Annotated in this window: 73 protein-coding genes (2 of these 73 only partly in view); 44 read left to right on the top strand and 29 right to left on the bottom strand. The window is 59.9% G+C overall.

Annotated elements, in window-relative coordinates; translation table 11 throughout:
• The 4 genes from IPM54_16805 to IPM54_16790 form a co-directional block, all read left to right on the top strand.
• Positions 1–537, top strand: the end of a protein-coding gene (locus tag IPM54_16805; protein MBK9261452.1) for a hypothetical protein. Its footprint begins 789 nt before the window's first position; 537 of the gene's 1,326 nt are visible here — the last part of the coding sequence; the start codon falls outside the window, past its left edge; the stop codon is at positions 535–537.
• 91 nt (positions 538–628) lie between these two features.
• On the top strand, positions 629–871 hold the full coding sequence (locus IPM54_16800; GenBank protein ID MBK9261451.1) for a hypothetical protein: 243 nt from the start codon (positions 629–631) through the stop codon (positions 869–871).
• The gene (locus tag IPM54_16795) at positions 868–1,179 is read left to right on the top strand and encodes a transposase (protein ID MBK9261450.1); all 312 of its coding nucleotides are present in this window, start codon (positions 868–870) and stop codon (positions 1,177–1,179) included. The genes IPM54_16800 and IPM54_16795 overlap by 4 nt, the downstream gene beginning before the upstream one ends.
• A gap of 33 nt (positions 1,180–1,212) precedes the next feature.
• A complete protein-coding gene (locus tag IPM54_16790; GenBank protein MBK9261449.1) occupies positions 1,213–5,103 on the top strand; it encodes a protein kinase in 3,891 nt (1,296 codons plus the stop codon).
• A 114-nt stretch (positions 5,104–5,217) separates the two neighbouring features.
• Here the strand turns inward: IPM54_16790 and IPM54_16785 are convergent, their stop codons facing one another.
• Positions 5,218–6,219, bottom strand: a complete 1,002-nt coding sequence (locus IPM54_16785) for a hypothetical protein (protein MBK9261448.1) — start codon at positions 6,217–6,219, stop codon at positions 5,218–5,220.
• Between the two features lie 496 nt (positions 6,220–6,715).
• Between IPM54_16785 and IPM54_16780 the strand changes: the two genes are divergently transcribed.
• The 4 genes from IPM54_16780 to IPM54_16765 are packed head-to-tail and all read left to right on the top strand — an operon-like array spanning position 6,716 to position 8,736.
• Entirely contained in the window at positions 6,716–6,868 is a 153-nt protein-coding gene (locus IPM54_16780) for a hypothetical protein (protein MBK9261447.1), read from the top strand.
• Positions 6,869–6,880: 12 nt separating this feature from the next.
• The gene (locus tag IPM54_16775; GenBank protein ID MBK9261446.1) at positions 6,881–7,741 is read left to right on the top strand and encodes a hypothetical protein; all 861 of its coding nucleotides are present in this window, start codon (positions 6,881–6,883) and stop codon (positions 7,739–7,741) included.
• Positions 7,738–8,526 carry a hypothetical protein gene (locus tag IPM54_16770; protein MBK9261445.1) on the top strand — a complete coding sequence of 263 codons (789 nt, stop codon included), beginning with the start codon at positions 7,738–7,740 and terminating at the stop codon, positions 8,524–8,526. The genes IPM54_16775 and IPM54_16770 overlap by 4 nt, the downstream gene beginning before the upstream one ends.
• Before the next feature lie 57 nt (positions 8,527–8,583).
• Positions 8,584–8,736: a hypothetical protein gene (locus IPM54_16765; GenBank protein ID MBK9261444.1), complete on the top strand. Its 153-nt coding sequence runs from the start codon at positions 8,584–8,586 to the stop codon at positions 8,734–8,736.
• A gap of 95 nt (positions 8,737–8,831) precedes the next feature.
• Here IPM54_16765 and IPM54_16760 read toward each other — a convergent pair whose 3' ends face one another.
• Positions 8,832–11,624 carry a hypothetical protein gene (locus IPM54_16760; protein ID MBK9261443.1) on the bottom strand — a complete coding sequence of 931 codons (2,793 nt, stop codon included), beginning with the start codon at positions 11,622–11,624 and terminating at the stop codon, positions 8,832–8,834.
• Positions 11,625–11,963: 339 nt separating this feature from the next.
• Here IPM54_16760 and IPM54_16755 point away from each other — a divergent pair, with 339 nt between their 5' ends.
• Positions 11,964–13,346, top strand: a complete 1,383-nt coding sequence (locus IPM54_16755; GenBank protein MBK9261442.1) for a hypothetical protein — start codon at positions 11,964–11,966, stop codon at positions 13,344–13,346.
• Positions 13,347–13,595: 249 nt separating this feature from the next.
• On the opposite strand, the gene IPM54_16750 is transcribed toward IPM54_16755, so the two are convergent.
• Positions 13,596–13,778 carry a hypothetical protein gene (locus IPM54_16750; GenBank protein MBK9261441.1) on the bottom strand — a complete coding sequence of 61 codons (183 nt, stop codon included), beginning with the start codon at positions 13,776–13,778 and terminating at the stop codon, positions 13,596–13,598.
• A gap of 104 nt (positions 13,779–13,882) precedes the next feature.
• Between IPM54_16750 and IPM54_16745 the strand changes: the two genes are divergently transcribed.
• The 4 genes from IPM54_16745 to IPM54_16730 all read left to right on the top strand — a co-directional run bounded on the left by IPM54_16745 (position 13,883) and on the right by IPM54_16730 (position 18,404).
• Positions 13,883–14,347 carry a cyclic nucleotide-binding domain-containing protein gene (locus IPM54_16745; GenBank protein ID MBK9261440.1) on the top strand — a complete coding sequence of 155 codons (465 nt, stop codon included), beginning with the start codon at positions 13,883–13,885 and terminating at the stop codon, positions 14,345–14,347.
• Positions 14,348–14,350: 3 nt separating this feature from the next.
• Positions 14,351–15,820, top strand: a complete 1,470-nt coding sequence (locus IPM54_16740; GenBank protein ID MBK9261439.1) for a protein kinase — start codon at positions 14,351–14,353, stop codon at positions 15,818–15,820.
• Between the two features lie 77 nt (positions 15,821–15,897).
• Positions 15,898–17,577 (top strand): DUF3556 domain-containing protein, encoded by a 1,680-nt coding sequence (locus IPM54_16735; GenBank protein ID MBK9261438.1) that lies wholly within the window; start codon positions 15,898–15,900, stop codon positions 17,575–17,577.
• 296 nt (positions 17,578–17,873) lie between these two features.
• Entirely contained in the window at positions 17,874–18,404 is a 531-nt protein-coding gene (locus IPM54_16730; protein ID MBK9261437.1) for a hypothetical protein, read from the top strand.
• Between the two features lie 9 nt (positions 18,405–18,413).
• Here IPM54_16730 and prmC read toward each other — a convergent pair whose 3' ends face one another.
• On the bottom strand, positions 18,414–19,304 hold the full coding sequence (gene prmC / locus IPM54_16725) for a peptide chain release factor N(5)-glutamine methyltransferase (GenBank protein ID MBK9261436.1): 891 nt from the start codon (positions 19,302–19,304) through the stop codon (positions 18,414–18,416).
• On the bottom strand, positions 19,301–20,713 hold the full coding sequence (locus IPM54_16720) for a phosphomannomutase/phosphoglucomutase (GenBank protein ID MBK9261435.1): 1,413 nt from the start codon (positions 20,711–20,713) through the stop codon (positions 19,301–19,303). Before IPM54_16720 ends, prmC begins: the two co-directional genes overlap by 4 nt.
• Before the next feature lie 166 nt (positions 20,714–20,879).
• Here IPM54_16720 and IPM54_16715 point away from each other — a divergent pair, with 166 nt between their 5' ends.
• Both IPM54_16715 and IPM54_16710 read left to right on the top strand, forming a co-directional pair.
• On the top strand, positions 20,880–21,161 hold the full coding sequence (locus IPM54_16715; protein ID MBK9261434.1) for a hypothetical protein: 282 nt from the start codon (positions 20,880–20,882) through the stop codon (positions 21,159–21,161).
• A 14-nt stretch (positions 21,162–21,175) separates the two neighbouring features.
• A complete protein-coding gene (locus IPM54_16710; protein MBK9261433.1) occupies positions 21,176–21,700 on the top strand; it encodes a phage holin family protein in 525 nt (174 codons plus the stop codon).
• A gap of 34 nt (positions 21,701–21,734) precedes the next feature.
• Here the strand turns inward: IPM54_16710 and IPM54_16705 are convergent, their stop codons facing one another.
• Together IPM54_16705 and IPM54_16700 are read right to left on the bottom strand one after the other, a co-directional pair.
• Complete coding sequence (locus IPM54_16705) at positions 21,735–22,538, bottom strand: bacteriocin family protein (GenBank protein MBK9261432.1); 804 nt, start codon at positions 22,536–22,538, stop codon at positions 21,735–21,737.
• Between the two features lie 11 nt (positions 22,539–22,549).
• Positions 22,550–22,942, bottom strand: a complete 393-nt coding sequence (locus IPM54_16700; GenBank protein ID MBK9261431.1) for a ferritin — start codon at positions 22,940–22,942, stop codon at positions 22,550–22,552.
• Positions 22,943–23,075: 133 nt separating this feature from the next.
• Between IPM54_16700 and IPM54_16695 the strand changes: the two genes are divergently transcribed.
• Both IPM54_16695 and IPM54_16690 read left to right on the top strand, forming a co-directional pair.
• The gene (locus IPM54_16695) at positions 23,076–23,894 is read left to right on the top strand and encodes a hypothetical protein (protein ID MBK9261430.1); all 819 of its coding nucleotides are present in this window, start codon (positions 23,076–23,078) and stop codon (positions 23,892–23,894) included.
• 27 nt (positions 23,895–23,921) lie between these two features.
• Positions 23,922–26,381 (top strand): class I SAM-dependent DNA methyltransferase, encoded by a 2,460-nt coding sequence (locus IPM54_16690; protein MBK9261429.1) that lies wholly within the window; start codon positions 23,922–23,924, stop codon positions 26,379–26,381.
• 5 nt (positions 26,382–26,386) lie between these two features.
• Here the strand turns inward: IPM54_16690 and IPM54_16685 are convergent, their stop codons facing one another.
• Entirely contained in the window at positions 26,387–30,358 is a 3,972-nt protein-coding gene (locus IPM54_16685; GenBank protein MBK9261428.1) for a M36 family metallopeptidase, read from the bottom strand.
• Between the two features lie 279 nt (positions 30,359–30,637).
• Between IPM54_16685 and IPM54_16680 the strand changes: the two genes are divergently transcribed.
• From IPM54_16680 to IPM54_16665, 4 genes are all read left to right on the top strand, one after another.
• Entirely contained in the window at positions 30,638–31,297 is a 660-nt protein-coding gene (locus IPM54_16680; GenBank protein MBK9261427.1) for an HAD family hydrolase, read from the top strand.
• Positions 31,298–31,334: 37 nt separating this feature from the next.
• Positions 31,335–32,954: a DUF2088 domain-containing protein gene (locus tag IPM54_16675; GenBank protein ID MBK9261426.1), complete on the top strand. Its 1,620-nt coding sequence runs from the start codon at positions 31,335–31,337 to the stop codon at positions 32,952–32,954.
• A gap of 18 nt (positions 32,955–32,972) precedes the next feature.
• On the top strand, positions 32,973–34,226 hold the full coding sequence (locus IPM54_16670) for a hypothetical protein (GenBank protein MBK9261425.1): 1,254 nt from the start codon (positions 32,973–32,975) through the stop codon (positions 34,224–34,226).
• Between the two features lie 142 nt (positions 34,227–34,368).
• Positions 34,369–34,587, top strand: coding sequence for a UPF0175 family protein (locus tag IPM54_16665; protein ID MBK9261424.1), 219 nt, complete (start codon positions 34,369–34,371; stop codon positions 34,585–34,587).
• Between the two features lie 23 nt (positions 34,588–34,610).
• On the opposite strand, the gene IPM54_16660 is transcribed toward IPM54_16665, so the two are convergent.
• The 3 genes from IPM54_16660 to IPM54_16650 form a co-directional block, all read right to left on the bottom strand.
• Entirely contained in the window at positions 34,611–35,147 is a 537-nt protein-coding gene (locus IPM54_16660) for a hypothetical protein (GenBank protein MBK9261423.1), read from the bottom strand.
• An 8-nt stretch (positions 35,148–35,155) separates the two neighbouring features.
• Positions 35,156–35,497 (bottom strand): hypothetical protein, encoded by a 342-nt coding sequence (locus IPM54_16655; GenBank protein ID MBK9261422.1) that lies wholly within the window; start codon positions 35,495–35,497, stop codon positions 35,156–35,158.
• Between the two features lie 111 nt (positions 35,498–35,608).
• Positions 35,609–36,910 (bottom strand): adenylosuccinate lyase, encoded by a 1,302-nt coding sequence (locus IPM54_16650; GenBank protein ID MBK9261421.1) that lies wholly within the window; start codon positions 36,908–36,910, stop codon positions 35,609–35,611.
• A 129-nt stretch (positions 36,911–37,039) separates the two neighbouring features.
• On the opposite strand from IPM54_16650, the gene IPM54_16645 reads away from it, so the two are divergent.
• From IPM54_16645 to IPM54_16635, 3 genes are all read left to right on the top strand, one after another.
• Positions 37,040–38,581 carry a protein kinase gene (locus IPM54_16645; protein ID MBK9261420.1) on the top strand — a complete coding sequence of 514 codons (1,542 nt, stop codon included), beginning with the start codon at positions 37,040–37,042 and terminating at the stop codon, positions 38,579–38,581.
• A 79-nt stretch (positions 38,582–38,660) separates the two neighbouring features.
• Entirely contained in the window at positions 38,661–39,512 is an 852-nt protein-coding gene (locus IPM54_16640; GenBank protein MBK9261419.1) for a hypothetical protein, read from the top strand.
• A 148-nt stretch (positions 39,513–39,660) separates the two neighbouring features.
• Complete coding sequence (locus IPM54_16635; GenBank protein ID MBK9261418.1) at positions 39,661–40,251, top strand: universal stress protein; 591 nt, start codon at positions 39,661–39,663, stop codon at positions 40,249–40,251.
• Here the strand turns inward: IPM54_16635 and ggt are convergent.
• Genes ggt through IPM54_16620 form a run of 3 tightly spaced genes read right to left on the bottom strand, consistent with a single transcriptional unit; the run spans position 40,248 to position 42,639 of the window.
• Entirely contained in the window at positions 40,248–42,104 is a 1,857-nt protein-coding gene (gene ggt / locus IPM54_16630) for a gamma-glutamyltransferase (protein ID MBK9261417.1), read from the bottom strand. The genes IPM54_16635 and ggt overlap by 4 nt on opposite strands.
• Before the next feature lie 14 nt (positions 42,105–42,118).
• Positions 42,119–42,421 carry a type II toxin-antitoxin system RelE/ParE family toxin gene (locus IPM54_16625; GenBank protein ID MBK9261416.1) on the bottom strand — a complete coding sequence of 101 codons (303 nt, stop codon included), beginning with the start codon at positions 42,419–42,421 and terminating at the stop codon, positions 42,119–42,121.
• Positions 42,418–42,639 carry an addiction module protein gene (locus IPM54_16620; GenBank protein MBK9261415.1) on the bottom strand — a complete coding sequence of 74 codons (222 nt, stop codon included), beginning with the start codon at positions 42,637–42,639 and terminating at the stop codon, positions 42,418–42,420. The genes IPM54_16625 and IPM54_16620 overlap by 4 nt, the downstream gene beginning before the upstream one ends.
• Before the next feature lie 91 nt (positions 42,640–42,730).
• On the opposite strand from IPM54_16620, the gene IPM54_16615 reads away from it, so the two are divergent.
• From IPM54_16615 to IPM54_16605, 3 genes are all read left to right on the top strand, one after another.
• On the top strand, positions 42,731–44,638 hold the full coding sequence (locus IPM54_16615; GenBank protein MBK9261414.1) for a macro domain-containing protein: 1,908 nt from the start codon (positions 42,731–42,733) through the stop codon (positions 44,636–44,638).
• Positions 44,639–44,722: 84 nt separating this feature from the next.
• On the top strand, positions 44,723–44,977 hold the full coding sequence (locus IPM54_16610) for a ribbon-helix-helix protein, CopG family (GenBank protein MBK9261413.1): 255 nt from the start codon (positions 44,723–44,725) through the stop codon (positions 44,975–44,977).
• Positions 44,977–45,330: a type II toxin-antitoxin system PemK/MazF family toxin gene (locus IPM54_16605; GenBank protein MBK9261412.1), complete on the top strand. Its 354-nt coding sequence runs from the start codon at positions 44,977–44,979 to the stop codon at positions 45,328–45,330. Before IPM54_16610 ends, IPM54_16605 begins: the two co-directional genes overlap by 1 nt.
• Positions 45,331–45,355: 25 nt before the next feature.
• Here IPM54_16605 and IPM54_16600 read toward each other — a convergent pair whose 3' ends face one another.
• Entirely contained in the window at positions 45,356–46,351 is a 996-nt protein-coding gene (locus IPM54_16600; protein MBK9261411.1) for a hypothetical protein, read from the bottom strand.
• 59 nt (positions 46,352–46,410) lie between these two features.
• Positions 46,411–47,097, bottom strand: a complete 687-nt coding sequence (locus IPM54_16595; protein ID MBK9261410.1) for a hypothetical protein — start codon at positions 47,095–47,097, stop codon at positions 46,411–46,413.
• A 275-nt stretch (positions 47,098–47,372) separates the two neighbouring features.
• Here IPM54_16595 and IPM54_16590 point away from each other — a divergent pair, with 275 nt between their 5' ends.
• Positions 47,373–47,597, top strand: a complete 225-nt coding sequence (locus tag IPM54_16590; GenBank protein ID MBK9261409.1) for a hypothetical protein — start codon at positions 47,373–47,375, stop codon at positions 47,595–47,597.
• An 87-nt stretch (positions 47,598–47,684) separates the two neighbouring features.
• Here IPM54_16590 and IPM54_16585 read toward each other — a convergent pair whose 3' ends face one another.
• The gene (locus IPM54_16585) at positions 47,685–48,983 is read right to left on the bottom strand and encodes a citrate synthase (GenBank protein MBK9261408.1); all 1,299 of its coding nucleotides are present in this window, start codon (positions 48,981–48,983) and stop codon (positions 47,685–47,687) included.
• A gap of 254 nt (positions 48,984–49,237) precedes the next feature.
• Between IPM54_16585 and IPM54_16580 the strand changes: the two genes are divergently transcribed.
• Positions 49,238–49,876: a hypothetical protein gene (locus IPM54_16580; protein MBK9261407.1), complete on the top strand. Its 639-nt coding sequence runs from the start codon at positions 49,238–49,240 to the stop codon at positions 49,874–49,876.
• Positions 49,877–49,951: 75 nt separating this feature from the next.
• On the opposite strand, the gene IPM54_16575 is transcribed toward IPM54_16580, so the two are convergent.
• The 3 genes from IPM54_16575 to IPM54_16565 form a co-directional block, all read right to left on the bottom strand.
• Positions 49,952–50,284 (bottom strand): HU family DNA-binding protein, encoded by a 333-nt coding sequence (locus tag IPM54_16575; GenBank protein MBK9261406.1) that lies wholly within the window; start codon positions 50,282–50,284, stop codon positions 49,952–49,954.
• Positions 50,285–50,686: 402 nt separating this feature from the next.
• Positions 50,687–51,685, bottom strand: coding sequence for an NAD(+)/NADH kinase (locus IPM54_16570; GenBank protein MBK9261405.1), 999 nt, complete (start codon positions 51,683–51,685; stop codon positions 50,687–50,689).
• The gene (locus tag IPM54_16565) at positions 51,682–52,359 is read right to left on the bottom strand and encodes an NUDIX hydrolase (protein MBK9261404.1); all 678 of its coding nucleotides are present in this window, start codon (positions 52,357–52,359) and stop codon (positions 51,682–51,684) included. The genes IPM54_16570 and IPM54_16565 overlap by 4 nt, the downstream gene beginning before the upstream one ends.
• A gap of 105 nt (positions 52,360–52,464) precedes the next feature.
• Between IPM54_16565 and IPM54_16560 the strand changes: the two genes are divergently transcribed.
• The gene (locus IPM54_16560; protein MBK9261403.1) at positions 52,465–54,648 is read left to right on the top strand and encodes a cyclic nucleotide-binding domain-containing protein; all 2,184 of its coding nucleotides are present in this window, start codon (positions 52,465–52,467) and stop codon (positions 54,646–54,648) included.
• 179 nt (positions 54,649–54,827) lie between these two features.
• On the opposite strand, the gene IPM54_16555 is transcribed toward IPM54_16560, so the two are convergent.
• Positions 54,828–55,142, bottom strand: a complete 315-nt coding sequence (locus tag IPM54_16555) for a hypothetical protein (GenBank protein MBK9261402.1) — start codon at positions 55,140–55,142, stop codon at positions 54,828–54,830.
• Between the two features lie 111 nt (positions 55,143–55,253).
• A complete protein-coding gene (locus tag IPM54_16550; protein ID MBK9261401.1) occupies positions 55,254–57,404 on the bottom strand; it encodes a diguanylate cyclase in 2,151 nt (716 codons plus the stop codon).
• Positions 57,405–57,478: 74 nt separating this feature from the next.
• On the opposite strand from IPM54_16550, the gene IPM54_16545 reads away from it, so the two are divergent.
• Entirely contained in the window at positions 57,479–58,615 is a 1,137-nt protein-coding gene (locus IPM54_16545; protein ID MBK9261400.1) for a HAMP domain-containing histidine kinase, read from the top strand.
• On the opposite strand, the gene IPM54_16540 is transcribed toward IPM54_16545, so the two are convergent.
• Positions 58,584–59,378, bottom strand: a complete 795-nt coding sequence (locus tag IPM54_16540) for a polysaccharide deacetylase family protein (GenBank protein ID MBK9261399.1) — start codon at positions 59,376–59,378, stop codon at positions 58,584–58,586. The two genes, IPM54_16545 and IPM54_16540, sit on opposite strands and share 32 nt — an antisense overlap.
• A gap of 3 nt (positions 59,379–59,381) precedes the next feature.
• Entirely contained in the window at positions 59,382–59,933 is a 552-nt protein-coding gene (locus tag IPM54_16535) for a hypothetical protein (GenBank protein ID MBK9261398.1), read from the bottom strand.
• A 51-nt stretch (positions 59,934–59,984) separates the two neighbouring features.
• On the opposite strand from IPM54_16535, the gene IPM54_16530 reads away from it, so the two are divergent.
• From IPM54_16530 to IPM54_16480, 11 genes are all read left to right on the top strand, one after another.
• Positions 59,985–61,451, top strand: coding sequence for an MBOAT family protein (locus tag IPM54_16530; GenBank protein ID MBK9261397.1), 1,467 nt, complete (start codon positions 59,985–59,987; stop codon positions 61,449–61,451).
• Between the two features lie 3 nt (positions 61,452–61,454).
• Positions 61,455–61,748 carry a hypothetical protein gene (locus IPM54_16525; GenBank protein MBK9261396.1) on the top strand — a complete coding sequence of 98 codons (294 nt, stop codon included), beginning with the start codon at positions 61,455–61,457 and terminating at the stop codon, positions 61,746–61,748.
• Positions 61,749–61,751: 3 nt separating this feature from the next.
• The gene (locus IPM54_16520; protein MBK9261395.1) at positions 61,752–62,123 is read left to right on the top strand and encodes a hypothetical protein; all 372 of its coding nucleotides are present in this window, start codon (positions 61,752–61,754) and stop codon (positions 62,121–62,123) included.
• Complete coding sequence (locus tag IPM54_16515) at positions 62,120–62,737, top strand: hypothetical protein (GenBank protein ID MBK9261394.1); 618 nt, start codon at positions 62,120–62,122, stop codon at positions 62,735–62,737. Before IPM54_16520 ends, IPM54_16515 begins: the two co-directional genes overlap by 4 nt.
• A gap of 90 nt (positions 62,738–62,827) precedes the next feature.
• The gene (locus IPM54_16510) at positions 62,828–63,925 is read left to right on the top strand and encodes a tryptophan 2,3-dioxygenase (protein MBK9261393.1); all 1,098 of its coding nucleotides are present in this window, start codon (positions 62,828–62,830) and stop codon (positions 63,923–63,925) included.
• Positions 63,926–63,995: 70 nt separating this feature from the next.
• Positions 63,996–65,951 carry a DUF393 domain-containing protein gene (locus IPM54_16505; protein ID MBK9261392.1) on the top strand — a complete coding sequence of 652 codons (1,956 nt, stop codon included), beginning with the start codon at positions 63,996–63,998 and terminating at the stop codon, positions 65,949–65,951.
• Between the two features lie 153 nt (positions 65,952–66,104).
• A complete protein-coding gene (locus tag IPM54_16500) occupies positions 66,105–67,997 on the top strand; it encodes an HTTM domain-containing protein (protein MBK9261391.1) in 1,893 nt (630 codons plus the stop codon).
• 348 nt (positions 67,998–68,345) lie between these two features.
• Positions 68,346–76,499, top strand: a complete 8,154-nt coding sequence (locus IPM54_16495; protein MBK9261390.1) for an SDR family NAD(P)-dependent oxidoreductase — start codon at positions 68,346–68,348, stop codon at positions 76,497–76,499.
• Positions 76,496–82,138: a type I polyketide synthase gene (locus IPM54_16490; protein ID MBK9261389.1), complete on the top strand. Its 5,643-nt coding sequence runs from the start codon at positions 76,496–76,498 to the stop codon at positions 82,136–82,138. Before IPM54_16495 ends, IPM54_16490 begins: the two co-directional genes overlap by 4 nt.
• Positions 82,135–91,356 (top strand): SDR family NAD(P)-dependent oxidoreductase, encoded by a 9,222-nt coding sequence (locus tag IPM54_16485; GenBank protein ID MBK9261388.1) that lies wholly within the window; start codon positions 82,135–82,137, stop codon positions 91,354–91,356. Before IPM54_16490 ends, IPM54_16485 begins: the two co-directional genes overlap by 4 nt.
• 1 nt (position 91,357) lies before the next feature.
• Positions 91,358–102,556 (top strand): SDR family NAD(P)-dependent oxidoreductase, encoded by an 11,199-nt coding sequence (locus IPM54_16480; protein ID MBK9261387.1) that lies wholly within the window; start codon positions 91,358–91,360, stop codon positions 102,554–102,556.
• Between the two features lie 17 nt (positions 102,557–102,573).
• Here the strand turns inward: IPM54_16480 and IPM54_16475 are convergent, their stop codons facing one another.
• From IPM54_16475 to IPM54_16465, 3 genes are all read right to left on the bottom strand, one after another.
• Positions 102,574–108,513 (bottom strand): KR domain-containing protein, encoded by a 5,940-nt coding sequence (locus IPM54_16475; GenBank protein MBK9261386.1) that lies wholly within the window; start codon positions 108,511–108,513, stop codon positions 102,574–102,576.
• Between the two features lie 200 nt (positions 108,514–108,713).
• The gene (locus IPM54_16470) at positions 108,714–109,136 is read right to left on the bottom strand and encodes a hypothetical protein (protein MBK9261385.1); all 423 of its coding nucleotides are present in this window, start codon (positions 109,134–109,136) and stop codon (positions 108,714–108,716) included.
• 116 nt (positions 109,137–109,252) lie between these two features.
• Positions 109,253–109,615: a hypothetical protein gene (locus IPM54_16465; protein ID MBK9261384.1), complete on the bottom strand. Its 363-nt coding sequence runs from the start codon at positions 109,613–109,615 to the stop codon at positions 109,253–109,255.
• A gap of 191 nt (positions 109,616–109,806) precedes the next feature.
• On the opposite strand from IPM54_16465, the gene IPM54_16460 reads away from it, so the two are divergent.
• Complete coding sequence (locus IPM54_16460; protein ID MBK9261383.1) at positions 109,807–110,949, top strand: S8 family serine peptidase; 1,143 nt, start codon at positions 109,807–109,809, stop codon at positions 110,947–110,949.
• Positions 110,950–111,158: 209 nt separating this feature from the next.
• Here the strand turns inward: IPM54_16460 and IPM54_16455 are convergent, their stop codons facing one another.
• Both IPM54_16455 and IPM54_16450 read right to left on the bottom strand, forming a co-directional pair.
• Entirely contained in the window at positions 111,159–112,685 is a 1,527-nt protein-coding gene (locus tag IPM54_16455) for a hypothetical protein (GenBank protein ID MBK9261382.1), read from the bottom strand.
• Between the two features lie 113 nt (positions 112,686–112,798).
• Positions 112,799–114,055, bottom strand: coding sequence for an aminotransferase class I/II-fold pyridoxal phosphate-dependent enzyme (locus tag IPM54_16450; protein MBK9261381.1), 1,257 nt, complete (start codon positions 114,053–114,055; stop codon positions 112,799–112,801).
• Positions 114,056–114,198: 143 nt separating this feature from the next.
• Between IPM54_16450 and IPM54_16445 the strand changes: the two genes are divergently transcribed.
• Positions 114,199–115,343, top strand: the 5' portion of a protein-coding gene (locus tag IPM54_16445; protein MBK9261380.1) for a peptidase S8. The gene runs 664 nt beyond the window's last position; the window shows 1,145 of its 1,809 coding nt (coding positions 1–1,145); the start codon lies at positions 114,199–114,201; its stop codon lies off the right edge, out of view.

The following is a 115,343-nucleotide window of genomic DNA, read 5'->3' as shown; positions in this document are numbered from 1 at the left end:
GGGGGCAAGATGGCCGGCGCGCTTTTCGATCCCGCAAAGGAAGCGTGGACCTCCGTGAGCCATGGTGGAGGGCCGGACCTTTACCGAATGAATCTCCCCAATGACAATCTCGTCGTGGGACGCTTTTTCGTGCATCATCGGTATTGGTACCAGGATCCGCTGGCGCCGTCGGACGGAGCCGCCAAGGAGCAAGATACGCTCTATATTTTCGATGGCGCCAAGGCGACGTGGGCGAGGGTCAAAACATTAAAAGAAGCGCAGGTTTTCCCCATTGGTTCGTGGGTGCTGGTCATTGGAGGCGGCAAGGCTTGGCTGCACGATCCCGAGAAAGGAGGTCGGTGTGAGCTGTCGGCGTCACGTTTTGGTTATGGTGCGGGCAGCCCCATTCAGGTATTGGCGGATGGCCGGAGGATTGTGTTTTTCGGTAATGCAATCGATTCGAACCCCAGGTGCCCACCCGGGGCGCCGTGCGTGGTGCAGCATCCGGAGCTCGTGCGGCAGTCGTTTGGAAGCATTGTCGCGACGATCGCGCCATGACGCGGAGCCCCGGCCAAGACCCCCGGGAGCGACGTCCAGCTCGCGGATCGCCTCGCCGACGGTCACGTTCGACAGTCCGGGCGCGAACCCCATGCCGTCGACGAACGTGGCGCCAGTCTTGATCGCCGTCGCGCCCGGCGACATGGATTTCGGATACCGGTTCGGTTGGCGCAGGCTGCTGCTCTGGGAACGCGCCCGGTTTGGCGAGGTCTGTGAGGAATTCGTCGAGCTGGAACCAATAGCCAAGGCGACTATCGTACTTCCTGAAATCGTTGGGATCGTAATGGATCTGGCGCTCTCCGCGACCATGGCGCTTGTTTGGGCCGCCGGATGAGCGACACGACGGTATGGCTGACCGAGCGCTTCGATTCGGCAGTGCGTTTCAACGTGCATTTCCACTCGCTCGCGCTCGATGGTGTGTACGTGCAATCCGCGGATGGCGCAGGTTTGCGATTTCCGCGGTTGCCCAAGCCGACGGAGGAGGAGGTTTACGAAGTTGCCGAGCGGACGGTGAAACGGGTGGTGGCGATATTGGAGAAAAAGGGCAGGGCGCTCTGCGGTCATTGTCGATGGTTTCAACATTTCTCACCCAACCGCCGCGCCTTGGAATTTTTGCGCGAGTGGCTTGGGGATTACGCTTGAACCCCCGTACGCCTCTGGTGTACGTTGGCCGGCATGCACACGGGGGACGTTCTTCGCGATCGATTCGAGATCGTGGAGGCAGCAGGATCTGGCGGCATGGGCGTCGTGTATCGGGCGATCGATCGGGCGACGGGATCCGCGGTCGCCATAAAGCTTCTGCACGACGCGGCGAGCCCTCAGCATGTCGCGCGGTTCGCACATGAAGCGGAGATCCTCGGGGAGATCGATCACCCGAACGTCGTGCGGTACGTGACGCACGGGGTGACGGCGAGCGAAGAGCCGTATCTCGTGATGGAGTGGCTCGACGGCGTGAGCCTCGCGGAGCACCTGAAACGCGGCCCGCTCTCGATCGGCGAGAGCATCGAGCTCGTGCGGCGCGTCGCGAGCGCGCTGGCCGCGGCGCATGGGCGTGGGGTGGTGCATCGCGATATCAAGCCGAGCAATGTCTTCTTGCCGGACGAGCGGATCGAAAACGCCAAGTTGCTCGATTTCGGCATCGCTCGTCTGGAGCGGGCGACGACACCGCTCACCGCCACGGGGATGCTGCTCGGCACGCCTGGCTACATGGCGCCGGAGCAAGCGCGCGGTGATGGCGCAGCGATCGACCCGCGAACCGACATGTTTTCCCTCGGCTGCGTGCTCTTCGAGTGCCTGACGGGCAAACCCGCGTTTCAGGGGGTTCACGCGATCGCGCTGCTCGCGAAGCTCCTCATGGAAGAATTGCCGCGGGTCCGCGAGTTGCGCCCGGACGTACCGACGTTCCTCGATGAGCTCTGCGCCTCGATGTTATCGAAGGATCCCGCGAAGAGGCCGCCGGACGGGGCCGCGGTGGTGCTCGTCCTCGACAAACGGGAAAGCGCGACCCCTTCGTTTCGGCCGCGCGCGCTGGCGCTCACGGATGCAGAGAATCGGTTGGTGTCTGTTATCGCCATCGCGACCAGGGCGGCGGAGACGAACCCAGCGAACCCGGATTCGACGGTGCTGAGCGCGCTGTCGCGTGATCAGCTCGCGAAGATCCGGCAGGCGGTGGTGCCCTTCGGGGCGAAGCTGGAGGAGCTGGCGAACGGGACGCTGGTAGCGCTGCTCGTGGGGGCGGGGCCCGCGACGGATCAGGCGGCGGCGGCGGCGCGTTGCGCGTTGCGTATCCGCTCGCTGATGCCGCATTCTCCGATCGTGCTGCTCACGGGCCGGGGCGTGAGCACCGAGCGATTGCCGGTCGGCGAGGTCCTCGACAGCGCGGCTTCGATGCTCGAGGCGCTGAACGCGGATTGGGTTGGGCGCGGCGCAGACCCGTGGGTCCGCATCGACGAGACCACGCGGGCTCTGCTCGATGTTCGGTTCGACGTCATCGAGGAGCAGGGCAAGCTCGGCTTGCAGGGCGAGCGCGAGATCGGGGGCGAGGCGCGCACGCTGCTCGGCAAGCCGAGCCCATTCGTCGGCAGGGATCGAGAGCTGCGGAATCTGCTGGAGATCCTCGAGGAGAGCTTCGAAGAAGGGCGGGCGAGCGTCACGCTCGTTACGGGGCCCGCGGGGATGGGGAAATCGCGGCTGCGGTACGAGCTGACGCGCAAGCTGCGGGCGTCGCGGCCGGAGGTCGTCGTATCCATTGGTCGCGGCGATTCGATTGGCGCCGGTTCTGCCTTCGGGATGCTTGCCTCGGCGTTTCGCAGCTCGCTTGGCATCTCGCGAGGCGAGTCCCTTTCTTCGCAGCAGGGGAAGCTCTGGGCGGTGGTCGAGCGGTTCGTCGACGCGCCCGAGCGGCAGCGCGTGGCCACGTTTCTGGGGGAGCTCATCGGGGCGCCTTTCTCCGACGAGGAAAATCCGCAATTGAGGGCGGCGCGGCAGGACGCTCCGACCATGGCGTCCCGCATCGAGCGGGCGTACGTCGATTTCGCACGCGCGGCGGCGGGGGCGGTGCCCGTTTTGCTCGTGCTGGAGGATCTGCACTGGGGGGACGTCCCCTCCGTGAAGCTCATCGACGCGGCGCTGCGCCATCTCCACGACAAACCATTTACCGTCGTGGCTTTCGCGAGGCCCGAGGTCGAGGAGTTGTTTCCAGGGCTCTGGCGGGAGCGGGATGTGCAGGAGATCCGGCTGGCGCCGCTCTCGAGACGTTCGGCGGAGAACCTGTCGCGGAGCGTGATCGGGGATTCGTTCGGGGCGGGCGTCGTGTCGAACATCGTGGATCGCGCGGGGGGAAACGCGTTTTACCTGGAGGAGCTCATCCGGGCCGTGGCCGAGGGGCGGGGACAAACCCTGCCGGAGACGGTGCTCGGAATGGTGGAGGCGCGGCTCTCCACGCTTTCGCCCGAGGCGCGGCGGATCCTGCGCGCGGCGAGCGTCTTCGGGGAGGTGTTCTGGGAGCGGGGGGTGCTCGCGCTGCTGGGCGAGGAGCAGGCGGGCCCTGCGCGGGAGACGCTGGAGGAGCTCTGCGCGCGGGAGCTCGTCGTGTTGCAGATGGAGAGCCGTTTTGCCGGGGAAAAACAATATACGTTCCGGCATGCGCTCGTGCGGGAGGGGGCGTATGCGATGCTGACGGAGCAGGATCTCGCGCTCGGGCATCAGGTCGCGGGGGAGTGGCTCGTCGAGGCGGGCGAAGAGGACGGGATGGTCCTGGCCGCGCATTTCGAGCGGGGCGGCTTGGGCAAACGCGCGGCCGAGTTTTATGCGCGGGCGGCGGAGCAGGCGCACAGAGGAGCCGATCTCGACGCGGCCATCGCGCGCGCGGAAAAGGGGCTCGCTTGCGGGCCGGAGGGGGAGGTGGCGGCAGCGCTGAACACCGTGCTTGGAATGGCGCACCTCTTGAATTCGAGGTTTCCGAAGAGCTTAAAGCATTTCCTCGCGGCGGTCGAGGCGCTCGGCGAGGACAGCCCGAGCGTATCGGCGCCCATGGGTTTCGCCGTGTGCTCGGCGCTCTACGCGGGGCAATTGGATGTTTTCACGACGTTGCTCCCGAGGCTGATGCAAACCGAGCCTTCGCCGAGCGGCGTCGCCACGGCGGTGCAGGCGCTCTGGGCCGTGGGGATCACGCTGGTGATGTTCGGCAAACATGAGGACGGGCTGCCATTCTATCAAAGGATGGAGCGGATCGTCGCAGCGCACCCTGGGGATCTGCTCGCGGCTGGGCACGGCAATGCGTTCAGGACCAACTGGATCAGTGACATCGAGCATGACCTCTGGCGCTCGCACCTCTGCGCTCGCGCGTCGATTTCGAGCTACGAGGTGGCCGGGGCCCGTCAATACATCCCTCTCATCGACGCTCATTACATGATGCAGACCGCGTTGCTCGGGCGGCTGGAAGAGGCAGCGATCGGCTTCGACCGTATCCTCGCCGCGCCGGACTCGGGAAACCTCGCCACGGCGCATGCTTCGTTGTGGAAATGCCACACGCTCGTCTGGACAAACAAGCTCGCCCAGGCGAAGGCCCTCGCCGAGAAGCTCCTCCAAATGGCGACCGGCGATCAATTGATGACCTGGGCAGCGCTCCTCGTGAACATCGAATGCCTCATCCTCATGAATCGCCTGGACGAAGCCGAGCAGGCCCTCGTCGATGTCGGGGATCCTGCCTCGATGATCCCCTGCATGCGCGCCAGCCACCTCTCTCTGCGGGCCAAGCTGCGACGCCGACAGGGGCGCCTCGAAGATGCCGCGGATCTCGCAGCTTTGGCCGTCGTCCAGGGCAAACTCGGTCCGAGGTTCCATTACGGTGACAACCCCTTCCTCCTTCGCCACGCCGTGATTCTTCATGAGCTCGGCCATGAGAAAGCGGCGCGCAGCGTGCTCGCCGAGGCTCGGGACGATTTGCTCGCGCGCGCAGAAAAAATACCCGATCCAGATATCAAACGGACCTTTTTGGAGAATGTCCCGCACAACCGCCGTACGCTGGAGCTCGCTCGAGAATGGCTCGCGACGAGCTTTCCCTGACGCATGAGCCACACCTGGCTCAAAGCTTCCCGATATTCGTTGTACCGGTTGTTGCGCCGGCATCCAATCGACGCGCGCGAATTGCGTAAGTATTCTTCGTAGCCTTCAACCTGCTCAGATTGCCGAATCCGAAGCAAACAATTCTTCGATGGAAGCCGCGGAGAATAGCTGAGCCGTCCAAAACTCGAGCTGCTCCGCGGTCGCTGTATCGACGCGATTTCCGACGCTAACTGGAACATCGCCGAAGCGTTGGTGCAAGAGCCGTCGCAACATGTTGCGGCCTACGTCGAGTCCCTTCTTGTGCCCCTCATCGAGCCCCTTCTTGTGCCCCTCGTCGAGTCCCTTCTTGTGCCCCTCGTCGAGTCCCTTCTTGTGCCCCTCGTCGAGTCCCTTCTTGTGCCCCTGCCCGTACCCCTGCTGCTCGGCCTCGTGTTGCAGCTTCACGATTTCGGGGTTTTTCTTCGCAATGAGTGCCTTGGCGACTTCGTTTTCGGCTTCCGCAAGCGTGCTGTCGACGAGTGCCTTGACTGCAATCGGGCGGACGAACACGGGATCGTCGAACATCGCATTCATGTCGAGCCGAACGAATTCCCCGCTCGCCTTCGACCATTCGCGTATTTCCCCCGTCTTGACGAAAATGGCGAAGATGCGCCGAACCCCGCGTCGAGCCAAATTCTTTGCTTTGCCCGTCACGTCGCTCATCGATTGTTCGTTCACGATCTCGAACGATAGTTCTTCCAAATACCGTGAGCCGGTTTCAGGATCGATGCCTCTTTTGCGGATGCACACATCCGTGGCGAAGTCGGACTCCACAGAACTGCGCGTGAGCAATTCGGTTGCCACGACATAGGCACGCAGCACATGCGCCGCCAGCAAAAAGCCGGTGAGCGCTTGGGCATCTGCGTGAGGAGGAAGCGAACCCACGTCGATGACCTCACGCCCGTCGATGAGCTCGACCCGAGACACTTCCGGCACGACGATGTGCTCGTCGACCGGCGGAAATGACGCTGGCGTGGGCTTGGACCGGCGTTCCATGCGCGCTGGCGTATGCGCTTCCGCAACACTGTGCGCGCTCGGAGCGAGAACCATCGGTGCAGCAGGAATTCTCGGGTCCATCGGAATCGAGCGTAGCAGAAAGACAGAGGTGGGTGCAACCGGGAAAGCTCGGCAAGAATGCGCTGGTGCTTCGCAAACGGCGCATCCGTGAGGCAACCCGGTTCGTCATGGTCGAGGTTGCCCGGTTTACCCAGGAACTCGAGGTTCGTCAAGGACACGTTGGCAGTTCGTCTGGGATTTCCAAGGAGGGCTTTGAAATGCGTATGGTGGGCCTAGCCGAGCATCCATGAGCGGCCACGATTCGTGCAATGCGTTTGGTCGAAATAGCCGGGGAGTTGAATACGTCATTGCTTTCGTAAATGCCAACCCCAAAGCGGCATAAAACAGGTCCGCATATAAAAATTGCATTGCGTATATGCTCAATGAGCTCAACAGTGCAATCATCCAGGTGAATTCGAGGATGCGGAGCCGTCCTATCGCCGTCGACGCTCGCCCCTCGACCCCTTGACTTCGCGTAACCGATGTGACAGAAACGAAGGCTCCCGGAGGGCCTACGATGAACGACGGCGACGACGCGCGTGATCTTCCCCGAACCGCCGACGACCTGGTCCTCGACGACCTGCCGACCCCGGTCGAGATCGCAAGCGCGGCGCAAGAGGCGCCTGGAGCAACCGCGACACTGATCTTCTTCGGCTCCGCTGAAGGCTAGCCGGGAGCTCGCGTGGCGAAGCGCTACTGTCGCTTCGAGGAGCGAGCGGTCGCTCCGGCCTCACTCGATGCCTTTCGCAGGATCGTCTCGAGCGTCGCCGAGGGCGTGGTGACCGTCGACAAGCTCGCGGACGACGTCGATCGCCTGCTGCGCGATCGACCCCTCGATGCGCTGCTCCGCGCCGAGGTCGAGGCGCTCGCGGCGGATCCGTCGCGCGAGGTGCGACGCGTCGAAGGGGGCCAGGTGATCCTCTTCGAGGACGAGCGGGTTCGAGCTCACCTGCGGAGACGCGAACCCACGGCCCGCACCATACCGCGCTTCAGCGACACAGCTACGCACCTGCTGCTACCCGTGCGCCCCGTCCGATGGTCGATCACCACCTACCGCACGACAACGCCGCTCGCGATGGATCGCTTCCGCCAAGGCGTCCCCCTCGACGCTCCACCCACGCGGCGAGAGTCGCCCACCTGGCACGGGTGCGCAGTGAGCGACCGTGAGCTTAGCGCCACCGTGGTCGAGCTCGATGGGCCGGCTTGGTTCCTAGAAGTATGGCAACGACCTGGTTTGCTTTACGCTTGGCGATTCGACGATGCTGGTCGATCGGTCGCTTTGGTGCACGCGCAGCACCGGGTCTCTCGCCTCGCTCTCGTGCTCGACCTCCTTCGGAACACACGTCGCCCCGAGGCGGAAGCAGGGTTCCGAGCCCTCCTCGGCGTGCCCTATTTCGACCTGCGCTGGAAAGCCCTCCAGGGATTGGCTGCGCTCGGGGTCCCTGATCTGGAGGAGTTGCTCGCCGCAACGGCCGAGGACACGCATCCCGAGGTAAACGCCGCGGCGCGGGCCGCCCTCGAGAAACGCAGGGCGGGGCGATGAGCCGACACGAAGCTGCCAGGGCTGCGGCGCCGATTTCGCTCGCCGAGTTCATCCGCTCGATCGAGCAGATCGACCTCGCGTCGCCGGAGGATCTCTGGCAGGCGCGGAGGCTTTTGCGCGCCCTCGCAGCGGACTCGGGCTGGCTCGTCACCCGCCTCGCCGAGGAGCTCGCTACCAACATCGATCGCTTCCAGCAGAACAACCTCTACGACGCGCACACCCTGCTCCTCGTGAGCGATCCTCGTTACCTTCTGCGCGCCAACATCTGGGTGCCACTCGACGGCTCTACCCCAGCCGCTGACCCGCGCGACTTCAGCTATGGGATCGCCCACAATCACAACTTCCACCTGCTCTCCGTCGGGATGATCGGGCCAGGCTACGAGACCGACCTGTTCCGACTTGCGGAGGCGGATCGGCTGCTCCGACCCGGCGACCCGGTCATGCTCACGCCGTCCGGCAGCGTGCGGCTCGGTCCCGGCGTCATCCTGCTCTACGAGGCGTACTGCGACGTGCACGTTCAGCGGCCCTCTGCGGCGCTCTCCGTTTCCCTCAACCTGATGACGCGGCCGAAGGTCGCCGACCTGCCGCAGGTGGTCCTCGACCCGGCCCGCGGCGTCGTCACCGATGTGCTCGAGGGCAGGGTCGACGGGCGCCTTTACCTCGCGGAGGCCGCTCGCGACCTCCTTGGCGCCGAGGGCCGTGCCGCCCTTTCCCGGGTGGCAGCGAATGATCCATCGCCTCGCGTCCGAGCGGCTGCCAAACGGGCGATGGACCGCGACGCATAGGACCAGCGAGCCATTTTCGCAATGGTGCCGCCACGATTTCTTGATCTCTTCTGGCCCTTGTTCGAACGTGAACCCCAAAAATGCCAGTCGGATATCGCTCAGCTCATCGAAGCCCTCGATGACCTCTACAAACACCTCGACGTCACGCCCGACCAGACATTCCTCGCCCGCAATGCCCGCTTCGCTGGATTGACTGCGGGTTCGTCCTAGCTCGTCGGCGCGGCAACGATGGGACCTCGTGCAGGGGTTGGGCGTGTGGCGCGAGAGGACCAGCGAGATCCTCTCGCCCGGAGGGAGCGTATTGATTAGCGTGATTGCCTTCTGCGGCGCGCGAGGGCAATGAGGCCGAGCCCTACGAAGACCGCACCGCGCGCCGGCGAGCCGGTGGTCCTGCAGCCGCAGCCGCTGTCATTGGTGATGCCGCCGCCCATTCCACCCGCGCCACCGCTTCCGCCAGCGCCGCCGCTTCCGCCCGCGTCGCCACCCATTCCGCCTGCGCCACCGCCGCCCATTCCACCCGCGCCGCCGCTTCCACCCGCGCCGCCGCCGCCCATTCCACCCGCGCCGCCCATGCCTCCTGCTCCGCCATCCGCTACGCAGCTCCCCGCGACGCACGAGCCTCCCGTGCACGGCTCCCCGTCTGCCTTTGCCGGATTCGAGCACATCCCCGTGGCCGAATCGCATACCCCCGCGTCGTGACATTCATCCATTGCCATGCACGTCACTGGACTCGCGCCCGTGCAAATGCCCGCCTGACACGCGTCCACCTGCGTGCACGCATTGCCGTCATTGCAGCTCGATCCGTCTGCCTTTACCGGATTCGAGCACATCCCCGTGGCCGAATCGCATACCCCCGCCTCGTGGCATTCATCCATTGCCGTGCACGTCACCGGGCTCGCGCCCGTGCAAATGCCCGCCTGGCACGCGTCCACCTGCGTGCACGCATTGCCGTCATTGCAGCTCGATCCGTCTGCCTTTGCCGGATTCGAGCACATCCCCGTGGCCGAATCGCATACCCCCGCGTCGTGGCATTCATCCATTGCCGTGCACGTCACCGGGCTCGCGCCCATGCAAATGCCCGCCTGACACGTGTCCACCTGCGTGCACGCGTCGCCGTCATTGCAGCTCGATCCATTAGCCTTTTCCGGATTCGAGCACATCCCCGTCGCTGGATCGCACGCGCCCGCCTCGTGGCATTCATCCATTGCCGTGCACGTCACCGGACTCGCGCCCGTGCAAATGCCCGCCTGACACGTGTCCACCTGCGTGCACGCATCGCCGTCGTCGCACGCAGGGCCCGTCAGGAGCGCACATGTCCCGTTCGTCGAAGCGCCCGCGGCCACCGAGCACGCGTCGCATGCGCCCGCGTCGCACGCCGCATTGCAGCAGACGCCGTCCACGCAGAAGCCAGTCGCGCACTCCGTGGCCGTCGTGCAGACCGAGCCCGCCGCATTGAGCGCGTAGACCTCCGAGCCCGCAAGCAAGCCGCGGCCATAGCCGCCGCTGACGAGGACATTCCCGTTTTGCAGGACCGTCGCCGGGAAACGGCTGCGCGTGTGCACCATCGAGGACGTGGGAATCCATGTGTCCGTCGCCGGATCGAAGAGATCGGCAGTCGACGTCGGCGACGGCGCATCGCCGCCCATCGCGAGCACCATGCCATTGCCAAGCAGCGCAGCGCCAAAGAAACTGCGCCCGTTGCTCATCGAGCCGACCATCGTCCACGTGTTCGTCGCCGGATCGTAAACCTCGGCGCTCGAGAGGGCCGCCTGGTTGTACCCGCCCGCCACGAGCACCTTTCCGTTTGGCAAGAGCACCGCCTCGTGCGTGTTGCGACCGACAAGCATCGGCGCGACGAGCGTCCACGCGTTCGTCGCCGGATCGTAGATCTCCGCGGCGGTCGTAGCACCGCTCGAGTAGCCACCCGCGACGAACACTCGCCCGTCGGAGAGCACCACCGACGCCGCTTGGCCGTGATCGGCGTGCGTCGACGGACCGACCGTCCACGTGTTCGTCGCCGTATCGTATATGTCCACGGCTTTCGCGTTGAAACCACCGCCCACGACGAGGACCTTTCCGTTCGCGAGCAGGTGCGCCGTGTGCGCCGCGTGCCCGGCGGCCGTGGCTCCGGACGCGGTCCACGTGTTCGTCGTGGGATTGTAGATCTCGGTCCACACCATCGGTGCGCCGCCCGATCCGCCTACCACGAGGACCCGGCCGTTCGGCAGCCGCGTCGCCGTGTGGGTCGCGCGGACGTTGATCATCGAGGCCGCCGAGGACCACGTGTTCGTCGCGGGATTGTACAGCTCGCAGCTCGAGAGGTAGTTGCCGTCGTGCCCGCCCGCGACGAGCACCCTGCCGTTCGTCAAGAGCGTCGCGGTATGCAAGTTGCGCGGCGTCACCATCGCCCCGGTCGCGGTCCAGATCGGATCGATGAGCACCCGCTCGTGCTCGGCATCCACCCACAGCTCGATGCGGCTGCCCTCGACGCGCAACCGAGGCGCGACGGGCCGTCCTCCCTCGGCGTACGCGACCGGCGCCGTCACGCGCATCCGCACGACGCCCTCCCCGTCGACCAGCTCCACCGCATCGCCTTGCTCCAGCGCCGTCGCTCCTTCGATTTCCCATGTGACGACGGCCCGATCGGCCCGCGTCGCCTCCGCCTCGAGCAGCAGCCATTCCTCCAGGCCCGCGGGGACGACCGTGAAGAACGACGTCCCCCCAGCACGGCGATACGCGACCGCGCGATCCACCTGCTCGCCCGCGCCCTCCAGGCCAATCTCGTGCACCCGCACCTCGAAACCCGCGGCCCCGACGAGGCGGATTGCGTCCTCACCGAGCCGCGGGAGCCGTGCGTCGATCGAGCGGAACGTCCCCGGCCCCGCGATTGGCGCGAGGATGAACCCATCCTCGGCGCGCGCGAGCGGCTCGCCTTCGTCGAGCACCGGCGCCGAGAGCTCGGGGAACGACGTGCGCAGCGCGCTCGCGGCCGAGGGTGGCTCTTGCGGCTCCGCGATGCACCCAACGGCGCCCGAATGCGCGAAGAAGACCAGGACGACGGGCGAAATGATCAGCGCCCGCACGAGAGAAGCCTGCATGTTCACCAATATCCTCCGATGCGCGCGACATCGCGCCGACGGAGCGCACCCTACGCGCTTTTCGGAGGCAGGAGAAGCGAGAGTCTACCCGGTCGCGCCCAGCAACGCCCCCGACCCTTCGATGCCGCCCCCTCCGATTGCATCAACTGAACCAAATTGGATCAAACGATCAATCATCTTTGGGCTCGATTGAGCCAACACCAAGATGCTCTTCGAGTGATGGGTCGCAATGACCGGCCGAAAAGCGGTCTCACCTGACGTGGCATCCTCGTTGCAATAAAGTGATGGTTAGGTGCAAGCCCGATCATTCGCATAACTTCAAAATCCAAGGAGTTCGTCATGAAGTCATTTATGCCCAGCATCGTGAGCAGCTCGAGCGCTCTTGCCATCGCAGGAGGCGTCATGCTCGCGCCGTCGACATCGTTTGCCGCGGAGACCCAAGGTTATCACGGTGTCAACCTGGGCCTCACGTTGTCCTTTTCCGTAGGTGCGCGGCCTGCATTCGGTGTTGGCGCTGATTTGCGGTACTCTTATTTCGTGGAAGACACGACATCGACTGCAATTGGCTATTACGGAGCGGGGCCATTTCTTCAGGCGAGCTGGTTACGCGGTGGCGCCGGCCGATTCGCCTTTGGGGCGCACGGCGGACCTGTCTTTTCTAGAATCGTCAATGCGGACGCCGAATTGGGGCTCACGTATCGTACCGGCTATCGCTGGCCCGATGCGGCCAAGCGTGATGTATTCCAGGAGCCCGATTCGAGCGGCAAATACGATTCGGGTGGGCTTGGTTTGCACATTGGTTTTTCTCCACAATTCAATGCTCTGCTTTTCGAGCATGGCCCGGTCGTTCGCGGAAGCATTGGATTCAAAAGAGAAGTGAAAAATGAATTGACGCTGGGCTGGGAATTTCGTGCTCCTGGACCCTGCTTTGTGTACCGTTGTCCGATTAATACCGGAGGTCGTCCGTTGCGTTCCGAGATGGATGCAGAACCGATTCTCGGGTCGCTGCGCATACGGCGCGCAGATCCCAATGCGTCCCGTCATCGTGTCACTTCGATGGACGTCCATACGCGCCGCCGCCTTGCTTCCCATTGGGCTCGAGATACGCGGGCAGAATGTGCGTCCATTCCGGCGTTTTTCGCCATCGCGCGCGATCTCGCGCGGGCAGGGGCTCCCGAATCGCTCATTCGACACGCATTGCGCAGTGCCGCGGAGGAGGCTCATCACACCGAGCTATGTGCGACCATCACCAATCAATACTTGCCCTTTGACGTCATCGCGCTCGAACCCGAAGTTCCTACCGCCAAGGATGTCGATCGCATGGCACTCCTCGAGCGCCTCGCCCTCGAATCTTTCTGGGACGGGTGCGTCGGCGAAGGCACCGCCGCGGCGCAAGCGCTGCGGGTTTCGCAAATGGCGACGAACGATCGTATCCGACAAACCTTGGCCATCATCGCGCGTGACGAAGCGGCGCACGCGGAGTTATCCGAACGAATCGTCGCATTCTGCATTTCCGCTGGAGGCAAATCGATTCGTGATGCGCTCGCTCGATCCGTCGAAGAACGTATGTCGGACGAAGAGTCGGCCATCGACGCCATGGGTGTCGACGGAACAATCGAATTCGATGAGACGCTCGCATATCGCAGTGGCGTTCCGAATGCAATGGTCAGGCAAAACGCGCGAGAGCAAGCGCTCGCATGGAGCATTCGCCTGGTCGCGTAAATACTCTTTCACGGTGCAGATGCTTTGAGTCCAAACCATTCACGACGAAAGGCGCTTGCGATGCTCCTTCGCGCACGAGCCGTTCGAAGGCGGCAGCGCGCTCGCCCTCGGCCTTCCAGTTACGCGGCGAGGGCGCCGGACGAAGGCGCGTCGACGACGTGTCGACCACTCTGGTACGGATCAGCCAGGACAATCGGACGGTCAGGACGAACCTTACGAGTTCGTACGAATGGGTCCGCGTGCATCGAATCACGCGATGGATGCCGATGAAGCGTCGGTGTCTGCATCGATGCGAGCGATCACATCGTCGAGCAACGCGCCAAGACGAACGTGCGTAGCATCATCGAGCGTGAGCGTTGCGCCCTGCACGGCGAGCGCATCGACGAGATGCACTTGGTGACCAGCAGCGCGAAGGACCGCTGCAGGTTGCACTGGTCCCACGTTTACGACGTACGGATGTGTCGATGAAGTCGCGAGGACGACCGCGATGCGGGATGGGCGCGGAGGAACGACCCTGCTAGCATCGCTCGTTTGCAATGCGTCTCGACCCGCAACTACTGAAATCGCTTCCGTTTCTAGAAACCTTGTCCGATGCGGATCGCGAAGCGTTGGCGCTGTGTTTCAAAGGCCGCGGATACGCGCCTGGAGACATCGTCTTCGACGAAGGGGATCCTGGTTCGAGCATGTTGCTCATCGCCGAAGGGACCTTGAGCGCCACGTCCAAAGCAAGCGGAGCGCTCTTGGCTCGTCGTTTCGGTCCAGGTCAAGTGATTGGCGAAGCTTCGTTGTTCGACCCGTCGCCTCGCACGGTGACGCTGCGCGCCACGGCTCCGTCGCTCGTCTTCGAGCTCAACGAAGACGCGCTCGGTGTGCTTCGGCAGAACGTGCCGGCTGCTGCCCGAGCGCTCGCCACCGTTTCTTTGCGCAGTCTCTTGCGCCGCGTGCGGCTCATCGAGAAGCAGGTCGACACGGAAATCGAAAAAATGAGCATGCTGTGGTGAGCCATGGAAACGCATGATTCACAGGGGATGAGGACGCTCCTTGCGGGCGAAAAGTTCGGCCGTTACTTGATCGTCCGGCGAATTGGGACCGGTGGCATGGCGGCGGTGTACGAGGCGCTGCACATGGACTTGCAAAAGCGCGTCGCCCTGAAAGTCCTTCATCCATGGTTTTCATTGCGTAGCGACGTCGTGCAGCGTTTCGTCATCGAAGCGCGTGCTGCGTCGCGACTTGCGCATCCTCACGTCGTTTCGGTGCACGACATCGGGGTCGAGCAAGCTATGCCATTTTTGGCGATGGATCTGCTCGAAGGGCAGGATCTTTTTACGCTTTCGCATACGCAATCCGAGCTGCCGCTCGACCGCATTGCCGACATTTTCCTCCCCATTCTGTCGGCCCTTGCGGCGGCGCACGATGCGGGCATTTTGCACCGGGACATCAAGCCCGAAAATATATTCATTGCGCGCAAACCTCCGCGCGAACACCCTGTGCTGCTCGATTTCGGCATTTCGAAACTCGACACGAGCGGCATGATGCAAGCCGTCACCTCATCCACGGAAATCGTCGGTACGCCTGCATTCATCGCCCCCGAAGTCGCCACGGGTGGAATGACGCGTTTCGACGCGCGCAGCGATCAATATGCCATTGGTATCACGCTGTATCTCGTCGCAACGAGACGCTTGCCGTACGATGGCACGAACGTGCCTGCGCTGCTCGGATCGATTGCAATAGGAGGTGCCAAGCCCCCATCTGCATATCGTCCCTCGCTTCCCCCGGCCTTCGACGCGCTCGTCCTCAGAGCCATGGCGTTGGCCCCCGAAGACCGTTTTTCGTCCATTCGAGCATTGGGGCGCGCCCTTTTGCCTTTCGCCAGCGACGTAGGACGATCGCTTTGGAGTGCGGATTTCCCGCAATATGGTGCCAATCGAAGCACGATGCAATTCGTGCCATTTCACGCTGAGGATCTGCGCGTCGTTCATGCATTGGAGAATGTTTCCGACACCGATATCGAGCGCGCGGTGGCGCTCGGTAAGTTATCGACGGTTTCTCCGGGCACGTCGATATTCGTGCAAGGTACGCGTGCAGAATCGTGTTTCTTGCTCATTTCAGGTGAAGTCGAAGTGACGAAAACCCAAGGCGTCGATACCTACGACATGGGCCGACTCGGGCCCGGAGCGATCATGGGATTGGCCGCACTTTGGGAGGATTCGCCTCGGCCCGTTTCCGTCATTGCCGTGGCAGAATGCACCGTGCTCGAAATAAATCAGGATGCCTTCAAGACCATGCACAAGACGTGTCCTGCCGCCGCGGATGCGTTGCTCCACGAAGCCATCACCCTGGCAGCCGAGCGAGTTTCTCGTGCAAACCGCAAAAGTATGACGCCGCCCCCCGCCGCCCTCGATCACGACAAGCAACGCGAAGCGCTCGTGCGACTCTCTGCAGCGATTCGTGAGTGGAGCATTCCGATGTCGTAAATCGACTCGCCATCGATTTCGATCACCCAACGACAGAACACTTGCGTTAGCGGTGCATTTTCGGCATCGTGCGAAGCATGGGCTTGCTCGATCCGATTCCGCCTCCCTACGACCCACTCGAATGGATCAAGCGCCCCTTTGCCGAACGAGCGCGCATGGCGTGCGAATCGTGGGCCTTGCAAGGATACGGGACGCCGCTCGCCATCTACCTCGTCTATGCATTGAAGGTCGTGCTGTACATTGGCGGGTGGGCCTTTTTTTGCGGCTTCACGCCGGGCCTCGGCGAACTTCAAACCATCGATTCCTGGTGGCTCGATCCCGTCGCGTTTCAAAAAGCGATTCTTTGGAGCATGCTCTTCGAGGTGCTCGGGCTCGGATGTGGCAGTGGACCCCTCACGGGCCGGTATTATCCACCCATTGGCGGGTTTTTGTATTTTTTGCGTCCGGGGACGACGAAGCTGCCTGTCTTCGAACAAGTGCCAATCATTAGTGGAACGCGCCGCAGCTTGCTCGATGTCGCGTTTTACGCCGCCGCCATCATTTGCCTCGTCCGCGCGCTCGTCTCCAAAACACCGGGCCTCGAAGAATTCCTGCCCATCGTCGCGTTATTTCCCATTCTCGGCGTGCTGGACAAGACAATTTTCATCGCTGCGCGCGGGGAACATTATTGGACCACGCTATTGTGTTTTGCATTTGCAAACCAATGGATTGCGGGCGCCAAGGCCGTGCAGCTCGCGCTTTGGTTTTGGGCCGGCGTCTCCAAGCTGAGCGCGCACTTTCCAACGGTCGTCGCCGTCATGACGAGCAATGGGCCGTTTACGCGAGCCGCGTGGATACGCCGTCGCATGTATCGACATTTCCCGGACGATCTCCGCCCATCAAGGCTCGCCGTCTGGATGGCTCATGGCGGAACCTTACTCGAATTGGCCGTTCCGCTCGTTCTGATATGGAGTCCCGGAGGCACGTCGCTCGTCGTCGGCATGGTCCTCATGCTCATGCTCCACGGCTACATTACGAGCAACGTGCCCATGGGCGTGCCCATCGAATGGAATTTCATGGTCGTTTATGGCGGGTTCGCGCTTTTCTGGGCACATCCAGACGTCACCATTATGGACGTTGGCCCCTGGCCGCTCGGCGTATTTCTCCTCTTCGCGCTCGTTGGCATTCCGCTTTTGGGAAACCTCGTTCCTTCGGCCGTCTCGTTCTTGTTCGCGATGCGGTATTACGCTGGGAATTGGGCGTATGGAATTTGGCTATTTCGCGACGGAAGCCATCGCAAGCTGGAAAAAGTCACGAAAAGCTCGCAGTGGGTATACGATCAACTGGATCGATTTTATGACCGCCGGACGTCCGTGGGTCTCGTAGGAAAAGTATTCGCCTTTCGCTTGATGCATCTGCATGGCCGCGCGTTGTCGGTCCTCTTGCCCAAAGCCGTGGATCGATTCGAGGATTACGAATACGTGGACGGGGAAATCATTGCAGGAATGGTGCTCGGGTACAACTTCGGCGACGGTCACCTGCACAATGAACAACTCTTGCGTGCAGTGCAAGAGCAATGCCAATTCGACGCCGGCGAATTACGGTGCGTGTTTGTCGAAGCGCAACCGCTTGGCCGACAGACCCTCGAATGGCGCATTCACGATGCCAAGACCGGCCTCTTGGAAAAAGGTTCGCTCGACGCAAGACAGCTCGAGCTGCGGCAACCTTGGGAAAGCAAAGCTGGCGATGCGGCTGCAAATTCGATAGCAAGCACGTAAATCGCGGCTGGACGTTCCTCGATTCGTGAAGTAAAGAAAGATTCGGAATGGTAACCGTTGGCTTCCCAAACAACATCTTCGTACGGGTCTGTGCCTTTCTTGCAGCCAGTGCTTCATTCTCATTCGCGTCGAGCGCCCTTGCAGATGGGTCACGCGGCAGCCGCGCGACGACAGAGGCGCAAGCCGAAGAAAAAAAAGAGGAAGCCGGCGTCCGCGTCCTCGGCACGAGCGGACTCGAAAACGAGGATGATCCCGTTCTCCGTCCGGTCACAGCCGAACGGAGAACCGTGCTTGCCATGGGCATCTCCATCGGCGCATCACTCGGTAGCGCCTCGGGTTTTCCCAACGATCCCACGAAAATCGGTCTCATCAGCAATTACACCGATTCGGGTATTGGGGCCGGCTATGGCGCTCGCGCTTGGGCGGGGTTTGCATTGCGCGACTTTCTCGTGTTCGGCGCTTCGATAGGTACGATCGGCTTCGATGCGGGCGAAAACGTCGTATTCATCGGAACGGTCGGCTTTCACACGGAAGTCTTTCCGCTCTATGCGCTCGGCGGTACATTCCGCGAGCTGGGTTTGGCATTTGAAACCGGCATCGGCACCGGCATTGCGACCCCCTCGAACGATACGAGCACGCTGCTCGTCGATGGAGGTCTCACATCATCCATTGGTGTCAGCGCGTTTTACGAAGGGATGCGTATCGGGCCCAAATTGAGCATGGGTCCTTATTTGGCGTACGATTACACATGGAGTGCGTCCATGCGCGGCGGCGCTTTCGTCCTCGGATGGAGAACGGCGCTTTATCCGCTCAACAAGAAAAAGTGAACGCCGATTTCATTGCGCGAAAACGCCGGATACCACGCGCTCGCGCCCGCCCAGGTCTTTCTTGATCTGAACGTCCGAAAAACCACGCTGTTCGAATAGCTCGCAAACGCTCGCGGCTTGCCCAGTCATCACTTCGATCGCGAGCACGCCGCCGCAAAGCAGATGCTCCGGCGCTTCGGATACGATACGCCGCACAATCGACAAGCCATCATCGCCTCCGGCAAGCGCCAAATGCGGTTCGAATCCACGAATGTCGATATCGAGCGCTTCGATTTCCGAATCGGGGATGTACGGCGGATTCGCCGTAATCAGGTCGAATCGAGGGCGCGCCGGGGCAAGCGCCGCAAAAAGGTCCGATTGCCCAATCGCGCAATTGACCGCTCCGAGACGCACCACGTTCTCTCGTGCAACCTCGACCGCACCAGGAGAAAGGTCCAATCCGAGCACGCAGATCGTCGGGCGTTCTTTTGCAAGTGAAATGGCAACACAACCCGAGCCCGTGCAAAGGTCGAGCACTCGCGCGCACAGATCCAGGTGCTTCGTGCGGACGAGCGCCACTTCGACGAGTGTTTCGGTATCGGGACGCGGAATGAGCACGCGACGATCGACTCGAAATGGGTGCCCATAGAATTCGCGCACGCCCAGCAAATACGCGACCGGCTCTCCCGCACGCCGTCGCTGGAAAAGCTCACGATATCGAGCAAGCTCGACTTTTTCGAGCGGCCGCTCGGCGTCCATGATGAGCTTGATGCGATCTTGCTTCAGTACGTGGCACAGGAGCAGCTCTGCATCGAGCCGTGGCGAAGAAAACCCGCGCTTTTTGAGGTCATCCACGGCCCACGCGAGCACCCGACGAATCGTCCATGGCGCGTTTTGCGCTTCATTCCGCTCCGTCGTCACGATCCCCCGCCCTGCTTGGAGACCTGCGTGATCGCATCAGCCACGACGCTTTCGACCTCGGCGCGTATCGCATCGAGTCGCTCCGGCGTCGCCGCCTCGAAACGCAGCACGAGCACCGGTTGCGTATTGGATGCGCGGCAAAGCCCCCACGCGCCTTCGCCGAAATCGACGCGCCCGCCGTCGATATCGAGCACCCGTCGGCTTCCCCGGTAATGAGCGACGACCTTCGCCACCACGTCGAATTTGAGGTTGTCTGGACAATCCACGCGGATCTCCGGCGTGGCAAAGGTCTTTGGAACGTCGGAGAGAAGCTCGCGAAGCGTTCGACCTTCGGACGCAATGATTTCGACGAGGCGCACCGTGGCATAAATGGCATCGTCGAACCCCAGCCATCTGTCCGCGAAAAACATGTGCCCGCTCATTTCCCCCGCGAGCTTTGCATGTTCTTCCTTCATTTTGGCCTTGATGAGCGAATGCCCCGTTTTCCAAACCAGCGGCCGACCTCCGTGCTTCGCGATATCCGCATACAGCGTTTCGGAACACTTCACTTCGCCGAGCACGGTGGCCCCCGGATGTTCCCGCAAAACCGCTCGCGCATAAAGAAGAAGTAGCTTGTCTCCCCAAACTATTACTCCCGTTTCGTCGATCGCGCCAATACGATCCCCATCGCCGTCCCAGGCCACACCGAGCGTCGCGCCCGTCGCGAGCACGCGGTCGCGCAAGGCCACGAGGTTTTTCGGGACAGTCGGATCGGGATGATGATTCGGGAAACTGCCGTCGATGTCGCAATACAGTGCTTCAGGTTTCAAACCCAGTGCATTCAGTGTCGCAATGCCCAAAGGCCCGGCGGCACCATTGCCCCCATCGACGATGAACTTCACGTTCGTATGCGCAAGACGGCTCGATCGACGCACGGTTTCGATGTACTCCGCCTCCACATTTTTTTCGATCAATTCACCCCGCGCTGGGGCTTTTTCGTTCATCGCAACGTCGCTTTCGATCACGTCTGCGAGGTGCTGGATGTCTGTCCCGTAAAACGAGGCTTTGCCGCGCATGAGCTTGAAGCCATTGTCCGGTGCAGGGTTGTGGCTCGCCGTGATCATGACGGCGCCATCGGTCTCGAGATGAAACGCGGCGAAGTAGAGCATCGGCGTGGGACCGATACCGACGGAAACCACGGAAACACCGCCTGACAAAAGTCCTTCGGTCAGCGCAGCGAAAAGTCGGCCGCTCGAGAACCGACCGTCACGAGCGACGGCCACGCGCAAAGGTGCTGCGGGTTCTTTTGCACTCAAACGAAGCACGTGGGCGAACGCTCTGCCGAGCGCGTGAGCAAGCTCGTCCGAGAGATCTCGATCTGCGACGCCGCGAATGTCGTACTCGCGAAAGATGTGGCGCGGAATCTTCATGGTTTCTGCTCGTCCTGGCAGAGCGATTTGGCACGGCGAGCGACGAAACGAAAGGGGCAAACGTGCATTCGTGATCGCTCGGTGCGCGCTCGGACGCTGAGGCACATGGGTACGCGTGTTGCACGTGCGTCCGGTGATGAATCGTCTCAGCACGCAGAGGTTCGGAGTGGACACGCGAGAATCTCGAAGGTTCGGAGGCACGCAAGCTTCGATGGTCGAGCTTCCGGAAGTGGATCAACGCCAGCGGACGCTCGAGCACCGCCTCGAGCTGGCAAAGGCACGGCTCGTCGCCGACATCGGCAAACTTTCCAACCTGCTCGGCTCGAGTGCCGGTGCCGTACGCAAGGGGTTTGTCCGGGCGGCTGTCACGCTCGGCGGACTCTTGGTGCTCGGCATCGTCACGGCCGTGATGCGAAGGCGTCGGCGCCTCCGCGTGCGCTTTCTGTGAGAGAGGAGCCAGCGATGAATCAACAACGAATGACATCGACAAACGGTGGAGCACGTGCTCCACAAGCACTTCCCCCAGAAAGTCGAGCGCGACGGAGCGATGGCTTATCGACCGGAGATGCGCTCGTTGCCGTAGCGCGCGACACGCTGGATGTAGCGCAAGAGCTCGTCCGTGACGGTGTTGCGCTCGCGAAGTACGAAGCAGAGCAAAAAGTTCGCGAAGTGACGCCCCGCATTGCGTGGGGAGCCATCGCGTTCGTTTGTGCAGCAACGGCTGGCGTGTGCGCCATCATCGCCATCATGATCGGGCTCGGCGCGATCGTGCCCTCGATTGCGTGGAGACTCGTGATCCTGGCAGGCGCGCTCTTCCTTGTCGCGTTCTTCGGATCCATTCGCGCCCTTCGACCAGGCCCGCGTCCGAGCGCGATGCCGGCATCCACAAGGGAGCCTCCCATCGAAGAAGGCCCGCCGAAAACCGTGATCGAGTCGCGACGTACGGACAGGCTCTCGAATACGATGCTGCCCCCGCCGAATGCGTGACCGCCGTCGGCTCGGGGGGGCCGGCAGCGTTCATTCATCCCCTTTTCAGCGCAATTGCCGCTCGCGGTTCGAGCACTCGAAACGCAAATGATTCGGTCAAGAACAGCTCGACGCGGTGTTTTTCGTGGTACGCGTACCCAATCGACATGTCCTGTCCGACCGTGAGCTCGTAATCGCCACCGCGCACCGATAACAACACGGCGCCTTCCAATGCGGCGGCCCAGACGACGGGGCCATCGATGATTTGCCGTTCGATTCGTTTTAGAATCGGATATCCATCATCCGCCCCTGCAGCGAGCTCGTCGTATTCACGCGGTCCTGCAGCAAGACGATACGGCCCCGTGACACCCGCCGAACGAAGCACTTCTTTTGCTTGCACGATGGCGGCCGGCCATGCCGATACATTTGCTACTCGCACCGCGTCGTGCGGGGTCTTCTCCACGATTCCCGGAATATTGCCTTCGGGATATCCATGAAAAACCGCAGCGTCCTCGACTCGAGCAATTCGTTCGGCAGCTTCGACCACGGGAGTCAAGTCCAAATCGTCCGCGCCCCGAGCTGCTGCGTCGAGGTCATCCAAATCGAGAACGATGGGCGTGCGTAATTCGATCAACGGCACCGAAACTCGTTGTCCTACGGAAACACCCGGAACCGGACCTGCCGAAAAACACCGCAATCGTCCGGTATTGACGGCCGCGTACTGCCAACCGTGCGGGCCGCAAAAATCCACCAGTTTTCGGGCCGCAAGTCGCTGTTCGAGCACCCGACGCGCCTCGGCATCGATGAGGTCGAATGCTTCCGGCAATATGGGCGCAAGCTCGCGCTTTTCGAGACTCATGACCACGACAATCACCTCCCCTTCAAGCTGCCGATGCCAAGTCCCCAAGTGATTGGGTTTGTCGGCGGAGCTGGTGCCTTCGCCGAAGGTTCGTCATGGCCACGCTCTGCGCGCTCCTCGACCTCCGTGATCGGTATCTCGGTCAGCAAGTACGTGCGGATCGTTTCGTCGAACTTCGGATCGTTCCGACGAATCCACTCGAGGTTCATCATCGCGTGCTCGATCTCTTCGTCGCGGTTGTGCAAGAGCACGGCACGAAGCTCCACATCGCTCGTCACTTCCGCACGTTGCGCGTACCAATCGATCGCCTCGAGCTCCTCGATCAACGACACGAGCGCTCGGTGCATGTCTCGAGCCGACCCGGACAGGTGCTCGTAGGGTTCGTGGTAGGTCTCGCTGCCCATACTCATCGGATGCTCGAGCGGCCCGTTTGTCGCGCGCTGTTTACGCCTCGGCACAACCGACCGAACGCACGAGAGCGCACGCGAGCGACGGCTCCTGCACGGCCACGAAGAAATTCATGCTAGGAGGGCGTTGGTGTCCCTCGCCGTCGGTCTCTCCGTTCTCGCGATTGCCGTCCTATTCGGCGGGCTCGCTGCTGCTTGGCGTGACCACGGCAGACGCGTCGTGCCTGGAATCGGGACGTTTGCCACCGTAGCGGCCGCTGGCGTCGCGCTGCTTCACCTCTTGCCCGAAGCCATTTTTGAAGGCGGCCTGCTCGCGCTCGTGCCTCTGGTCATCACGCTGTTTGTCCCGGTCATGATCGAACGCCGCGCGCGAAACAGCAAAGCATCCGCGACCGGTCCACTGCTCGCCGGCTACGTTGCGGTGCTCGTTCATCAGGCAGGCGAAGGAACGGCGATCGCTTCGCTTGCTCGCACGAGCGAGCTGCATCCGATGGTCATCGTGGCGATCGCTGCGCACACGGTGCCTCTTGCGATGATCGTTGCGATCCGAGCGATCACGACGAGCGCGGATGCGCGACGAGGTGCCGTGCGCGCAGCCCTTGCGCTCGCAGGATGCGCGCTGGCGACCGTGATCGGCGCGCTCTCGATCGAAGTCATCGATCTGGCCGTGCTCGAGATGATCGAACCGTGGCTCGTGGCTGCGGTTGCTGGTCTGCTCTTGCATGCGCTTCTTCATGGACCGAAGCGCGCGGAAGACGACGACTTGCGAGGTCGGATCACGGACGTCGTTGCGGGCCTCGTGGGTTTGTCCGTGGTGGTTTTGAGTCTCGAACCGGACGGCTGGGTGCGTTTGGTTCCGTGGCCGCTGCGCATCCTGGGGTTCGTCGTGCTGGCTGCAGCGGTCGTAGCGCGATGGTTCGTTCGGACGAACCATGCACCGGCGCAGTAGCTCCTGCGAGGTCACGCGGGGTTTGTCATGAAGGACGTTTGGCCTTGGGTGCGCTCGTCCGATCACGACATCAGTGCTCGCGCAGCTTCCAAGCTCGGTGCTGTTTTTCACGCATTGATCGAGCGCGGGGAAACGCGGGCGAGGGCGCAGCGATTTGCGCTTCAATGCGCGGTCATTCTTTTTCTGGAGGATTGTGGCGTCCTGACGAATGCGCCTTTTCACGAGCTCGTGGAAAGTCATGCTCGCGCGAGGCGGTCAGCCGATATCATTCGCGAATTTTTCCATCGATTGAATGAAATTCAGTTTCCCATTGGGCTTTTGGCTACCATCGAAAACGTGGATCTTGCCGAGCGAGAATTGTCTCTGCTTGCCGAAGCTGCGACAACGAAGTGGTCGCGCATTCATCCGGGCATTTTCGGCACACTGTTTCAAGCGACGATGAATGCGACCGAGCGGCATGAGCGAGGCGCCCATTATACGCCTGAAGCCGCCATTTACGAGCATGTCGTACGGCCGACCCTGGTTGCACCTTGGGTCACGCGCATTCGCGAAGCATCGACACGGAATGAATTGCTCGCCGCACATGATGCATTGACAAACATTCGGATTTTGGATCCCGCGTGCGGCAGTGGAAATTTTCTTCATGTTGCATACTGTGCATTGAAACGCTTGGAAATCGAGCTATTGACGAAGCTGCGCGCGCGATTTCCTGCCGCAAAGCCACAGGGTTCGGCAAAATCGATTCGCACCCAGCAACTCTTCGGAATTGATACGGATCCTTTCGCCGTCGAGCTTGCCAAGGTCACTCTGATGCTCGGCAAAAAGCGCACGCTCGATGAAATTAGCGAGGTGTTTGGTCTCGAGAATCTCGACGACAACATTCGGTGCGACGATGCCTTATTTTGCGTTTGGCCGAAAGCGGATTACATCATTGGAAATCCGCCGTTTCAATCAAAAAACAAAATGCAACGCGAATTCGGCCCCGATTACGTGCGTCGATTGCGCAAACGATACGCCGACGTCCCGGGTCGAGCCGATTATTGTGTGTACTGGTTTCGCCGCGCGCATGACGAGCTTGCCAAAGGCGCTTCGGCAGGGCTCGTTGGTACCAATACAATAAGGCAAAATTACTCGCGCGAAGGCGGACTCGATTACATCGTCAAACATGGCGGTACCATTACGGAAGCCGTTTCGACGATGGTTTGGCCCGGCGAAGCGATCGTGCACGTTTCGGTCGTCAACTGGGTCAAGGGAATTGCTCATGGACCCAAGAAATTGTCCTGGCAAGAGGGCGACGGCATCGACAGTCCGTGGAAAGAAAGTCAGCTCGACAATATTCCTTCGTCGCTGTCGACAAACGTGGATGTGACCCAGGCAAAGTCGCTTCGTGCCAATGCTGAGGCGGGCGTGTGTTATCAGGGACAAACGCACGGGCACGAAGGATTTTTGTTGTCCGAAGCGGAAGCACGGCACATGCTCTCGATTTCCACGACAAACCGCGACGTGCTCTTCCCGTACCTCATCGGCGATGATTTGCTATCCAACATGCACGGGCAGCCCTCTCGATGGGTGATCGACTTTTCGCCGCGGCAAAAGCTCGAAGCGCAGCAATATACATTGCCGTTTCAGCGCATCGAAAACCTCGTCTTGACTGATCGGGAAGCAGCGGCGAGCGCCGAAGACACTCGCAATGAGCGTCTCGATGAAAAAGGTAACAAGCATCATGCTTATTTTCTGAAACGCTGGTGGCTATTGAGTTATCCACGCACCGAATTGATGACGAAACTCCAAACCCTCTCCCGTTACATCGCCTGTTCCCGCGTCACCAAGCGGCCGATCTTCGAATTCGTTTCATCGAACATTCACCCCAGCGACGCACTTTCGGTTTTCGCCTTCGAGGACGATTACTCCTTCGGAATACTCCAATCAGCCATGCATTGGGCGTGGTTCACGGCGCGATGTTCGACACTCACTGCGCGGTTTCGCTATACGTCCAACACCGTTTTCGATAGTTTTCCGTGGCCGCAAGCGCCCACCGAAAAACAATGTGCCGACGTAGCCGAAGCGGGTGTTGCTCTCCGCACCCTGCGTCGCAAAATTGCTGGCGAGCACCTTATGAGCCTGCGCGAAATCTACGTATTCATGGAGGAAGGTCGTGGGTCGATTTTTTCCGGCGCTTGCGGGGGGTCCCACTGTTCGAGCCCGCGCAGCGGGCGAGTTTGGGGGGAACCGCAAGTGCCGGAAAGAATCGACCCACGACCGGGTTTACACCTGTTGAAGGATGCGCACGCAGCGCTCGATGAAGCCGTGCGTGCGGCGTATGGAATGGCAGCGCAACAAGACCCCCTCCCCTATTTACTCGAATTGAATCAGGATTGCGCGAACAAAGAAGCCGACGGACAAACCATCGTAGGTCCGGGTTTGCCTCCAGGCATATCGAAGAATGGATTCGTCACGCAGGATGCGGTCGAACCCCCAATGCTCTAACGGAATCAGCGTCGACGCCTATATCGCCTCGCCAGCAGGCCGAGCCCCACGAATGCTCCAGCAACGAATGCCGGCGACGATGTTTTTCCTGGCACAGCAACCGCACATGCTCCTCCACCCGTCACGATGGGACCAGCTTCGACGACCACATCCACCGTATCGGTCGTCGTGTCGATTCCATCGAAAACGGCCACTTGCAGCGTCAATGTCGTTTTCGGGTCGAGTCCCGTGACGACAAACGAAGCCGTCTTGGCGTTTGGATCGTCGAATTGAACCGCTGGTCCCTTCACTTGCGTCCAAGCGAACGTGAGCGGATCCCCATCGGGATCGGAGCTCTTGGACGCGTCAACCGAGAAGCGACCAGTCGAATTTATTTTCACATTGCTGCCCGCATCCGCAATGGGCGGCGCATTGCACACTTGCTGGCTCGGTGCGGGAGCCGGGAATGGCGTGCCGACGATGCCTTGGAACGAAACGTCGTCGATATCCCAGCCGTAATCACCCACATAAGCGTCCGACCCAATGCGGAAGCGGATCTTGATCTTCTTTCCAGCAAACGCTTTGCCCAAGGACAGCGTCACGGAATCCATATCGGGCCACGCCGCATTCGTGCTCACGAAGCCATTGCGCGCAGCGAGCGCATTTTCGGGCTGATCATAAATGGTGCCCGAATAGCCAGGGTCGGCGAAATCGGCCATATCCGTCCAATTCATGCCGTTGTTTTCGCTTATTTCCATGACGGCGCCGTCCCAAAATACATCCGGGCCGCCCTGCATTTCGGGACTCGCCTCGAAGCTGTGCCGATGCTTGAACGAAATGATCAAGTCCTCGGTCGCGCTCACCTCGACTTCTGGTGATTCGAGTCGCGTATCCGTGCTGAACCCGACGTCCGTGCCATGCCAAACGTAATTCAATTCTTCGTCGGCAACCCTCGACCAAACGTAGTTGTTGTACGTTCCACGCCGCCGCCAAACATCGATTTCGCTTTCGAACGATTCCGTCGTCGAAATGAACTCGGCATTGTCGTAGTTGACGCGGAACTTCGCGTTCTTGGTGACCTCCGGCTCGCACATCTCGGGACTCGTCGCTTTGACGTCGAATCCAATCGCCGCCGGCACGTTCGGGCCACCCACACGCACGTCGAATGTGACCACGTGCGAGCTCAAGGGGGGGATGTTTTCGAGGCTCGAGGTAGGATCCGTGAGGAATTCGACGCCAGGAAATGCCGACGACACGGATAGCAGCGCTTTGCCGAGCGGCACGATGCCGGTATTTGCCAATTCGATGGTGAGCTTTCCGGTTTCTTTTGCATCGAGCGCACCATCGGCGTCGCATGCATCGACGCTGTCGTCGAGCGTAATGGAAACGATAGAAAGCGCTGGAGTCACCTCGAAGCTTTCGACCACGCCGCTATTGTCCTCGGAATTGCGTTCGGGCGACTTTGCGCACGAGCCAGCTCCGCGTTTGGCAAAGCCTTGCGCCAAGAGCGCGGCGTCTTTTTCATCTGCCGCGAGCGCCGCGGCCAAAATCGCATCGCGCTGTTCCGTGAATGTGGGATCCGCGGGCGCGAGCTTCATGCCGGCGACGACATAATCCTGCATTCGCCGCCGAGCATCTTCGAAGGAATAACGCGGGTTTGCGCCTTTGCTTTCCTTCAATAGCAGCACATACCCTTCGAATAGCATACTCGCCCAGACTTCCCCGGAGTTGTGCACTTCGGCGTTGTTCAGGCCCCATGCGTTCGTGGGAATGTCCGTCGGCAGCGCTTCACCGTTGGTGATGAATTTGAACGTGAGAGGATTTTTCTCCATATTTACCGAATACGGATATCGGCGGTCGCCGAAGTATCCGGGATTCGGGAATGCTACCGGCGCATAAACCGTGCTCGCAAAAACGCCATCGAGATTGTCGTTTTCTCGGACGAACAATTGTAGTGCAAGAAAGTCGCCCCATCCTTCCCCTTCGCCACCGCATTGGTTCGTACTGCAAAACACGAGGCGATTGTGTATGTAATGTCCCCATTCGTGTGCGACGACGGTATTGTCGATCGTTCCATCGGGACGCACGCTGGTCGTGCGCGTGAGCGTAGCGGTAAAGGATCCCGATAATGCGTCCTTGATGGCTTTGCCTGCCTCGAACGTCACTGAAAGCACCGGAATGGTGACCGGCGGCATGATCCCGGTGCCCGGCATGTCGGGAGCCTTGGCGCCGGCCGTATGATTGGCAATGATGACGCCAATGGCGCCAGCCTTTTGCGCTTCGGCCACTTTTGATTCGAACGAGCACATGCCGCGATCGATGAGCGCTATTTTGCCCATCACATCATTGACGATGGGTCCGCAGATATCATTGATGGGCGCGTCGGCGTCCTCGGCGAGCGCCACGGCGCCACCCACTTCGAAGTCCGCTGGGCCAAAGCTGGCAAAACCCGGCGTGTACGTTTCGCCGAGCGACATGACATCGACTTTGCCGCTTGCGACGCCGCTCCAGACATACATCTGCATTCTGGGCGATTCGCCGTCCGCAGGCGTGGCCATGTTGGCATTGTCGCTGTTTCCAATCAAAGCACCGTCTTGGGCTTGAGCAATCAATGGGTCATTGTCGATGCCGCCGCGACCGTAATTGTCGGCTTGCGCATTGCCCGAAGCTTCATCGAATCCAGAATCGTACCAGGAATTATGCAACCAATTGACCGTGTAAAACAGTTGCGTCACCGCGGCCATGGTTTGGTCGGCGCTGAAGAGCGGGTCTTTGGATGTGTCGTAAATGCGATCGAATGTATTTGTTCCGTTTGTCGTTGCGCGCAAGTCGCCTGCGGAAAAACCATTCGGATTGTCGTCGTCCGAATAGGCGTCGACGTTGTTTCCTTTGGTCTCCGTCGCACCCACGGGCAGCCAAGGATCGGGCATTCCCGACGGATTCGTATTGAAACCTTCCATCGATACGAGCACCGGGGGAATGAAAGACGGATAGCTTCCATCGGGAATTCCCGTGGGATGCGGCGTGAAGTCTTCGATGGGCGCATCGAGCGGACGCTTGTTGCCCGTCGTTTCGGCCCAAACGCGATAATTGAAGGCCACGTGCGCCGTCAGATTCGACCGATAAAGCACTCGACCGTCGTCCGCTGCAATGACATACGCGTACGTATCGGTCGCGCGTGAATTCACCTTCCCCGAGAATAGCTCGACGTAATAAGCCGGCACGAGGCTTTCGGGCATGGGGAAAAACACTTTTTTGATGCGCGCTGGCCGAGAAAAACGATATTGCGCGGTCTTGGCGGGCAAAGAAGGCGCCAATTCGAATCGAGTGTATCCGCCGGGAGCTTGACCCACCTCGACGATGCTCGATGAGGCGACGGGCATTTCGTACAAATCGCCGAGCGCATTGGCAATGGCGACACTCTTCGCAACCTGCCAGCGACCAGACCCGACTTTGGTCGTCGCCGTCGCAGCTCGATGTAGCCCACCACCGACGGCCACGAGCTCGAGGTCGCGCTGCAAGAGCAGGTTCATTCGATCACGGAAAACCTCCACGCCGTCGACTTCTTGGCCGAGTGAAACCACGACGCCGCCGCGGCCGACGTCGTGCACTTTTTTCACGACCGCAGACGCTACGGCAGCCGTCGGCAAGTCATAGATCGGTGCGAGTTTGTCCAAGTGTAACCGCGCCGCCTGCCTCGGATCCGTGGTTCCAACGGGAACTCCACCTCGCGATCGCGCTGCCCACGCGAACGAAGGTGCGTCACGACGAACATCGGTGGACGCGACGACGACGGGCAGCGCCGTCGGTGTTTGCAACGTTCGAGTGGGTTTGGAATTTGAAACGATACGCTTGGGTGCGCGGATGTCGAGCGGTCCAACGCGTGTCGAAGACGCGTCGTAGCCAGCATCGTAAGGTGGACGATCGGCACCGAGCGCAGACGAGTTGGCCACCAGAAGTGCAAGAAGTGTCGGGGTCAGGATTCGAGCAAAGCGCATCGGCGTAGCCTCCACCAAGGTCTTTGGACGCTACACCAAAAGAGGATCGCAAGACCACGGCTTCGTGTTTGGTGGTGCAAGCATGTTCCCGTTTGTCAAACGCGCTCAATCGCGTCGACCTGCGCCACCCACGAAGTCTCGACGCTTGTCAACGCTTTCCTTCGCAACCCGAATCCGCTCATCGACCGTACCAATGCAGCGCATTCATGCAGCGCGAATGTCATTTCGCGTCAGCTTGTGCTTGACGAACAGCCTCGCAAAGGGGATTCCGGGACGGAAATGGCGGCGAGCTACTTCGACGTGGACGGCACGCTGATCCGCACCAACCTCGTCCACCCCACGCTTTATTACGTCCTGCACCAGAACACGCCTCTGCACAGCATGGCGAAACTCGGTACGGCACTCCTCAAAGCACCGTGGATGGCATGGGCCGAGACGCGTGATCGGCGCATCTTCAACGAGCTTCTCTTCACGTCGTACGGCGGCATGAGTGAAGACCGACTCGTGGGTTTGGCGGACGAAACCTTCGATCGCGTCATCAAACCGAACATCTACCCTGGTGCTCGAGACCTCGTGCAAACGAGCCTCGACAAGGGTCATGACGTCGTGATCGTTTCCGGAGCGCTCGACTTCTTGATGCAACTGCTTGCAAAGCATCTCGGCGCGACCGACGTGATTGCGAACAAGCTCGAGATCAAGGATCGCCACGCCACGGGCAAACTCTTGCGTCCCGTCGTTGCGGGACCGGAAAAAGCGCGGCTCATTCGCGAGCACGCGCGCAGTCGCGGCCACGACCTCGACGAGTGCTTTGCTTATTCCGACAGTTACTCCGACGTCCCGATGCTCAGCATCGTCGGTCATCCCGCGGCGGTGAACCCCGACCGCAAGCTGCAGCTTCTCGCAAGCGCATATCACTGGCCCATCATCAACGTCGCTTGAAGCCCGCTTTCACCCGGACGCCGAATACGAGAATCACATGAGCCATCCCAGTGTCGTCACGATCGACAGTCGCAGCGCACCCCGCGTCCTCTTTTCGGGCGATAAGCTCGTCGAGGTCGACTTGCCGACGGGCACGCGCGTCATCTATCCCAAGCCGCCCCTCAAGCCGCTGAAAGACGTCGACGCGGCCATTCGTTACGCGATCAATCATCCGTACAATTCCGAGCCGCTTTACGCAAAGCTCAGACCGGGCATGAAGGTCACGATTGCAGTGGACGACATTTCGCTGCCGCTGCCGCCCATGAGACGCCCGGACATTCGCGAACGCGTGCTCACGATCGTGCTCGATTTGCTCGCCGATTACGGTGTCGACGACATTGAAATCATCATTGCCACGAGCGTGCATCGCCGCATGAAGGATTTCGAGGTGCGGCACATGGTCGGGGACAAGATCTTCAAGGCCTTCTGGCCGAAGAAGCTTTACAACCACGACGCCGAAAACCTCGCCAACATGAAGTACCTCGGTACGACCGACTTTGGCGAAGAGGTGGAGCTCAATCGGCGAGCGGTCGAAAGCGACCTCATCATTTACGTGAACCTGAATCTCGTGCCCATGGACGGCGGACACAAATCCGTCGCCGTCGGGCTTTGCGGTTATCGGAGCTTGCGCGCGCACCACAATCCGCGCGTGATGCGAAACTGCCATTCGTACATGGACCCGAGCTCGTCCGAGCTGAATACGAGCGTCGTGCGCATGGGCAGGCTCACCAACAAAAAGCTCAATGTGTTCACCATCGAGACGACGGTCAACAACCGCATGTTCGACACGCCGCTCGAGTTTTTGGCGAAAAACGAAGACGACCTCACGCGTACCGAGAAAAACGCATTGCGAGCTTTGCGGTTTTCGCTCGACACATTGCCGCAACCGGCCCGCCAAGCCATTTTTCAGCGTGTTCCGTCGCCGTTCGGCGTCACGGGCGTATTCGCTGGAGAAACGGAAGCCGTCCACGAGCACACGCTGAAGCGCAGCTACGAGCAATACCTGGTTCCCGTCGTTGGCCAAGCGGATATTTTGATTACGGGCATTCCGTACATCAGCCCGTACAACGTCAATTCGTTCCTCAATCCGCTGCTCGTGCAGGTCATGGCGAACGGTTACTTGTTCAATCTCTACAAGGGCGTCCCGATGGTCAAGAAAGGCGGCACGATGATCATTTTGCATCCGTGCACCGACCTATTCGACAACGACCATCATGCGCCGTACATCGAATTCGTGCATCGCCTCTTGCCGCACACGCGCGACGCGATGGAGCTGCACAAGGAATGGGAGCCCAAGTTTGCGAAAAACCCGGCATACATCGAGATGTACCGCTATGGGAATTCGTATCACCCGACGCACCCGTTCTTCATGTGGTACTGGGGCGAAGCGGGGCGCCAGCACCTCGGTCGAATGATCGTGGTGGGCGCGGACAACGAATACATTCCGCAGCTCCTCGGCTGGGAAACGGCGCGGACGATGGACGAAGCGCTGCGTATGGCCAAGCAGACGGCGCCTCCGGACCCGAACATCATGGCGCTGCATTGCCCGCCCATTTTCATGACGGAAATGTCGGCGGAAAGGCATCGTTCTCCCATTGCCGCACTTCCGTCGGAGTGATGCCCAGGAGGGTTCGACGTGCCAAACCCGCATCCTGCTGCACGTCGAATCGCTCCGGCGCGTGATTTGACGATTCCCGAATCCGGGTCGGTCACCGCACGGGGCATCCTATCGGGTGCCATTACGCGTCTCATCTCGGAATTGCCTACCGTTGGGCGAGGTTTTGCGATTTCGCCCGAAATGCGCACGGACCTCGCAAACTTCCACGCTTTGTGTCGCGCGCTGGCGACCAAGCATCCGGGCGCATTGCCGAGCCTTTTGCGGCGCACACCGATTGCGACGCTCGTGCGCGCATTGCGACACCAGCCATCCGAAGCGTTGGCGAGTGAGCTCGTGGGGCTCGTGTATTTCGAGCTGGCGCGCGTCGGGGCGCTCGAAACACCCCTACGGCAACATCGCCCTCCGCAGCGCCTCGTGTCCCTGGGCGGACGCGTGGTCGTTTCGATGACCGAAGCGCCGCAATCGATTGCATGCGCAAATGGCAAGCTGACCGTGAAGCTGTCGTCGGATGCGGTCGAGCTGCGGCTCGGCGAGCTTGCGGACAAACCTGCTGGATTCGCGGCACATCATGGCAGCGTGCGCGTGGCAAAACCTTACCACGACATTGAAGGCGACATCGTTTTGGCGCTTTCGGACAACAATCCGCTGGCCATGTTCGAGGCGCACCCGGACAAACAGGGTAATGCCATCGAACTTGGAGGGAAAACCGTCGACGAGTGGACGACGGTTTTACGAGACGCACTGAAACTCGTGGAGACGTTTTTGCCGGATTTGCGTCGGGAAATGGATTTGTTCGTGCAGCAGATCGTTCCCGTGGGATACGACGAGGAAAAACATCTTTCGGCGTCGTACCAAGAGGCGATTGGGACGATTTACATGAGCCTGCACCCACACCTCATGACGATGACGGAAGCATTGATTCACGAATTTTCGCACAACAAAATCAATGCGCTTTTCGAGCTGGATGACGTCCTCGAAAATGCATTTTCGCCGCTGTACACGTCGCCCGTGCGTCCGGATCCGCGACCTCTCCATGGCGTGCTGCTCGCGGTGCACGCGTTTTTGCCAGTGGCGCGCCTTTACGAGCGCATGATCGAATCGGGGCATCCTCTTTCGCAGAACCCGGCATTTTTGGCGCGATTTGCGCGCATACGACAAATCAATGCGGAAGGCGCGGACGTGGTGCTGGGAAATGGGCGTCCGACGGAAATGGGAAAACCGCTATTGGAGGAGATCCGGCGGTGGGATGGGTATTATGGGAGGTATGGGTGATAATGCCAGTGCTGACATGCGTCCACGACGGTCACGTTTTGCCTGATCGACGGCTTCCAGCGTAGACAATTCGTGCTAAGCTACTGCGATCACAGCGAGGGAGGATTCGATGCATTTGCTGCCCATTCCGCATTTTGAGGATATGCAGCTCGCTTCCGGGCATTCAGTAGCCGAGCTCGAGCGGGAGCTGCGCCTGGTGCTGGCGGTAAAATTATTTGAGCTCAAACGCGTGTCCATTGGGCAAGCGGCAGACATTGCAGGTTTGGGGAAGCTGGCATTCATGGACGAGCTGGGCCGCATGGGTGTAGCCGTCATCAGCTTTGACCCAGACCAGCTCGACAAAGAGTTCGCGGATGTCTGAGCGGCCAATTTGTTTTGGTGCAATTATCGGCCCTGGACCTTCTTCTGAATCAGCAAGCACGTCAAGAACAGCCTAGCCACGGGATCTTTACGAACACGATCCCACGCTTGAAATGCATTCTTTGCCCGATTCACTTCAACAATTGCTTCTGTGCGAGTGAAGCGTTGGTGAACTGCGTAGTCAGCCAAATGGCGTCCTTCTTGAAGTAAGCAAAATGCTTCCGCAACATGTTTGAGGTCCCGCGGCACCGAAACAGGACCGTAATTGTTTGCAACATTAGCGTTCAACGTGCCGCTTTTAAATGCCGTGCACACGGATTTCATTTCAGCATGTTCAAATGCACGCGACAAAAGATTGCGGAGCTTCTTGCGCTCGGAGCCACCAGCCAAACAGGATGCAGACGCGTAAACCAATAGGTGAAACAGCGCATAATACGCCGTGGATACGGCCCGCCGCAAACTTGCTCTTGGCGGGTTCGGATTCTTGTCCTTCGTAACCAAATGTTCTGCTTGCACAAGAAGTTGCTCATGCAGCGGCATGCGCTTGACCATTCTCGCCATTGATCGCCTCAAGCAGCCGAAACTTGGTTCGGCTTCACGATTGCATCTCGCCGCTTCATTTCACGCCTCTGTTCAGACTGCGAGCGGAAGCTAATGGAGACCCAGTACCCGACGTATTTCTTCAGCGCCTGACGAATCACTTCTTCGATGCGAGCAAGCTTCACAAAAGGCGGCACGGGGTCGGCATCTCGATCGTCGAGGATGGCGTAAACTTTGAGGTACTCTTCGCCATAGCCATCAACATTTATGATGTAATAAAGGTCCGTTACGCGCGGTGAATCGGGGAGCTTGGCCAGACGTTCCAGTGCGACCCTCAATCCCCTTTCCGTCTTGGGTAGCTTGGTTGACATGAGGTAAGCATACACCGGCAACGGCAACGTGTCACCAACGAACGGGCGAGCAGCAACAGCCCTCCCGGATTTGTCTGGTTCGCCGCGGTTTCGGAAACCCGTAGTCCAACTTTATTCTGCTGAAGTCGCCCTCTCCACAATCCCATCCACATGCGACAGCGCATGATCCAAATCGAAACATTGATCGATCCGCTCTTTGCTCAGCCGCTTCTGAATATCCGGATCGCTCGCCAACAAGTCCCGAAACGTCCCCGCTCCCGATAACGCCTGCATTGCATTACGCTGCACCAAAACGTACGCTTCTTGCCTTGCCAAACCGGTTTCCACGAGCGCCAACAAGATACCTTCGCTGAAGAATAGCCCGCCCGATCGCTCCAGGTTTTTCCGCAATGCCTCTTCGCGCACCACGAGCCCATTCACGAGCGACGTCGTCCGTTCGAGCATGAAACCCAGCGTCGTCGTTGCGTCCGGCGCAATCATACGCTCGACCGACGAATGCGAAATGTCCCGCTCGTGCCAAAGCGCCACGTCTTCGAGCGCCGGAATCACCGCCGCTCGCACCATGCGCGCAAGCCCGCACAAGTTTTCGCTCAATATGGGATTGCGCTTGTGTGGCATGGCGCTCGAACCCTTTTGCCCCGCAGTAAAACTCTCTTCGGCTTCGGCGACTTCCGTGCGCTGCCAATGACGAACGTTCGTCGCAAACCTTTCAATGCCCGCTGCAATGACCGCAAGTGCCGAGAAAAACGCGGCGTGTCTGTCTCGAGAAACAATTTGAGTTGAAACGGTCTCTGGACGAAGGCCCAGCGATGCGAGCGCTCGTTCTTCGATTTCCGGCGACAAGTGCGCGTACGTTCCGACCGCGCCTGCAATTTTTCCGACCGCGATTTCTTCGCGTGCAGCACGCAGGCGCACGCGACCCCGCTTCATCTCCGCAAGATGCCCCGCGAGCGCAAGACCGAACGTGATCGGTTCGGCATGCATGCCGTGACTTCGCCCGATCATCGGCGTGCGTCGATGTTCGCTCGCTCGTTTGACGAAAGCTTCGACGAGTTTGTCGAGACGCTCGAGCAAGAGATCGGCACTTCTGACGAGCAGCACGGCAAGGCTCGTGTCGAGCACGTCGCTCGAGGTCATGCCGAGGTGCAGCCATCGCGCGTCGGGCCCCGCGAGCTCCTCGACGTGCGTGAGAAACGCGATGACATCGTGCTTGACCGTCCGTTCGATCTCTTCGATGCGCTCCGGATCGAGCTTTAGGTTCTTGTCACGGATCGAGCGAGCAGTGCCGGTGGGTACTTTGCCTGCCGCCTCCAACGACTCACACGCAGCGAGCTCCACGTCGAGCCACACTGCGTAACGTGTTTGGGGCGCCCAGAGCGTTGCGAAAGCCTGCGGAGTGTATCGCGGGATCATGCGCGGCGAAGGCTGGGTGATGAGATGGCCATCGTCAAGATGGCAAAAGCCTTCTTTCGACGTGCGCAGGAAACTCAACCTCTCGGTGGATCGTGCTATTCTCGACGGGTCCTTTTTCAAAGGTCGTCCATGAGCACCGACATGATCACGCCGGGGATGGTCATCGCCGGTCGGTATCGCATCGTCAAACAGCTTGGAGAAGGCGGCGTGGGGGCCGTTTTTCTCGTGCAACACGTCCACACGGACGAACGCTTGGCGCTCAAAGTGTTGCACACGCAAGTGGCGATGGATCCGACGACGATCGAGCGATTTCGCACCGAAGCTCGTGCGCCGGCGCGGATCGACAGCGATCACATCGTACGCGTGACGGACGCCGACGTTGCTCCCGAGCTTGGTGGAGCGCCGTTTCTCGTGATGGAATTTCTGCGCGGCCGCGACCTCGGAGCGGAAACCGAAGCTCGGCACAAGTTGCACCCCAAAGAAGTGGTGCTCTACCTGCGACAAACCGCGCGAGCGCTCGACAAAGCGCACGGCATCGGGATCGTGCACCGCGATCTCAAGCCTGAAAACATCTTCCTCACGGTGCGCGAAGACGGCACGCCGTGCATCAAGCTGCTCGACTTCGGCATCGCGAAGATCACGGGTAGCGCAGCAACGAGTGGCGTGAGCCAGTCGAAGACGAAGACGGGTGCGGTGTTCGGCACGCCGCTCTACATGGCACCCGAGCAAGCACGAGCGCATGCACATTTGATTGGACCTCATACGGATGTGTGGGCACTCGGGCTCATCGCCGCGCGACTGTTGCTCGGTGGCGACTACTGGCAAGCGGAGACGTTGTCGGACCTCATCGTGCAGATCGTCGTCGACCCGATTCCTGCGCCCAGTGAGCGAGGCAGCACGTTCGGTCCTGCGTTCGATGCGTGGTTCTTGCGCTGTTGCCAGCGTGATCATACGCAGCGGTTTCGTTCGGCGGGCGAGGCGATCACCGAGCTTGCTGCAGCGCTTGGCATCGCGGAAGGTCCGCAACTCGCCGTCGACGTGACCGAGATTCTTCAGAAGGCGCAGGCCGCTGAAGGGAAAGCGCCGCAAACGCTCGTGGGAGCGCCGATTCCAGCGGTCGCTGCGCAAAGTGGTGCACCGCTGCTCACGACACCGGCCGCGCCTATTTCGATTACGCCGGCGGGTGGAGCCATGCTCGCGCACGCGACGGCTGCAATGGGCTCGACGATGCTCGCGTCGGAAACATCGACGGTTCCACTAGGACAAACCAATCCGCCCAAGGGTACGTCCGGAAGCAAGCTTGCTGCATTGGCTGCGGCGGCTATCGTCATCGTTGGTCTAGTGGGCATTGCGGCGTTTTTCGGTATGCGGAGCAATGGAACGGGCCAAGCGACCGCTGCTCCCGAACCACCGCCATTGCCGTTGCCGTCGGCAATGCAGAAACCTCAGGAAACTCCAACCGTCGCCACCGCCCTGCCGGAAGTGTCGGCACCGGTTGCCAGCGAAACGCCCGCGCCCACGACGAGCGCCGTGGCGACCGCTGTGCCCACCGCCACGGCGACTGCCATTCCCGCGATTCGGACTACGAGCACGACAAGCAAATCGATCCCCACGGGATCCCAAACGACGAAGAAGCCTAGCGATGACGACCTCATGTCTGGCCGCAAGTAAATCCACGCGACGATTTTGGGCGCCAATGCTCTCAGTTGCCATTGCCGGCGCGGTGATGTCCACCACCACGAGACCCGCAATGGCTGACGACGCTACCGCTGAGGCATTGTTTCAAGCGGGTAAGACGTTGATGGATCAAAAAAAGTATGCCGAAGCTTGTCCCAAATTCGCGGCGAGTTACAAGCTCGATCCAGCCACGGGCACCAAGCTGAATCTGGCCGATTGTTATGAAAAAGAAGGCAAGCTCGCGCGTGCGTGGGCGGAATGGGGTGAAGCTCGCGATCAAGCAAAACGCGAAAACGACAAACCCCGCATGGACCTCGCGATACGTCGCCAAAAAGAGCTCGATCCCCGCGTACCCAAGTTGACGGTCAAAGTAACGGGACCCGTCCAGGGACTCGCGGTATACCGGGACGACCTGATGCTCGAATCGGCCATGTTCGGCGTCCCCCTCCCCGTCGATCCTGGAGCTCACGTCGTTACTCTGCGCCGCGGAACATCGGTGCTTCGCGAAAAAAAGGTCGACGTAAAAGAAAAAGCGTCCGACGAGGTGACGATCGATGCAACCGGTATTCCCGCCGCCCCGCCGGATGCAGGGAATGGTTCGTCCGGAAACACCATTATCATGCAAAATGGTTCCGACACGAAACCCGTCATGGTTCGCAAGAGCAAGGGGTTGATGGCAGGTGGAATCGTCCTGTCCTCCGTCGGCGGAATCACGACCCTTTGCAGCCTCCCCGTGGGGGCCTTCGGCGGCTTCGGACCTGGCGCTGCGGTCTTCTTGCTTGGCGCTGGCATGACGACGGGCGGCATCATCATGGCCGTCAAGGGCGCGAAGAAAGTACCAAAACAAACCTCGCAAGTATTCGATGTTCCGCCACCGTCCGTATTCATCGGTCCCGGTTCGGTCATGGTGCAAGGCCAATTCTGATATTGGCATCGATCGAGTCTGCTTGCTCGTTCGCCCCTAACGGCTGAATTCGGACGAGCGCTCGGCATTTTCCCGAATCCAACAATCGGCAACCGAATCGTTTTTTAGACCTTGCGGCCGCGCGACGCGATCGAAACATTGGAAGATAATGGTCGCACCCGCTCCGTTCATGGTAGAGCCCGACCCGGCTGCCACGACTCACTCAAGCGTCTCGCGCGAACCCGAAATCAAAAAACGTTCCACGCCCTATATCGTCCTCGTTGCGCTCGATCTTTCGGAGCCAGGCGGGCGTGCGTGGCGTTTTGCTTTTGACTTGGCCGATTTGCGCGGTGGGGAAACTGAAATTCACGCCGTGGTGATCGGCGCTCGGGGTCTTTCGCCGGGAATCAAAGACGTGGCAACGCCGCGCGTTTCGACTATGCGAGCCGAAGACCGGCCGACGTCCCCACCCCCGCTCAAGATCCTCGAACATCGTTCCGCGGGCGGCGAGGCACGCCTCATGGCAATGCATTATCGCGACGGGCGGCCCGACAAAGCCATTGTGCAGCTCGCATCGGAAATCGATGCCGACCTCATCGTGGTGGCAGGTCACCCGCCCACCCGCCTCGAGCGCTGGTTTGGAGGGCCCTTGGCGGACCGTATTGCACGAAATGCGCCATGCCCCGTGGTCATCGTGCGGCAAAAGCGGGATGAAACCGACCCAGGCGTGGACGAATACGTCCCGCGCTCATTGCGCTAATTACCGGCTCTTGCCATTTCCGATTTTTGGATGCCTTCCGCAGCGCCCCCTTCTCGCGGATCGGCATACCCATACGCAATGCCCGTCGCTGCATCGACCAGGATATCGTTGGCATCTCCCTGTGTCAACCCGCTCGGTTCGATGGTGTGTCCACGTTTGACCAATTCAGCGAGAACGCTTTTCGGGAGCGAGCGCTGCTTTTCGATACGAAGTTTGTCCGGCATGAATTGGTGATGCACGCGCCCCGCGCCAATGGCCTCGTCGATGGTCATGCCCCAATCGACCAGGTTTCGCATGACCTGTGCGACCGTATTCGGAATGGTATCGCCGCCAGGTGAACCGAGCACCAGGACGAGGCGACCATTCTGGGTGACGACCGTGGGTGTCATGGACGTGGCCATACGCTTACCCGGCGCGACGACATTGACACCGTCCTTGGAAAAACCACCGAGTGCATTGCCGAGCAAAATGCCCGTTTTGGGAATGACCACCTTCGATCCAAAACCGGCAGACAATGTATAGGTGCAAGAAACCGCATTACCTTTTGCATCGACGATGGAAAAGTGCGTCGTTTCCGGCGATTCTCGACTTTCCTCGGCGGCCACGGCAATATCCGCCGAAGGCGTTGCGTGAGCGGGATCGATGGCTGGTTTTCTCGAGGCCAGGTGCGCGCCCGAAAGAAATGCGGCCAGCCGACTTTCGAGATCCGCCGGGCCAAATTCGGGATCGACGCCCACGAGGCGTCTTTCGGCGTAAGCGCGCCTGGATGCTTCGACGAACAAATGAATGGAATCCGCCGACCCCGGTGAATGTTCGTGCGCGCGCGTTCGCTCGAGCGTGCGCATGATGAGCGCGAATGCAATGCCTCCCATCGACGGAGGTGGAGCCGTGTCCACGGTAAAACCGCGGTAAGAAAACCGCAGCGGTTTGCGAAGTTTGGCGCGGTAATCGGCCAGGTCTTTCGCCGCGATGTATCCGCCACCTTTTTGCATGGCCGCATCGATCGTTTGCGCAATGCTTCCTTCGTAAAACGCTTTTGGACCTTGTTCAGCAATGAGCGACAATGTGCGGGCCAAATCTTTTTGGCGCACGATTTCACCTTCACCGAGCGGTTTTTTTCCGCGCCCCCATATGACTCGAGCCGCCGGATCGTGTTTCAGTTTCTCCCAATTCCACGCCACCGTGAGCGCCTGTCTCGAGCCCAGCTTGAAACCTTTTTGCGCAAGACCAATCGCAGGCGCCACGAGATCGGCCAATTTCATCGTACCGAATCGTTCGAGTGCCAACGACAAACCCGCCACGGTCCCTGGAACTCCGGCCGAACGCAGGCCTATGCCACCATCGCGGTCGAGCATTGCGAGGACCTTTTCGGTGGTCGCTCCGAGCGCCGGTGCAGTCTCGCGAAAATCGACGACATGCGCTTCGCCGTTTGCGAGCCGTACGAGCAAAAGCCCGCCGCCGCCAATGTTCCCAGCGCTCGGATGCGTGACCGCAAGAGCGTATGCGACGGCGACGGCTGCATCGATCGCGTTGCCGCCGCGTCGCAAAACATCGGCACCGATGCGCGTCGCGTTTGCTTCGACGGTGGTGACGAGCCCAGCTTCGCCGCGTATCGCGCGTTTTCCGCCGGTAGCAAGTGTAATGGGCGGATTCGGTGGTGGCGGATCCGGATACGCATCGACGCTTGGTGGAGGCGGCGGAGCGGCGGACGCAGACGCAGATGCGGATTCAGGCGCTGCGGGGTTGGCAGAGACCGTGGGTGCTGGTGCAATCTCGTCGACGCGTGACGGTTTTGGCGCAGCGCAGGTGCACAATGCGAGGAGGAAACAGGTGGAAAAGCGACGGAGAAGCATGCGTTGGCGGAAGGCTATCGAGTACGCTTGCGCGGGAGCGGCCAAATGTGCGAATCGCGCGATTGATGAATAACGGAAAGCACGACGATTCGCTTTGATTCTACTTGGTAAAACACACTGTAGGGAAATCGTTTAAAATTCGCACGTCGAACCTTCTCGTTGACGCGAGTAAATGATTGTGGAAATTCCACAATCATGGCAACGACAGCATCGAAGTCTGCAATGAATTCTTCACCAAGTCCCTGACGTTGACTTTCGTACCATTCGTAAATTGCGCTTACTTCGTCACCTACACGTTTTCGATAAACGAGAGTCATCGTCGACGACGCACCATGGTAAGCAGTTCTTCATGGGTAATGACATCATCGGGATCCCGTTCGTGCTCGGCCATACGTTCGGCGAGAATTTCGAGATGCGCATCACTCAAGGGTATCTCTGCGGAATTCGCGTTGAGACTTTCCCAGATGAGCTCGATCAAGCGCAGGCGTTCTTCGACGGACAGTGCGAGTATTCTGGCGACGTCGGCGTGGCTCATGCGCGCATCGTAGCACCATCACCGTCGAGCGGAAGAAAATCTTGTCTAACCGAACGGCAAGTGAAGTAGGATGCCGCTGGATTCATCTACGATGACCATCGGACAACTCGTTACACCGACGCTCAAACTCGTACGCCAGATCGGCGAAGGCGCGATGGGTACAGTATGGAAGGCCGAGAACCTGAAGCTCGGGTCATTCTACGCGGTCAAGAAGTTGGTGCGCGAATACGCCGACAGTGAGAAGTCGGTAGCTCGCTTCAAAGAGGAAGCGCAACGCGCAGCTCGCATAAGCAATCCACACGTCACGAAAGTATTCGATTATGGTGTGACGACTGGCGATGAACCCTACATCGTGATGGAGTTGCTCAAGGGCGAGACGCTCGGTGCCTGCATCAAACGTTGTGGAGCGTTGCCGGCGGAGGAAGTGGCCGATTTGATTGGCCAAACCGCCGATGGGCTCGTCGCCGCACACGCCGAGGGAATCGTGCATCGCGACGTCAAGCCTGCAAATCTATTCATCGTCGACAACGCGGGCCGACCCTTCATCATGATCGTCGATTTCGGCATTGCCAAACAAATGGACTCGCCGCCGACGAAAACGACCACCGGGCTCATGATCGGAACTCCCGCATACATGAGCCCCGAGCAATACTTGAATCCGAAAGAGGTCGATCATCGCTCCGATTTGTGGTCTCTGGGCATCGTTGCATACGAAGCAATGACGGGAACGCGACCTTTTGATGGCCCGACGATATTCACCCTGGCGACGGCCATTACCGAATATCCGTTTACACCACCCAGCGAAATCAAACCGGATTTGCCCAAGGCCATTGACGACTGGATGTTGAAAGCACTCGCCAAACGCCGCGAGGATCGTTTTGCGTCCGCCATGGAGATGGCCGAGGCGCTCATGAAGATCGCACCTCCACCGAGACGACAATCCTACACGTCGTGGCCGCCCAAACCGGAGCCAGCAAGCGACGTTCCGACGGCGATCATGAAGCCTCTGCAACATGTTTTCATCAACCCTGCAGATACATCGGGCGATGCTCCGTTTTCCATGGATTCGACGGTGATCGACAATCCACCCGCGGCAATGCCGGCGCTCTTCATTGCGCGACGCGGTGACATGAAGACGCTGCCTTTTCCTCGAGAAAGGGCGCCCATGCTGGTCGCGCGGACGTTCGACGCAGCCATGGTCGCACGAATCGAAGCGGGCATCCTACCGCGAACGGCCGACGACCCATGGTTCGTCTTCGCAGAAAACAATCGCGTTTACTTTTATCGTAGTCCTGCGGGCACGCCCATGTACGAGGTGGTGCTCGAACCAACGCCGAGCGGAGGCAAACGTATTTCAGAAGCATGGGTTGCCGCCAATCGAAGGCCCATGCAAAATACGCAACGCTTGTCGCAACTCTTCGACGAGCTCTTCGACAAGGAATCGCCGCCCGTTTCGATACGTTTCGATACGACGCCACCTGCGCAGCGCATTTGGATTTACGAGGGCGACATCCTCACGCTTGGTGTCGATGCCCTCGTCAACGCTGCCGACCCCTCACTGCTTGGTGGAGCCGGGCTCGACGGTGACGTTCATCGAGCGGCAGGGTCGGGACTTTTGGCAGAATGCCGCGGGCTGGGTGGTTGCCACATGGGGGAAGCGAAAATGACCAAAGGGCATTCGCTCATGGCCAAGCATGTGATTCACACGGTGGGACCGGTATGGACCGGAGGATCGACGGTCGAGCGGTTCAAGCTCGCCGCTTGTTATGCCAATAGCCTTGCGCTCGCCGCCAAGGCGGAATTACGAACGATTGCATTTCCGAGCATCTCGACGGGTACAAAACGATTTCCGCTCGATGAAGCAGCGTCCATTGCGGCCAAGGCGACGCTCGATTTTCTCGCCAAGAAGACATCGGTGGAGCTCGTCGTCTTTTGCACGTTCACGCCTGCGCATACGAATGCCGCACGGCGGGCTTTGGCAAGGGCGATTGGCGGGTAGAGCGTCGAGCGATCGGTTGAATGTCGCGCGACTCCAGGAAATCACGGCTTGACAATTCGGTATGACCGGAGTCATACTCGAGACATGAAGGTCGCAATCTCACTGCCGGATGAATTGTTCCATCGTCTCGAGCGGCGTGCGAAGCACCTGGGTATTTCCCGGAGCGAGCTGCTTGCGCGTGCTGCCAGCGCGTTCCTCGACGAACACCTGGGTCAAGAAGTGACGGCGTCCTACAATCGCGCATTTGCTGTGGACGACAGCGAAATGGACGCCTGCGAAGCGACGGATCGCTTTCGCCGCGAAGGAACACGACGCGCGCTTCTTGCAGTGGAGTGGTGATGCATCGGGGTGAGGTTTGGTGGGCAGACTTGGGCGAACCTCGCGGTTCGGAGCCAGGCATGAGGCGACCGGTGCTGATCGTGCAGGACGATCTACTGACGGCGAGTGCTCTCCGAACGGTCATGATTGTGCCGCTCACGAGCAACATGAAGCGAGCGCAGGCCATCGGTAACGTGGTGCTTCAGCCACGTGACACGGGTCTCGATCGCCCAAGCGTGGCGCTCGTCTGCCAAGTAATGACCATCGACAAGGAGTTCTTAACGGAGCTTTGTGGCAGCATTCCTGCACGGATGCGTCGAATGCTCGACAAGGGGCTCGCACTCGCTTTGTCGTTGTCGCACACATTCGAATAACACGCGGAGCAACGTCGACCCACGTTCACTGCTTCAATTCACTCGACACGCGCCCCGCCCCATACCGCGCCACGATGCCTTTACGCGGCGCACCCACGTTCGTCGGCGTGACGAAGTTGCCCCCTACGGCCCAATACACGCCCTGGCCATCCGCCCACACCGCGTGCAAATCACCGTGCGGCTCCGACAAGAAATCGTCGACCCATGTGCCCTGGGCAAACCGCTGTTTTAGCCCGCCAAACCCCACAATGGCAACTTCGGCCGCAGAAGCGCACGCAACACCATTGACACTACCCGTCAAATTGATTGCCAACTTTTCCCACGTCGTGCCATTGGAATGCAATACATCGAAATTGCCCACCGCATACACGTCCGAGCCGCTCGAACCCGACACCGTGAAGAGCGTGCTCATCGCAATGGGTGGATTGGATTCCAAAAACCAGTCGACGCCCTTTTTATGCCATATCGTTCCGAATTCCCCCACGACGTACAAATCATCCGAGCTCGTGCCCCACACTTTGTATAATGCGCGACCCACGACGTCGTTCGGCAACGTAATGGGCGACCATGACGAACCATTCCAATGCAAAACGATGTCGTTCGGTTGATTCGTCCCACCTTCGGGCGTGCCTCCCACGGCCCAAGCATCCGCTTCGGATGCCGCCCAAACACCCCATAACGTCGCCGTCGTTCCGGACGTGTGCTCGACGAACGCACTCCCGTCCCAATGCGTGATGCGCCCCTTTTCCCCGACCATCCACACATCGCTCGGCCCCGTGCCGCCCACCCACCAATACGTCTCCGTACCGCCCGGATGAAGCTCCGTCCACGATGCCCCATCGTAATGAATCACGAGCGATTCTTGACCATTACCAAGTGGACCGCCGACGGCGAATACATCCGAAGGACCGCTGCCCCAAACGCTCAGCACCGCGCGGTCGAGCTTCATTTCGTCGAATACCACTTGCCAAGCAGGCGTCTCGACCGGAGGCGGATTCGGCGGAGCATCCGAACAACCCATCGCTATGGAGAGACAAACCAAACCCAGCAACAATGGCGTCATGGAAGGCTTCATCGCAATCAATCTCCCGCTGCATCCGATGGGTCGTGCGGCGCGTCCTCGAGCCCACCATCCACCGGAAGACCACCGCATTGCATTCCTGGCATATAGTCCGCATCGCATTGACATCGACAGCCGGAAATGACGCCAGGTTCGTTGCAACGCGGAATGACCTCGAGCACACGGGTGACTTTGCGCCCTTCTTTGTCCGTGAGCGTCAAGGTCAATTCATACGGTGCGTCCATGAGATCTTGGTCGGACCAGTGATTGGGACACGCGAATATGTTTGCAAATGCGTCAATGTCCCCAGGGGAGCTCCGACCATAGCCATCGTCAGTGACTTCCAAGTTCAAAATGCGATTGTCGATTTGCACTTGCTTGCTGACGGGATCGCGAAGCGCACCGGCAATGCGCACGGCACACGGGTTGACGTTGCGCGCACGCACGCCGGCAAACAACACGCGCCCCCCCTGCGGCGGAAACATCAACGTGATGTCCGAGCCGTTCGTGAGCGTCGCGAGCTTTCCATTGGCACCCAAAGCAATGACATCCATCTCCATGGGGGCGTTCGGATCACCTACGAAAGGCAATCGGCAGCCCCCGATGACGACACCAGCATCTTCCGCCGGATCGGATGGAGCGCTGCACGCCGCAAGCAAGGTTGTCGCGACGAACCCCAGCAGAAGATGGATGTGTTTCAGCAGCATCAGTAACAAAGGATGTCGTTGGTGTTGGCTCTCCGCCACGTGTGACGAGCAAGAACGCCGGAAGTGCAAGTCGAAACAATACGTATGCAAATCCTCCCTCGGAACGCAGTGGACCCAACGAAGGAGCTGTTCGTTGGCAATTCCTGTGCAATTCTCATGCAATTCTCATGCAATCCGCTTGCCATGTGGCGATGTTCGCACACGGCTCGTGCGCGTTTGCGCTGACAAGAAAACGCTGCGGCTGCTATGGTGCCGCATCGGGAGGTTCATCGTCGATGGCCGGAAAGCCCTGCGGACAACACAAGGAACTCACTGCAAACAGTGCCGTACGCATCACGCAATGCGGATGCGGCATGGTTCACGTGACCATGATGCACAATGGCGTGACCGTGCGAATGACGCCGGATGTCCTGCGCAACACGTGGGCTGGATTGAAGGCAGCCATCGATCGGATCGACGAAGAGCCCGTTCCGAGCTTCGGCAGTTCGATCATCAACTGATTGATTGGGCAGGGTTCGTCGCGGCGCATCAGGCGACGATGAAGAGCGGGGCAAAGGCGCTGGTGCGACCTCTGCCCCGTTTGACGTCTACCGATTCTCGAGCGGCACGTAGTTACGCTCGACGGCGCCCGTGTAGATCTGGCGCGGTCGACCGATCTTCGTGGACGCATTCTCGTTCTGCTCTTTCCAGTGGGCAATCCAGCCGGGAAGACGTCCGAGCGCGAACATGACCGTGAACATGTTCGTGGGGAATCCAAGCGCGCGGTAGATGATGCCGCTGTAGAAGTCGACGTTCGGATAAAGCTTGCGGTCGATGAAGTAAGGATCCTTCAATGCCGCATCTTCGAGCTTGCGGGCGATGTCGAGCAGCGGATCCTTGATGCCGAGTTTGCCGAGCACCTTGTCGGCCGCGACCTTGATGAGTTTCGCGCGCGGATCGTAGTTGCGATACACGCGATGTCCGAAGCCCATCAGGCGGAAGCCCGAGTTCTTGTCCTTGGCCATCGCGACGGCCTTGGTCACGTCGCCGTCGTTCTTTCGAATCTCCTCGAGCATCTCGACGACCTCTTGGTTGGCACCGCCGTGAAGCGGTCCCCAGAGGGCGCAGATGCCCGCCGCGATCGACGCGAACAGGTTCGCCTTGGCGCTGCCGACGAGACGCACCGTCGACGTCGAACAGTTCTGCTCGTGATCCGCATGAAGAATCAAAAGAAGGTTCATCACCTTCACGACGTCTTCATCGACCTCGTACGGTTCGGCAGGAACCGAAAACATCATGTTGAGGAAGTTGGCGCAGTACGACAGCGAGTTCTGCGGATAGACGAACGGCTGTCCAATCGACTTCTTGTACGAGAACGCGGCAATGGTGCGGACCTTCGACAAGAGCCGCGCGATCGTCATGTCGAGCAGCTCCTTGTTGTCCGCATCCATCGCTTCGGGATAGAAGCTCGAGAGCGAGCAGACCATCGACGACAGGATCGCCATCGGATGCGCCGTCGACGGATAACCCTCGAAGAAATGCTTCATGTCCTCGTGGATCAGCGAGTGTCTCGTGAGAAGCGTGGAGAACTTCGTCAACTGATCGCGGTTCGGCAGTTCGCCGTAGATGAGCAAATAGGCGACCTCGACAAACGACGACTTTTCCCCGAGCTGTTCGATGGGGATGCCGCGATAACGCAGGATGCCCTTCTCGCCGTCGATGAAACAAATCGAGCTCGATGTCGACGCAGTGTTCACGAACGCCGGATCGAGCACGACGTAACCGGTCTTTGCGCGGAGCGTCGAGATGTCGATTCCCTTCTCGTTCTCCGTCCCCGTCACGATCGGAAGCTCGAGTGTCTGTTGCTTGCCCTCGTTTTCGAGCGTGAGCTTGGCCGTCTCCTGCACGCGTCCTCCTTTCAACTCACCACAATTGCGGCGGAAAGTACCACGCCTCCCGGACGTACGCGGACAAGATCCTCGCTCGCGTTGCAAACACTCTGGCTCACCGCGGTAGATCAGGGAAAACGCGGTCTTTCACAAAACGGTCATGTAATTCCAGCCACACGGCCTGTGCCATGCCAAGGTGCGTCGTGGCCGTATGACGCGCGGACAAACCCAGCGCATGACGTGCGCAAACGACTTCAGGAAGGAACGACGAGATGGCTTCGCTCGAGCCGATGATTCGCGGCAAGTTGGCATCACATCCGCACGCTCGCGCATTCGCTGCCGAGGTGCTGCATGTGCACAAGCGCTACGCGACGGAAATCGTGCAGCAATTCGCGCTCTGTCCGTTCACGCGCGATGTGGACGTCGCGTTTGGCAAGTTCTGCGTGATGCTCGATCGCGAGCCCGATCATGACGCGACGCGTGCGGCCATCGTGGAAGCGAAAAGTCCCGTGCTGCATGTGGTCTTTCCGCTCGCGCTTCCACCGGCGAACGTGTTCGAGCGCTTCGCATCGACGCTCGTCGCATCGCTTCGAGGCCACTTGGAGAGCCCTCCGGTGATGGCCGCGTTTCACCCCGAGCTGGTTGGGGATCGCGAGAGCGCGCATCGATTGATCGGCATGCTTCGTCGATCACCCGATCCGTTCGTGCAATTCATCCCCGCAGGCAATCACGAAGGTGGAACGGTGTTCGCAAGCTCGGTGGAAGAAGCCGAAAACGAGGGGCTGGATCGTTCGGAGCTGACCTTCGAACGGCTTCGAGGTGGGAAGCTCGATGAGCTGTTGACGATCGCTTTGGACATACGCGCCGATCGTGATCGCCGGTATGCGCCATTTGCAGATGGGTGGGGATGATTGGGGCGGGTGATTGGCCAGCGAGCTTGCTGGTCAATCGATTGAGCGGGGCAAGATGCGCCCGCTCTTGGGGAATCACGCAATCGCGTCTTTGATCGCCTTGATGGGGCGCGCGCGAACCGACTTGCTGGCCGGCTTGGCAGCGAACGTCATGGCTTGCTTGGTGAAGGGGTTGATGCCTTCGCGAGCCTTGGTGGCGGGCTTCTTGACGACGCGGAACTTCGCGAAGCCGGGCATCGTGAAGATGCCGTTCTTCTTGAGCTCGCGGTACGCAATCTGCGCGAGGTTGTCGAGGATGAGCTTGACCTGCTTGCGGGTCACGCCTTCAGAGCTCTCTGCGATTGCATTGAGAAGGGCGCTTTTGCTCATCGATGCGGGCTTCTTCGATTCGGACTTTGCTTTGGCCATGATGACTTTCCTCCGGGAGATTTGCCGGTCTCGCGGGCCCAAACAACCACAAGGAACGCGTCAGGTCCAGCGTCGATGTTCATTCCGCACGACAAAAATAGGGGCCACGCTCCTCATGGTACGTCGCGACGCCCGTTCTTCTCGGCCGAGTCAGTCCCCCAAAACCCTTGAATTTCAAGGGGAAATGTCGACATTTTGGAGCACCGCACGTTCACGAAGACTCGCGATCGCGCATCTTCGTGCTCACGATCGCCGCAAAAACAAGCAGATCGCGAACATCTCACACGGATCCAGGTGCCCACCTCGTCGCCCCGCAGGAGCCAACGAACGGTCAATCCGGGCGCTTCCAGCATGATTTTGGTTGCAGACGAGGGCTCGAAGCACCCTACTCCGCGGACAAACTCACTCCGAGGGCGCCGATTTTCGACCGGAAGTGTCTTCGCCGAGCACTCGTTTCGCTCGCTGGTTGCCCCAGCGACGCTTCGGCGAAATGCCGAGAACCGTAAGCTCTTCTGGCGCTTGGCCGAACTCGAGAACATCGCCGAAGCACACGTCCACCGAACGATTCGGCCCGTCCACGAAGAGCTTTGCTTCATGCATCTTGCTGCGCACGACGAGGGTTTGTCCTGCTGGAACCAGCACGCGACGGAGCTCGTAGTGCTCTCCATGCGGCGTATACGGCTCGCGCACGACGAGCTGCAAGTCTTTTGACGTCAAAGGAAGTACGCGTCCGCCCGCAGAACGCTGGGCAGCCGTCGAACCCGCAGCAGGACCAATCCAAAATCCGCTCGACTTCTGCTCTTCCTCGACGCCGCCAAAACGCACGAGATAACGCGAAGTTGCCGCCGGCGAGATGTGACAGAAGAGCGCATCGTTCAGCACGCGTGCATGCACGACCTGGCCGTTTTGACGAACTTGCATGCGCGTGAGCACGGCGCGCCGAAGCTCGCCACGTAGCGCTCGCCCAATGGCCGCCGCGACGCTGCCGCGACGAGCTCCACAGAAAAACCCGACCGAGTGCGAGGGCGCGCTGTTGATGCCCAAGATGGGAACAGCCGCAACACAGTGCGACGCGCTCAGGAGCGTGCCGTCACCGCCCACCGTGACGACCAAATCGAGACCGCTCGAATCGAACGATTCGCCCGCACGACCCATGAACGCGACGTCCACACCGAGCACGGAGAGCGTTGCAAGCACCTCGCCCAGCGTCGCCTCGTGCTCGTCGTGTGACGCGCGGAGGCGAGCGACCGAAGGGTCGCCCTCAGCAAGCAAACGACGGATGCGCGCGTCCTTTTGCTCTTCGACACGTTCCTGAAATGCCGATCGCTTGACGATGACCGCGACTTTCGGCCGCGCCGACGCGAAGGCCGCACTCGAGGATGCTGGAGCCTGGCCGTTCATCGCTCTTTCATCTCCGCAAGACGCCGCAGGCCCAATTCGGTCTTTGCATCTTCAATCACGCCAGCTCGTACGAGGTCGAGCGCTTCGTCGAGCGGCACGGCCACGATCGTCGCGTTTTGCTCGAGCACCGATCCATCTTCCGATGGCAAAGCGCGGCGCGCTGGGTCGACGAGCACGTGAAAGTAAAAGTGCCGCTCGCCAATGATCCCCGGCGCCGGAAATGACGAGGGACCCAGGGGCGTGAGTTTGTCAGGCTCAACCTCGAAACCAAGCTCTTCTTGAAGCTCACGGGCCGCCGAGCAGCGTAATCCTTCGGGACTTCGCTCGTCTGTCTCGACCAACCCTGCCGGCAGCTCCCACAAGCCTCCAAGGTCGTCTCGTTCCGGCATGGGCCACTGCTCTTTCGGGCGCAGCGCAACGGGAGGACGCAGCGAGGACCGCAGATACACCATCGGGCGACCTTGTTCGTCCACGTAGTGGGCGGCGATCACGACGGCATCGAGCCGCTCGCGCGCGACGATGTCGTACGTGAAAGGCTTACTCGGCTCGCCATTTTCGAACCGGGCGCGGAGCACGGATCGTTCGACATGAAGAAAGGCGTTCGCCGAGTTTTCCTCAGAGCGGCTCACGGACTCTCGAACGAGCTCGATTCGTGGCAGAGGGGGCAGCGCCATCGCCGAAAAGCAGAGCATACTCTCGGCCGTACTGGGCGGGTGAAGTTCACGGCGCAGCAGGAGCGAGCAAGCGGCTAGGTGAAAAGCTAGTCTGCCGCCCGCACGATGACGTCGACACTGCTTTTTCCATCCGAGTCACTGACCATCGACGAGGCCGCGGAGCTCGCAGCAGAGGGCGCGCTGCTGTCGCGCATCGGCGTGGATGACGTGCGCCGAGTCGTTCCGTACTTGGAACGGGCTCGCGCTCGACCGCACGCGGTGCTCGCACAAGAAGGATCCGAGGATCGCGGCGTCTTCATGATCCTTTCCGGCACGGCTCGCTTGTGCCGCAGCGGCGTCGATCTTGGAAGCATCGGAAAAGGCAGTCACTTCGGCACGCTCGGTCGGTGGATGAGCCCGCGCGCTCGTGCATCGGTCATCGCGGAATCGCCCATCGAGCTCGCGTGGCTGCGACCGGAGCGATACGAGCAACTGTGTCACGACGACCCGATGCTGGCGCTTCGCGTCGCCGAGTCGCTTGCGGAAGCGATTCAGGGCGAGCTCACGGTGATGACGGACAACGTGGGGCTGCTTCTTCGCGAGCGCACGCTGCCGCGTCATGTCTTCGTCGACGTCACGGTGGGCAACGCATGGCAGCGCGTGCGCACGGGCACGCCACTGGCGTCGCTCTTGCCGGCGGAAATTGGGGGCGATCGCGTCGTCGCGGCGCTGGTGAACAACAAGGCGGTGGCGCTCGCGATGCCCGTGCTTTCGGACGCGCACATCGAGCCGCTCTTGGCATCGCATTGGGAAGGCAAGCGCGTGTACCGCTCGAGTCTCGGCCTCTTGCTGCTCGAAGCTGCGCGTCGTGTCGATCCCAGGGCGACCGTTCGTCTCGGTCCATCGATTGGATTTGGTCAACCGGTGGAAGTGATGGGTGCGAACGGTTTGCCTGTGACGACGTGGGTCGAGCGGGTCGAGGGGATGATGCGCGAGCTCGTCGCGACAAACTTTGCGCTCCGGCAGGAGCTGTGGACGGTGGACGAAGCGCGGAGTCATTTTGCGGAGCATGGTGCGCGGGACTTGGTAGCGCTTTTGCGCACGTGGCGAGCGGGGCACGTGCAACTGGTGCGAGCAGGGGAAAGCGTGGCGCTGTACATGGGGCCGCTTCTTCCGCACGCGGGGCATATCGAGCACGCACCTTTCCGGTTGGTGGTCGACCGCGATGGCATATGTCTGCGGTATGGAGATGAAGCGCAGGTCGAGGCCGAAGGAGGCTCGGCGCCGTCGTCGAACCGATCTGCCGAATATTTGAGGCCGGCGGGGTTGCATTTGGGTGTTCGTACGGACGAACCATGGCTGACGACGCTGGGTATTACGAGTGTCGGGGCATTCAACGATGCATGTGTGCGTGGAAAAACACCGGAGATCATTCGAGTCAGTGAAGGTTTACATGAAAAACGGATTGGCCGTATTGCCGACGCGATTTGCGATAATGGCAAAATCCGCGCCATTTGCGTAGCAGGTCCGTCATCGTCCGGAAAAACGACGTTCATCAAAAGGCTCGACGTCCAATTGCTCGTCAGTGGTCTTCGCCCCGTGGGTTTGTCATTGGACGACTATTACGTCGACCGGGAAAAGACCAGGCGCGACACGAACGGCGATTATGATTTCGAGGCGCTCGAAGCGCTCGATCTCGACATGCTCGACCGCGACTTGCGGCGTATTTTTGCCGGTGAAACCGTGAAGACGGCGCGGTACGATTTCGTGACGGGCAAGAGCATTCCGGGCGGAGGTCCCGAGGTAGCGCTCCGCGGTTCGGATGTATTGGTCATCGAGGGCATTCATGGATTGAATCCGCGGCTGCTCGATTCGATCCTCGAGCGCGAGCGAATCTTTCGCGTATTCATTCAACCCATGACGGCATTGCCGTTCGATAACATGAACCGAATCAACGTATCCGACATGCGGCTTTTGCGTCGCATCGTGCGTGATAGGCATACGCGCGGCTACAATGCAGCGTCCAACATTCTGCGCTGGCCATCGGTACGCGCGGGAGAAAAAAATCACATTTTCCCGTTCCTTGCCCAGGCAGATGCCATCTTCGATTCGTCGCTCGTCTACGAGCTCAGTGTCATCAAAGTTTTTGCCGATCGGTATTTGCTCGAAGTGCCCCAGGAGCATCCGTCGTTCGCTACGGCATATCGATTACGACAACTCATCGATAAATTCGTGACCATTTATCCAGATCACGTTCCGCCAACGTCCATTTTGCGGGAATTCATTGGGGAGAGCGGCTTCGAGTATTGAGCTTGGCCCCAATTAATTGAATTGGGTTCGGCCCCAATGGATTTGAGGGCGCAGGCCAATTTTTCTGCGCTTGCGGGGGGGACCCCGCTGTTTGAGCCCGCGAAGCGGGCGAGTTCGGGGTCCCGCGAGCGCAGAAAAATTGGCCTGCGACCGGGCTCCCCTTCAGTGAAACCGATTCCTCATTTCGGTTCGTCGTCGTCCGTCGCAATGCGAAAACCAGGGTCCTCCTTCGTCGGTCCCTTCGGTTTTTCCCCAGGCGCATATCGCGGCGGATCATCTCCCCACTTCTTGTCCTCGTCGTCTTTCTTTTCCTTGTCCTTGTTCGGACCAAAAAAGACTTCCGTCCCCAGTCGACTCACGACGTGATTGGCCGCGCGGTAAAGCTCACGCCCCGCAACATCGAGCTGCTTGCCCACTTCACTCTTGTCGATGCCCTTCCGAAGCCCCTCGGCCGCTTCCCCAGCCGCTCGAAATAGAAGCCCCAACCCCTGCACGAAATGCTGCTTCGCTCGCTCGGCTTCGTCCCTGTCGTCCTGATCGTCGCGCGTTCCCATGACATCGAGTGTATGCGCCTACGCCACCGTGCCCGCAAGCGTTACGCCGCTTCACGCCGCATGCTGCGCCTTCGAGCTCGGAGCGCGCTGCGTCGATGCGTACACCGTGACTCGATTTCGGCCCGAGCGCTTCGACACATAGAGCGCTTCATCCGCTGCCTTGAACAAATCTTCCCACGTGTCCCCAGCTTCGGGAAACGTCGCGACACCAATCGAACACGTCACGCGAATCGTCACCGGCTGACCATCGGCTCCCACCTTCGGCGCATGAAATGTCGTCTTGCCAAGCTCGACACGCACGCGCTCCGCAAGCAGCTCCGCACCTCGCGCATCCGTCTCTTCGCAAATGACCACGAATTCCTCGCCGCCAAATCGAGCGATCGCATCCGTCGATCGCCTTTGTCGACGCAGAATCTCGCCAAGACCCTTGATGACGACATCGCCTGCATCGTGCCCGTGTGTGTCGTTGACCTTCTTGAAGTGATCGATGTCGGTCACGAGCACGCTGAGCTTGCGACCAAACCGCTTGGCTGCCTTGATCTTCTGATCGGCAACCTCGAGCATCGCTCGCTTGTTGAGCAAGCCCGTGAGCCCATCGAGCGTCGCGAGCTCTTCGAGGCGCCGCATCATGCGAGCGTTGGCGAGCGACACCGCCACGTGACTCGAGAGCACTTCCAACATGCTGCGCGCTGCATCGCCGAACGCGCGTGGACGACGCGAACCGAGCACGAGCGTACCGAGCGGTCGATCGTGCACCAGCATCGGCAGCACGATGATCGAGGGCATGTTCGGCGGCGTGACGTTGCGTGTGAACACCACCTGACGCTTCTCGTCGTATTCCCCGCGCAGCGGAAGCGGATGCTTGTTCTCGAGCGCCATCGAGACGAGACCCGAGTTCGTCCGGAAAGACTCGCCCACCAAACCCGGCTCATCGCTACCACTCACGGCGCGAATCTCGTGCGTCTTGCGGGCTTCGTCGTAAAGCGTCACCGCAGCAAAGTCGACGCTCGTGATTTCGCGTGCACTGCGAAGACCCGCATCGACGACCTCCGATTCGCTGATCGCCGCATTCAGTTGCTCGACGGCTCGATACAACTTGCCCTGCTCGACCTTCGCTCGTTCGAGCTGCACGAAGACGCGTTCGTTCTGAATCGAACGCACTGCGTAACGACAAGCCTCTCTAGCAAGCTCTTCTTCACGCGCATCGAAAGGTTTGTCCGACTTGCGATCGATGACGAGCACGCCTCGAAGCGCGTCGTGTTCGAACACCGGCAGCGCGAGGACCGAGCGCACGGGGCATGGGCCCACGTAATACGGCAGCTTGTAGCTGGGCTTGAGCTTGCTGAGCGACACCGTCGACTGCTGCGTGATCGTCGCGCCGAAGATTCCATCGCCCGCGAGAAACGGGCCTTCGACGACGTTCGGATCGTCGGTCGAAAGCTCACTCACGCGCAGTTGCGTGCCCGCATCGTTTTGCCAAAGCAGCACGGCCGTGTGCAGGTCCATCGCTTGACGGAGCAGCCTGAGCGCAAACAGGACCGATTGATGAATTTCTTCCACGCCCGAACGAACGAGTCGTTCATCTTCGTTGGATCGCACAACGACACGCGCATTCGCCGGCGTGTGGAGACGATAACTCCGCGCATCGTCGCGCAGTTTGTCCACCTCGACCTTGACGCGTGCTTCGAGTGCTCGGCGTACGCGGCTGATTTCACCGCGCAACACGAGCGCATTCAGCGACGCGAAGATGGTCATGAACGCGCCGGCGTAGATGAAGCGCGTGACGCTGCCGTGGCGCATGCCCCAGTAACGTAGAGCTGCGTCGAGGCCGAGTGCGAAGAGCACACCGCCCACGGCCGCTGCGGGTCGCGCAAACGCGCTCACGAGCCCCACGCACACGTACACGAGCGGATACAGCGCACCGTCGAGCTTGCCGTCGCCACGCGTCACGATCGCGTAGACGAGCACGACGAAGAGCATGCCCACTTCGAGGTCGTGTCTGAACGTGCCGTCGATCGCCTGCGCTCGCCTCGATACGCGCGCCGCAACCATCGTGAAGAGCACCGCGCCGGCCATCGCTTCTGCCCACAGCGGCGTCGACGTCGCCGTCGAAAACACCACGAAAGCAGCGAGCGCGAGCGACACGATCGCGGTGAACGTCACGCGACCAAGTTGGAGCAGGGAGTGCGCGAGGGCGGCCATGCTTGCTGCATCGGGCCGTATCAGAAGGGCTCGCGCATGGCCCAGTTCTTGGACAATCGGGATAAGCTGCGCGCGTGCGCCCCGGCATCAGGCTCCAGCTCCTCATCGCCCTCGCCACGCTCCTCGTTCTGGCGTTCCTGCCTTTGTTCTTCGCCGTCGCAAGCCTCACGCGAGCCAGCATGGCGGGCGTCATTCCAAGCGCGCCGCTCATGCGACTGCTTGCGCTCTACATGGGCATCTTCGCGCTCGGCTTGCTCGTCTTCATGTACATCGCGATGACACGCCTCGTCGTCGATCCCATCGAAAAACTTTCGCGCGCAGCAGCCCGCGTTGCCGACGGTGCTCGGCGGCTCGAAGTGCCCCGCGGAGGCGCGCGTGAGCTGTCGGCCCTGGGCACGAGTTTGTCGCAGATGACCGAACGGCTGCGGGCCGACGAAGAAAAACTCCGCGCGAAAATCGATGAAGCCACGCGCTATGCGAAGGAGCTCGAGCAGGCCCAAGCTCGCCTCGTACGCTCCGAACGTCTCGCTTCCGTGGGACGATTGGCAGCGGGACTCGCGCACGAGATTGGCAATCCGATCGCCGCCATTTTGGGCCTGGAAGACATCTTGCTCGCCGGCGGCCTCGACGAAGCCGAACAGAAGGATTTTCTCGGGCGCATGAAGCGCGAGACCGAGCGTATCCATCGCATCTTGCGCGACTTGCTCGACTTCGCTCGTCCCGCAACAGCGTCGAACGAAGCGGGGACCGTGGATACGCCCGGATCGATCGAGCAAGCGATCGATACGGCGCGCGCATTGCTTGGACCTCAAAAGGCCATGCGCGACGTCGAGATTCGACTCGATGTGGAGCGTGACCTGCCGCTCGTGACGCTGTCCGAAGAACACCTCGTGCAAGTGCTCCTGAACTTGCTGCTCAACGCGGCAGATGCCGTGCCGTCTGCTGCGGGTCGCATCGACATTCGTGCGTCGCGTTCGTCCAAGGGCGTACGCGTGGAGATCGAAGACAACGGACCAGGCGTCGCACCTGAAATTCGTGATCGCCTGTTCGAGCCGTTCACGACGACGAAGGAAATCGGCAAGGGAACAGGGCTCGGGCTCGCGGTTTGTCGCGGGCTGCTCGAAGGTGCGGGTGGCACCATCGCCCTCGAAGAAGGCTCGGTCGGAGCACGGTTCGTGTTTACGCTTCCGATTGCTCCATCAGCGACGTGACGGTCACGCCAACCAGGTTTTTCCGGTCCATCGCGTCGAGGATCTTGGGCAAAGCTTCGATGCTTGCAGGCGTGCGATCATCGTGTTCTGCAGCGTCGTGAAGCAGCACGATGGCACCGTCTTCGAGCTTCGGGACCACGCGTCCCGCAACGCGATCCGGATCTGCCGATGCGACTCCGTCGAGTGCGCGGACGGACCAGCCAACGACGATCAAGTCGAGCTCTTCCACGACTTTTGCAATGCGCGGGTTGGTGTGCCCGATGGGTGGCCGAAAGAGCGCCGGGCGCGAGCCGGTAATCGTTTCGATGCAAACGAGTGATCGTTCGATGTCGCGACGTACGGCGGCTTTGGAGAGCATCGAAAAGGCTCGGCTATGCGCGTATCCGTGCGAGCCGACGACATGCCCGCGCTTCACGATGTCACGCACGATGTCCGGGTGTGCCTCGGCCTTGTAGCCAATGACGAAGAACGTTGCTTTGACGCCAGCGCGATCGAGCATGTCGAGCACTTGGGGCGTGTGGATGGGGCAAGGTCCGTCGTCGAACGTGAGGGCGACACCGCGGGCGTCATCCGTTCCGTGACAAACCGCATCGACGAACATTTGGAGTCGCAGGAAAAACACGCCCAAGAGAAGCAGCGTGACGTACGCCGCGAGCACGGAGATCGTGACCCACGTGGGTACGGGAGCGATCAGGAGCGAACGAGCGACGAGCGCGAGGGCGCCGATGGTTGCCGTGTAAAACAGGATCCGCGCAACCGGCACGGGCTACTTTTTCGCCTTTTTGTCGCTTGCCGACTGACTCTCTTCGTCCTCGAGCCCGAGCTCTTCTTGATCACTCGACGCCGCGATGCGTTTCTTGGCATCGGCTTTTCGTGAAACGTTCTCCACGACTTCCGCACGCTTTTCGTCGGCTTCCGGCGTGTTGTCAGCGTCGTAGAAGCCACCGAGGAGGGCCGCGACGATGGCCAGCGACGTCACGGAAAACGACTTGATGGGAATGTCTGTGGCGGCAGCACCGAGCGCGGTGGCGAGATCGTTCGGCACCGTCCCCGGCATCCATTTTTGCAGGATTGCCATGAGGCCAGCGCCGAGCAGCGCACCCACGGCCGCTTTCATCCCGGCTTCGATTTTCGCGTCTTTCGCCCAGATCGGTTTGCCAGCAACCAAGCCGATCACGATCCCCGTCACGGCAGCAAAGACAAACGCGAGAACGGACCAGGGCGTGAATACGCCGAGTCCCAGCTTCAAAAGGCCAAAACCAATGAGCCCGCCGACGACGAGCCCTTTGAAGATCCCGACGATCAGGCGTGCAAACATCGTTCTGATTCTTGGCACGACCGCCCGCGCCGTTCAACATGCGGCCCTCGCGTGAACTTCATCAGCATCGAGTACGCGGTTTTTTTCGCGGTCGCGTTTGTCGGGTCATGGTCGCTGGCGACGCTGCGCCCTTCGTTCGGCACCGCAAGCGGACGACTGCTCGCGTCGTGGCCGCGCATCATCTTCCTCCTGGCGATGAGTTACGGCTTTTATGCCGCGTGGAACTGGCGCTATCTGCCGCTCATCTTCGGCTCGTCAACGGTCGATTACTTTCTCGCTCGTACGATCGCCAAACAAGAAGATCCTTCACGACGCAAACTTCTGCTCGCGATCACCGTCGTTCTGAACCTCGGTTTTCTGGGGTTTTTCAAGTACTGGAACTTTGCGATCGAGAATGTAGAGGTCGTCTCTTCGTGGCTGACGGGCGCCCCTGTCACGACGAGCGACACGCTACGCGTGCTGCTTCCGCCCGTCGGCATCTCGTTCTTCACGTTCGAGTCGATGAGTTACGTGATCGACGTGTACCGGCGCGACATGCCGCCGCATCGCAGCTACTTCCGGTACCTGCTCTTCGTGGCGTTCTTCCCGCATTTGGTTGCAGGTCCAATCGTTCGCCCGCGTGATTTGCTCCCGCAGCTCGAAGCAGTCCCGGTGCTCACGCGTGAGGACGGTGGCGAGGGGCTCTTCCTCATTGCGATCGGGCTCTTGAAGAAGGTCGTGTTCGCGGATCAACTCGCCGTTCACCTCGTCGATCGCGTTTTCGAGCGTCCGGAGAACTTTTCCGCGCTGGAAGTGCTTGCAGGCGTCTACGCGTACGCCGTTCAAATCTACTGCGACTTCTCGGGCTACACGGACATCGCGATCGGTTCGGCGCTGCTTCTCGGCGTGCGTTTCCCCCCGAACTTCAACGCGCCGTACATCGCGACAAACCTCGCGGACTTCTGGCGCCGCTGGCACATTTCGCTTTCGACGTGGCTCCGCGACTACCTGTACATCCCCCTCGGAGGCAACCGCGGTTCGAGCTTGCTCACGTACCGCAACTTGATGCTCACGATGCTCCTCGGAGGCCTCTGGCACGGCGCTTCGTGGACGTTCGTGTTCTGGGGCTTCTTGCATGGCGCAGGCCTCGCCGTGACGCGCGCGGTCGAGCGGCGAGGTGACGGCAAGCAGGCGAAGAAGCGTCTTTTGCCAGCGCCGATCGGCGTGCTCTTCACGTTCCACTACGTGTGCCTGGCGTGGGTATTCTTTCGAGCACCAACGTTCGAGCACGCGCTGCGCGTCCTGCGGCAAATCACGACCGGAACGACGTTCCATCCCAACTTGCCGCCTATCATCGCGATCCTACTCGCGTTTGCCTTGGCCACGCACTTCACGCCCAAGTCCGTCTACGATGCAGCTCGCGCTCGCTTCTCGATGATGCCTGCGCCGGCGCAGGGTCTGCTTCTCTTCGTCGTCGCGGTCGTTTTGCACGAAGCAGCCGGGGTGAATGCCGTGCCGTTCGTGTATTTTCAGTTCTGAGCCATGCGCGACAAACTCTTCTTTGCGCTGTTTTCTCTCTTCGCGGTCGGTTGCTTGGTACGCAACGCTGCCGAGCCGCTGGTGCGCGTGCATGCCGCCAAAGACCTCGATTGCCCACAGGACGACATTCGCGTCGCGGAAGAGTGGGGCGGGAAGTACAAAGCCGTCGGATGTGGCAGGAAGGCGTATTATCGAACAGCGTGTGACGCTCTCCAGTGCGTCGTGCATGGTGAGGGTGAGCCGTTCGTTCCGTGGCGAGATCGGCCCCAAGATCAACTCGACCGAACGGTCAGGTGAAGGATGAGCGAAGCGAGCGAACAAGCGGGTGAACAAGCGTCGCCGAAGAAAACGAAGGACGCCGCTGCTCTGCGCAAGAAGCGCAAGAAGAAGGCGAAGCCGCGCGAAGGCGTGCCCGTTTTTGCGCAGCGATATCCGCGTGACGAGACGCTCGATGCACTGCTCGAAACGTTCGAGCGAGGTGACTACCTGAGCGTCCGTGAAGGCGCGCAGAAGCTCATTTCGACCACCACCAAACCCGCGGTTCGACAAGCAGCGGAAGACTTGCTTCGGCGCCTCGAACCCGATCCGCTCGCGCGATACTTGCTTGCAATCGCGTCGCTCCTGCTCGTGTTCTTTTCCATTTGGTACTTCACGCATCGGCTTGGGCCGTGAAGGTTGCGTGGGTTTGTCCGGTCCTCTTCGCCGTCGCAGCCTGCGGGCAAGCGACGACGCCATCGCCTGCAAATCGGCCGAGCGACGGCATGGTGGGTGTTTCGTCCGGCTTGCCGATCGAGCGCTATTTTCCGATCGTTCATGATCATCGCTGGGTCTACGACACCACGAACGATGATGGCCGGCGCGACACGCTCATCGTGCGAGCTCGACGCATCAGTGCCGCGGAGGGTGAGCTCGTCGTGCCCCGAGGAGCGCGGCACTTTTCGTACATGCGCGAGGGCGTGGCTTTCGTCGATCGAGGGGCCGCGTTCGTGCTGAAGACGCCGCTCGCCGTTGGAACGACTTGGCGTGGCGAGCATGGTGGGATTTCCCGTATCGAAACGGTAGGCGCAGCGATCACGGTGGCTGCAGGCCGATTCGAGAATTGTGTCGTGACGATCGAAGAGCGTGGGGGTGATGTGCGAGCGACCTACACGACGACGTTTTGTCCGGATGTAGGCATCGTCGTTCTCGATGTGGATGCGGGAATGCAGCACGAGCGAGCGGAGCTTCGGAGTTACGGTCCGCCCGTGTTCATCGGTCCACCTGGCGCGACGATGATCGAGCCGTGATCGCCGCACAAACGTTACGGAACGACGCACTTTGATACGTGCGCTCGTGCTTCCGTTTTTGCGAGTCGGCAGTAGACTGCGCGCCTAGGCATGCGCAACTACTGGGACTACATCAAGACGGAGCAGCTCTTGTCTTTGCAGGGCGGCTTCGAAAACGACGAGAGCGCTCTACCGAACGACGAGGTCGTGTTCATTGTCGTTCATCAGGTTTACGAGCTTTGGTTCAAGCTCGTCCTCCGAGAGCTCGAGACGGCGCGAAACGTGTTCCGTCAAAATCCGGTGCCGGACATCGAGCTTGCGAATGCAGCTCGGTCACTCCGTCGCGTGGTTTCTCTGTTCGAACAAGCGATTCCGCACTTTCGCGTGATGGAGACGCTGACGACACGGGATTATCTCGGTTTTCGCGATCGTCTGATTCCGGCGAGCGGATTTCAATCGGCGCAACTTCGGGAGATCGAGGTTTTTTTAGGACTCGAAGACAACATGCGTTTGCCCATGGGTCGCGAGGGTAGTTTTCTCAAGGCGCTGGAATCTTCCGATGGTTCGCCGTCTCCATCGCTCGCTCGCGTGAAGAAGCGAATGGAGAGTGGTCCCAGTTTGAAAACTCTGCTTTACGAGTGGCTCAGTCGAACACCCATCAATGGGGAGGCGACGCAAGAGTCCGCGGATCGGTTTGCGAAAGCTTTCATTAAAGCGCACGAAGCGGAAATCAAAAACCGCATCGAGCTTGCAAAGCAAAATGCGCTGACGTCCGAAGACATTGCGAGGCTCGAAGAACGTTATCGCGCGGAAATCAAGTTTGCCGAACGATTTTTGCTGGCCGAGGACGAGCCCGAGCTCGATGACGAATCTCGGGCACTTCGGCGACGCGTACGTGCAGCCATCGTATTTTTGGAGAGTTATCGCGAATTGCCGCGGCTCACCTGGCCACGTGAAGTCGTCGATTTGGTGCTTGCGGTCGAACAACAGATGTTGATTTGGCGCCAGCGTCATGCACGCATGGTCGAACGCGTGATTGGCCGAAGGACCGGGACGGGTGGTTCGGCGGGCGTCGATTATCTCGATAAAACGGCACTGCAATACCGCATTTTTGGCGATTTCTGGGCGGTGCGTACCATTTTGCTGCGCAAACCCAGCGTGCCGCTCATCGAGAACGAAGAAGCGTACGGGTTCAAGGTCGAGGATTGAAGTGGGTAAGCGCATTTTGGAGAGTTTCGTTCGAATCGATGCTCGTTCGCTTGGTCTGTTCCGTATCGCCATGGCCTTGGTGCTGATTGGCGATTTGTTTCGTCGCTGGACCTGGCTCAAGGTTTTTTATTCGAACGACGGCGTTCTTCCGAACCACAACCACATCTTCAATCTGCGCGACAAAACCCAAGTATGGAGCGTGCTCCATGCGTTTACGACGCCCGGGGAAAACCATTTCGCGTTCGCCCTGTTCCTGCTCGTCTACATTGGTTTTCTCGTAGGGTACAAAACGCGTGTCTTTCACGCCTTGTCGCTCGCGTGTCTCGTGAGCCTCGGGTCGCGCAACATATTGCTCGAAAACCCGGGCAATTACGCCGCCGCGGCGCTCGTCTTCTTCACGCTGTTTTTGCCGCTCGGGAGTCGTTACTCCATCGACGAATGCCTCGCAACGATTGGCATGCGCGACGAGAAGACCGCGGCGGAATTGAATGATCGAAGCGCGCCGAGCGATGCGGAAATCAACGCTGCGCGATCGCCCGGTTGGTCTCCAATGTCGCTCGCGGCATTGGCGGTCACGCTTCAGATTGCCCTCATTCTGATTTCGTCGGCGCTTTGGCATCGCTCGGATGCGTGGAAAGCGGGGCATGCGCTGCATCAGGCGCTTTTCGTCGAGCGCTGGGCGAGCGATCTGGGCACGGCCATGCGAACGGCTCCTGCGGGTCTTTTGCGTGCGCTGTCGTTTTTCCTGGTCGCCGTCGAATGGGCCGTGCCGGTTCTCATTTTCATCCCCGTGGCGCGGCGAGTGACGCGCGGACTCGCGACGGGGTTGCTCGTCGTCTATGCACTGGTGCTGGGCCTCTTCTTTTCTTTTGGGCTTTATGCGTGGACGCTGCTCGCAGCGGCGACGCTTCTCGTACCGAGGGAAAGCTGGGAGCTTTTCGAGAATCGGTTTTCGCCGGCGCGTTTGCGCACGGTCATTTACGACGTGGATTGCGGCATTTGCATGTGGACGGCGCGCCTCTGCAAACGCCTCGATAAGCGGGGCTTGCTCGTATTTCAGGGCAACGACGACCTCGAAGGCCTATCGCGTCGCAAAGCGGATGGCTCGATCGATCGTGCAGACTTGCCCGCGGCGGTGACGGCGGACCTCGTGCAGACGAGCGTCGTCGTGGTCGACGCCCATGGCAAGGTGTTCACGAAGAGCGCGGCGATTGCGGAGATCGTGCGCGTAATGCCTTTTTCTTCGCCCGTGGCATTTTTGATGCGTCTTCCGGGCATCGCGCAGATCTTGGACGTTTTTTACAATGCGTTCGCGGCTCGTCGCACGCGCGTGAGCGAGCTTTGCGGACTGAATGCATGTGGCATTCCGCTGCCGGCCGACTCCGCCGAATCCGAGGAAGAGCCGGCATCGACCGAGGTTCCTTCGGCCGTGCGTGCAATGCGGTTTATTACGGGTTTCGTCAGGGAAGCGGGCGTCGTGATTCTTTTCGTCGCCGCGCTTGCGCAAATGACGAAGGAAAACCCATTGCCGTTCAAAGTGCCGCAAGGTCCGCGTCTTTTGGCGATCGTCACGTGGCCGCGTATGATCGGGCGGTGGAACGTGCTGGATGTGCCGTCGGAGGACGGCGTATTCGTGATCGATGGTCAGACACGCAAGGGAGCGAGCGTCGATCCGCTCACGGGTGTCGAACCAGCGGTGGATCCAGCGTCACTCAATGCACGAAAACTCGGTCAGCTTTGGAACGATTATTTGGGACGCGTGCGCACGCGCGAATACGAGCCCTATCAGAAGGCATTTCGCGATTACTTGATGAAAGGTGGCCCGGCGCTCGAGGGCAAACCGGCGGATGAGCAGCTCGCGGGTTTCGAGGCGTATTGGCTGCGGTATTCGATTGCGGCGCCTGGGAATGTTCCAATGCGAGCGTTGATCGGGCGAGACAAGATTTTCATGCATTCACGTGGCGGACGATTGGGGATTGATCGGCTGCCGATCATCAAGCCCGACGCGACGCGCCGGCCGGAGTGAGGCAACGTGGAGAGCCAAGAGCAGGCTGTGGCGAGCGGCGGTGATATCGCCGCGGAGGCGGAGCAGAATCAACCGGCTGCGGCACCGACTGCGAAAAAGCCTGCGCGATTTGCGGCATTACGCGCGGCGTATGCGTGGGTTCGCGACCATTACATGACGATGGATCCGCGCACGCTCGGTTTTTTCCGGCTCGTGCACGGGTTTCTTTTGACCGGAGATTGTTTGCGGCATTGGAACGAAGCGCGCATTTATTATTCGAATTCAGGTGTATTGACGAATCATTTTCACTTGTTTCGCCCGAGCGGCCATTTCAATTTCAGCCTTTTTCATGCATTTTCGACCATTGGCGAGGTGCATGTCGCGTTTGCGATCATGTTCTTGTGCCATGTTTGTTATTGGCTGGGCTGGCATACGCGGCTTTTTGCGATGCTTTCGTTCATTTTCGTCACGAGCCTCGACAATCGCTTGGTGCTCGTGGAAAACGGTGGCTACGTCGTCGTCAATCTGCTCACGGGCTGGGCGATGTTCATGCCGACGGGGCAGCGTTTTTCCGTCGATGCGCTTTTGCGATCATTTCGTGAAAGACGCGAACGAAATGCGGCCGACTTGAATGCGACGCAGTCGAGTTTTTCTTGGCAAACATCGCCGTACGTGTCCCTCATCGGGCTCGTGGCCATTTTGAACATTGCAGTCATTTATTATTTCAATGTCATCAACAAGTCGGGGATCATTTGGCGCAATGGAGACACGGTGCATTACGTGCTCCACCTCGACCGGATGGTGACGGGTTTGGCGGTGTGGTTCCGCGAGAACTTGCCTCTGTCGCTGATGCGGCTGCTCACGTGGAGTGTGCTCGTCGTCGAAGCGTTCATCATGATGCTGATCCTTTCGCCCCAGGGTCGGCGCATCACGCGGCCGCTCGCGATGCTTCTCATGGCGGGCCTGCACGGATCGTTTGGCGTGATGATGCGCCTCGGACCGTTCTCGTGGTTCATGATTTGCTGGAGCTTTTTGTTCCCGCAGCCCGTGCACTGGGAGATCCTCAATCGTTGGTATACCAAACGATCGCGCACGTGGATCGTCGTCTACGATCGGCGCTCGGCGCTCGCATTTTTCCTGTGTCGCCTCTTCGCGAGGCTCGACAACTGCGAACGTTTGCAGTTCGAGGAGAGTGCCGAAGGCGATGACGCTCCGCCGCTTTTGCGCGTGCGTGACGTGCAGACGGGAGAAGACTTCGCCGATCGATCGGCGCTCGTGGAGATTGTGCGTGCGCTGCCGGCGGGCCGGTTTTTTTGGCCGATTTTTCGAGTCGTCTCGCTGGGTCTTGCAGGGGTTCTGTTCGACCAACTCGTGCGCCGACGTGATGCCGTTGAGCGCGCGTTTGGACTTTCGTCACGAGCGCGTGGGCAGGTATCGGCGAGCGAGCCGTCGCCGCTTGGTGCGGGTGCGATGCGAGTGCGAGCGGGGCTGCGCGAGCTCGTCGTGGCGTGGTTTTTCTTGTGCGCGGTGAGTCAAACGATCAACGAGAACAAGGCTGTTCCGAAGATTCTCAAGCACACGCAACCTTTTCCCATGCAGGCCACGATTTGGTATCCGCGGATGAGTCAAGGCTGGGGCATGTTTGCGCCGAACCCCATCAGTGACGATGGTTCGGTGTCGATCGATGCGATCACGATCGATGGTCGTCACATCGACCCGTTCACGGGTGAAGCTCCAGACCTCGACTTGACCGACGCGCGCGGGCTTGGGCTTGGGCAGATTCGGCAGGACTATTGGAACCGCATCCGAATGGATGGGAACAAGGGGCTTCGTCAAGGGCTGAAGGAGTACTTGCTTCGCTGGCACAAAGAGACGGGGCGTGCCGAGGACGAACTCGTTGCGTTCGACGTGTACTGGCTGCGCGACCAATGTCCACTTCCAGGACAAACTCGACCCTACAAGCACGAGAAGATCGCTATCTTGACGTACCGCAAGCCTGGGTACCGGCCTCCGCCCGGACAACCTGCGCTGCCTCGCGAGCCCAAGGTGGAGAGTGCGGGGAAATGAGGTTTGGGGACCGCTTGGGTCCCACGCGTCATGCTGGATGCTTTGGGTGTAAACGGACGGCGATGCCGCGGCCGCGTAATGCTTCAAGCAGATACGGCAAACCTGTAGGAAGGCTCGCGCGCGGCCGCTCCGTTCTCCATAGACGCCGGTGGGAGTTTGGGCGAGAAGTACACGATGCCTCAAAAAGGCAGATGCTTGGAATGCTGCTAGGGATAGGCTTCTAGGGCAGGCTATGGAGTTTGCTGGTGAGGGTTCGCAAGTGCTTCTTTCACGTGACGGATTGCAAGGGGCGAGCTGAGATGGCGGGCGAGTGCGGGCATCGAGGAAGCGGGGTTTGGTTGCGCGGCGATGAGTTTCCCCAACGCAGATGACCTCGAAGTTTGGCTCGTATCGCGTCTCGCGGATGCGCGTGGGATGGATGCGCGTGCGGTTGATCCGCGGGAGCGGTTTCACCGTTACGGGCTCGATTCGTTCGGCGCGATGCGGCTCATCGCGGACTTGTCGCAGCATCTTGGTCGACCGGTTTCGCCGATGCTGGTGTGGGAATACCCGACGCCGCGAGCGCTTGCGAAGCACTTGACAGAGGACCCGCCGTCGGTCGCGCCGCGTTCGACGCTGCCGCCACCTGCGCCCATTGCGACAAACTCGAGCGAGCCCATCGCGATTGTTGGCATGGCGTGTCGCTTTCCGAAGGCGCCGAATCTCGAGGCGTATTGGCGACTATTGCAGGGCGGCGTGGATGCGATCACGGAGGTTCCGCGGGATCGTTGGGATGCGGCGGCGCTTTACGATCCGAGCACCGCGGTCGCAGGAAAGCTCAATACCCGATGGGGAGGGTTCCTCGATCGGATTGATCAATTCGATCCGCAATTTTTTGGGATATCGCCGCGAGAAGCGGTGCAGATGGATCCGCAGCAGCGATTGACGCTCGAGGTGACTTGGGAGGCGCTCGAGGATGCAGGCATTGCGCCGCCATCGCTAAAGGACAGCCGCACGGGCGTGTTCATCGGGGCGCTGTTCATGGATCACGCGCTCATGCAAGATCGCGCGGGGTGGGAAGCGATCACGTCGCATACGAGCACGGGTGGTGCGGCGTGCATCATTGCCAATCGCGTGTCGTACGTGCTGGGGCTGCAGGGGCCGAGCATGACGGTGGATACCGCGTGTTCGTCGTCCATCGTCGCGATGCACTTGGCGTGTCAGAGTTTGCGAAGCGGTGAGTCGTCGATCGCCATTGCGGGTGGCGTGAGCTTGATGCTCGTACCCGAGACGACGATGGGGTTCACGAAGCTCAATGCGATGAGCCCGGACGGGCGCTGTCGGACATTCGATGCGCAGGCCAATGGGTACGTGCGTAGTGAAGGAGCGGGCATCGTATTGCTCAAGCGTTTGTCCGACGCATTGAAGGATGGGGATCGGATCTATGCCGTCATTCGCGGCTGCGCCGTCAATAACGACGGTGCAAGCAATGGGCTGACCGCACCGAATCCCAAGGCGCAGGAAGCAATGCTCCTCGACGCATGCCAGGCCGCCGGGATTTCACCAGGGGAATTACACTACGTCGAGGCGCATGGGACGGGCACTCCGCTTGGGGATCCGATTGAAGCCAAGGCGCTCGGCACGATCATTGGCGTGGAAATGCCGCCGGACAGGTTCCTTCACATAGGTTCTGTCAAGACGAACCTGGGCCATCTCGAAGCAGCGGCTGGCGTTGCGGGGCTCATGAAGGTGGCGCTCGCAATGCACCATGACGAGCTGCCGCCGAGTTTGCATTACCAAACCCCCAACCCGAACATCGATTTCGACGCGCTGCGCTTGCGCGTCGTGACCAAAGTGCAGCCTTGGCCGGCCGGAGACGGAGAACGGCGTCGCGCTGGCATTAGCTCGTTTGGGTACGGCGGGACAAACGCGCACGTGATTTTGGAGAGCATGCCGCGCCCGACGGCATCCGTGGCGCTCCTCGAGGCAGGGTCGGATGCATCGCTCGATGCGGCCATCGAGATGACGCTCGAAGAGGTTCGTCGCGACGATGGGCCGGGCGAACGAGTCATTCACGGTCCGACGAAGGGTGTTGGTCAACGTATTGCCGTGGTGGCGAGCACGGCGAGCGGTCTGGCGCAGCGACTCGAGGAAGTGCGCATTGGCGCCGAGGGGCGCGGGATATTTCGTGGCCACACGCGCGAGCAAAAGCGGCTGGCGTGGGTATTTTCGGGCCAGGGATCTCAATGGACCGGCATGGGACGGTCGATGGTGCATTCCGAGCCTGCGTTCCGCTCGGCCATCGTACGCTGCGATCGCATACTGCGACCGTATCTCGATTGGTCCGTGCTCGACGAAATATTGGCAGGTTGTCCGCGGGCCACGGCTGACCGAATCGACGTCATGTGGCCCGTGCTTTTTGCGTTTCAAGTATCGCTCGCGAATTTATTGGGCGATTTGGGTATCGAACCTTCGGTCGTGGTTGGTCATAGTATTGGTGAAGTCTCCGCCGCGCACGTCGCGGGTGCTCTGTCACTCGAGGATGCGGCACGCATCATCGCTCGGCAATCGAAGCAGGTGCAAAAGTCGGTAGGCAAGGGCATCATGCTTCTTGCGGCTGTGGATTGGGCGGAGGCGCAACAGATCGCGGCCAATTCCGGGGGCCGAATTCATTGCGCAATTGCCGCGAGTCCCAAGTCGACCGTGTTTGCTGGTGATGGCGGTGCGCTCGCGGGATTGGGAGCATCGTTCATTGCTCGCGGGGTGTTCAGTCGGACCGTGCAAACGGGCGTGGCCGTGCACGGGCCCCAAATGGACTATTTGACGCAAGAATTGCCTCGGCACCTCTTGGATCTCCGCCCGGCGAATTCAAGAGTGCCCATTGTCTCGAGCCTTTCGGGTCGTCACATTCGAGGTGAAGAGCTGGACGTCACGTACTGGTCGCGCCAACTACGTGAGCCGGTGCTATTTGCGTCCGCAATTCAGACGTTGCTCGACGACGGCATCGAATTGTTTCTCGAGGTGGCGCCGCACCCCATCGTCAAGCAATCGATTGAAGAATGCCTGCAGCATGCCGACAAGTCGGATACATGCGCTGCCATTGCCGCCATGTGGCGCAACGAGGACGAGGGGCGAGCCATTCGAGAAGCCGTGGGCACGATGTTCGTGCACGGCGCGCAGGTCATCAATCGCCAAGAAGCGGAGCGGGAATACCGCGAGGGGTACGTACACCTCTTGCCGGTATCGGGTCAGATCGACCTCGCCATGCGCGATGCGGCTCGCAATCTTGCCGCATTCATGGAGCGCAATCCACACGTACCACTGACGGACATTTGTTACGTGTCGAGCGTACGCCGCGTGCACCATCGCGCACGCGCCGTGGCCATTGGACGCGTCCACTCCGAAATCGTCGAGGGCCTGCGAGCCATTGCCGAACGAAAGGAGCATCCGGCGATCCGCGCAGGCATAACGCCGATCGGCGGTCAACCCGGTTTGGTTTTCGTTTTTCCTGGACAGGGTTCGCAATGGGTCGGCATGGGACGGACCCTTTTCGCGCAAAAACCCATTTTTCGCGAAATCATCGAAGCTTGCGATGCGATCACGCGGCGCGAGTCGGGCTTTTCGACGATCGACGAGTTACATGCCGACGACGTCCGCTCGCAGATCTCGCGCATCGAAGTCGTTCAGCCGCTGCTTTTCGCCATTCAGGTGGCGCTCGCGGCCTTGTGGCGCTCGTGGGGAGTCGAACCGGACTGCGTCATTGGGCATAGCATGGGCGAGATTGCGGCGGCGCATGTTGCGGGGGTGCTTTCCTTGGAAGATGCGGCCCGCATCATTTGCCGGCGCAGCAAGCTCTTGAAACGCGTTGCGGGTCTCGGCGCAATGGCGACCGTCGAGCTCACGATGACGGAAGCCGAGCGTTTTCTCGAGGGGCACGCCGGGCAGGTCAGCGTGGCTGTGAGCAATGGACCTCGAGCCACCGTGCTTTCCGGCGATCCCACGGCGCTCGAAAACGTACTTGCGAAACTCGATGAGAGGGGCGTTTTCTTCCGACGCATCAAGGTCGATGTGGCATCGCACAGCCCACAAATGGATGAATTGTTGCCCGACCTCGCGCTCGCATTGGAAGGGCTGCAACCGCGTTCTGCTGCCTTGAAAATGCGCTCGACGGTCACCGGAGAGCTCATTGTCGGCCCAGATCTCGATGCGTCCTATTGGGTGAAGAACTTGCGTGCTCCGGTGCTTTTTGGCCAAGCCATTGGTCAGGCGATTTCCGAAGGACAAACCTTGTTTTTGGAAATAAGCCCGCATCCCGTCTTGGTGCATTCGATCGAAGACACGCTGCGCGAGTTGTCGAAAGAAGGTGCTGCCATTCCGTCACTGCGCCGCAACGAAGTGGAACGGCGGTGCATGGTCGATGCGCTCGGGGCGCTGCACGTGCATGGCCACGAGCTATCGTGGAATCGGCTTTATCCGCGCGGTGGGCGTTGCGTGACATTACCGACGTATCCCTGGCAGAAGGATCGCTACTGGCTACTCGACGACGTCCGTTCGCGCTTGCCGTCGTCGCGGCATCATTCGACGATTCCGCTCGTCGACCCGGATGCTCATCCGCTGCTCGGGGCAGCACTCGTGCTTTCCATCGAGCCGACGTTGCACATCTGGGAAAATTCGCTCAGCGTAGGCACCTTGCCGTACCTCGGTGACCACCGCGTACGAGGGGATGCGGTTTTTCCTGGCGCAGGTTATGTCGAAATGGCGCTCGCTGCAACTGCAGAGCTGCACGGGAGCACGCCGACACTGGTCGAGGACGTTTCGTTCGAGCGAATGCTGCCCATTGCCAAGGAGCTCGACAGGCGTGTTCAATTCGTGCTGATCGACGACGCTCCCGATCGTGCATCATTTCGCGTATCGAGCCGCGAGCTTGGGGAATCGGCGTGGGTGGAGCACGCAACGGGGAAAATCCGAATTGGAATGGGCGTCTCCACGGCACGTATCGCACGCGATCGCCCCCGCGTCATTCAGGCTCGTTGCCCCACGGTCGTGAGCTCGAACGAATTCTACGCATTCATGGAGCAGGGTGGGCTCTCCTATGGCAAGAGTTTCCGTGGGGTCGACACGATGTGGTACAATCAGCAAGAATCGCTTGCTCGTTGTTTTCTGCATCCCGACCATTTCGCTGCCGTAGACAAGTATCAGGTGCATCCCGCTTTGCTCGACGCCTGCTTTCAAGTGCTCATGGGTGGGCACCTGGCCACGGCGGATGAAATCACCGGCACCTACGTGCTTTCTCGAGTGGACCGGTTGCGACTGCATCGTTCGCTCGGCACGGACGTTTGGGTGCACGCACAATTGCAGCCGAGCAACGACGGACTCAACCGAGCAGGGGATGTTTTCGTCATCGATGCCGAAGGCCGGGTTCTTGCGGAAGTCAATGGATTGCGCATCAGCCACCTCGAGGGCAGCAAAACGGCATCCGCGACGGCGCTCGATGATGCAGTGTACGCAATTGAATGGCGCAAAAAGGAGTTGGACGCCGAAACGGCTCGCGTCAAGGCCCCCGCTGGGCCGAGCGCGTGGCTGTTTTTCATCGATGAGGGTGGCACGGCCGCTTCGATGTCCTTTTTGCTCGTCGCGCGTGGCGAAGCATGCGTGCGCGTTCGTCCGGGAACACGGTTCGCCCGGGTCGAAGCGGGGCTTTACGAAATCGAGCCCGGGAATGCGGAGCACTATCAAAAGCTCTTGCGTGAAGCGTTTGGCCGCGAAGTCGGGTGCAAAGGCATTGTTCATCTATTTGCACTCGATTCGGCGACTTGGGAAACGACGACGTCGGAAACCATCCATCACGACGTCGAACGCGGTTGTCTCAGCGTCATGTACCTCGTGCAAGCCATAGCTCGTCAGGGCTGGAGGGACATGCCGCGGCTATGGATCGTGACGCGCGGGGCGCAAGCCATTCATCCGATGGGAATGCCGCTATGCGTTTCGCAAGCGACATTGTGGGGAATGGGACGCACGGTTGCGCTCGAACACCCCGAGCTCGAATGCACGCGGATCGATATGGATCCGGTGCGAAGCTCGGACGAGGGTTCGCTTTTGTGGCGAGAGATTTCAGCGCGGAGCCGGGAGGATCAAGTTGCATATCGTAAAGAGGGGCGTTTCGTTGCCCGGCTCGTAAAGAGCTCGTTCGAGGCTGGCGACGCTTCGGAAATGAAGCTTCCGCTGGCGCCAGCGAATGGGAGGCCCTACCAAGTCGAAAGTGGCGAGGTTGGGACGCTCGAACAACTGGTTTTCCGCGAATCGTCGAGGAAGGCTCCTGGGCTGGGGGAAGTCGAGATTCAAGTCGAAGCTGCCGGGCTCAACTTTCCGGATGTCATGAAGTCGTTGGGGATGCTTCCGGCGGCTTCTGGCGATCCTTTGCATTTTGGGATGGAATGCGCCGGACGAATCGTCGCCATCGGCCCAGGTGTCGAAGGCTTCGCGCTTGGGCAAGAGGTCGTCGCTTTTGCGCCGGGTGCGCTTGCTTCGCACGTGACGGTCGTTGCGGAATTCGTAGCCCCGAAGCCTGCAAAATTGTCTTTTGTCGAAGCGGCATCCATTCCCGTCGTTTTCATGACCGTTTATTATGCACTCAATAAACTCGCGCGACTCGGGCACGACGAGCGCATTTTGATTCATACGGCAACCGGCGGCACGGGATTGGCTGCGATTCAGATGGCCCGAGTGCTCCAGGCGGATATTTACGCCACCGCCGGGAGCGAAGAAAAGCGTGCCTATTTGCGGTCGATTGGTATCGAACACGTCATGGACTCCCGGTCTTTGTCATTTGGCGACGAAGTGCTCGACAAGACAGCGGGACAAGGCGTCGACGTCGTGCTCAATACGCTCACGGGCGACGCGCGCACCAGAAGCCTCGAGCTGCTTGCACCGTATGGTCGATTTTTGGAATTGAGTCGGCGCGACATCTATCAGAATGCTCAATTGCCCGCACTTCGCCGTAGCGTTTCTTTTGCCCCCGTCGACATTTCGGGAATGGCACAAGAACGTCCTGCCCTGCTCGGTGCGCTGCTGCGCGAGGTCGTGCAGCTCTTCGACATGGGGGTATTTCTGCCTCTGCCATTGCGGGTTTTTCCAGCCGACGAGCTGCAAGCGGCGTTCCGGTTCATGGCCCAAGCGAAGCATATTGGAAAAATCGTGCTGGACATGAGCGATCCCATGACGCGGATTTTGCCAGCAGAACGGTCTCGTAGTCGTATTCTCCCGGATGCAGGGTATTTGATCACGGGTGGTCTGGGTGGTCTTGGCCTTTCCTTGGCGCATTGGATGATCGAAGAAGGCGCACGGCATATCGCCCTGGTATCGCGAAGTGAACCGTCGCAGGCCGCGCGCGAGGAAATTGCGCGAATGGAACGCGCCGGAGCGAAGGTGCTCGTGGCTCGAGCCGACATTTCCAATGCCGAGCAGGCAAAAGAAATGCTGCATTCGGTAGAAGAGCAGCTCCCGCCCCTGCGAGGCATCGTGCACGCAGCGGGCATTCTCGATGACAGAACGCTCCTCGAAATGGATGCCGAACGTTTCGGTCGTGTATTGGAACCGAAGGTGGCCGGCGCGTATCACGTGCACGCGCTGACGTCCGACAAGACGCTCGATTTCTTCGTATTGTATTCGTCGGTTGCCTCGCTCTTGGGGGCACCGGGACAGGCCAATTATGCCGCAGCCAATGCATTCTTGGACGCATTGGCTCATACCCGAAGGCGCCTGGGTTTGGCTGGTACGAGCATTCATTGGGGCCCCTTCGCCGACGTCGGACTGGCAGCGATGCAGAGCACTCGTGGACAGCGACTGTCGTATCGAGGTATCGATAGCTTGACGCCGGCCCAGGGACTTTTTGCATTCGCTCGGCTTCTCGAGCGACCACGTGCCGAAGTGGGTATTCTGCGCCTGGCAGTCCATCAGTGGGTCGAGTTTTACCCCCAAGTGGCTGCAAGCCCATTTTGGTCCGAATTGCAGCGCGAGAAAAAATCTCTGGATCAACCTTCGTCGAGTCGAATGTCGTTCAGGCAATCGCTCGAACGGCGGCCGATCTCCGAACGCCTGGCCGCGCTCGAATTTCACATCATGGAACACGTAGGGCAGGTGTTGCGGCTCGACATCGACCGAATCGACCGGCTTTCGTCGTTCACGAGCCTTGGAATGGATTCGCTCCTCAGCCTGGAATTGCGCAACCGACTCGAGTCGAGCCTGGGTGTGCGGCTTTCGGCCACCTTGCTGTTTACCTATCCCAATCCAGCATCGCTCGCCGATTACCTGCTCGAACGATTGAATCTTTTTGGCAGCAGGCAACGCGCGTCGGATACCGGACCCCTTCCACAGGTAAGCTCCACGAGAACGAGTGAGCAATCGTCGAACAAGGCGGCAACGGAAGGCGGGAGGACGACGGTTACCATTCGACAAATGTCGGCAGCCGAGGCCGAACTGCTGCTCGAGGAAGAACTGGCCAGATCGGAGGATTACCTGCAGTGACGACGAGGCGCGTCGATGTCCCAGCGGCAGGTTTTTCCGAGGATGATTCGGCGCCTGCATCGAATTTGTCGTCGATGCAACGTGCGATCGTCACGATTCAAAAATTACGCGGCAAGCTCGAGGCGCTCGAGCGTGCGCGCACCGAATCGATTGCCATCATCGGGATGGCATGTCGGTTTCCTGGAGGCGGCGATACTCCGGAGAGTTTTTTCCAACTGCTCGTCGATGGCGTCGACGCCGTCACGGAGGTGCCGCCGGAGCGATGGCTCCTCGAATCGGATCAGCCGACGGATCCGGAAGCTCGAGCTGTTCGATGGGGCGCGTTTTTGCAAAGCGTCGATTTATTCGATGCGCAATTCTTCGGCATTTCGCCGCGTGAAGCGTCGAAAATGGACCCACAACAGCGGCTCTTGCTGGAAGTTACCTTCGAAGCGCTCGAACGGGCCGGACAAATTCAAGAGCGGCTCGTGGGCAGTCGAACGGGTGTTTTCCTCGGCATCATGAACAATGATTATGCCGAGCTCAGTGCCTCGGCAGGTCCGGCGCAAGAGGATACCTATACGACGACCGGCAATGGTCACTGTTTTCCTGCTGGACGGGTGTCGTACACGTTCGGTTTTCAGGGTCCGAGCGTCGCGGTGGACACGGCTTGCTCTTCATCGCTCGTCGCAGTGCACCTTGCCAGTCAAAGTTTGCGCAATGGTGAATGCAACCTTGCAATCGCGGGCGGCGTCAATTTGATGCTCGTGCCATCGACATCGCGAAAATATGCCAAGACGCAAGCATTGTCGCCCGATGGCAGGTGCAAATCGTTCGACGCGACGGCCAATGGTTTCGTGCGCGGCGAAGGATGCGGCATCATCGTGCTCAAACGCCTGTCTGACGCGGAGCGAGATGGTGACCCGATCATTGCTGTCATCCGCGGTTCGGCCATCAATCAAGATGGTCGATCCACGGGGCTCACCGCGCCGAACGTCCTGGCCCAACAAGCCATGCTCATGCAGGCGCTTGCAAGCGCGCGCGTGGCAGCGGCCGATATTGGGTATGTCGAGACGCACGGCACGGGAACTCCGCTCGGCGATCCCATTGAAGTGGAAGCGCTGCGTGAAGTGCTCGGCGCCCCACGGCCGAGCGGCTCGCCGTGCGTGCTCGGCGCGGTAAAGGCGAACGTGGGGCATTTGGAAGCAGCGGCAGGCGTCGCTGGGATCATCAAAACGGCGCTCATCCTGCACCGAGGTGTCATTCCGCGGAACATACATTTCCGAACGCTCAATCCTCGAATCAGGATCGAATCCACACCATTTGTATTTCCCGAAGAAACCCTGCCCTGGACGACGGGCATGAAGCGGCGAATCGCAGGCGTGAGCTCTTTCGGAATGAGCGGCACGAATGCGCATGCGATTCTCGAAGAATGGCCGCTGAGCGTCGAGGAGGACCTTTCGCCCGAAGGTTCGGCCCTTTTGTTGCCCTTGTCCGCTAAATCCCCAGATGCATTGCGTAGTTTGGCATCGGCATACCGTGACTACCTCACGAACATGCCCACCGACGTGCGCTTGCGCGACGTCGTGCATACCGCAAGCGTGCGTCGCAGCCATTACGACCACCGACTCACGGCGGTCGGCAATTCCCGCGAAGAGATCGTCAAACTATTGGACGGATACTTGCGCGGCGAAATTCCATCGGGCGTGGCTCAGGGCAAATCGACGCCGGCGCGAGCCAAGGTGGTATTCATCTTTTCGGGGCAAGGATCGCAGTGGTTGGGTATGGGCCGGCAGCTTTATGAAACGGATTCGTCGTTTCGGTCGGTCATCGACACCTGTGACAATTTGATGACGCCGCGTCTTGGCTGGAGCATTCTGGACGAGCTCGATGCCCCCGAGGGAATGAGTCGGATATCCGAAACGCAAGTTGCTCAGCCGCTCCTGTTTGCGGTGCAAGTAGCGCTCGTCGAAATGCTTCGCTCTTGGGGAATCCCGCCCGATGCCATGATTGGGCATAGCGTGGGCGAAGTTGCCGCCGCTCACATCGCGGGTATCCTTTCGCTGGACGAAGCCATTCGCCTCGTAGCGCTCCGCGGCCGGATCATGCAAAAAGCAACCGGCATGGGAAAGATGATATCGGTGGATTTGACGCCCGATGAGGCGAATTCGATATTATCGGGTTACGAAGACCGAGTCTCGATTGCAGCGATCAACGATCCGAATTCGGTGGTTCTGTCTGGACAATCCTCGGCGCTGGACGACGTCGCGCTGCGATGTGAAAAACGTGGGGTCTCGGTGCGTCCCTTGCGCGTCAACTACGCATTTCATAGCCCACAGATGGATGCTTTGGGTCGCGAGCTGGTGGACCGATTGGTCCGGGTCGATGCCAGGCGCGCGACGCTTGCCATGTACAGCACGTTGCTCGGTGAGTGCGTGGATGGCAAAGAGCTCGACGTACACTACTGGGGGCGTAGTCTTCGAGAAGCCGTGAACTTCGCGGGTGCCGTGGGGGCTGCCATTCGTGATGGGTACAAGCTATTTTTGGAGGTAGGACCGCACCCGGTGCTCACGGCCAACGTTCTGCAATGCCTGGCGGCCAAAGGAGCCGATGGGACGGCTGTATTTGCGATGCGTCGCAATCAGGACCAACTGCGAATGCTCCTTGATGCCGTGGGCACACTGTATACACGCGGCTGCTCGCCAGAATGGAGCCGACTGATACCGAGCGGTGGACGATGCGTACCGCTGCCGACCTACCCATGGCAACGGCAACGGCACTGGATTGCGTCGAATACGAATACGCTACCTCCCACCAGTGGCGTCGCGCACTTCGCGGCGGAGGATGTGCACCCGTTTCTTGGTGTTTGCATAGAATCCGCCAATCGCCCCGGATCGTATACGTGGCAACGCACCATGAATACCGATGAACCAGCGTTCATCCATGATCACGTCGTGGATGGGGAAGCGATATTTCCAGCGGCGGGGTATGTGGCCATGGCGCTCGCTGCCGGCGCGACGCATTATCCAGAAACCAATTTCATTCGGCACATTGGTTTCGAGCGTATGCTTTCATTTCATGCCGACGAGCGGAAAACCATTCAATTGGACTGGACATCCGACGGTCGAAAAAACATTTCATTCAGCGTTTCCAGCCGCGCGAGCGGCGGGCGTTGGGCGAAGAATGTTTCCGGCACGCTCACCACCATCGACACTCCCAGCTCCTTGCTCGATGACCTCGTAAACGCAATCGACACCGTGGCCGCGCGCTGCAGCGTCCGTTCGAGCGGTGCAGATCATTATCAGCGAATGGCCACGCTGGGCTTACGTTATGGTCCGGCATTTCGCGTCGTGCAAGAGTTGTCTCTGGGTACCGAGGAAGTGCTCGCCAAGTTGCGATGCACGGAATCGGGCTCCGACGACCTACACATGACCACCGTGGTATTGCTCGACGGCGCATTTCAATCGCTCGCAGCCCTCGGCATTCACTTGCTCGGAGATGCTGCCAAGACGTTCGTGCCCACGAGCATCGACCACGTGCGGGTGCTGCGTTCGATCGATCGAGATGCGAGCGTGCTTGGCCGTATTCGCTCGTGTGATGCGAGCGCAATCAGTGGGGACGTGTGCATCTTGGCGAATGATGGAAGCGTCGCCATCGTGGTCGAAGGGCTCGTCTTGCGCCCAATGCCCGCCAGATCGGTCGATCGGCACCATTGGCTCGACGATTGCACCTTCCGCCTGGAATGGCGTCGGCGCAGCCGCGCGTTGACATCGGTCACGAAGCAGGGATCCGGCGGCGGATGGCTCGTGCTCGGAGGCGAAGGAGCCGTATGCGCTACGTTCGTCGACTTGCTGAGACAACGCGGCGAATGGGTCGTGCACGTGCAATTTGGCAAGGAATGGGAACAGCGCAAAGATTGGTATCAAATCGATGCAGCAAACCCTGCGCATTACTTGGCGGTGCTCGAGGATGCTTACGGCAATCACGCGGCGTGCCGCAATGTGGTGCATATGGGGGCGCTCGACAGCGCGCATTGGAATGAAACGACGCCTGAATCGCTCTTGGCTGACCAGCAAATAGGAAGCATTAGCGTGCTACATACCGTTCAGGCGATCATTCGGCGAGCCACGCGCACCATGCCTCGTCTTTGGCTGGTCACCCAGGGCGCCCAGACGGTTGATCCGCGCGATGGTCCGGGATCGATTGCGCAAGCGGCAATCTGGGGAATGGCGCGTACGGTGGCGCTCGAACACCCCGATTTCGATTGCTCGCGTGTCGATCTCGATCCGACCGATGACAGCTCAGCGGCGTCGCGCGCTTTGATCGACGAGGTGCTTTCAGCGGATCAAGAGGATCAAATTGCTTTGCGTAAACACGGTCGTCATGTAGCTCGGTTTGCTAGGAGCTCATTGCGACCAGCTTTGGAAGAGCCCCTGGCCATCGCGGCGGACGCAGCGTATTTGATTACCGGTGGTCTCGGCGGACTCGGTTTGTCATTCGCGGAATGGATGGTGCAGCAAGGCGCGCGCCATCTCGCATTGGTAGGACGCCGCGGTGCCGATGAATATGCCGCTGGTCGCATTCGATCGATGGAGGAGATGGGGGCGCGGATCCTCGTGCTCCAAGGCGACGTTTCCCAACGTGCCGACGTGGATGCGATTCTGCGCCAAATGGAAGAAACGTTACCTCCGCTACGCGGTATCGTGCATGCAGCCGCCGTTCTTGCTGATCACACGATTTTGGAGCTCACCGCGGACGAAATGCGCAGCGTGCTCGCGCCGAAGTTGATTGGTGCGTACCACCTGCACAAGCTGACCGTCGGCAATGCGCTCGATTTCTTCGTCGTTTATTCTTCCGTTGCCGGCGTCATAGGTTCATCTGGCCAAGCGAATTATGGAGCTGCCAATGCTGCTGTGGATGCGCTCTGTCGAGCACGCCGCGCGGCAGGACTGCCGGCGATGAGTTTTCAATGGGGCCCATTCAATGAAATTGGGATGGCCGTAGTCCAAGAAAATCGAGGCGCGCGGCTGGCGCAACGAGGTTTGGAAAGCCTCTCCCCTGCCGAAGGACATGAAACCGTGTCTCGACTGGGAGCATCGTCCGTCGGCGAGGTCGCCGTTCTTCGGTTCGATGCGCGTCGTTGGCTCGATGTTCATTTGTCTGCGGCCAAATCGCCATTCTGGATGGAGCTGCGCAAGGAACGCTCGAGCACTTCTTCGATGTCGAAGCAATCCGCGAGCATGCGACACTCGCTCGAAGGAAAACCAGCAAAAGAGCAAGTGGCCATCATCGAGAGCCACATTCGCCATATTTTGGCGAACGTATTGCATCTCGATCCGAGTCGGGTAGACCTTACCGCCTCGCTCACGAGCCTCGGAATGGATTCGTTGACGAGCCTCGAGCTTCGCAATCGATTGGAGACGAGTTTGGAATTGAAGCTGCCGGCGACGCTCCTGTTTACCTATCCAAATGGCGCCACGCTCGTGAAGCATCTGTTCGATCGTTGCACGCAAACGGCGGAGCAGCCGACGGCGGCGCCCGCGCCCGTCGCAGATTCGAATGTCGAAGTACCCGAGACTTCGTCTTTGTCCACCGATGATGAATTGCTGGCTGCGTTCGACGCGTCCATGACCGACATCAAGGATCAGGGACTTGTATGAGCGCGGGGATCGAAGAGTATCGCTCTCGTTTACGAGACGCACTCGTCACGATCAACCAGCTCAAAGCAAAGCTCGAAACACTCACACGAGCGCGCTCGGAACCGATTGCCATCATCGGCATGGCTTGCCGATTTCCTGGCGGTGGCAATACACCCGAGCGGTTTTCTCAAGCATTGGAAGCGGGCCTGGATGCCGTCACCGAGGTACCCCCTGATCGCTGGGCCATTGACGTGGCAACGGACGATCCAATGTCGCGGGCGATCCGATGGGGTGCATTCATCGAGCACGTCGACCAATTCGATGCGGAATTTTTCGGCATTTCGCCACGCGAGGCAACGCGACTCGACCCGCAGCAACGACTCTTGCTCGAGGTCACCTGGGAGGCGCTCGAAGCAGCCGGCGTGATTCCGCCTCGACTGATGGGCAGTCGCACAGGCGTTTTTCTTGGAATGATGACGAACGATTATGCGCTGGTCAATGCGAACGCCGGCGCGGACCAGCAAGACGTCTATAGCGTCACCGGCAATGGCCATTCTTTTCCCGCAGGAAGACTTTCCTACACGCTCGGGCTCCAAGGACCGAGTCTGGTCGTCGACACTGCCTGCTCGTCGTCGCTCGTCGCAACGCACCTTGCAAGCCATAGCTTGCGAACGGGCGAATGTGATCTTGCCATTGTGGGCGGAGTCAATCTGATTCTATCGCCTGAAACGATGGAGCAAATCGCAAAAACGCGAGCCTTGTCGCCGGATGGTCGTTGCAAAACGTTCGATGCGACAGCCAATGGGTATGTTCGGGGCGAAGGCTGTGGCGTACTTGTGCTGAAGAGGCTGGCGGATGCGCGGCGGGACAAAGATCCCATCGTGGCGCTCATTCGCGGTTCGGCGGTAAACCAGGACGGGCGCTCGACGGGACTCACGACGCCCAATGTATTGGCGCAGGAAACGTTGTTACGAACGGCGTTGGCGACCAGTGGGGTCGCCCCGGAAGAAATTGGCTATGTCGAAGCGCACGGAACGGGAACGCCGCTCGGAGATCCCATTGAAATCGACGCGATGCGCGCAGTCTTCGGTACGCCTCGCGCCGATGGATCCGCATGCATCATTGGTGCCGTCAAGACGAACATCGGCCATCTCGAGGCGGGAGCCGGGGTCGCGAGCATCATCAAAACCGCGCAAATTTTCCGGCGCTCGATGATACCTGCGAATGGCAACTTCCGAACGCTGAATCCGCGAATCGATATCGACGACACGGCGCTCGTCTTGGCGACGGCGAATAGACAATGGCCACGCGAAAACAAAAGGCGTCGTGCCGGCGTGAGCTCCTTTGGCATGAGCGGCACGAATGCGCACGTGATTTTGGAAGAAGCCCCGGAGGAAGCATCAGGGCCGTCATCCGAAAGCTTTTCTTCGTTTCTGCTACCGCTATCGGCAGCGAAAACCGAATCGCTCGTGGCTTTGGCGCGGTCTTACGCAGAATGGTTTGCCGAGGCAAACCACGCGGCGCTCTCCGACGTGGTGTACACGGCGAGCGTCCGCCGAACCCATCACCCGCATCGGCTCGCCATCGTTGCGCGAGCACGCGAAGAGTTTGCAACGCTGCTTGGAGCCTTTTCCCGGGGAGAAGTCCCCCGCGGCGTCGTTCAAGGTCAGGCTGCGCCACAGAACGCGTCGGGTGTGGTTTTCGTATTCTCGGGTCAAGGATCGCAATGGGCGACAATGGGCATGGAATTGCTCGAACACGAGCCGATTTTCCGTGCCACGCTGGAAGAAATCGACACGCTGTTGCGGCGGTATGTTTCTTTCTCCTTGTTGGCTGAATTGCGCGCACCGGAAAATGAATCCCGACTGGGTGAAACCGAAATCGTACAGCCTGCATTGTTCGCAATTCAAGTTGGTCTGGCAAGACTGCTCGAATCATGGGGTATTCAGCCCGGCGCCGCCATTGGGCACAGCGTCGGTGAAATTGCCGCCGCTCACGTGGCCGGAATGTTGTCCCTCGAAGATGCAGTGCGGCTCGTGGCTCGACGTGGCCAAATCATGCAGAAAGCGACCGGACGCGGAAAGATGGTTTGGGCTGCATTACCGGCCGACGAAGTGTCCGAGGCATTGTCCGGGCTGGAGAACGAGCTTGCGATCGCCGCGATCAACGATCCCAAGTCGGTTGTGTTATCTGGGGAAAACACGGCGCTCGACACGGTCGTCGCCCAGCTCGACGAGCGTGGCGTGGCCACACGCCCCCTGAGGGTAAACTATGCATTCCATAGTCCCCAAATGGATCCCCTGGCGCGGGAATTGGTTGCATCGTTGGACGCCCTCCGAGCGAAAAGCGGGGCAATCCCCCTTTTCAGCACCGTCACGGGAACGCGGATCGACGGGGAACGATTGACCACCGATTACTGGGGACGCAACGTGCGATCCACGGTGAATTTCGCAGGCGCCGTACGGAGTGCGCTTCAAGATGGGTTTTGTGTATTCGTCGAAGTCGGTCCGCATCCCGTTCTTTTGTCGAATTTGCAGGAATGCGCGAATACGTCGAACGCCTACGCGCGTTTCGTGCCCACGTTGCGCCGGCATGAAAAGGAACGTCACGCAATACTCGAAGCATTGGGCGCGCTTTACGTGGCAGGCGTGGATGTCGAATGGGAAAAGCTACAAGCACGCGACGGACGCGTCGTCGCACTGCCAACGTACCCCTGGCATAGGCAACGGCATTGGATTGATGGTCCAACATTCAAGTCCAAGAATATATCAGATAGAAGCAGCCTGGACGAATTGCTTTATTCGATTGCGTGGAGACCGAAACCGGCCCCGAATGCAGGACCTACACCGCGGGCGTCGGGCGGCGCATGGTTGATGTTCATGGACCGAGCGGGCCTCGGTGACGACCTCTGCGCTCATCTGCAAAAATCCGGAGCAACGTGCATTCGTGTGGAGGCCGGGGATTCCTATGCAATGCTTGGAAAGCATCATTTCCGCATCGATATTTCCCAGCCAGGCGACTACGAAGCCGTTTTGCAGAATGCTGCTCGAGACGCACCGGCATTGACCGGAGTCATCCACCTTTTCAACATCGATGCACCCGATTGGGAGCAAACGAATGGCCTCGCGCTGCAAGCGATGCGAATTCGATGCACCGTCAGCGCACTTCATCTAGCACGAGCGCTCGTGCGACAAAACTGGCGCGACAAACCTCGCCTTTGGCTCGTCTCCCGCGGAGCGATTGCAGTGGGGCAAAAGGCACGCGCCGTTTCCGTTGCACAAGCGCCGGTTTGGGGCCTCGCACGGACGATCACGATCGAGCATCCCGAGCTCGATTGCACATGCGTCGACTTGGACGCATCACGGGATTTCGACGCGGCCGCGGCCCTCGCACGCCAATTCGAATCCAATGCCACGGAAAACCAAATTGCTCTTCGTCGTGACGGTGAATTCGTTGCACGACTCGTGCGGGCGCATGTGACCGATGCCATCGCCGCGAATTTTTCCGTGCGCGAAAACGCTACGTATCTCATTACGGGGGGTCTCGGGGGGCTGGGGTTGTCCGTGGCGCAATGGCTCGTCCGTGCGGGCGCACGTCACGTAGCGCTCATGGGACGGCGAGGTCCTTCGGAAGCGACGCAAAAGGCGATAGCGACCATGGAAGGTTCCGGGGCGAATGTCGTCGTTTTGCAATGCGATGTTTCATCCGCAGAGGCCCTTTCGACGGCACTTCGCACGATTCGCGAGCGCATGCCCGAGCTACGGGGCATCGTGCACGCTGCAGGGGTTGTCGAAGATCGAACGATCCTCGAATTGACGGCGGACCATGTCGAGCGGGTGTTTGCACCCAAGGTCGATGGCGCGTGGAATCTGCATTCACTCACACTCGACCAGAAGTTGGATTTTTTCGTTTTGTATTCGTCGGTAGCATCATTGATTGGCTCGCCCGGCCAAGGTAATTATGCAGCTGCCAACGCTTTTTTGGATGCGCTTGCCCACGCTCGCGCCGCAATGGGGCTCGCTGGGACGAGCATTCATTGGGGACCGTTTACCGAAGTCGGCATGGCGGCAGCGCATCAAAATCGCGGTGAGCGCATTGCAAACCGTGGCATCGAGGGACTTTCGCCGGACGAAGGAAACCACGCGCTGCAACGATTGCTCGAACGCCCGCGTACGGAAGTGGGCGTGCTGCGTTTCGATTTGCGCCAATGGCTGGACTTCTTCCCACAACTCGCAGGACAACCATTTTGGTCGGAAATCGACGGCAAACCGACACGCGACGCGCCCGAGACCACGGCGACGTCGAGCTTGCGAGCGACACTCGAAGCCAGTCCACATGCAGAACGTGCGAGCATCTTGGAGGAGCATCTCCGCACGCAATTGGGCCACATCCTGCAAGTCGACCCGAGCCGCATCGACCGAAAGGCTCCGTTTCGCACGCTCGGTGTCGATTCACTCATGAGCTTGGAGCTCCGCAATCGGCTGGAAAGGACGATTGGGACGAAGCTGCCCGCTACATTGTTATTCACTTATCCGCACATCGAAGCATTGACGCCATTTTTGTTGGTCGAAGGCGGATTTTCGGCCGTGCCGCAATCCGAGACCGTCGTAGCCGCAAAGAGCGCCGTCGTTGTGCATGACGACGATTGCATTGCCATCATTGGGCAAGCATGCCGATTCCCCGGAGGCGGCTCGGACCCGGAAGCATTTTGGCACGCGCTGCTGGACGGAGTGGACGCCGTACGCGAGGTCATGCCGGCCCGATGGCGTCTTGGTACGATTGCGGAAACCCATTCTGGGGCAAAATATGCAGCGTTGCTCGATGGAATCGATAAATTCGATGCGGCATTTTTTGGAATATCCCCGCGAGAAGCCGAGGCGCTCGATCCGCAACAACGAATGCTGCTCGAAGTTTCGTGGGAAGCACTGGAGAATGCAGGCCTGCCACCCGATCAATTGGTCGGAAGCAAGACCGGTGTATTCGTCGGCGTGACCGCCCTCGATTACCAACGCGTTGTATTGAGCCATCCCGAACATCTGGATGCTTATGGTGCAACGGGCACGATGTTATCGACTGCGGCGGGAAGGGTATCGTACGTGCTTGGTTTGCAAGGGCCGGCCGTGGCACTCGATACAGCCTGCTCCTCGTCACTCGTAGCGATACATTTGGCGCGTCAAAGCATCCTCAATGGGGAGAGCGACTTGGCCATTGCGGGCGGAGTCAATGCGCTGTTCTCTTGGGAAAATATGGTCATGCTGTCGGCCATGCGAGCATTGTCGCCGGACGGAAGGTGCAAAACGCTGGATGCTCGTGCAAATGGCTACGTGCGTGGTGAAGGCTGCGGGATGGTCGTCCTGAAGAGGTATTCCGATGCAATGCGCGACGGAGACCGCATCCTGGCGCTGATTCGTGGGTCGGCCATGAATCAAGACGGTCGCTCGACGGGCCTGACGGCCCCCAATGTGCTGGCTCAGCAGGCGCTTCTTCGGCAGGCGCTCGAAAACGCTCGGTTGGGGCCCGACGATATCGGATACATCGAAATGCACGGAACGGGTACACCTCTCGGGGATCCCATCGAGGCTGACGCGCTTCGTGCCATTTTTGGCAGTCCGCGAGCGGATGGTTCCTCTTGTGTGCTCGGCGCCGTGAAAACGAACATTGGCCATTTGGAATCGGCAGCAGGCGTAGCGGGACTCATTAAAATCATACAATCGTTCAGGCACGAAGTCGTGCCAGCCAATTTGCATTTTCGTGCGCTGAATCCACGCATTTCCATGGATGCTACACCCTTTGCGATACCTGCGGAACCTCGACCGTGGCCACGCGGTAATAAGCGAAGACGAGCTGGAGTTAGCTCTTTCGGAATGAGCGGAACGAATGCGCACATCATTTTGGAAGAGGCCCCTGCACAACCGTCCGCCACCGATATCGAACGGGTATCCTGGCACATGTTGCCGCTCTCGGCAAAGACTCCGCAGGCGCTTTCGGCAATGGCAAAGTCGTATGCCGACTGGTTCGTCAATACAAAAGACGTCGCGCTGCACGATATATTCTTTACGGCAAGCGCTCGCCGTAGCCACCATGAGCACCGTCTTGCCACCATTGCACGCACGCACGAAGAATTCGCCGAAATGCTAGCCGCGTTCGCCCGAGGGGACGTGATGTCGGGGGTGGCGCGAGGACCAACGAGGCCGCCGGACGACGCCCGAATCGTCTATGTATTTTCTGGGCAGGGATCGCAATGGGCAACGATGAGCCGGCAGCTCGACAAGGACGAACCCGTATTTCATGCCAAACTAGAAGAGATCGATTTGCTCTTGCGCCAATATGTCCCATGGTCATTGCACGACGAGCTCTCGGCGAAGGAAGACGGGTCGCGGCTTGGAGAAACCGTCATTGCCCAGCCCGCCATTTTTGCCGTTCAAGTTGCGCTCGGTGCGCTCTTCGAGTCATGGGGGATCACGCCCCACGCGGTCATCGGCCATAGCGTGGGTGAAATTGCAGCAGCTCATATTTGCGGCTCGCTTTCGCTTGCAGAAGCCGTGCGGCTCGTGGTTTTGCGTGGCAACATCATGCAAAAAGCAACCGGAAACGGGAAAATGGCGTGGGCCGCGCTCTCCGCAAAAGAAGCAATGCAAATCATTGCAGGACGCGAAGACGAGCTGTCGATTGGCGCGATCAATGATCCCTCGTCGGTTGTATTGTCCGGAGAAACCCGTGCACTCGATGCAGTCGTTGCCGAGCTCGGGCGACGTGGCGTCGCTACGCGGCCGCTGCGCGTGAATTACGCGTTCCATAGCCCGCAAATGACCCCGCTTGCGAGCGAATTGGTCGCCGAGCTGGGTAGCATCGAAATGGCCCGCGGGGTATTGCCAATGTATAGCTCGGTCACGGGTCATCGGTTGGCCGAGAACGACTTGGATGCTGCGTACTGGGGGCACAACGTTCGAGATACCGTGGACTTTGCGGCAGCCGTCGACGCTGCGCTCGACGATGGGTACCGTATTTTCTTGGAAATGGCACCTCATCCGGTTTTGTTGGCCAATCTGCAGCAATGCGCCTCCGCGAAAAACGTCGACGCATTGATGGTGCCCACGTTGCGACGGCAAGGCGACGAGCGTCGTTCTTTACTGGAAGCACTTGGAGCGTTATGGGCCGAAGGGCTGAAGGTGAATTGGCAAAAGCTCCTCGGCGAGCGAGGGCAGGTCGTTACATTGCCGGCGTATGCGTGGCAGCGCGAGCGATATTGGATCGAAGAGGCGAACGCGCACGTGCAGGAAGCTCCGCCGGCACGCGATCCGCTCGACGATCTTCTTTATTCGGTAAATTGGCACAAGCACGAAATCAAAGAGCGCGCGACGGCATCGTCGCGGCCTGGTAGCGCATGGCTTGTCTTCACCGACGACAGCGGCGTCGGTGAAAAGCTCGGGGCCTCGTTCGACGCGCAGAACATCGATTGGATTCACGTTCGGGCAGGCGACGAATACGAGCGGCGCGGATCTACTTTCTATACGCTCGATCCTCAAAAAGTGGAGCATTATCGTTCGCTCCTGCGAGAAGCATTTCCGGAAGGTCGTGATTGCCTCGGCATCGTCTATTTATTCGCACTCGATCACGGTGCGCCGGAGTCGACCACGGAAGAAACTTTGCAACGCGACCAAATTCGAGGGTTTTGGGGGGCGACTTGTTTCGTGCAGGCGCTCCTTCGCCATGGTTGGCGTGACAAACCTCCCCTATGGCTCGTGACGCGTGGAGCGGTGCCGGCTGGTGGTGCCGCGGTATCGAACCCAGCGCAGGCGCCTCTGTGGGGCCTTGGTCGCACCCTTACCATTGAATACCCCGAGCTACGGTGTGTATGCATTGACCTAAACCCCACCATTCACGCAGACGAAGCGCGCCATTTTGCTCGCGAGCTCGAAACGGCAGACGGCGAATCTTCCGTGGCTCTAAGGAGCGATGGCCGGTACGTTGCGCGGCTCGAGCACACGCGAATCGTAGAATCGGCGTCGAATGTCCGCCTCCTCGAGCATGCCACGTATCTCATTACAGGAGGATTGGGAGGGCTCGGGCTTTCGGTAGCACAATGGATGGTCGAATCGGGCGCACGCCATCTCGTGCTCGTCGGACGCCAGACGCCTTCTCATGAAGCGCGGCTGGCAATTCAAAAGATGGAGGCAGCGGGAGCGCGTATTCGAATCATGCAAGGCGACGTGACCCGTCGCGCCGATGTATCGTCCCTATTTCAGGCGATATCGGAAGATGGGCCGCCTTTGCGAGGCATCATTCATGCTGCAGGCATACCAGGAAAAACGGTTCCCCTGTCGGAGCTCGGCAAGGACGAATTCGATTCGGTCATTGCAGCGAAGGTCCATGGGGCTTGGCATTTGCATGATTTGAGTCGCGGGTCGAGCCTGGACTTTTTCATTCTTTATTCGTCTGCTTCTGCATTGCTCGGCCTCGTCGGTCGAGCCAGTTATGCGGCAGCGAATGCATTTTTGGATGCGATGGCGCTGTGGCGACAAGGGCAAGGCCTGCCTTGTACGAGCATTCAATGGGGCGCATTTGCTTCGGTGGGAATGGCTCGTCGACAAGACGCACAAGAGCGGCTCAGCGAAAGCGGGCTCAGTGGATTGGCACCTGCGCAAGGATTGCACGCGCTTGCCAAGCTCATCGCGCACCCGCAGCCGAACATCGTCGTCATGCATTTTTCTCTCCGGCAATGGTTGGACGTATTTCCTCATCTATCGGATGCGCCGCTGTTCCGCGAATTGCAAGGGCGAACGGATGGAGCGATACCCGTGCCAGCGGCGGCGGTCGAATACCCGATGCAGCAACGCTTGGCAGCCGCCGCGCCAAAAGACAGACCCGAAATGGTGGAGGCGCACGTGCGCAACTTGCTGGGGCGCGTGCTCAAATTGCCGCCCGACCGCATTGGCCGACTTGCACCGTTTCAAACTCTCGGCGTGGATTCCTTATTGAGTCTCGAAGTGCGAAATCGATTGGAAAGCGAATTTGGCGTGCGATTACCGGCGACTTTGTTATTTACTTACGCGAACCTCGCAGATTTATCTAAGAGTCTCTTGGATTTGTTGGGACCAGTCGGCGCAACTCAGGACGAATCACCAAGTGCTAGCGTATCGAACGAAACGGACGTTCCCGATGACGTGGCCAATGCCACGGGTGCGGATTTGTTCGAACTGCTCGACGCAGAGCTCGCGCTAGCGGACAAAGGGGTGTAACGTGTCCATCACCGAAGGAGATTACGTCAATCGGCTACGCGAAGCTCTAGGCGCTCTGCGAAAAGTGCGCAGTGAGCGCGACGATCTCCTGCGTGAAAAGAACGAGCCCATTGCGATCGTCGGGATGGCGTGTCGATTCCCTGGCGGCGGGGTCACGCCCGATGCATATTGGCAATCACTCGTCGACGGCGTCGATGCCGTGCGCAAGATTGTCCCGGAACGATTTCCGGAACATCTTCTGCCCGAGGACAAACCTGGCGCGAAGTTCGCGGCTTTTCTCGATGGGCTCGATCAATTCGATGCGTCATTTTTCGGAATTGCACCGCGGGAAGCCGAGGTGCTCGATCCTCAGCAGCGGTTGCTGCTCGAGGTGACGTGGGAAGCATTGGAGAATGCAGGCGTGCCGCAGGAGCAGCTCGGCGGCAGCAAGACAGGGATATTCGTAGGAATCACGGGGCTCGATTATCAACGCCGCGTGCTGAACGATGCGGGGCGGTTCGATATGTACAGCGCAACGGGCAACATGCTTGCGACGTCCGCAGGGAGAATTGCCTTTGCGCTCGGGCTCCAGGGTCCGGCAGTAGCATTGGACACCGCATGTTCTTCCACCTTGGTTGCCATTCATCTTGCATGCCAAAGTCTTCGTAATGGCGATAGCGACATGGCCATCGCGGGTGGTGTGAATGCAATCTTGGCATGGGAACCAATGCTCATGCTCGCAAACATGCAAGCCCTCTCTCCGGATGGTCGCTGCAAGACTTTCGATTCCCGTGCCAATGGATACGTTCGTGGCGAGGGATGCGGCCTTTTCGTATTGAAACGCCTCTCCGATGCGCAACGCGATCATGATACCATCTTGGCACAAATCAGGGGCTCGGCGGTCAATCAAGATGGTCGATCGACAGGGCTGACGACGCCAAATGTCCGCGCGCAGGAAACACTGCTGAAGCAGGCATTGGCCAACGCACGCCTTTCCCCGGAGGAAATCGACTACATCGAAACCCATGGAACGGGAACACCGCTCGGAGACCCCATCGAATTCGATGCATTGCGGCGCGTATTCGGCAAGCCACGCGCACACGGAAGGCCATGCGTGCTCGGCGCGGTGAAGACGAACCTTGGGCATCTCGAATCGGCCGCTGGCGCAGCCAGCTTGATGAAGGTAGTGCTCGCGCTGCGCAATGAATCCATTCCGAAAAACCTTCATTTCCGAGGCCTGAACCCTCGGATATCGCTCAATGAAACTCCATTTCTCATTCCGACGGACACGACGCCTTGGAAGGGCACGAATACAAGCCGCATAGCGGGAGTGAGTGCTTTTGGTTTGAGTGGCACGAATGCGCACATCATCATCGAAGAGGCCCCGCCCGAGCCATCGCGACCCGCGGCGAAAGAACCCAGCGCATACATCCTGCCACTGTCCGCAAAAAGCTCAGAAGCGCTCGAAGCAATGGCAAAAAGCCACGCCTCGAGTTTGTCGTCGAACACCACTTCCCTTTCCGACATAACGTACACTGCGGCCATGCGCCGCACGCACCACGAGTATCGACGAGCGGTCGTTGGCAAGACGCGACAAGACATCATCGAAGCGCTTGCGGCAATTTCTCGATCAGACGCAGCCAATGGCCTCGCCACGGATCAGGTGATCACCGAAGCGCCAACCCTGGTATTCGTGTTTTCTGGCCAGGGATCACAATGGGCAAACATGGGCCAGGCGCTTTTCGACGATGAGCCGCAATTTCGTGAAGCACTATTGGCCTGCGATGCGGCATTGAAGCCGCATACGGGGTTTTCCGTCCTCGACGAGATCCGCGCACCCGAAGATCGCTCCCGGATTGGTGAAACGATCGTCGCGCAGCCTGCCATATTCGCATTACAAGTTGCGCTTTTTACTTTGTTGAAATCGTGGAATATATCACCGGCCATGGTGATTGGCCATAGCGTAGGCGAAATAGCTGCCGCGCACGCGGCCGATATCTTGGAATTGAATGAAGCAGCCCGTTTGGTCGCCGTGCGTAGCCGTGTCATGCAACAAGCCACCGGGCGCGGCAAAATGGCGACCATTGGGCTGTCCGAAGTGGAAGTATCGAAAGCAATCGCGCGGTTCGGTGATCGCCTCGCCATCGGAGCGATCAACGAGCCGACGCAAGTGGTCATTTCAGGTGACAACGCGGCAGTCGATGAAATCGTTGCACAGATGAGCGGGCAGGGCGTCCAATGCCGACCCTTGCGCGTGAATTATGCGTTCCATAGCGCCCAGATGGAACCGATTCGGCAACAGTTTGCCGAGGAACTCGGCAGCCTAACGCCGAAATCCGGTTCGATTCCCATGACGAGCACCGTGACCGGCACCGATGTGCGAGGTTCGGAGCTCGATACTGCATATTGGGGCTCGAATATTCGCAATACCGTACGCTTCTCGAATGCAGTCGAGCGTGTTTGCGAAGCAGGTCATCGCTTGTTCATGGAAATCGGACCACATCCGGTCCTCAGCTTGAATATCGAGCAAATTCTGTCGTCGCGCAGCAATGGCGGTAAGGTCATTCCCACACTTCGCAGGCAGAAGGAAGATCGACTTCAACTGCTCAGTGCAATGGCAGCAGCCTATGCGCTTGGAGTGTCACCGAATTGGAAAGCGCTTTGCGGCGACGCGGGACGCAATGTCGCATTACCCACGTACCCCTGGCAGCGCAAGCGTCATTGGATTGCAGCGGCAGCCCATACGTCGGCGATTCCAGGGCGGCTAGAACAGCGAAAAGGTCGGTATTCGCTGTCCGGTACGCCCGTACAACTACCCGGCGACACGCTATTTCAGGCATTGACGATCAATACCAAGCGACAGTCGTACTTGAGCGACCACATCGTACACGGCCATGAGGTCGTGCCTGGCGCGTTTTATCTTGCCGTACTTTTGTCGATTGCAACCGACCGGTTGGGCGCCACGGCAGTTACGTTGAAGGATGTCGTCTTCATCGAGGCGCTCGCTATTGAAGGAGATACCGAGCTTTACGTGAGTCTGCGTCCTCGAGGTGCAGGAGAATATGAATTCACCGTTTCGACTCCGCTGAGCTTACCCGATGCGAACGCGGCTGGCTTCAGAGAACATGCGCGAGGATTGCTGGCTCTCGAAGCCCAGTCTCGACACGACGCCGCGGCGCTAGGTCAACGAAAAGAGACGCTCGATGTCGAGGCGTTTTTTCAAAAGCTTTCCACGCTGCGAATCGATTGGGGTCCCCGCTGGCGCTGGATTCGTGATGCGTATGTTACCACGAATGGCAGAGCCGTCGCATTGGCTCCGGTCGAGGGTACGAATCCAATCGATGCGCCGCTGCACCCCATTCTCATTGACAATAGTTTTGCCTGCGCTGGATGGCGCACGGAAAACCAGCCGCCATTGAATGAGGACACGACGCCGCATTTGCCATTGGCACTCAAAGAATTGCGGTGGTTCGGAATACCCATGGCGACGGCTCGGGCGCATTTTCGACCGAGCGTGACGGCTTCAAGCGAGACGATGCGTGGCGATATTACAATCGTCTCGGAGACGGGCGACATCGTATGCGAAATCGATGACTTCGCGCTCAAACGCGCGCCTCGACACGCATTCTTTCGACAATCGGCAAATGAATTGCTATTCGTGCCCGAGTTTCGTCCGACAAACCCAAGCACGACGAATGCATCGCTCTTGGGTGGCGGCCGATGGTTGATTCTATGCGATTCGCGCGCGCGTGTCGCTGATCTCGGCGCGCGTCTCGATGCCGCTGGTGCAACATGGCGAGCGGTTCCCCTCGCCGACGCTTCACGCAATGCGGAAACGCCGCTCGCCGCTCTGCACCACGCGTCGGCTGACGGATCGCTTTCCGGCATATTGTGCTGGTGGGGCACAGATGCGGACGCGTCGCCGGACCATGACACGCCCTCGCTGGCTGAACGAAATGCATTGATGGGTTTACATCTCGTTCAAGCGGTGCTGCAATTTGCGCGTGGTCGCACCCATCAGCAACCCTTGCGGTGGATTTGGATTACTGAAGGAGCGCAACCAGCGGAAAACCCCTCGACGCTGGCACTCGAGGTATCTCCATTGTGGGGCCTGGGCCGTGCCGTACAGCAAGAACATCCCGAGCTTGGGCTGAAGCTCGTCGACGTCGAGGCAGGTGCAAGCAGCTCATCCGGCTGCATTGAACACGAAATGGCATCGACGGACGACGAGCCGCAAGTGGTTTGGCATGGCCATCGTCGACTCGCCGCTCGGCTCGTTCACGCGCCAATGACGGAAGGCAATTCCCTTGCCACGCGTAATCTGTCACATGGCACGGTCTTGATTACGGGCGGACTCGGTGCGCTCGGATTGCGTATTGCCAATTGGCTTTGGCAGGAACATCGAGTAGGGCATTTGTTATTGATTGGGCGTCGCGCTCCTGGCGGTGGTGCATCGGAGGAGATCGCGCGTCTCGAGCAGCAGGGGGCAAAAATCACGATTGCTCGTGTGGACGTGACCGATCTCGTCGCCATCCGTGAGATTGTCGCGATCATACCGGACGATATGCCTCTGCGGGGCGTCGTCCATGCTGCGGGCGTGCTCGACGATGGAGTGCTCGCCGAGCAAAGCGATGCGCGATTCAGCCAGGTGTTTGCACCCAAAATGCGCGGCGCGTGGAACTTGCACGTCGCCACGCGCGAAATGCCGCTGGATTTCTTCGTCCTGTTTTCATCGATCGCGTCCTTATTTGGTAGCGCAGGTCAAAGCAATTACGCTGCGGCCAATGCGTTCCTCGATGCTCTCGCCTACGGGCGCCGAGCGGCGGGGCTTCCGGCGTTGTCTTTGAATTGGGGCCCATGGGCCGAAGGTGGAATGGCCACCCGGCTTTCAGAAGCAATGCTCGCGCGCATGCATCGCAAGGGGATCCTGGCGCTGGAGCCCAATCGAGCCCTCGGCGCATTGGGCATGTCATTGGCGCGCCCCGAGCCTCAGATTGCAATTTTCGCACACGATTCATCTGCCGCAGCGCGCACATATGGAAACCAAGTGCCTCCCATGTGGCGGGCAATCATTTCGACGGCCACGACAGAACGTAAACCCTCGGCAGCAGCAGCAGCATCGAACCAGTGGCTGGAGCAGCTCGCGCGGCTGAACGTCGCCGGACGCAAAGCCAACGTGGAAGCCGCAATATGCGCCGATGTTGCACGCGTGCTCGGATTGAGCTCGCCGAACGAAGTGCAAAAGGACCGACCGCTCCAGGAACAAGGGCTGGATTCTCTGATGGCAGTGGAATTACGCAATGCCATTGCAGCTCGAATTGGAAAATCGTTGCCTGCGACGCTCGTATTCGACCGCCCGACCGTGCATGCCCTCGTCGACTATCTCGTTGGAAACATATCGGAGCCGGCAAAGCAGCCCGTAGCCAACCGCCCCGCGGCCATTCCCACGACGAATCAAGCCATTGCAATCATTGGCGTGGGCTGCCGATATCCGGGCGGCGTGCGCGATTTGGAAACTTTCTGGCACGTGCTCGATCAAGAGATCGACACGATACGCGTCGTGCCGCGCGAGCGTTGGAATGTCGACGATTATTACGACGCTCGGCCGGGTGCAGCCGGCAAAATGAATACGCGTGAGGGTGGATTCCTCGAGGGCATCGAGCATTTCGATCCCTATTTCTTTGGAATTTCACCGCGCGAAGCCACCATGATGGATCCTCAGCAGCGGCTGCTTCTCGAAACGACATGGGAAGCACTCGAACATGCCGGAATTCGCGCCTCCGATGTGTCCGGGACCGATGCCGGCGTATTCGTGGGATTGATGTACCACGAATACGAAACACTGGTTGGGGATTCATTGGAATTGGTCGATGGTCATTTGGGCACCGGCACGGCCGGTAGCGTTGCATCAGGACGATTGTCTTATGTGCTCGGACTGAGCGGCCCCAGCATGACCGTGGATACGGCGTGCTCGTCGTCGCTCGTTACCGTGCATCTCGCCGTGCGAAGTTTACGTTCCGGCGAATGCTCGATGGCGCTCGCGGGAGGCGTCGCGCTCATGCTCACGCCGACGACCCACGTCGCATTCAACAGAATGCAAACATTATCGGCGGATGGTCGCTGCAGGCCCTTCGATGCAGCGGCTGGTGGAATCGGCTGGGGCGAGGGCTGCGGCATGTTCGTGCTCAAGCGGCTCTCGGATGCCGTCCGGGATGGTGATCGGATTTTGGCCGTCATTCGGGGAACGGCGGTCAATCAAGACGGCCGAAGCAATGGGCTCTTGGCCCCCAACGGTTTGGCACAGGAAAAGCTCATTCGACGAGCGCTCGAGGACGCCGGCGTGGCACCTGCCGACATCGACTACGTCGAAGCATTCGGCGCTGGGACCACAATGGGGGATGTCATCGAGGTGCAGGCGCTCGGAGCCGTCTTTGGCGCCGATCGACCACCCGAGCGGCCGCTGCTCATTGGATCGGCAAAGTCGAATTTCGGGCACACCCAGGCCGCGGCGGGAGCCGCGGGACTCATCAAGACCGCGCTCGCAATGCAGCACGGAAAGATTCCGCGTTCGCTCCACTTGACGGAGCCGAATCCGAATATCCCGTGGTCCGATTTGCACATAGCCGGCGCTATCCGTGCAATACCTTGGCAAGAGCAAGGAAAACCACGCCTCGCTGGAGTAAGCTCCTTTGGGTTGAGCGGGACGAACGCGCACATCATCCTCGAAGAGGCCCCAAGGACAGAAGACCGCACCATTGCCGACGCTTTGGGCGAATACATCATTCCCCTTTCGGCGAAAAAACCCGAGGCGCTCCGTGCGCTTGCCGATTCGTATGCGCAGTGGCTTGCCAAAGAACCGAACGTACGAATGCGCGACGTCGCGTTCACGGCGAGCGTCCGCCGCATGCATTACGACCATCGGCTTGCGTTCTTTGCACGAACGCCTGAAGAATTTTCAGAACTTTTGGCGTCGTTCGTTGCAGGCAAAGCCGCCTCTCGAATCGTGAAAGGACGCGCGGCGCCTCGAAGCGCTCACCCGATTGCATTCGTGTTTTCCGATCTCGATTCTGAAACCTTTGGTGCACGAAAAACACTATTCGCCGAAGAGCCGAGCTTTCGTGACAAGATCCTCGAAATTGATGGATTCGTGCGGCAAAGTGCCAATTTCACCATTCTCGATGAATTCAAAGCCGTACGGGAGCCTCCTCATGCCCAGCAGCCAGCCGCCGCGGAGCTGGTCATGTTCGCATTCCAGGTCGCCCTCGTGGAGCTATTCGGATCGTGGGGCATTTTTCCGAATTCCGTCATTGGATATGGTGCTGGCGAAATAACGGCTGCGCACATATGTGGAGCCATGTCTCTCGAAACCGCTTTGCAACTCGTCATCGCACGAGGAAAGCTCCTGCAGGAAGTGACTGGCACTGGAGCAATGGCATGGGTGGCGTCATCGGTGCCAGAGACGATGCATTTAATCGAAGGGCAGGAGTCCAAGTTGTCGATTGCGGCCGCGAACGCTCCGCAATCGGTGACTTTGTCGGGTGATTCCTCGGCGCTCGATTCCGCGCTTGCAGAGCTCGGCCGTCGGAACGTGGCCACGCGCAAGCTGCCAATGAATTACGCTGCCCATCATGGTCCGCTCATGGGTTCCGTCGCGCGCAAGCTGGTTGCAGCAATCGGCCGGCGCGAAGCCAAAAGCGGCGCCTTGACGATGTACAGTACGCTGACGGGCAAGCGAATCGACGCCGCCGCGCTCGTCGCCGAATACTGGGGTCTCAACATGATTTCGATGGTGAACCTGGCTGGAGCCGTCGACGAAGCCCTCAAAGATGGCTGCGAGATTTTCATTGAAATCGGATCCCATCCGATCCTCGCGGCAAGTCTCGAGCAATGCGCTGCCGAACGAAAAATGGAAACGCGCGTACTGCGAACGCTCGATCCCGACCGCACGGAGCTCCTGTCGAAGGCCGAGATGCTCGCAACGCTGTTTGTCGATGGCATCGACATCGATTGGAAAAAGTTGAATGCCGATGACGGCCGTGTCCTTTCATTACCTACCTACCCCTGGCAACGCGAAAGATTCTGGATCGATCGGCCGAGGAAAGCCCCGCAGGCCGTTTTGCCTGCAACGGAAGGCGAATTCGGGCATGCGCCTGTCGAAATGGGCGAGCTTCCCGAGAAACCATCGGTCGAGTCGCCGCTATCCATCCAAGATCCATTTGCCGATTCATTCTTCGAGGTCGTATGGCAGCGGAAGGACTTCCCGCAAGCGCCGCCAAGCATCGAATGGAAGACCGGTCCTTGGCTCGTGATCCTCGATGGTGATGGATTTGGAGCCGCGCTCGCCGACCAATTGCGCGCGCGCGGCAGCAGAGTCGTGGAAATCCTCGATGGCGAAAGCTACAAACGCCTCGTCGGTGATGGTTATCGTCTCGATACGACCAATCCACAGCACTGGGAAAAATTGCTGGCGGCGGCATTTGGAAAACTGGGCTGTCAAGGGGTCATCCATTGTGGTGCGCTCGACGCGACACCATGGAAGGAGACCACGAACGGGACACTTGCCGCTGACGTCCGCCGAGGGCCACTTTGCGCATTGCGTGTCACGCAAGCCATTTTGAAGCAGGATTGGCGACAGACACCCAAACTGCATTTCATCACGCGGGGCGCGCAGTCGATTGATGTAGCCGCAGATGCTCCGGCGGTTTCACAATCGACACTTTGGGGTTTCGGACGGCTCATTGCAATGGAACACCCGAACCTCGGGTGCGTCCGAATCGACCTACCTGCGACAGCGATGACCGAGGAGGTCGACCTCGTATTGCGCGAGCTGTTTGGGCGAGACGAAGAGGATCAAATTGCATTCCGGCCCGATGGTCGCTACGTCGCACGGCTCGAAAGGGGCCAGTGGGACAGTATTGGAACGGCATCGGCGCAGCATTTGCCGGCGGCAATGCGCCCATACGTGCTGGAAATCGATCAACCGGGAATATTGGACGGGCTCGCATTGCAACCCCTGGACCGCCGGGCGCCTGGAGCCGGCGAAGTAGAAATCGAAATTGAAGCAGCGGGCCTGAATTTCATCGATGTGCTCAAAGCCATGGGAATTTACCCCGGCATGGATCGAAAAGCCTTGCGCCTGGGCGGTGAATGCTCGGGGCGAATCGTCGCCGTTGGAGATGGCGTGACGCACCTGCATGTCGGTCAAGCCGTCATGGCATCCGCTGCATCGAGCTTTGCGACGCATGTAACGCTACGCGCCGATTTCGTCGTACCAAAACCGCCCGGACTATCATTCGAGCAAGCGGCGACGATTCCTTCCGTCTTCATGACCATTTACTGGGCCCTGCATCATGTCGCACGACTACGGCGAGGCGAACGAATCCTGATACACTCCGCGACCGGGGGCACGGGCCTGGCAGCCATTCAATATGCGCGATCGGTCGGAGCAGAAGTGTTCGCCACGGCTGGCAATGATGAAAAACGCGCGTACCTACGGTCGCTCGGCATCGAGCATGTCATGGATTCGCGCTCGCTTGCTTTTGCCGACGAAGTACTTGCCAAAACCCAAGGGCGCGGCGTCGACGTCGTATTGAATTCGCTGACTGGCGACGCGCTGGTGAGGAGTCTCGAAGTGCTCGCTCCTTATGGGCGCTTTTTGGAAATTGGCAAAAAGGACATCTATGGCAATAGCCAGCTAGGATTGCTGCCTTTCCGCAAGGCGCTATCGTATACCGCTATCGACCTCGTGGGCATGGCCGCGGATCGCCCCGACCAATTCGCCGCATTGCTCGACGAAGTGGCGCGACTGTTCCAAGACGGTACTTTCCAGCCGCTTCCCCTGACCGTGTTTGCGGCAAGTGAAGCCGATGCGGCATTTCGCCTGATGGCACAAGCTCGACACATTGGTAAAATCGCCATTCGTATGCCCGATCCCAAGGCGACGATTTCGATTACGCACTCGCGGCAAGCATCGATCCGCGCCGATGGCACGTACCTCATTGCAGGCGGCCTTGGTACGTTGGGTCTGTCGTTGGCGAAATGGATGGTGCAACGGGGAGGTCGACACATTGCGCTCGTGTCCCGGAGTTTGCCAAACGAAACCGCGCGCGCTGTGATTCGCGAATTGGAGAATTCAGGCGCCAGCGTACGCACGTTCCAAGCGAACATCGCCAACCGAACCGAATTGGACAGCGTCGTGTCGCAGATCGATCATGGTATGCCGGCATTGCGTGGTGTGGCGAATGCTGCCGCCATTTCGGCGGATCGAACCCTTTCGAGCATGGAAGAAGAGCTATTCCTCAAACCATTGGAGCCCAAACTGTTTGGCGCATGGAACCTGCATGCTGCCACGCGAGATCGGAAGCTCGACTTTTTCATCACCTTCTCGTCCGCAACCAACCTTCTAGGTTTGCCGGGGCGGGGCAGCGAAACGGTCGCGGATGCCTTTGCCGACGCTCTTTGCTTCGCCCGAATAGCTGATGGATTGCCCGCTGTGACCATTCATTGGGGGGCGATTGGCGACGCCCATGGCGCGACCGCCGATGGCCAAACCCAGCGAGTCACGTCTTGCGGAAGCGAACGGTTCACGCCCGAGGAGCGAAGTGCATTCTTTGCAAAAGTGCTCGAGCGTCCGCGCCCGATCGTCGACGTGTTGCGCATCGAGCATGAAAACGCGCGCGCAGCATTTCCGCAATTGGTGCGATCACCGTTTTCCCGCGACATCCTGCTCGAATCGCCGCCTCAACGGGATGAACCTGCCCCGCAGCCGCCACATACGGTTCGATCCTCGAATACGCTCCTCGATACGCTGCAACAAGCCCTGCCCGAGGATCGCATCGTCTTGCTCGAGGAACATTTGTGCACGCGAATTGGGCAAGTGTTGCGTATGGATCCCAATCGCATCGATCGAACTGCGCCGTTCTCGAACCTCGGAATGGATTCCTTGATGAGTCTCGAGCTGCGTAATCGTCTCGAATCCGACTTTGCACTAAAACTGCCGGCTGCGCTTCTATTCGCTTACCCGACTCCGGCTGCGCTGGCTGAACAACTGGTCGAGCAATTGCCGTTCGCGCCACCGCAACCTCCGCCGCCATCGCACGCTCAGCACGCAGTCCTTGCCTTTACGGAAACGTCGCACGCGGACGAAGGAGGCGATGTGGAGGACGATATCGAAGCGCGACTCGAGGCGAAACTCGCAATGCTGGGCAAATACCTGGACTGATGGGCAAAAGCGGAGGGTCAGCCTCCAAGTGCGTCTTGTAAAACGCGAGCAAATTCGGAGACTGCGGGCGCCACGATGGCGTTGAAGTGATTACCCGCGACGTCGCAAACGCGCACCGGTCGAGTACACAGAGCTTGCCAACCCAGCGTTGGATCGTCGGTTGCCAAGCCGCTGCTGGCTACGGCTTGCGCAGTCATGCGAGTGCGAATGAGCGTAACGGGCCCTGAATATGGCTCTGGAACGTAGACCTGTATCGCGCTCAAATGGGCCCGATAAACTCCCAATTGCGCAGCGGATTCACCAACCGATGACGGCAACATGAGCAGCTCGCCCATGGCTTGCGCCATTTGTGATGCTTGCTCCGCGGGAGCGAGCGAATCGAAGCCCATTTCTTCAATCGGTAGATCGAAAAGACGCGCCATGATCGCGAGAGGCGACGTGCCGTCGTGGCGCTGCCCGAGCGGGGGAATGTCCCCCAAAATGAGCGCCCCAACCACCTCGCCCGCTCGACTGAGAACGTGTGCCATTTCAAATGCGACGAGCGCGCCGAACGAGTATCCACCGAGCAAATACGGACCCTTGGATTGCGCTTTGCGCATCTCGTCCACGAACCGCGCAGCGAGAACAGGAATGCGATCGCACGGAGGGACATCGGTATCGACACCAGGCGCATTGAACGAGAAGAAGGGTTGATCTTTTGAAATGTGCTGCACCAGCGATTGAAAAATGAGGGCCGAACCCATGATTGGAGGCGCAAAAAAGAGCGGCGGCTTGGCGCCCTCCCGATTGAATTCAACGAGCAACCCTCGGCGACTCACAGGACCCATCACCGCATCCTCGTCGGCAATTCGCCGATCGCGACGCAGAGTAGCCACGACGCGGCGCGAAAGCGATTCGATGGTGGGGTTTTCGAGCAACGCATTCGTGGGAATGTTCACCCCGAGCGCACCCGTAATGCCCGTGAGCACCTGAACGCTCATGATGGAATCCATGCCGAGCGAGGCAAGCTCCCGGTCGTGCGCAATGATGTCGTCCGGATCCGTGCCCAAAACGCGTGCAATTTCGCCGCGAATGACGTTTTCCACGAAATGGCGCGCCTGCTCGGGCGGCGCGCCCACGATGCGACGTTGCATGGCGGCTGGACCCGTGCGCACATTGCGGCCGCCCACGAGCCCCTCGACGAGCGATCGGCCCGTGCTGTTACCTCGCGCCAAGTCGAACAAATCCCAATCCACCCACGCAGCCGTCGCCACAGAATGCCGATACACGACCAGCCGCTCCATGGCCTCCAGCGACAGCGCCGCCGGCATTGCCTGAAATCCCGCTGCGAGCAACTGATTTTCCAGGTCCGTGCGGCCAGGCCGAACTTCATTGGGGAATGCAATGTGAACAGCGGTTCCCGGAAGCCCGATACGATGTCGCATGCGAATGACGGCGTCGGCAAATGCAGACGCAAATGCATCCGCACCCACGCCATCCCACCCCAATGCAGACGTAATGGATGAAAATGTAACGAAGAAATCAACAGTGTGCCGCAGCGTCGCCAAGTGAAATGCCCACATCGGCAATGATTTTGCGCGCATTGCTTTTTGAAATATGGCCGTCGCATCCGCGGTCGCAAGGTGATGGATGTTCTGATCCATGGTCCCTGCGGCATCAATGAATCCACCAATGGGCGGATTCGCCTCGGATACGATTCTCTCGATGGCACCCACGTCCGCGAAATTCACGCGAGAAACGAAGACGGCAACACCTTGCGCATCGAGCGTCCGCGTGAGGTTCGCCAATGCATCAGACGCTCCTTGCACATCGGATGCACCATCCTCCGGCGAATCCATTTCCACGAGCAGCAACTTTCGTGCGCCTCGATCCGCCAGCCAACGCGCAACTTCGCTGCCAAACGGGCTTTTTGCACCCGTGATGACGTACGTTCGGTCAGGACGAAGCGCAAGTGGTTGCTGATGGGGAATGGGAATGCGGGCCAGGCGAGCTACATGGGTTTTCCCAGCTCGGAATGCCATGTGGTCATCGATGCCGAATGTAACGAGCGCCTGGGCCAAGCGAGCCGCCTCGGCATCGTCATCGGCCGGATCGAGGTCAATGAGACCACCGCGCATATCGGGGCGTTCCAACGACAGCACGCGCCATGAGCCCCACAGTGCTGCTCGAGCGATCGCGGGCGCCGTTTCTCCAATGCATTGCGCGCCGCGGGTCACGAACCAGAGCCGCGGAACGTACACTTGCGCAGCAAGGCGATCGATGATGCTCAGCGTCGTCGTAGCTTCGCGCGTGAGAATGTCGTCGAGCGTGGAGACAGGCGTTTGATCGTTCGTCACGCCATCGAGCGCACCGAGGTATACGACGCCATGGAACGGACCGGAGACGCCGAGGACCAGATCCAATTTGTCGACATGCTTTTCGATGTCCGCTGCGGGAAACGTGACCACGGTTTGATTCGCGGATTGTAAATGCAAGGTCAGCGCCGCACCAATACCGCCCGCATCTGCGAGAATGAGCCATCTGCGCCGAGCCGCCTGTTGCGTGGTCGACGGCGGTTTTTCTTTCCAAACAAAATCGAACATCGCGTCTTCGAGCGAATCTTTTCCCGCCGCATGAAGCGCGGATGCGGGATCTTGTGCGCGCAGGTCGATTCTCCTGACGGATGCCGTCAACGTGCCTTCTTCGTCGACGAATTCGGCGGACATGCGAGCTCGATAACCGTCATTCGCGAGCCAATTCAGGCGCAGCCACAACCTGCCGACGGGCGCCGCCGACTTCATCGCAAATCCCTCGACCGCCTCGATCATCCACCAGCGGCCGTATGCCGCGGGCTGAGAAATCGACGAAATGGCGATGGCGGCTCGAGCAAAAGCGCTGGCGGCTCGTGGATTGGCCAGCGAAACATGCGCCAACGTTTCGCCATCCCGACGCCATAACTGCTCGATACGAAACGCTTCCGCATCCAGGCCAAACAACTCGAGTCGATTTTCCCACCAGGCGGACGGCACGCTTTGTCGTCGTCCAGGCCGCATGCTTGGCGGGGCGATATCTTCATCATCCGTCGGCGCCACGACGGGTTCGGCGGTGCCATTGGCTACACGTTTCCATGGGGCGCCCGAGCGCGGCCGGAAAAAAATGCCAATGGATACTTTCGAATCGGCTTGGGGAGTCGCAATGATCTGCACCGTCGCGGAGGCAGCGTCATCGAAGGCGGGCGGGTCACCGAGCGAAAGGTTCATTTCCCAAGGCGTATTGCCCAAACTCTCACGCGCAGCCATTCCGGCCATTTCCACGATGCCGCCCGATGCGAGCAAAGAGACCGTGGAAATGCATTGTTCGCCGATGGCTCGACGACTGGTATCGTCCAAGATGTTTTCCCACGTGCGAACGTCGGGCTTGTCAGCTCGTGCTTCCAGCGCGCGACCAAGCAGCGGGTGTTCATGGGCGACCACCCGCTCCGTCGTCGATGCATTGGCCTTGCCAAACCAATGACGTTGCCGCTGGAATGGGTACGTCGGCATGGCGATTCGACGATATGGATGCGGCCCGTCCAATCCTTCCCACCGAATGGAAAATCCGCGAACGTAAAGCCCTGCAAGGCTCTCGAGCAGCGCTCGGTAAACGGGCACGCGCGGCCGCAACGAAGGAAAGACATGCAATGCATTGCGACCTTCGGTCGATCGCCCCATTTTCGTCGGACTGGGACCAATCTCGAGACAAGCGTCACAACCAAGCGATGAAATCCGCGAAATGATGCGTTCCCAGTCGGTGGTGGTGGCGAATCGCTGCGTCCAATACGTCTTGGTGCCCAGGGATGCACTCGAAGAAGCATCACCAAGGCTGGGTAGAAACGTGTGCCTCGGCGCCTTGACCACAATACGCGACAACTCCCTCGAAAGTTGCTCGTGCTCTCGACCTTGACTTTGCTCGAATCGAGCGAGCGCCACGGCGAGACCAAGAGCAGACGAAAGATCCAGCGCGCCGGCAGCCCACGCGGCGACGCATTCCCCGATACCATCGCCAGCAACCACGGCAGGCTCGAATCCCCACGAGCGCCATAGCTCGACGAGTGCATATTGGAGAAGAAACAACGCGATATCTTCATCGATGGAAGCTTGCGGCGACGCATCGGAGTTTTCGGCTTCGAGGAGGTGTGCAACGCGCCGACCGACGAGCGCGTGCACGGCATCGTCTGCGTGTCGTAATGCATCCCGAAGCGCCGGCGGAACGGCTCGAACGGCCCCCAGAATGGCCCGCACTTGGGCACCTCGTCCCGTGAACACGAATGCGATACGCCGACGTGCAGAAATGTTTTCGACATGCCCCGTCAGATACGCGCTGGCCACTCCATCGAGATAATCGCTGAGTTGTCCGGTCGCGTCGGCGGACGTGGCCACGACCGCTGCAAAGCGATGATCGAAGTGCATGCGCCCCGCGCCGAGCGTATGACATTGGTCCCCCAGCGGAAGCTCGGCATGTGCAGCAAGATGCCGCAATGACTGCTTTGCTTGATCACGAAGCGCATTGCTCGTTTTCCCAGACAATACGAATAGATGAAAAGGTCTTTCGATTTTGTCTTGCGCGCGATGCGTGATGGGGGGTTCTTCGAGCACGACGTGCGCATTCGTCCCGCTCAGCCCCGTCGCGCTCACGCCGACGAATCGCGGCACGTTCGTGCGTTTCCACGCCATTTCTTCAACCGGAATCACGAGCGACGTGTCGCTGATGTTTGCGTGAGGCGTGAGCGATTCGAAATTCAAGTTGCGCGGAATGGTGTCGTGGCTCAAAACCAGCACGGCTTTGATGAGTGATGCCATGCCCGATGCTGCTTCGGCATGGCCAATGCACGACTTGACGGAACCGAGCACGCAATGGCTGCCGTCCTTTCGTGGTTGCCCGAGGACTTGTCGCAAAGCTTCGAGCTCGACGGAATCGCCAAGAGGCGAGCCGTTGCTATGCACCTCGACATACCCAATTTGATCGGCGGCCACGCGCGCATCTTGCAATGCCGCACGAATGACGTCGGCCTGCGCCTGACCATTCGGCGCGGTGAGACTCATTGCCCTGCCATTTTGATTTGCCGCCGAGCCTCGGATGATCGCATGAATTTGATCATCGTGCCGATGGGCATCCGAAAGCCGCTCGATCAAAATGAAACCCGCCCCCTCGGCCCGAACGTATCCGTTGGCGTGCGCATCGAACGTTCGACAACGCCCATCCGGGGACAAGATTTGTAGGGATGCGAGCAGATTCGACGTTTCCGGGGATAAAATGAGGTTGACCCCCCCGACGAGCGCCATGTCGCATTCGCCTCGACGCAAGCTTTGACAAGCCAGATGCAATGCGACGAGGGATGATGAGCACGCGGTATCGACGCTCATGGAGGGGCCACGCAAGCCCAAGTGATAAGCGATTCGGCTCGCGGCAAAAGACGACGCATTTCCCGTGATCACGTAGGGCCGCGGCTCGGTCGTCGACCCGGCGACCAAATCACTGTATTCGCGTGATGAAATGCCGACGAAGACGCCGGTCTTGGTACCGGTCATGCGACTCGGTACGACACCTGCATTTTCCACCGTTTCCCATGCAACTTCCAAGAGAAGGCGCTGCTGGGGATCCATGTCGGCAGCTTCGTGGCGGCCGAGTCCGAAGAATTGGCCATCGAATTGATCGATGCCTTCCAAGAGCCCGGCCCAATGTGCTGCTGGCTGCGGCGCGGTTCTCGAAACCCCCCAACGCGCCGCCGGAACTTCGATGATCGCGTGAACACCCGCTCGAAGCGCGTGCCAAAAGCTCGCCGGGTTCGATGCTCCACCGGGAAACCGACAACCCATGCCGATGATGGCAATCGGCGCAAACTTCGCCCGCTCGGCAGCCGCGAGCTTTGCCTCCATTTTTTCGAGTGCATGCAAAGCACGCTCGAGCGTCGAGCCTCCGGAGGACGGGCGTGTCGCCATTGCAATCCCCTCAATACCTCACATCACCGGGCGCCGCCGTTCGAAAAATGCCACACCCCTTGCTCGAAAATCGCCGCGCGACTCGAGCATGCAACACCGTGATACGGACGACCATTCAAGTGCCGCGAAAACACCAATATACAATTGATTCACGAAAGCAGTGATTTACGGTGCCGCCGCGACGAGCAACCTCATTTGATCTAGCTCGTTACACCGCATTCAAGCCCAACCTTGACGATGTCGAGATTGAGTTTGACATAAAAATTGATGTAAAATCGGCCTATTTTCTCCCGATTTTTTTCCGACGCCTGAGGGACGATGACATTGTACACGAGCACGGCGTTCATCGTCATTTGGCCAACGAGAGCGGACAGGGGTTGACCCTGAGCAAAGATCCCCGGCCACACCGAATTAATGAATACGTCGCGAATGTCGGTGCCGGCCCCCTCGAGCTCTTCGACGATCATGGCACCTGCGCCATCGACCATCTGCAGAAGGTCATCGAACGTGTACTTTTTCACCGGCAGATGCGGGTTTTGTTCAATCCCCTCGAGGACTGCCTTGGCGATGGGTTCCCTGCTCGCTCGCCACAACTCAACGGCTTCCTGTGCCCACTCTTCCATTGGCCCCTCGTACCATGGTGTCCTCCTGTCTACAAGCGGCATATGCGTGCGCTTCGGTGCATCGAGATGCCAGACACCCTTCGCGCCTCGCGCGGAAACGTACGCCATCGCTCAAATTACGAACGCCCCGTCAGCGCCGATGACGTCGACATTGCGTCCGTTGCCATCGAGCAACTTATCGGCACGACTCGCGATACCTCACGAAACCCGCTGCGGGCTTTGCGCGCACAGGCCCCGCCACACGTGCACCGATGCCCCCACACGCTCGCTCGAAAACGCCTCCAGCCACGGCAACGCTGCCCCGCTCGATGCTCCGCCGGAAACGTGCGCGCCATGTCGTCCGTCGGGTTTACGAGCCGTGCTGCCGTCGACTCGGCGAACGCCCCCAGGTCGTCGCACACGTCACGCAAGCCGTCCACGCCTGCTTCGATGTAGAGCCCGAGCGTTTCTTTGGTGCCCAAACGAAGCATGTCCACCATCGAACGAGGTTCGTCCAAACGCTCGCTGCGGATGCGTTTGTTTCGACAAACTGGCATCATGGTCGGCTTGCGCGCGGCGGCACTTCTACAGAGACAAACTCGGATCAAGCCGCAAACACTCCGCAAAATCAAGCTCGCTTCCGTGCGAAGTTTGCTTTCGTCGTCGCCTCGGTGCATAGCCCTGCGCTCAAATGTCTCGTCCGCAGCTCCTGTCCATCCCCGAACGCATCGATGCATCACCGCGCTTCACCGGCCGCGGCGTGACGATCGCCCTCGTCGATAGCGGTTTCTACCCACATCCCGACCTCATGCGCCCCAAACGGCGCATCAAGGCATACGCGGACGCAACGCGCGACGAAGCGGTTGCCGACGAGTTCTTCACGCCTCGCGCGTCATCGTGGCACGGCACGATGACCGCCTGCACCGCCGCCGGAAATGGCTACGTTTCGGGGGGGCGATACCGCGGACTCGCGCCTGACGCCGAAGTCGTGCTCATCAAGGCGATGTCGATCGAAGGGCGCATCAAAGGCAAGGACGTCGCGCACGCGATCCGTTTTCCGCTGCGCTACCCGCACTTGAAAATCCGCGTGATGAACGTGTCGCTTTCGACAAGCGATCCTGATCTGCAAGCCGAAGTCGAAGCAGCCGTCGAAGAAGTCGTCGCCGCAGGGATCACCGTCTTTGCCGCTGCGGGCAATGCGCCTGGTCGCGCTCCTCGCGCACCGGCGTCATCGCCGCACGCCATCACCGTCGGAGGCCTCGACGACAAGGGCGAACGCGAAGGAGAAGCCGATGCCTCGCTTTGGCCATCGAGCTACGGGACGATCCGCGAAGGCTTGGACAAACCCGACCTCGTCGCACCGGCGATTTGGGTCCCAGCGCCGATGCTTCCCGGAACGCTCGTGGCGCGCGAAGCGATGACTCTTTTTCAACTTCTGTCGGTGCTCGAAGAATTGTCCGTCGAACAGGGTTTTTCCGAGCAAAAGCAGCGTGCGACACGCGAGGAAATCGCGTCCGTCAATGGGCTCATCCAGGCGGTGTCGGCACGTATCAATCGGCAAAAGTACATTTCGGTCGATTACCAACACGTGGACGGTACGTCGTTTGCCGCTCCCATTGCCGCCAGCGTCGCGGCTCAAATGCTGGAAGCAAACCCGAATCTGACGCCGGCTCAAATTCGCGAAGGGCTTCTCGCGACGGCCGCGCCGATGCCGCAATATCCCAAAATACAGCAAGGCGCAGGGCTTCTGAGACCTCGCCAAGCGGTGATGTGGGCGCAGCAAAAGAAGGACGACAAGACCGTCGCCGCCGTCGAAGAAGGCGCTCTCGAATAGGGAGCGGGTCTGGACTTGGACGCTCGCTCCGCGCGCGTGGGACGCGCGCTACGCGAGGCTAGTCACGATGGGGGGCTCGCAGGCGGCCCTATAAGTGTTTTTGCCAAAGGCAAAAACACGGGCCGACTGCTCTGCCCCCCATACCCCCGAGACCTAACCGGAACCAGGACAGGAAGTTTGGGAGCTTCTGCGATCTCTCAGTTTCGCAATTACAACACGGTGGGATCGAGAATCGCACCCGTGTTGGTCAAACCGCTGGGCGTGCTGCCGCCGAAGATGATCAGCTTGCCGCTGGCATTGACGCTCGAATGCTGCGTCCGAGCGGTCGGTCCCGACGGAATGGGCTTCTTGCTCCACGAGTTCGTGACAGGATCGTAAAGAGCTCCCGAACTGAGCTGCACGTTGTTGACGTTTTGGCCGCCCCAGACGATGAGCTGCGGAGCAATCCAAACGTGGGTGTGGAATTGGCGCAATTCGGGCGCGCTATCGGACGTAATCACGCTCCACTCGATCTTCGGTTTGTACCGCGCCCCCGTCGGGGACAAACTATTGGCGGAATCTTGACCGCCCCAGATGATCATTTCGGTGCCGGTCCATGCGCTGCCATGACGCGCGCGCGCCGGAGGCTGCCCGTCTTTGACGGAAACCCACGATGCAGCATTTGGATCGAATTCGCCACCATCGCCGAGGTAGCCGAAGTCGAGGCCATTGAATCCATAGCCGCCGAACACGACCATATCGGTGCCGGTCCAAACGGCAGAGTGGTACGCCCTTGCGCTGGGCGGCAAACCATTCGGGGGAATGGTTTCCCAGGTGTCCGCACCGACGTCGTAGGCCGCGCCATCACCATAATAATTGATGCCGTCGGTACCGCCCCAAACGAGCATCTTGGTGCCGGTCCAAACGATCGAATGCCCATAACGCGGAGATGGCGCATTGACGGTGGTCGTCGCGGTCCAGGTGTTCGTCACGGGATCGAAGACGCCACCGGTTTGGAGCGCGCCGCCGTTATCGCCGCCCCACACGATCATCTTGGTGCCCGTCCAAACGGCCCGAGCTTCTTTTCGGGACGTCGGCGCATTGGAAGTGCTGGTCGACTTCCACTTGTATCCCGCAACGTTGAGCATGCCGCCGGTATTGGTATTGCCACCGCCGACGTCACCACCCCAAACGATCATTTCGCTGCCCGTCCATACCGCCACGTGATTCGACCGAGCGGAGGGAGCATCTTTCCAGGGCGTCGGTTCCCATGCATCGGCGCACTTGCCGGCAACGCACGAACCAAAGCACGGATGATCGCACGATCCGCAATCGGCACTCGACGTTTGCAAATCGATGCACCGAGCAGGTGCCAAACAATACGAATCACCAGGCGTCGGGCATGCGCACGTTCCACCAGAACACACCGTGCCGGGCTTCAGCGCACAGTCCGCTGCCGCAAGGCATTCGACGCATTGGCCCTTGGGGACGTCGCAGATCGGAATGGGCGTCACGCAATCGGTATTCGACACGCAGACGCTCGGATTGCCGCCGGCGCCCCCAACCGATGACCCTCCGTTCCCGCCAGCGCCCCCACCGCCATCTCCGCCGGATCCACCACCGCTGGACGACGAGGTCGACCCCGGCGTTGGCACCGTGGGAAACGGGATGTCGTCCTGGCATCCACCGACGAGCAGCATGATCGCTGCAGAAACTCCGACGAGCCCGCCAACACCAATTCTTACGATCCTTTGCATGCTCAAGGCCTCCAAACGCGCCTGCGCTACGCCAACGATAAGGCGCACGACGATAACAGAACCGCCGACGTCCGTCGCGGTCGTTGGCGTTTTTGATTCGTTGCCGAAATACGTCAGCCGTTCATGGCTTTTCGGAAACCATTGACGAGCCGTTCGATATCGCGCTCCGGCACCGAACACAGGCCCACTCGAAGCGCGCCCTGCGCCGGAACGACGAAAATGCCTTCGTCCCGAAGCCGCGCCGCAACGCGAGTCGCATCGTCGCAGAATACGGTCGTGAAAAACCCGCCATCGTACCGCGGGTATACGAGCCCCGCGGCGCTCGCAAGCTCGTTCCATCGAGCCACTCGACCATCGAGGAGCGCCTTCAGCGCACTGCGCTCACGCTCGATGCGCAAGCGAAGATCCGGATCGACGAGACAACGTGTGATGGCTGAAAGGCCGGCCGCGTTGCAGTTCGACCACGTACCTCGACACGCAAAGGACAAGGCACTTTGCACGCGTGTTCGCTCCGCTGCGTCGGGACAAACCGCCACGAGCGCGCCGACACGCAATCCATATTGCGTGAACGACTTCGACGACGACCACGCAAAGAGCACCATCGCATCGTTTGCGAGGCGAAGCGCTGCATCGACGGTTTCGGACGGATCCCGTCTGCCGTATCGAGCGTAGGCAAAGTCGATCAAGACGACCACCGGACCACGCTTCGACGCACGACGCACGGCATCTTCGACGCCGCGAAAATCATCGGCATCCAGCGAATACCCCGTGGGATTGTGACAAGGCGTGTTGAGAAAAACGAGCGCTCGGCCTTGGGCATCGAGCACGCCTTGAAGCTTGCGATCGAGGTCTGCGACATCGAGTTTGCCTCGATCGTCGAACATGCGAAACGTCGTGAGCGTGCGGTCTGCTTCGTCCGCGAGCGTCTTGTACGGACCCCAGTAAAACCCTGACGTCAGCAGCATTTGTTGCGGCTCGAGGAAGTTCGTGATCGCATGTCGCAAAGCGCCGCTGCCTCCTGGCGTGGCAACCGCGGTGGCCCATGCAGCCGCAGGACGCTGCCCGAGCACATCGGCGATCACCGCTTGCAGAAAAGCGGGCGGTCCAGCAATCGGCGCGTAGGCAGCACCGACTTCCGGCGGCACCTCTCGAAGCGCATCGACGACGCCGGAGATGATCGCGAGTTTGCCGTCATCATCGAGCAGCGCGCCAACCGTGGCGTTCACGACGGACTCGCCCGCTTTCTTTCGAGCTTGGGCCTCCGCGTTGAGCGCAAAGATGGGGTCATCACCGGGCCGAGCGGTACGGGCGGGAATCAAGAACTCCATGGGCTCCGTCGGTATCACGAACCGGCCAACGCGGGTAAGCATCGAGATTCGCCCTGGAAGTTCGAGCAGGCGCACCCACGAACGAGCCCCTTCTGCCCTACTGCGCTACCATTCGTCCCATGCTGAAGCCCGCCGAGCCCACTCGCGATGGCCGCACTTCGTCTTGCGCGCCGCCGCTCGTTGCCATGTTCGTCGCTGCCGCGCTCATCGCATCGACGCACCAAGCAACCGCGCAAAACAGCAGGGAAATCCCCGGCGATTCAATGCCGCGCACGGGCGGCCCAAGCAGCTCGGGCGAACAACGTCCCGGATGGTACGAACCCGTAGCAACCGCAATGGCGGGGGACCTTCCGCTCATCTCGGCGACCAGCGAAACCGAGTGGGATATTCCGGGGCAGATCGTCGTCGATGCGCACGACAACCTCGACACGAAGGACATCGCAGCGCTCGCTGCCGACTTTGGTTTTTCCTTTGTGCCCACACGACTGGAAAGTTCGACGCGTATCGAAATCGCGTCCGTGCCCGCGGGCGACATGCCCGGCGTGCTTGCGCGACTCGCACGCGATCCGCGCGTGGAACATGCCGAGCCTCTCGCCAAGGTTCGCGCGATGTTCGTCCCGAACGACCCCGATATGAAGCAGCAGTGGCACATGGAGCGTATCGGTGCCCCGCGCGCATGGGATTTCGCCATCGGGCGAGGCGTTACAGTGGCCGTCGTCGACACGGGCATCGCTTGCGAAGATCACGGGCCTTTCACGAAAGGCTCGGACCTCAAAGCGACCGAATGCGTCCCTGGATGGAACTTCGTTTCGGGCAACGAGCATGCGAACGACGATCAAGGTCACGGCACGCACGTGGCGGGAACGATCGCGCAATCGACGAACAACGCGCTCGGCGTGACGGGTGTTGCGTTCGGCGCGCGCCTCATGCCTGTCAAAGTGCTCAACGAAGAAGGTTGGGGCACGACGGCAGACGTTGCGGACGGCATTCGCTGGGCGGCGGACAACGGCGCACACGTGATCAACTTGAGCCTTGGCGGACCACGTAACTCACGAGTGCTGCAAAAGGCCATCGATCATGCGCGAAGCAAGGGGGCCGTCGTCGTTGCAGCAGCGGGCAATTCCGGCGGAAACGTGGGTTATCCCGGAGCGTCCGACGGCGTCATTGGTGTCAGTGCGACAGGCGCCGACGACAAACTCGCGCCGTTCTCGTCGCGCGGCAAAGGCGTCGACATCGCGGCCCCCGGCGTCAAGGTCGTACAACAGACGATCTGCGAAAAAGGCCGCAACAACTGCTTGATTTTCCCCGGCTGGAACGGAACGTCGATGGC

It is taken from the genome of Polyangiaceae bacterium (assembly GCA_016715885.1).
GTDB lineage: Bacteria > Myxococcota_A > Polyangia > Polyangiales > Polyangiaceae > Polyangium.
This window is presented reverse-complemented; position numbering and strand designations above follow the sequence as displayed.

What these genes read in the sequence shown, in the direction of transcription:
- IPM54_16800 (MBK9261451.1), top strand. Translation starts at nt 629, where the DNA reads ATGCCGTCGACGAACGTGGCGCCAGTCTTGATCGCCGTCGCGCCCGGC.
- IPM54_16795 (MBK9261450.1), top strand. Translation starts at nt 868, where the DNA reads ATGAGCGACACGACGGTATGGCTGACCGAGCGCTTCGATTCGGCAGTG.
- IPM54_16790 (MBK9261449.1), top strand. Translation starts at nt 1,213, where the DNA reads ATGCACACGGGGGACGTTCTTCGCGATCGATTCGAGATCGTGGAGGCA.
- IPM54_16785 (MBK9261448.1), bottom strand. Translation starts at nt 6,219, where the DNA reads ATGGACCCGAGAATTCCTGCTGCACCGATGGTTCTCGCTCCGAGCGCG.
- IPM54_16780 (MBK9261447.1), top strand. Translation starts at nt 6,716, where the DNA reads ATGAACGACGGCGACGACGCGCGTGATCTTCCCCGAACCGCCGACGAC.
- IPM54_16770 (MBK9261445.1), top strand. Translation starts at nt 7,738, where the DNA reads ATGAGCCGACACGAAGCTGCCAGGGCTGCGGCGCCGATTTCGCTCGCC.
- IPM54_16760 (MBK9261443.1), bottom strand. Translation starts at nt 11,624, where the DNA reads ATGCAGGCTTCTCTCGTGCGGGCGCTGATCATTTCGCCCGTCGTCCTG.
- IPM54_16755 (MBK9261442.1), top strand. Translation starts at nt 11,964, where the DNA reads ATGAAGTCATTTATGCCCAGCATCGTGAGCAGCTCGAGCGCTCTTGCC.
- IPM54_16745 (MBK9261440.1), top strand. Translation starts at nt 13,883, where the DNA reads ATGCGTCTCGACCCGCAACTACTGAAATCGCTTCCGTTTCTAGAAACC.
- IPM54_16740 (MBK9261439.1), top strand. Translation starts at nt 14,351, where the DNA reads ATGGAAACGCATGATTCACAGGGGATGAGGACGCTCCTTGCGGGCGAA.
- IPM54_16735 (MBK9261438.1), top strand. Translation starts at nt 15,898, where the DNA reads ATGGGCTTGCTCGATCCGATTCCGCCTCCCTACGACCCACTCGAATGG.
- IPM54_16730 (MBK9261437.1), top strand. Translation starts at nt 17,874, where the DNA reads ATGGGCATCTCCATCGGCGCATCACTCGGTAGCGCCTCGGGTTTTCCC.
- IPM54_16720 (MBK9261435.1), bottom strand. Translation starts at nt 20,713, where the DNA reads ATGAAGATTCCGCGCCACATCTTTCGCGAGTACGACATTCGCGGCGTC.
- IPM54_16710 (MBK9261433.1), top strand. Translation starts at nt 21,176, where the DNA reads ATGAATCAACAACGAATGACATCGACAAACGGTGGAGCACGTGCTCCA.
- IPM54_16705 (MBK9261432.1), bottom strand. Translation starts at nt 22,538, where the DNA reads ATGAGTCTCGAAAAGCGCGAGCTTGCGCCCATATTGCCGGAAGCATTC.
- IPM54_16700 (MBK9261431.1), bottom strand. Translation starts at nt 22,942, where the DNA reads ATGGGCAGCGAGACCTACCACGAACCCTACGAGCACCTGTCCGGGTCG.
- IPM54_16690 (MBK9261429.1), top strand. Translation starts at nt 23,922, where the DNA reads ATGAAGGACGTTTGGCCTTGGGTGCGCTCGTCCGATCACGACATCAGT.
- IPM54_16685 (MBK9261428.1), bottom strand. Translation starts at nt 30,358, where the DNA reads ATGCGCTTTGCTCGAATCCTGACCCCGACACTTCTTGCACTTCTGGTG.
- IPM54_16680 (MBK9261427.1), top strand. Translation starts at nt 30,638, where the DNA reads ATGGCGGCGAGCTACTTCGACGTGGACGGCACGCTGATCCGCACCAAC.
- IPM54_16675 (MBK9261426.1), top strand. Translation starts at nt 31,335, where the DNA reads ATGAGCCATCCCAGTGTCGTCACGATCGACAGTCGCAGCGCACCCCGC.
- IPM54_16665 (MBK9261424.1), top strand. Translation starts at nt 34,369, where the DNA reads ATGCAGCTCGCTTCCGGGCATTCAGTAGCCGAGCTCGAGCGGGAGCTG.
- IPM54_16660 (MBK9261423.1), bottom strand. Translation starts at nt 35,147, where the DNA reads ATGGCGAGAATGGTCAAGCGCATGCCGCTGCATGAGCAACTTCTTGTG.
- IPM54_16655 (MBK9261422.1), bottom strand. Translation starts at nt 35,497, where the DNA reads ATGTCAACCAAGCTACCCAAGACGGAAAGGGGATTGAGGGTCGCACTG.
- IPM54_16650 (MBK9261421.1), bottom strand. Translation starts at nt 36,910, where the DNA reads ATGATCCCGCGATACACTCCGCAGGCTTTCGCAACGCTCTGGGCGCCC.
- IPM54_16645 (MBK9261420.1), top strand. Translation starts at nt 37,040, where the DNA reads ATGAGCACCGACATGATCACGCCGGGGATGGTCATCGCCGGTCGGTAT.
- IPM54_16640 (MBK9261419.1), top strand. Translation starts at nt 38,661, where the DNA reads ATGGCTGACGACGCTACCGCTGAGGCATTGTTTCAAGCGGGTAAGACG.
- IPM54_16635 (MBK9261418.1), top strand. Translation starts at nt 39,661, where the DNA reads ATGGTCGCACCCGCTCCGTTCATGGTAGAGCCCGACCCGGCTGCCACG.
- ggt (MBK9261417.1), bottom strand. Translation starts at nt 42,104, where the DNA reads ATGCTTCTCCGTCGCTTTTCCACCTGTTTCCTCCTCGCATTGTGCACC.
- IPM54_16625 (MBK9261416.1), bottom strand. Translation starts at nt 42,421, where the DNA reads ATGACTCTCGTTTATCGAAAACGTGTAGGTGACGAAGTAAGCGCAATT.
- IPM54_16620 (MBK9261415.1), bottom strand. Translation starts at nt 42,639, where the DNA reads ATGAGCCACGCCGACGTCGCCAGAATACTCGCACTGTCCGTCGAAGAA.
- IPM54_16615 (MBK9261414.1), top strand. Translation starts at nt 42,731, where the DNA reads ATGACCATCGGACAACTCGTTACACCGACGCTCAAACTCGTACGCCAG.
- IPM54_16610 (MBK9261413.1), top strand. Translation starts at nt 44,723, where the DNA reads ATGAAGGTCGCAATCTCACTGCCGGATGAATTGTTCCATCGTCTCGAG.
- IPM54_16605 (MBK9261412.1), top strand. Translation starts at nt 44,977, where the DNA reads ATGCATCGGGGTGAGGTTTGGTGGGCAGACTTGGGCGAACCTCGCGGT.
- IPM54_16600 (MBK9261411.1), bottom strand. Translation starts at nt 46,351, where the DNA reads ATGGGTTGTTCGGATGCTCCGCCGAATCCGCCTCCGGTCGAGACGCCT.
- IPM54_16595 (MBK9261410.1), bottom strand. Translation starts at nt 47,097, where the DNA reads ATGCTGCTGAAACACATCCATCTTCTGCTGGGGTTCGTCGCGACAACC.
- IPM54_16590 (MBK9261409.1), top strand. Translation starts at nt 47,373, where the DNA reads ATGGCCGGAAAGCCCTGCGGACAACACAAGGAACTCACTGCAAACAGT.
- IPM54_16580 (MBK9261407.1), top strand. Translation starts at nt 49,238, where the DNA reads ATGGCTTCGCTCGAGCCGATGATTCGCGGCAAGTTGGCATCACATCCG.
- IPM54_16575 (MBK9261406.1), bottom strand. Translation starts at nt 50,284, where the DNA reads ATGGCCAAAGCAAAGTCCGAATCGAAGAAGCCCGCATCGATGAGCAAA.
- IPM54_16570 (MBK9261405.1), bottom strand. Translation starts at nt 51,685, where the DNA reads ATGAACGGCCAGGCTCCAGCATCCTCGAGTGCGGCCTTCGCGTCGGCG.
- IPM54_16565 (MBK9261404.1), bottom strand. Translation starts at nt 52,359, where the DNA reads ATGGCGCTGCCCCCTCTGCCACGAATCGAGCTCGTTCGAGAGTCCGTG.
- IPM54_16560 (MBK9261403.1), top strand. Translation starts at nt 52,465, where the DNA reads ATGACGTCGACACTGCTTTTTCCATCCGAGTCACTGACCATCGACGAG.
- IPM54_16550 (MBK9261401.1), bottom strand. Translation starts at nt 57,404, where the DNA reads ATGGCCGCCCTCGCGCACTCCCTGCTCCAACTTGGTCGCGTGACGTTC.
- IPM54_16535 (MBK9261398.1), bottom strand. Translation starts at nt 59,933, where the DNA reads ATGTTTGCACGCCTGATCGTCGGGATCTTCAAAGGGCTCGTCGTCGGC.
- IPM54_16525 (MBK9261396.1), top strand. Translation starts at nt 61,455, where the DNA reads ATGCGCGACAAACTCTTCTTTGCGCTGTTTTCTCTCTTCGCGGTCGGT.
- IPM54_16520 (MBK9261395.1), top strand. Translation starts at nt 61,752, where the DNA reads ATGAGCGAAGCGAGCGAACAAGCGGGTGAACAAGCGTCGCCGAAGAAA.
- IPM54_16510 (MBK9261393.1), top strand. Translation starts at nt 62,828, where the DNA reads ATGCGCAACTACTGGGACTACATCAAGACGGAGCAGCTCTTGTCTTTG.
- IPM54_16505 (MBK9261392.1), top strand. Translation starts at nt 63,996, where the DNA reads ATGGCCTTGGTGCTGATTGGCGATTTGTTTCGTCGCTGGACCTGGCTC.
- IPM54_16500 (MBK9261391.1), top strand. Translation starts at nt 66,105, where the DNA reads ATGACGATGGATCCGCGCACGCTCGGTTTTTTCCGGCTCGTGCACGGG.
- IPM54_16495 (MBK9261390.1), top strand. Translation starts at nt 68,346, where the DNA reads ATGAGTTTCCCCAACGCAGATGACCTCGAAGTTTGGCTCGTATCGCGT.
- IPM54_16485 (MBK9261388.1), top strand. Translation starts at nt 82,135, where the DNA reads ATGAGCGCGGGGATCGAAGAGTATCGCTCTCGTTTACGAGACGCACTC.
- IPM54_16475 (MBK9261386.1), bottom strand. Translation starts at nt 108,513, where the DNA reads ATGGCGACACGCCCGTCCTCCGGAGGCTCGACGCTCGAGCGTGCTTTG.
- IPM54_16470 (MBK9261385.1), bottom strand. Translation starts at nt 109,136, where the DNA reads ATGGAAGAGTGGGCACAGGAAGCCGTTGAGTTGTGGCGAGCGAGCAGG.
- IPM54_16465 (MBK9261384.1), bottom strand. Translation starts at nt 109,615, where the DNA reads ATGGTGGACATGCTTCGTTTGGGCACCAAAGAAACGCTCGGGCTCTAC.
- IPM54_16460 (MBK9261383.1), top strand. Translation starts at nt 109,807, where the DNA reads ATGTCTCGTCCGCAGCTCCTGTCCATCCCCGAACGCATCGATGCATCA.
- IPM54_16455 (MBK9261382.1), bottom strand. Translation starts at nt 112,685, where the DNA reads ATGCAAAGGATCGTAAGAATTGGTGTTGGCGGGCTCGTCGGAGTTTCT.
- IPM54_16450 (MBK9261381.1), bottom strand. Translation starts at nt 114,055, where the DNA reads ATGCTTACCCGCGTTGGCCGGTTCGTGATACCGACGGAGCCCATGGAG.